Below are 111,902 nucleotides of genomic sequence, written 5' to 3'. Positions count from 1 at the left end.
GGTAAAGCGCCACGCCGATGCTGAGGTCGATATCGAGCGCGCGGCCGTCGACTTCGATCGGGTGCTTCAAGGCTTCGCGTATGCGGCTGGCCACCAGCTCCGCGGTGCCGGGCAACGGCACCTGCTCGGTGATGGCGATGAACTCGTCGCCGCCCACGCGCGCGATGTAAGCGTCCTGGCCGGCCTGGCGCAGCCGCCGGCCTGCTTCCCGCAGCACGGCATCGCCGGTGGAATGCCCGAACAGGTCGTTGACTTCCTTGAAGCGATCCAGGTCGATGCAAAGCACGGCGAAGCTGTCGCCGGCCTCGGCCGAATGCTGCATCAACGTTGCAAGGCGGGTGTCGAATGCGGCGCGGTTGGGCAGATCGGTCAAGAGATCGTGCGAGGCCAGATACCGGACCTGCTGCTCGGCGCGGTTGCGCTCAGTGACGTCGAAGGCCACCGAAACAAGCCCCGCCCTGCCTTGATAAGGCAGCGGCCGCGATTCAATCAGGACTTCGATTCGATCGCCGCGGGACGTCTTGTGGATCACGGGATCCTGCGGCGACCGGGCCGCCAAGGAGTTACCGTATGCATCGAGATCGCGCTCGGACATCGAAAGCAGTTCCTCGCGCGCATAACCGTAATGGCGGCACATCGCGGCGTTGACCGCCAGGAGCCGCCGTGTCGCTGCATCGGCCACCCACATCGGCAGCGGGTTTTCCTCGAACAGCAGGCGGAATGAGGCTTCGCTGCGTTTCAGGTCAGTGATGTCAATGCGGACTCCGATGCTGCCGCCGTCAGCGGTGCGGCGCTCCTCGATGCGGGCCCATTTGTCGCCCGGCAATTGCTGCTCGTGGGAGCTCTGCGGCATGGTGTGACGCGCCATGCGCTCCCTGAACCATTCCGCCTCACGGCCGACCGCGTCGGCATATTGCTGATGCTTCAGGCCGGCGCGCAGAATATCTTCGAAGCGGGCGCCGTGAACGATGGCTGTCGCATTGGATGCGTAGAGCCTCGGGTATTGCCGGTTCCAGAGGACCAGCCGATCGTCCTTGTCGAAGATCGCCAAGCCTTCCGGCACGACATCCAGCGCTTCTGTCAGATAGGTGTGCGCGGCGCGGGCCCGCTCGGCCTCTTCGGCAACTCTGGCCTGGGTTTCGATCAGGCGGACGAAATTGCCAAAGTTCGTATCGATCATCCGCACGAACAGCACCAGCAGAAGGCCGAGATTGATGCCGATGCAAACCAGAAGCGGCTCGCCGGATGCGAGCAGACGCATCACAAGCGGCAGCCCGGCAATGAACAGACACAAGCGCGATGCGGCGGGGAAGATGCCAAGACAATAGGCCGAGCCGATGCAGCCCATGAAGATCAGCAGCGCAATGGGCGCGCGCAGCGCGGGATCCACGGCTTCGATCAGCGCCAGGATCCAGATCAGAAACCCTGCGGGCAGCGCGGCGGAAAGTATCCGCATCCGCGACAGAAACCGATAGGCCTCTTCCGGCGCGAGCTCGACCCCGCGCATCCTGATCCACTGGATCATTCTGACGACGCTGACGGTCAGAAGCATGCCAGGCAGCGCAAATCTCAGCCAGGGATCGACGGACGGGGGAAGAACAAAGCCGACGCTGATGGCGTCAAGCAGGATTACGGCATAGAGAATCGGGATCTGGTTGGTGAGGATGCGGAACTGCTCGCTCACCAGCGTACGGCCGTGCGGTGTGGTGCATTCGCCGACGGCGAGCAAGCTCCACGCCCTGCTGATCAAATTCATGCCATATCGTCCCGTCACGGGACGCGAAGCTAATGCTCAATCAAGAATCTCTCGTAAAAACTCTTGGTAGCAATGAAGCTAACAGATGCGAAACGTGTTCCCTGGCGCGCTGTAGATCGGATTCCGGCAAATTCGGGCCTGCATCATGCCGCGGATACCGTGGTTCTACGGAGGCGCGGTTCACTAGCTGCCCAAGCGCATCTTTCGCGCTGAAAAGAAAAACGGAGGCTCGCTGCCTCCGTTTCCATTTCTGCAATCGATCCGGGGCGTTATCCCAGACGCCCTGCCGCATGCGCGAGCAGGGTATAGACGAGGCCAGTCTCGGAGGTGAGGTGGCCACGCAGCGCCTGCGGTCCGCGGTCCTCGCGCGCGACTTCGTCGAGCAGCCGTTCGAACTCCGCGATGTAGCGATCCACCGTCTGCTTGAAGCTGCGGTCGGCGCGGTACTTGCGCGAGACTTCGTCGAACGCCTTCTGGCCTGCCGGGGTGTAGAGGCGCTTGGTGAACGCCTTGCTCTCGCCGCGCTGGTAGCGATCCCACATCTCGGCGGCGAGGTTGCGATCCATCAGACGGCCGATGTCGAGCGACAGCGACTCCAGCGGATTGACCGGGGGCTGCGGGGCGCGGCCGCGGGGAGGCTGTCCGGCACCGGCGTCGGTGCGGTGGAGCAGATCGGACAGCCATCCGTCGCCGCGTCCGGCGTCCTGGCTTACCGGGCTGACGGGCGGCGCTTCGGCGCGGCGCGGCGCCGGCATGCCGAGATCCGGCGGCGGCAGGGTCGACGCACTGCCGACGTCGCGCATGCGCACTTCGTTGCGGGCGCTGGCGGCCGCCATCACGGGCTCGTCCTGACGCTGCGCGGCGGCGCGGCTGGAGGTCACGACATCGAGGCCGCGGCCGTGATGGGCGACGATCCGGTTGAGCTCGGCGAGCGCCTCGATCTGGTCGACGATCACCTTGCGCATCTGCGCGGTGTTGTCGGCGGCCTCCTGCGGCATTTCGAGCACGCCGCGGCGCAGCTCGTTGCGCGTCGCCTCGAGCTCGTTGTGCATCTCGGCCGCCATCTGCTTCATGGCCTGCACCATCTCGCCGAACTTTTCGGTCGACTGCTTGAACATCGCATCCGTTTCCTGGGTGCTCTGCTGGTACAGATCGTTCATGGCGTCGAGCGTCTGCTGCCGCTCGTTCTCGGCCGCGGTGCGTACCGCCTCGAACTGGCGGCTGATCGCGGCCGATCCCGCGCCGGCGGTTTCCGCGACCACGCGCGCGATGTCGCGGGCGCGCTCTTCGGCCGCGGCGAGCGATTCGTCGAGCAGCCCGGTGAAGCGCGACAGGCGCTGGTCGAGGTCGGTGGTGCGCAGGTCGATGGTGGTCACCAGCGACTCAAGCTGCGACTTGCGGTCGGCGACCGACGCCGTGGTGGAGCGGTTGGCCTGTTCGACCACGCCGGCCGCGTCGATCAGCGCCTTGCCGTGCTTCTCGAACTCGCTCGACAGCGAGCCGAGATTTTCCAGCGCCTTCGACGTCTTGTTTGTGAAGACGCTGAGCTGGTCTTCCAGCGTCTGCGTGGCAACGCCGTTGCGGGCGGTGACGTCGTTCATGGCGGAGACGAAGTCGGCGACGCGGGTCACCAGCGCGCGCTCCAGCGAGTTGAGGTTGTCATGGGCGCCGGTCAGCACTTCCTGCAGCAGAATGTTGCCTTCACGCAGCCGCTCGAACAGCGCCACCGTGTCGGTGCGCAGGATCTTGCTGGTCTCCTGCATCTCGGTGACGGCGGCGATCGAGACCTGGCGCGACTGGTCGATGGCCGAGCGCGACGCCTGCTCAAGGTCCTTCAGCGACTTGGCCACCGCGCCGGTCGCGAGGTCGCCCGCGGAGGTGATCGTGCGCGCGACTTCCGAGCCGTGCGTCGCCATCGATTGCGAGAACGCCTGGCCGCGGCTCTCGATTGATTTCAGGGCGTCGGCGGTGACACGGTCGATATCGGTCGTCAGCTGGGTGGTCTTGCTGCCGAGCGCCTCGACCAGCGAGCCGCGGCGGCTGTCGACGATCTGCGCCAGACGGTCGGTCTGCTGCTGGACATAGGTGACGATCTCGTCGGTCTTGCCCGTCATCGTCGAGCCGAAATTGCTGGTGGCGGCGAGCACCGAACGTTCGATATCGGCCGTGGTCGACTTGACCTTGGAGGTGACCTCGTTAGTTGCGGCGACCAGCGCGCCCTGCGCGTTCTGCGCGGTGGTCTGAATCGTGTCGGTCGTGGTCGCGGTGACGACGCCGAGCGAGCGCTCCATATCGGCGGCGATCGCCTTGATCTGGCTGGCGGCATCGGCCGAGGTCGTGGCGAGCGAGCTGTGCGCTTCGCGCGCGGTGGTGAGGAGGGTCGCCGCGGTTTCGTTGCCGACCGCAGTCAGCGTGCGCTCGACGTCGATCGCCAGCGACTTGACGTGGTTGGCGGCTTCGGACGAGGCTGTGATCAACGTGTTCTGCGCCTCGCGCGCCCCCGTCGTGATCGACTCGGCGGTGGCGTTGCCGGCCATCGACAGCGAACGCTCGACATCAGCGGTGAGCGATTTGACCTGGTTCGACGCTTCGGCCGACACGCGCATCAAGGTGCTCTGGGCCTCGCGGGCGCCTGCCGTGATTGCCTCGGCGGTGGCATTGCCGGCCATCGAGAGCGACCGCTGCACGTCGGCTGCGAGCGACTTGACCTGATCGGCGGCTTCGGTGGAGGCCGCGACCAGCGTGCTCTGCGCGGCGCGGGCGCCGGCCGTCACGGCTTCGGCGGTCGCGGTGCCGGCGATCGACAACGAACGCTCGACATCGGAGGCGAGCGACTTGACCTGGCTCGCGGCGTCGGCGGACGCCGTGACCAGCGTGGTCTGCGCTTCGCGTGCGCCGGCGAGCACCGATGCGGCGGTGGCGTCGCCGGCCGCTGAAAGGGTGCGTTCGACATCGGCGGCGAGGGACTTGATCTGCTCGGCAGCCTCGGAGGAGGCCGCCACCAGCGTGGTCTGGGCGTCCCGGCTGCTGGTCAGGATCGAGCTGGCCGCGCTGGTTCCGACCGCGACAAGCGCGGCTTCGACCTCGGCCGACGTCAGTTTCAACTGCGCGCCGACATCGGAGGAAACCGTCAGCAGCGCCTGCTGCGCGGTGCGCGCGCCGGTCTGAATGGTTTCGCTGGTGTTGACGACGAGATTGGTCAGCGAACGCTCGGCGTCCTCGACATGCGATTTGATGCTGGAGGACAGCATTTCCGCGCGCGACGTCAGGTCTTCGCTGGCCTGCCGGCCGCTGCTTTCGATGCGGCCCGCCACCGCCTCGATGCGCGAACCGAGCAGATCCTCGAACTGCGCCACACGGGTATCGATTTCGCTTGCGATCCCGCCGACCCGGGTCTCGATGCCGCTGGCAATCTCGCCGACACGGGTTTCGAGGCCGCTGGCGAAATTGCCGACCTTGGTCTCGATGCTGCTGGCGATATCGTCGACGCGGCTCTCGATGCCCTGATGGATTTCCTGGAACCGCGCCTGGATGGTGTCGGTCAGATAGGCGCTGCGGCCGTCGAGCGTTTCGGTGACGTTGGCAATGCGATGATCGACCGCCGCAATCGCCTGCGCGGTGCCCTCGGTGAGCGAGGAGGTGAGGAGGGTAAGCCGCTGGTCGATCGACTGGATCGCCTGCGCCGCACCGTTGGTCAGCGATCCCGTCAGCGTGCTGATGCGGCCGTCGATGGTCTCGGTGACGGATCTGGCACGGGTGTCGAAGGTCGTCTCCAGCGATTTCAGGCGCCCGTCGACGGCTTCGTCGAACAATCTGATCTTGGTGTCGAGCGAGGCGTCGAGATGGTCGACGCGGTTGCCGAGGGTGGTTTCGAACTGCAGCAGCCGCTGATCGAGGGAAGCGGTGATCTCGCCGCTGTTCGAGGTCAGGCGGGTATCGAACGTGTCGACATAGTTCTTCAGACTGTCGGCGATCGCCTGCGTCCGCGCGCCCATGCGCTCGACGATCTCGCCGCCGAACGTCTTGACGGTGCGGTCGAACTCGGAGATGTGGCGCGTGATCAGCGCGCCGAGCGTGCCGCTGTCGCGGGCGAATTTTTCCGCAAGCTCCGCACCCTGATTCTTCACCAACTCGTCGTAGGCGCTCATCTGCAGCGCCAGGCCGTCGTGCGCGTTCTCGGTCTGGCTGATCACCTTGGCGACCAGCGTGTTCACGGTCACGTCGAGCGCGTCGCTCGCCTTGTCGCCGGAGGTGAGGATGCGGCTGGCGAGGCGGTTGCCGGCTTCGTCGATCTTGTTGACGAGGTCGCCGGAGCGCAGCTCGAGTTCGAGCAGGAGCGAATCCGAAGAATTCTTCAGGGAGTCGTGGACCTGCTCGGTGCGGTCGGAGATGCCGTCGACGATAGTCGAGGAGCGCTGCTCGAATTCGCTGGTGATGCGGTCGATGCGCTCGTTCAGCATCTCGTGGACGCGGTCGGCGAGATCGACGAACTCGTCGTGGACGTGGCCGGTCTTGAAGTTGAGGCTGGTGGTCAGCCGCTCGGACGCGTCGAGCACGGCGCGCGTCGTCTCGGCGCTGGCTTCCTCGAGGCGGTCGAGCAGGTCGCCGCCGCGCTCGCCGAGCGCGAGGATCATGTTGTCGCCGGCATGGCTCAGCGCGCTCGTGATGTGCTGGCCGCGCTCTTCCAGTGCGCCCGTGATGCTTTTCGCGACCTCGTCGACGCGCGAGGCGATCGCGTCCGAGATCAGCGCGATGTCGTGGCGCAGGTCGATCTGAACGCCGGAAATGGCGCTGCGAACCTGCTCGGCCTGGCCGACCAGGTTGTCGCGCTGATGGGCGATGTCCTGCAGCAGCGCGCGAATGCGCACTTCATTGTCGGTATAGGCGCGCTCAAGCGCTGCGACTTCGTTGGCGACCAGTGTTTCAAGCTCGCCAGCGCGCGCGATCGCGCGCTCGACGCCGTCCCCCATCGCGGCGACTTCGCGGCGGATCGCCTGGCCAACGGTCACCATGGAATCGGCCGCCGCGCCTTCGGGCTCGGAGAAGCGGATTGCGACCTGCGCCATGGACTGCGCGATCATCCGCATTTCCTGGCCGCGCCAGGCGAGGCTGGCGAGGAAATAGAACAGCAGCACGGGCGCGAAGAACAGCGACGCAAGGCCGGCCAGCACCAGCACGCCGCCGCTTTGTCCGATCGCCGCCTGCAACGAGGGCAGGAACGCCGCGGTCAATAGCGCACAGCCGACGATCCAGACGCCGCCGAAGATGCTGGCGAGCGTGTAGACGCTGCGGGCAGGGCGGTTCTTCTGGATGGCCTGCAGAATCTGGCCGATGGTTTCGCGGTCGTCATTGGCGGCGCGGCGGGGGCTGCGCGGCTCCTCGATCGAATCGAACACGGGACGGTCCGCGCTCGGACGCGCGTCGAACGGTGTTTCGGGGAAGGCGGGCGCGGCGGAGGGCATGCTCGGCGGAGCGATTTCACCGCCGATCGAATTTCGGTTGGGATCGACGCTGGTGTCGCTGATGTTGAGCGCTTCCTGAATGGCGGACAGCGCAACTTCAGTGGGATCCTTGACCTTCTTCGGATTGTTCGCCATGTCAGTCCGAGCCCTCTTAACTACGCGTCTTAACTACGCGCCCAGCCGTTCTTGCAAGAAGCCCCCCTGCAAGCTCGAAGCCGGATTCATACCCCCTGCGATGCAAGCGTACCCATCGGCGCAGCTTGTCCGCACACATCCGCGAACATCCTATTGGTTGACCGATACGAATGAAATGGCCGCGATTAATACATTCTTAATCATCGTTAACAGCGCTCTTCAGCGCTGTCCCATAAGTTCTTCTAAATGCACAGATTTTTGGAGCTGACCCGGAAAACCCGTCTGATTGCGGGCTAAAGTACGGCAAAATTGCGTCGGATTCTGAGAACGTTCCGTTAACCTCCGCGTGGTTGCTTGTGGATGATTATTGCCTCTCGAAGAATCAGTGCGGAGGGGCGAGCCGGACCCTTGCCATGCCGCTTCATCTCGAACGGGTAGAATGGATGCCATCGCCACCGCTGGCGCCCGGCGGCGGGCCGATCGATTTCGAGCATCTCCAGCGCATGACGCTCGGCGATGCCGGCATCGAGCAGGAGGTGCTGACGATGTTCTCGGCCCAGTCGGCAAAACTGGTGCAGGCGCTGATGGTCCACCCCTCGGATGCAGGCGCGCTGGCCCACACGCTCAAGGGATCGGCCCGCGCGATCGGCGCCTTTGGCGTTGCCGATGCCGCGGAGCGGCTGGAGGCGGTCATCGCCGGCGGCTCCGATCCATCGGCCGCGCTTGCAGGGCTTGGCGAGGCTGTTGCCGAGGCACGGGCCGTGATCGAGGGGCTTCTGCGCCGTTCCTGAGCAGGCGGCGGCCCGGATCCGCCAAAATCCCGGCAAAATGCTGCCTCACCTTTTCATCCCGACCGCTGGCGCTGGGGGGACCGACCCGTTATAGGACTGCCGGGACCTTCCTCAGATATTCCGGCAGCACGAGCGATCATGGCCAAAATCCACTTTGTCGACCACACGGGCGAAAAACGAACCATTGAAGTCGAGAACGGCGCGACCGTGATGGAAGCCGCGATCCGCAACGCCATTCCCGGCATCGAAGCCGAATGCGGTGGCGCCTGCGCCTGCGCGACCTGCCACGTCTATGTCGAGGAAACCTGGCGCGAGAAGGTCGGCTCGCCGACGCCGATGGAAGAAGACATGCTGGATTTCGGTTTCGACGTGCGGCCGAACTCCCGCCTGTCGTGCCAGATCAAGGTGAGCGACGACCTCGACGGCCTCGTGGTCTCGACGCCCGAACGGCAGGCCTAAAATCCCAAAGCGACTTCAGCGCGATCCGGCGCTGGCGGCATCAGCGTTGCCACGTCATGTCAGTACGGCTCCGCGGCGAATCCAGCGCTGAAAGTTTGCCAGGATCTCCGGCGTCAATGCTGTCGGCTTGCGCGTGGCCTCATCGAGCAGCACCGATACCGATTGCGCTGAAGCGACGCATTTGCCTTCGGAGAACACCACCTGGTCGAAGGTGACGGAGCTGCGGCCGAATTTGACGACGCCCAATCCCAATTCGATGGTGCCGGGCCAGCGCAGTTCGGCGCGGAAATGGATGTCGAGCCGGACCATGATCCAGGCAAAGCCGTCCGGCATCAGCCCGTAGCTGCGATCCTTCATCAGCGTCACGCGGCCGGTTTCGAAATAGGTCGCGTACACGGCGTTGTTGACGTGATGGTTGGGATCGAGATCGGCAAATCTCACATTGTCCGACAGGCGATAGGGATAATCCTCCAGACGCGGGGTCACGTCGGGACGCAAGGGGACGTTCACGGGGATATCTCCAAAAAACTCGCTCCCTTACAGCCCACTTGTCGAGCGGCGGCAAGGGTTTGCCGCCGCAGCGAGCACTATATTATGGCTTTCCTGATGGCGCCCGGTTGGCTAGACAGGTGCGGCTTTCCCGACAGGTTCAACCGAAAAGAAGCTGACATGAGCGAAGCGATCAAAACCGATGTGCTGATTATTGGTGCGGGTCCGTGCGGCCTGTTTGCCGTTTTCGAGCTGGGCCTGCTCGACATGAAGGCGCATGTGGTCGACATCCTCGACAAGATCGGCGGCCAGTGTGCCGAGCTCTATCCGGAAAAGCCGATCTACGACATTCCCGGGATTCCGCTGGTGACCGGCCAGGGCCTTACCGACGCGCTGCTCGAGCAGATCAAGCCGTTTCATCCGACCTTCCATCTCAACGAGATGGTGGAGACGATCGAGAAGATCGGCGATCCTGCCTTTCGCGTCACGACCGACGCGGGCAAGGTATTCGAGTGCAAGGTGGTGGTGATCTCCGCGGGCGGCGGCTCGTTCCAGCCGAAGCGGCCGCCGGTGCCCGGCATCGAAGCTTATGAAGGCGCCTCGGTGCACTATGCCGTGCGCAAGATGGAGCAGTTCCGCGACAAGAGCATCCTGATCGTCGGCGGCGGCGATTCCGCACTCGACTGGACACTCAACCTGCATCCGCTCGCCAGGCGCGTGACCCTGCTGCACCGGCGTGACGATTTTCGCGCCGCGCCGCACAGCGTCGAGCAGATGCGCGCGCTGGTCGCTGCGGGGAAGATGGACCTGAAGATCGGCCAAGTCACCGCGCTCGAAGGCGAGGGCGGCAAGCTCTCGGCCGCCGTGATGAAGGGCAATGACAACGCGATCTCGAAGATCGAATGCGATACGATGCTGCCGTTCTTCGGGCTGACGATGAAGCTCGGCCCTGTCGCGAACTGGGGTGTCGCGCTGGAGAACAATCTGGTGCCGGTTGATACCGCCGCGTTCGAAACCAACATTCCCGGCATCTTCGCGATCGGCGACATCAACACCTATCCCGGCAAGCTCAAGCTGATCCTGTCCGGCTTCCACGAGGGCGCGCTGATGGCGCAGAAGGCGCACCGCTACGTCTATCCGGAGAAGCGGCTGGTGTTCCAATACACGACCTCGTCGTCGAGCCTGCAGAAGAAACTCGGCGTCAGCTGAATCCCAAAACGTGACAGTCCGGCTCGCGGATGCTCTGCCGGAACAAGTGGCAATCGTCGCTGGAACCGTCCGCGAAATGGCCTTAGTCTGCGCCCATTCATTTAGGGGATTTGATCAGGTGATGACGATGCGCAAGCTGGCCGGATTTCAACTGGTACTTTCCGTCGTGTTTGGGCTCGCGCTGACCGGCGAACTGGTGGCGCAGCCTGCGGAACCTTCGGCAGCCGGCCTGTGGCAGAAGGTCGAGAAGGGCAAGCCGGTCGGCTGGTTCCTGGTGGTTGATCGCAACGGCGCCTATGAGGGCGTGTTCGCCAAGCTGTTTCTCGAACCCGGCGATCCGCCGAATCCGACCTGTGCGAAATGCACCGACGATCGGAAGGATGCGCCCTGGCTCGGGCTCTCCTTCATCCGCGACATGAAGCGCGATGGGTTGAAGTACGAGAATGGCAACGTGCTCGATCCCCGCGACGGCAAGATCTACAAGGCCAAGATGACGCTCAGCGCCGATGGACAGACGCTGACGATGCGCGGCTATCTCGGCATCTCGCTGCTTGGCAAGGACGAGGTCTGGACGCGTCTGCCGGACACGGAGCTGGCGCAGGTCGATCCCGCGATCATCGCAAAATATCTGCCGGCGCATGCCGCCGCGATGAAGCCGCCCGCGGCTCCGCAAAAGGCCCCTGCGGTCAAGAAGGCCGTGACGCCCGCGCCGGCACCCGCGCGCTAGTTGAGCCCGGTTCTGCCGGGTGGCCGCGGCGGCGCATCAGGCGCACCGGGGATCGGCGCCACCGGCTGCGAGGTCACTTCAGGCACCGCCGCATCGAGCTGCAGCACGGCGGCGGCCGCCGGCACGGCGGCATCCGCCATCGCGGCGTGGCCCTCGGCGCTCGGATGCACCGCGCCACCATAGACCGCCGACAGCACGCCCCAGGTCGCGTCGTGAATATCGGACGGCTGCTGCGAGGTCGGCAGGCCCTGCGGGTAGGTCATTGCGGCGAAGTAGCTGTCGTTGGCGTCGCGGATCCAGCGCGCGCGCGGCAGATAGGCGCGATACTCGCCGGCGCTGCGGCCGCACAGCATCGGCTGGCCGGCGGCGGTGACGATATCGGAATCGAAACTGTCGCCCCTCGCCGAGAAGCACTGCCGGTCGAAATCGGGATCGCTCTCGGCGCGCGCGCAGAAACCATGGTTGGCAAAGGCCGTCTGATGGCCGTCGACGAAGGTCATGCGGTCGGCGCGCGGATTGCGGCACAGGATGCCGCCTTCGCACATGGCCAGTGCCCTGAGCTGCGGCAGGAATTCATTTTCGACGAAACTGGAGACGGCGGCGAGGCGCTGCGGTTGCGCGTTGAAGGATGGATGAATGTCGAAACCGGCGCGTCCGCCGGGACATGGCGCGCCGCCATTGGCCAGCGTCGGATTGGCGTAGGCGGTGTAGACGACCCGTGACAGGTCGCCACCGATAAGGGGCTTGAGCGCCTCACGCAGCTTGGCAAAGCCCTGCGGCAGGTCCCGCGCCATCGCGCTCCGTGCATCGTCCACCGAGGCCATCACGCCGCTGCGCCGGAACAGCGCGCGCTCGGTCGCCGTATCGACGATGACGTCGGCGACGAGGCCTGAAAAATAGATGTCGTTGGCGCCGACCGAAAGCAGCACCAGGTCGAGCTGGCGGTCCGCTTGCCGGCGTTTGGCGGCGGTTACAGCTTCACGCAGCTCGGCCAGTTGCCCGTTGACGGTGCCCTGGCACGCGCCGCTGCCGGATTTCGACGGCAGGCAGTCGCGGGCGCGCTGCGAGCCGAACAGCCCGTCGGCGATGGTGGCGCCGGTGCAGGCCAGCGGCAGGTAGGTCACGGCGATGTGCGGATATCGGATGGCGAGCGCCAGCGCAGTTCGGGTCTGGTAGCTGTAGAGCGAGCGGTGACAGGCCGGGTTGAACCACAGCGCGCTGTGCCGCTGCCAGACGGCGAGCGAATCGGGCGCCTCGCAGGCGCGTCCGCCCTTATAGCCCGCGCGGCTCGGCCGGTAATATTGCGCGGCCGCCGTTCCGAGATAGGAGCGGAAGCAAAAGCCTTCATCGGCGAGCGCCACCGGCCTATCAGGATTTCCCTCGCCGGAGGCGATGCTGTCGCCGAGGCCGGCAATGAAGATGTCGCGCACCGCGATCTCGGTGAAGACGCGCTGACTGCCTTCCGAGCTCGACACGTCGGCGGTCACCACGGTGGTGCGGCCGTAGCGGACGCGGAGATTGACCGGCTCGGCGCAGTCGAAGGTGGACGTTTGCGGGCCGTCACCATCGTCGACCGTCCATGCGCAGGTCGCGCCGACCGGCACCGGGCCGGTCAGGCGTATCACCACCGGATGGTCGATCGGCGTCAGGTAGCTTTCCTTGACGTTGTCGCGGGTGCAGGGCTCGCTGACGCGGCCGGCGAGATCGATGCAGAGCCGGTTCACCGTGTTGCGCGCCCAGCCGCGGCCATCGCTCTGGATCGCCAATGCCTGCTCGGACGTCAGAACGCTCCGGCCGCGCCCGGTCTCGGCATGCAGCAGGAAATCCCGCTCCTCGCGGAACAGGCGGAAGCGGTTGCGCACCTCCCAGGAAATCTGCAGCGGCCCGTAGCCGCCGGCGGTCTGGGCGTGCGCAGCAGAAACGAACGCACCTGATAGCGCGCCGGCAACCAGCGCAGCCGACATCATCAAAGTTAGGAAAATTCCAGCCATGGCGCCGTTTGACGTTAGCGGTAAGGCAGAAATAAGAGAATGAGGCAGCTTCGCCACAAAACACCAGCCGCTGCAGATAACGACGCCGTTACCGGCCTCAGCGGCCCCGGTTCTTGATCGGCTGCCGTACCCGGGCCTTGGCCGTGCAGGCCTGCCCGAGGCGTCGACGTTCCTGCCAGGGTTGTATCAGGCTGAGCCAGACTTCGCGTGCTCCCATGATGGAAATCGAGATGCCGAACGGGATCAGGAAGTACAGGATCCGGAACACCACCAGCGTCGCCAGCAACTCTTCCCTGCCGAATTGCGGCAGCGCCACCAGCATGGCGGCGTCGAACACGCCGATGCTGCCGGGCGCGTGGCTGGCAAAGCCAAGCAGGGTCGCAAGGATGAACACCACCGCCAACGAAACGAAGTCGATATAGGGCGTCATCGGCATCAACAGATACATCGCCAGGGCACAGAAGCCGAGGTCGACAACGCCGATCAAGACCTGCAGCAGGGTCAATCGGGCGGAGGGCAATACAACCTTCCAGCCGTTCTGCCCGAGCTCGCGGCGCCCGTCGCCCGTGAGCAGCCAGACGAAATAGGCGCCAATGCCGGCAAGGCAGCCGAGGGCAATCAAGCGATTCATGGCTGACGGCAGCAAATCCATCGCCGATGCAGCCTCGGGGTGCCAGGCCATGCCGATACCGAGCACGAACAGATTGCCGAGCCAGAAGGTGAGGCCCGAGAGAAAGCAGATTTTTGCGACGTCGATCGCCGTCAGCCCGTAGTCAGAATAGATTCGGAACCGGATCGCGCCGCCGGTAAACACCGTGGCGCCGATATTGTGGCCGATCGTGTAGCTGGTGAAGCTCGACATCGCGGCGATGCGGTAGGGTACGTGCGTCTTGCCAATGGTTCTCAGCGCGAAGAAGTCATAGAAGGTCAGCGTGCAAAATGCGCCGACCACGCACAGCGCCGCCAGCGCGATGCGATGCGGAGCGATATCGGTGAGGGCCGTGAGAATAACCCCGGTGTCGACCCCCCTGAGGGTGCGCACCAGATGGGTGATCGCCAGCGCTATGATGAGAAGACTCGCAGCAATTCCCAGCCGTTTCCAGCCGATCTTCTCCTTGAAGCCACGCCGGAGCGTGGTCAGCAGCCGATGCATTCATCCTCCCGGCGGGGCGGCAAAACGTTAAGGTGGGCCTGTCACGACAGGTGACAGTCGACGGTCAGAGGCACCGTGCGCGAAATCCATAAGCCAAATCCGGGCCCTTGTGCAGCCCTTGACAAGCATGCCTTTTAGCTTCGTTCGCCGCCTTTGTCATACGCCCTACATATGTCGCCGCATTAACGATTTTGAGTCGCAAGGAGGTCCGTTCCGCGGGCCCTTTTTGCCGCACTTTTCCCGTTCGTTCCATCGCGGCGTTTTCGGGGCCTGCAGGAACATCCTTTTCGTGGGCTGGTTATTTTCCGATCAGCATCGAACAGCAAGTGCGCCGCGCGGCAGGAAGCCTGCGCCTTGCGTGTTCCCACAACGAAGGACAATCGCAATGGGACTCTTCACCAAAGACATCAAGACCATGAACGACCTGTTCGTCCACCAATTGCAGGACATCTATTACGCGGAGAAACAACTTGTGAAAGCGCTGCCGAAAATGGCGGAAAAAGCTACCGACAAGCAGCTCAAGCAGGGCTTTTTGAGCCATCTCGATGAAACCAAGACACATGTGCAGCGCCTCGAAGAGGTATTTCAGATGCACGGTGCCCAAGTGAAGGCGGTCGACTGCCCGGCGATCGACGGCATCATCGAGGAAGCCGACGAAGTCGCCGGCGAGATCGAGGACAAGGACGTGCTGGATGCTGCGTTGATCAATGCAGCGCAGGCCGCGGAGCACTATGAAATCACCCGTTACGGCAGCCTGATCGCCTGGGCGCGCCAGCTTGGACGCAACGATTGCGCCACTATCCTGCAGAAGACGCTCGACGAGGAGAAGATCGTCGACAAGAAGCTGACCTCGCTGGCCGAAGGCAAGGTCAATCTGCGCGCCGCAAGCTGATCGTCGCGGCAGATTGAGACAAAGAGCCGCGCGGGGCCTCTTACCGCGCGGCTTTGGCGCGCCGGGCGACGGCTGCATCCACACTTCGATCTTTGACGAAGTGTTTTGTCGAAACGGACACCAATTCAATGGCGTTGCCCCCTTAAAGGGTGAAGCCATGACAAACGCGTATCCCAGATTGAGGCCGGTTCCGAGCGGCGGAGCATCAATCCGTTCCGGGGCCGGGCCGATGCCGAGCAGGTTTGCGGCGTCGCTGACGCTCGCCGCGATGAGTCTCGGTTATGGCGTCGTGCAGCTCGACGTCACCATCGTCAATACCGCCCTCAATGCCATCGGCATTTCGCTCGGCGGCGGCGTCACCGAACTGCAGTGGGTGGTGAGCGCCTACACCATCGTCTTTGCGGCGTTCATATTGACGGCGGGAGCGCTCGGCGACCGGATCGGCGCCAAACGGGTGTTCATGGCAGGCTTTGCCATTTTCACGGCGGCCTCGGTCGGCTGCGCGCTGGCGCCCAATGCAACAGTGCTGATTCTGGCGCGCTGCATTCAGGGATTGGCTGCGGCCATCCTGGTGCCGAATTCACTCGCGCTGCTCAGCCATGCCTATACGGAAGAAAAGGCGCGCGGGCGCGCCGTCGGTATCTGGGCCGCCGGCGCCAGCCTTGCGCTGACGGCCGGTCCCTTCGTCGGCGGCGCGCTGATCTCGTTGGTTGGCTGGCGCTCCATCTTCCTCGTCAATCTGCCGATCGGCCTTGCCGGCCTCTACCTGGCCTGGCGTTTTGCCGACGAGACGACGCGAACACCCGAACGCGAGATCGACTTGCCCGGCCAGATCGCCGCGATCGTGGCGCTCGGCTCGCTCGCCGGCGCCATCATCGAGGCCGGCTCATTTGGTTGGAACGATTCGCTGGTGATCACGGGCTTTTTGGTGTTTGCGGCCTTTGCAGCCCTGTTCGTATGGCGGGAAGCGCGCGCGGCGCAACCGATGCTGCCGCTCACGCTGTTCAGAAGCCGGATGTTTGCACTGACATCGCTGATCGGCCTGCTGGTCAATGTCGCGATCTACGGATTGATCTTCGTGCTCAGCCTCTACTTTCAGCAGATCAACGGATTATCGGTCTTCATGACCGGGCTCGCCTTTGTGCCGATGATGGGCGCGGTGCTGCCGGTCAACCTGATCGCCCCGCGGCTCGCCGAACGTATCGGTGCGCCGGCCACGATTGCGGCCGGTGCGCTGCTCTCCGCAGGTGGATGTCTTGCGATGCTCGGGATCGAGGCCTCCACCGGCTATTGGTCGATCTGCCTGCAACTGATCGCGCTGAGCACCGGTCTCGGATTGCTGGTGCCGCCCTTGACGTCGACGCTGCTCGGCAGCGTGGAGAAATCGCGTTCGGGCGTCGCCGCCGGCGTGCTCAACGCGACCAGGCAGACCGGCAGCGTCCTGGGGGTCGCGCTGTTCGGGTCGCTGGTCGGCCGCTCCGGCGCGTTCATGAGCGGCCTGCACGCCTCGCTGGGTATTTCGGCCGGCGTGTTGATCGCAGCCGCCGCCGCGGTCTGGTGGGGCGGCGGGCCGGCGGTAACCGATCGGAAAGGATAATTCGCGCGGAGCGAAGGCCGCTGACGGTCGCGAATCCCGGAGATTCCACCTTTTTGATGCCTCGGCCAGCGGCGGGGCGTCCGATTGAGATATTCGTTCACCATCCGCACAACTGGGCCGCGAAGGTTACGCCAAATATACCAATGGCAATGCTGTTACAGGCCATGAGGGTCTGTAATGTACCGCGTCCTGACTTGCCTCACCACTGAACATGACTGGCGCCTGGTCGTGCTGGCCGGCACCATTTGCTGGCTTGCCAGCGCCGTCGCCATCAGCCTTTTTCATCGCGCCCGAGCATCGCGCGGCCGATCGCGCGCCGTGTGGATCGCGCTCGACGCGGCCGTCGGAGGCTGCGGAATCTGGGCCACCCATTTCGTTGCGATGCTGGCCTACGATCCCGGCGCGGGCGCCGGCTACAGCATCCCGGTCACGCTGCTGTCGCTGGTCTTCGCGATTTCAATCGTTGCCGCAGGCCTGTGCGTCGCGCTGTCCAGCCCACGCCAACCGGTGGTCGCCCTGGGCGGCGTCATCATCGGCGGCGGTGTCGCGGCGATGCACTATACCGGCATGGCGGCCCTCGAGCTTCCCGCATTCATTGTGTGGTCGAATGGACTTGTCGTGGCCTCGATCGTGTTCGGCGGCCTGTTCGCAGGTCTCGCGCTTCTCATCGCCGCGCGCCGCGACAATCCCCTCCATACCATCGCGGCGACCGGCCTGCTGACGGTGGCCATCGTTTCGCATCATTTCACGGCGATGGGCGCCGTCACGCTGATTCCCGATCCGACGCTCGGCAGCGACGGGCTGTCGATCTCTCCGACCGCGCTGTCGTTCCTGACGGCGGTGGCGGCCTTCGCCATCCTGGGTCTGTCGCTGCTGGCGGCCATGATCGACCGTCGTGCCAAGGGCGAGCTGCACAGCCAAAAAATCCTGCTCGACACCGCGCTCGACAACATGTCGCAGGGACTTTGCATGTTCGATGCGGATGGGCGGATCCTGCTCAACAACAAGCGCTACGCCGACATGATGGGGCGCGCTGACGTGACGCTGCAGGGCCGCCTGCTGCTCGACGTGCTCCGGCAGCAGAAGGCGCTCAATCGATGGGACGGCGATCCCGATCAGTTCGTCGCCCGCGTGATGGCGGCGGCCAAGGCCGGCGAGAGCGTGACGAGGACGGTTACCCGCAACGAGCGATCGATCCGCGTCGTTGATCAGCCAATGCGGGGCGGCGGCTGGGTCGCGACATTCGAAGATATCACCGAATGGCAGGCTGCCCAGGAACAGATCTCGCATATGGCGCGCCATGACGCGCTGACCAATCTGCCGAATCGCACGCTGTTCCGCGAGCAGCTCGAAAAGGCGCTGCGGCTTGCCAGGCGCAGCGACCAGCTCGCCGTGCTCTGTCTCGACCTCGACCATTTCAAGGCGATCAACGATTCGCTTGGCCATCCGGTCGGCGACGCGCTTCTGAAGGAAGTCGCGCGCCGCTTAAGCGGATGCATCGCCGAGAACGACACCGTGGCGCGGCTCGGCGGCGACGAATTCGCGATCGTGCAGTTCTGCAGCGATTGTGATCCGTCCGCGGTCTCCTTGCTTGCCAGCCATGTGGTGGAGCAGGTTTCAGCGCCTTACGAGGTTGCTGGCCACCAGCTCGTCATTGGCGTCAGCATCGGCATTTCGCTGGCCCCGGAGGACGGCAAGAATCCCGACGAACTGCTCAAGAAGGCCGATCTTGCGCTCTACCGCGCCAAGGAAGACGGCCGCGGCACCTATCGCTTCTTCGAGACCGGGATGGACGCCCGCGCGCAGGCGCGGCGGCTGCTCGAACTCGACCTGCGCGCTGCGCTCCAACGCGAAGAATTCGAAGTCTATTATCAGCCGATCCGCGACGTCGCCAAGGATGTCGTCGTCGGTTTCGAGGCGCTGGCGCGGTGGAATCATTCGCTGCGCGGCATGATCTCGCCGGCCAATTTTATTCCGCTGGCGGAAGAAACCGGCCTGATCGTGCCGATCGGCGAGTGGGTGCTGCGCCAGGCCTGCATGGACGCGGCGGGCTGGTCGCAAGATGTCGGCGTCGCCGTCAATCTTTCGCCGGTGCAGTTCAAGAGCCCCAATCTGGTTGCGACCGTGAAGGAGGCGCTGCGGGCCTCCGGTCTTCCGGCGCGCCGGCTGGAGCTCGAAATCACCGAATCGGTATTGCTGCAGAACAGCGAGGCGACGCTGTCGGTCCTGCACGAGCTTCGCGCCTTCGGCGTGCGGATTTCGCTCGACGACTTCGGAACCGGCTATTCGTCGCTCAGCTACCTGCGCAGCTTTCCGTTCGACAAGATCAAGATCGACCGCTCGTTCGTCACCGAGCTCGCCACGCGCGAGGATTCGATGGCGATCGTTCGCGCCGTGACCGGCCTCGGCAAGAGCCTCGGCATCGTCACCACGGCCGAGGGCGTCGAGACCGATGCCCAGTTCGATCTGCTCCGCCAGGAAGGCTGCACGCAGGCGCAAGGCTATCTGTTCAGCCCGCCGCGTCCCGTCGGCGAGGTGGAGACGATGCTCAGGAAAGCGCGGGCGCAGGTCGTTGCTTAAAGACGTCGTCGCCTGAGGCGAAGCCCTTCAGGCTTTACGCAGCGCGAAATGCGCGCCGCAGAACGCCATCACGGCGCCGAGGCACAGCGCCGCTAGGCCGGCCAGCACGCCCGACACGGTCGGAATCGGGCTCGGCGCCGAGGCGGCCTGTCCGGCGCCGGCCAGGATCAGCACACCGACCGCAATCAGGAATTGCCGCATCCGCTGCGGAATCTGGCCCGAGACCGCGCTGTGCATCAGGTTGGCGGTGAAATAGCCGCCGGAAAACCCGACCGTCGCGATCAGCCACCAGGCGATCGCCGCGCCCGCCGGCATGAACTCGCTGGTATCTTTCCGCCACAGGCCGCCGAGATCCAGCCCGTAGCGCGCGCCCAGCATGTGCATGGCGAGCGCCAGCAGCACTCCGGAAACAATCGCCCCGGCGAGGATCAGGCGGCGCGGAAAATAGATCGTCTCGGCCATGCTCCGCTTGTAAGGTAAAGCCGGCGTGCCGCGCAAGCCGCCGCTTTCAGACGACACGGATATTCTGAATTGCCGACACCACTGCCGAACGAGACGACCGAAGGTGAGGGGGCGCGCACGACCAGCTATGCCTACAAGGCCTCGCTGATCTCCTCGGCGCAGCAGTTCGAACTGACGGACGACGGATTGTCATGGCGGATCGGCAGCCGGTCCGGCCTGTGGCCCTATGCCGAGATCGCATCGATCCGCCTGTCGTACCGGCCGATGTCGATGCAGCCCCGCCGCTTTCGCGCCGACATCCAGCGGAGCGGCGGCGGCCGGATCGCCATCGTCTCGACGAGCTGGCAGACCGTCACGCTGATGACGCCGCAGGACCAGGGCTACCGCGCCTTCATCACCGAGCTGCACCGGCGGATGAAGCAAGCAGGTAGCACGGCGTCACTGACCGGCGGCATCGGGATAGTGACCTATGCCGCGGCGGTCGCGATGCTGGCGCTGCTCGCCGTCGCGATGGTTGGCCTGCTTGTCCGCGCGCTCTCGATCTCCGAATTCACCGGCGCGCTGTTTCTGGTCGGCATCGCGATCTGGTTTGCCTGGACCATCGGCGGCTTCATCAAGCGCAACCGGCCGTGCCGATATTCGTTCGACGCACTACCCGAGACGCTGCTGCCATAGAAGGCGTCGCAATCGAGCGACACCAAATGTGATTTCGTGTAGCGCCGCGATCACGGCACTCTGCCCGGCGTCCATGTTGGGCGGGGGGTGCCGTGACCATACCGACGACACGATTGCCGACCGAGGCCGAGATTGCTGATATCAATGCGCGGCATCTGATCGAGACGCCGCTGCGGCCGGCCGATCTGCTGTTCGTATTCGGCACGCGGCAGGATGTCGAGGAGCGCGTCGATGAAGCCTGCCGGCTCTGGCGCGCCGGATATTTTCGCTGGGCGATCGTCAGCGGCGGCGTCACGCCGGGATCAAAACTCTCCGAGTGCGAGATCATTGCCGGCGCGATGATCGCGCGCGGCGTGCCTGCCGGCGTCATCCTGCGGGAGGACCGCGCGACAAACACCGGTGAGAACGTGATCTTTTCGCTGCCGATCATCGAGCGGGCGCTCGGGCTCGCCAACATCCGCAGCGTGATCTGCCTCGGCAACACCTGGACCGCGCGCCGCTATCCGATGACGCTGCACCGGCACTGGCCCGAGGTCGAGAAGATGCTGGTCACGGTCGACAGTTTTGCGACGCCGCGGGCGCTGTGGCACACCGACGCCGAATTCAGCCGCCGCATGCTGCGCGAATGGGACAAGATCGAGCCGTACAAGGCGAGGGGGTTTATCGCGGAGTGGCCCGACAGCGGCCTCGGCCTTGGGCAGCAAGCGCCGCGGTGAGCGCGTCAGTCAACCGCCATGATCGACACGCAGTGAAGCTGTCACGCTTCGCTAATGACCCAGAGTGGGGTGTTGCCTGAGTTGAAGTCACAAGGTGCCACAGCAACGCGTTGCTTGCTTCCTCGGCAACAAGAGCAACGAAGCATTGCGTTATTTCACGGCCCCACCGGTGATACCGGCGATAAAGCGATCGAGAAAGAGATTGTAGGCGATCGCCACGGGAATGGCTGCTATCAAGGCACCCGCCATAATCTCACCCCAGAAGAACACGTCGCCCCGGATCAGGTCGGTCGAAACGCCCAGCGTGATCGGCTTTTGGTCGGACGATGAAACGAAAGTCAGGGCGTAGACGAACTCCTGCAAGGTCAGGGTGAACGTGAAGATCACCACCGTCAGGATAGCTGGTACCGACAGCGGGATCGCCATCCTGATGAAGGCGCCGAACAGGCTGCACCCGTCGACGATCGCGGCTTCCTCGATCTCGACCGGCAGCGCCTTGAAGAATCCCATCAGCAGCCAGGAGCAGAACGGGATTGTGAAGGTCGGGTAGACCAGCACCAGTGACCACATCGAGTTCTGCAGGCCGAGTTCGGCGATGATCCGCGATAGCGGCAGGAACAGCAGGGTCGGCGGGACCAGGTAGGTCAGGAAGATCGTGATGCCGAGCGCTTCGCCCTTGCGGCTGGTCATCCGGGCCAGGCTGTAGCCGGCCGGAACCGCGGTGACCAGTGTGATCGCGGTGACGCAGACGCCGATGATCAGCGAGTTCAACAACCAGCGTGCGAACAGGGTCTCCTCGAACAGATACTTGATGTGTTCGAGCGTCGGCGCCTCATTGAACCAGAACGGGATGTTGGTGACGTTGTAAAGGTCGCTGTTCTGTTTGAATGCAGTGATTGCCATCCAATAGAACGGAAATGCCGCCAGGACGACGAAGAATGCGACGCCGATGAAAAAGCCGGTCTGGCGGAGAGTGCGGACAACAGGGTGCGACATATCAAATCTCCCGCCGACGAATGAAGCGCAGCATGAAAATCACCACCACAAGGAGCACCGGCAGCATGAACAGCGAGATCGCCGCGCCATGCGACACGTCGCCGGAAACGATGCCGGTCTGAAAGCCCGCAAAGCCCAGGACCGACGTCGCGCCACCGGGACCGCCCATGGTCAGCAAGAAAACGATGGAGAGATCGGTGAAGGTAAACACGATGCCGAAGATCAGGCCGATGGCCATGATCGGCAGGATCATTGGCAGAACGATCTGGTAGTTGCGGCGCCAGAAGCCGGCACCGTCGACCGTTGCGGCGTCGATCACGTCCTGCGGAACAGCGGTGATGCCGGCGAGGAATATCACGATAGCGAATGGAAAGAAGCGCCAGGCGTTGATGATGACGATGCACAGCATCGCGAGATAGGGATTGCCGAGCCAGTTCGGCGCCTCTTCGCGAGTGAGGAAGCCAGCCGCAATCATGGTCCAATTGATCACGCTGTAGAGCGAATCGAACATCCATTGCCAGGCGATCGTGGCGAGCGCGACCGGCACCGCAAAAGGCAGGATGATCAGCGCTCGAACAATCTTTCGACCGGGGAAGGGCTGCAACAGCAGGAAGGCGCCGAATTTTCCGAGCACGAGTCCAAGAAGTTGTGACCCAAATGTAAAGATGAAGGTGTTACGGAGCGTGTCAAGGAAGGTTGGATCTTGCAGGATCTGCTCGAAATTCGCCAGACCGACGAACTTCCAGGTTGGATTGTAGATCGTATAGGCGCTGAGCGAGTAGTATGCCGCGAGCAGAAGCGGCAAGCCGACCAGTAGCAGGACGTAGAGGATCGCTGGCGCGACCAAGATTGTTTCCAGCACCTCCCGCCGATCGAGAATGAATTGAGAGCGCGAAATCGGCTTGGCAACAGGTTCCGCGATGACGGCCATGGTGACTTCCCAGCTCAGTGGCGAGTGATACGATTGCCGTTGTTGTCGAAGTGGCGCAGCACGCTGTTCTTGACCGCGAACGAATGCCATTCGCCGGGACGAATGCTTTCTTCGGCCACGTGAGCAGGCGGCAACTTCGCGGTGATCGGCTGCTTTGAATCGAAGCCATCCATCACGCCATAAACGATGCGCTCGGAGCCGAGATATTCGGAGCGGTCGACGCGAAAATAAAATTCGGTCGCACCGTCTTCTTCGATCATGTTCTTGGGCAGGAAGTTCTCCGGTCGGAATCCGAGATAGCCACCGCCGTTACGGGTGACGACGTTCATCGGCGGTGCCCCGACAAAGGTAGCGACAAAAAGGTCGGCAGGATCCTCATAGATTTCGGTTGGCGTTCCCACCTGCCGAACGCGCCCGTGGTCCATGACCGCAATGCGGTCGCCCATGCCCATCGCTTCGACCTGGTCGTGTGTCACGTAGATGGTGGTCAAGCCAACGCGCTGCTGGAAATTCTTGATTTCCTGACGAGCCGAGGTGCGCAATTTGGCGTCGAGATTGGACAGCGGCTCGTCGAGTAGAAGCGCGGTCGGTTCGCGGACCAGCGCACGGGCAAGCGCCACACGCTGCCGCTCGCCGCCGGAGAGCTGGCGTGGCCGCCGCTCGAGAAGATGGCCGATGCCAAGCAACTGCGAGGCCCATTCGACCTTCTTCTGGATTTCCTCGCGCGGCACGCGCTGCGTACGCAGCGGAAAGGCAATGTTGTTGCGCACGGTGTAGTGCGGATAAAGGCCATAGCTCTGAAACATCATCGCAACGCCACGGGCGCGTGGTGGGATGTCGTTGACGACATTGCCGCCGATCAGCAGATCGCCGCTGGTCTGTTGCTCGAGGCCGCAAATGATGCGCAGAAACGTGGTCTTGCCGCAGCCGGAGGGGCCGAGCAGCACCATGAACTCGCCGTTTGGTACCGTAAGTGAAATGTCGTTAACGGCCGGGAACTCGCCGAATTTCTTGACGATATGCCTTGTCGATACAGCGGCCATCGATCCTCCCAAAGCCAATGCCTGGCGCGCGCGTTGCCGCCAGTTTTTCAATCGAACTCCGATCGTGTCGCCAACATCGTGTCGGCAACAATGGAAGCTTTACCGACGTCCCGGACCGCGCAACGGAGGCGCGGTCCGGGCACGGCCTCACGTTTTCCCGTGCCATTTCGTGAAGATCGCGTCAGACTGTTGGTGCGCCCATTTGACCGAGTCCTCGGCGGACATCTGGCCGGTAGCAGCCTTCGACATCATGTCGCAGATGACGAAATCGTTATAGACCTCGTCGACGGCGGGCCAGGACGGACCGGGATATCCCGGAGAGGCCGACCACAGGTCGGAGCCCTCCAGCACCGCAAGTTTATCGTTCGGCGTCGAGGTCGGATCGTTGGAGAGGATCGGCATCGGCTTCGGCACAAGGTTGGCGAAGCAGGGGTTATTGTACCCTTCACTCGCCTTGAACGCTTCCGGCCAATTATCGACGTAGTATTTGAGGAACTCGATCGCGCCTTCCTTGTTGTTGGCGAACTTCCAGATGCCGTAGAACTCGGAAGCGCCGCCCATGATCTGGCGCACCGGCCCCTTCGGCGGCGCCATCACGAATGTATCGTCGGCGCCTTTCTTGCTTGCCTTCTGGAACGTCCGATAGGCCGAGATCGGATTGACGATCATCGAGCCGATGCCCGAAACAAGATAGCGGTTATTGCTGGAGTCGTCCCATGACAGCACTTCCGGCGTCATCGCCTCCTTGTATAGCGCGGCGACGAACTTGACGGCTTCGACCGTCTCCTTGCTATCGAGCGTAACTTTCTTGCCTTCGGCATCCTGAAGCGCACCGCCAAAGCTCCACAGCAAGCCACGCCAGGTCGTGTTCGGATCGTTGCTGTGCCCGAGTGAAATCCCAATCGGATGGCCCTTGGCCTTCAGCTTGGCGCCGCCGATGCGCACATTATCCCACGTGTCCGGTTTCATCCCGATCTCGTCCCACATGCTCTTGCGATACATGGCTGGGAAGTTGATGTAGAAATCGGGAAGCGCAGACCAGGTTTTGTCATCCTGATTGTAGCCGATCTGCCGGCCGATCGTGCTGACCTTGCCGTACTTCTTCTCGGTTGCCTCGACGAGGCTCGTCATGTCGACGAGGAATCTGCGGTAGAGATGTGCCCCGCCTGCGCCATTCCAGCCGAATAGATCGTGTCCCGATTGGGCGGAGGCTTCGGCGGCCGCACGTGCGGCAACGTTGGCGACCGGGATATGGTCGACGGCGACGGTGACGTTGTTTTTCGTACCCCAGTCCTTGGCGAACTGATCGAACCATTTGTCGTATTCCGGAACAAAATGGCTCCATTGCACGATCGACAGCGATTTGGTGTCCGCAAGGGCTCTGGAGATCAATGGCGCAGCCAGGGACGACGCCGACGCGGCAGCAAGAGTAAGACCGGATTGCCTTAGGAAACGGCGTCGCGTGACGCGCCAACGTCTGCTCGTGCTCATCTGGATTCCTCCCATGATGTCTCCAGTCAGAGAAGGCTTATCCAGTGAGGGATCAGTCTAGCTCGGCCCTGGATCTTGCATTTTCGGCATTACCATAACTTCCAGGGGCAGCTCGACTCCTTCGACTAAAGCCGGTTACTCGGTACGTTGCCGTACAAAGATTGGCGGCCGCGCCGCGCGGGGCAGAGCGATAACAGCAGGCAAGGCAAGGGATTGAGTCAGAAGCAGTAGCGACAAGCGCGCATCACAGCATTATCCGCGGACAAGCGATACTGATGCAGGCCGCTGCGAGTCAGATACCCGTATTCTGATGCTATGATCTGATAGCATTCGCATGTTCGACGTTCGAGCGCCGCGTGATCGCACAGGTTGATGCCGCCTCGCTGCCTGACGAGCCCGCCGCTCCGTTCCAGTGTGGCAAGCGTCGTCGTAATGCTGGCACGTCGTACGCCCAGGATGACCGACAGCATGTCGTGCGTCACAGGAATGACCCGGTCGTCGAGCCGGTCCGCTGCAAGCAGCAGCCAGCGGCTCAACCTTTCTTCGAGGCTGTGGCGGGCGCTGCAAAGAGTTGTTTGGGCGTTCTGCACCAGGAGCGCATGGATATAGTTGAACAGCTGCTGCTGGACATCGGGGCATCGATGCGCGACCCGTCGCAGGTCGGACACTGCGATGCGCAATGCATAGCCGGGGACCGACATCAGGCATCGATTGGGAGATCGGACTATGCCAAGCACGGCCGCCACGCCGACGAAGCCCAGCCGTCCAACCATGGCGATTTCAACCGGCCCGTCGCGCTGCGTCCGCACCAGCATCGATGCGACGCCGCGCTCGATGAAATAGATGTGTTCGATGGGATGGTGATGGTCCTGAAGAATCGCCCGGCGCTTGAGGGCAACGGGCTGCAGGAAAGGACGAAGTCGCTCAAAGGAAGCCGGCGCAAGTCCGGCCAGCAGGCGGTTCTGGACCCGAACCGTCGGCTCGCGGTTGGCGCCGCTTAGCGCATTGTTCAGCGCTATCCCATGGAGCTCCTTGCGCCTTTTCAGGGCCTTGTCAGCCCGTATCAGAGCCTCTTAGCTACTCCTTCTTGGATCGGGTGTCACGGGTTCCCGGACGATCCGACCGGGCATATCGGAGAGCATTTGCGCAAGCCTGAACGAGGACGACCGCCGCAAATCCCCACGCAAAACTGCCGGCAAAGCGAACGCCGTCAGCACAATCGCGGCGAGGCTCCGTTCGAGATCTTTGCCCGCGTCTACTCGGTCGTATCCAAATCCTCCTTCGCCGTCAGCATTCCCGACAGCGTGCGCAGTGCCAGGTCGAGCTGCTCGGTGGTGGGCGCGCCGAGCGCCAGGCGGACGGCGTTGGGGGCGTGGCCGGGGGTTACCGCAAAGGTGGTCGAAGGGGTCAGCGCAATGTCGCGCCGGGCGGCGGCGGCCACGAAGGTCTGCGAGCGCCAATGTGGGGGCAGGGTAAGCCACAGATGGTAGGATTTGACGTTCGCCTGAACCTCGAATCCGGCGAGATATTTTGCCGCGAGCTGCTGGCGCCGCGCCGCGTCGATCCGTTTCAGGCGTGACAGCTCGGCGACGGTGCCGTCCGCCATCAGCCGTTGTCCGGCGGCAAAGGCGAATCCCGAAGCCGTCCATCCGCCGGACCGCACCGCGGCCATGACGCGCTCGCGCAGGCGCGGCGGCGACACGATGAAGCCGAGCGCGAGGCCGGGCGCCACCTTCTTCGACAGGCTGTCGAGCGTGATGCAGGTGTCGGGCGCCAGCGCCGCCATTGGCGTTTCCTCGTCGAGAAAGCCATAGACCGTGTCCTCGATGACGGGGAGGCCGAGCTTCTCGACGACGCGCAAGAGGTCGGCGCGGCGCGCCTGCGGCATGGTCATGCCGAGCGGGTTTTGAATCGTCGGCTGAACATAGAGCGCCGACAAATGCGCCTCGCGGTGCGCCTTCTGCACCGCGTCCGGGCGAACGCCTTCCTCGTCCATCGCCAGCGGCACCAGCGTGACGCCGAGCCGTGCGGCGATATCCTTGATGAAAGGATAGGTCAGCGCCTCGACGCCGCAGCGGCCGCCGCTCGGCACCGTTGCCGCAAGCGCAGCGGCGATGCATTGCCGGCCGTTTGCGGTGAAGACGAGTTGATCGGGTGCCGGCGACCAGTCCTCGCGGGACAGAAACTCGGCGGAAATCGTCCGCGCCGCCAGCGTGCCCGTCGTGGTCGAATGCCGCAAGGCGAGGTCGAGCACCTCGGGACGTTCGAGTCCTGCCAGGCTTCTGGCGATCATCGCCGATTGCGTCGGCAGGATCGGGTAGTTCACCTCCAGATCGATGCGCGCGCCGCGCTGCTCGGTTGGCATGGTGACGCCGCGGCGCGTTTCGCCCGAAACGAAGGTGCCGCGTCCGACTTCGCCGACCACGAGGCCGCGGCGCAGCAGCTCTGTATAAACGCGGCTTGCCGTCGAGACGGCGATCTTCCGCTCATAGGCAAAGCTGCGCTGCGGCGGCAGGCGATCGCCGGGCTTGAGCGCGCCATTGGCGATCTCGGCGGCGACGGTATCGGCCAGCTTCAGGTACTCGAATTTTGACATAATTGCACCGAGAGAAATGTTTTCCTTGCACCGAGAAATGTATCGGATCACTTTGGAACCATCAAGTCAGAGATTGCACTGAGAGGGGTGCAAGCAATCGGATCAATAGGGCGCAGGCGCATCGGGCGTTTGCGTCGGCGGCAGCGGTTTGCCGCCCAAAAGAAGGAGAACGACGATGACGACGATATGCCAGACGGCAGGCCAGCCTGCGTCCCGCAAGAGCCCGACCGGATTGCTCGGCGTGCTCGGAGGCTGGGTGAACCGCGTCGTCGACTACCTTGCGCGCCGCCAAGCCATCAAAACGCTGAGTGAACTGGACGACCGCGCCCTGCGCGACATCGGGGTTCATCGCAGCCAGATCGAATCGGCTGTGCGGGGCGTGATCGATCCGATGTACGCGCGGATGATGTAAGCATTTGGATTGAAGCTTTGACGCCGTCGGCCCGGTCGAAAGGCCGGGCCGATTTTTTGCGGCGACTGCGGAGCATTTCAGGTCTTGGACACGAGCGCCGGGGTACCGTGGTCCGGAGCCGTCCTACTGTGCATGGGGTTGTTTTCGATATTTTGGGTGAGGGCACGCCGACTAGTGCCGGACCACCAGCACCGAGCATTTGGCGTAACGCACGACGTGGCCGGCATTGGACCCGAGAAAGTAGGTCCGCATCGCCGGCCGATGAGAGGTCATCACGATCAGGTCCGCGCTCACCGCCGCCGCCTCTTCGAGGATCTCGTGATAGATGCCGCCTTTTCGCACTGCGGTAGAAATGCGTGCTGCGTCAATGCCGGATTCATTGGCGACGATGGCGAGAGCTTCCTCCGACGTCGCGCGCTGCTGGGCGTCGAAATCGGCCGGCACATATTCGGCCAGCATCGCCGGCGTCGTCGGCAGCACGTTGAGCAGGCGCACCTTGCCGTTCCAGGTCTGCGACAGCGTTGCCGCGGTGGCGATCGCGGGCTTGGCGAGGTCGGTATCGGCCAGATCGATCGGCACGAGTATAGACTTGAACATCTGCGTCTCCCTCAGGCGTCCACCCGGTTCCGATCTATCAGAATTCTGCTCTAGCTCGTTGTTTTGACGCGTCTTCTTTTTAAGCGAACTTGTTGTGATTTCGCTCGAACACGAAACCGAGCTTAGCACCGACGGCGATGGATGTCCGCCCGCCTCAATCGTCCAGCGCCTGCTTCAGCAGTTTCGGGCTGGTGAAGCGCACGAGCTTGCCGCGGCGGAACGCCACCTCACTCCAGTCGTCGATCGCAAAATCCAGGATCGCAAGGCCGGCGGTTGGCAGATTGTCTTCAAGTGATTTCTTCGCCGCTGCATCGCCGCTGCCGGCGAGCATCAGCGCCAGCTCGTGCATGCCGGGATTGTGGCCGACCAGCATCAGCCGCTCGGGATCAGCGACCTCGGCCATGCGGATGATCTGCAGGAGTTGCGCCGGCTCGGCGCCGTAGATCTCGTCGAGCAGCTCGACGTGGGGCTGCGGCGGCCTATCCCGCACTGCATCCTTGATCGCCTCGCGGGCGATCTCCCAGGTCTGCCGCGCCCGTACCGCAGTGGAAACCAGAACGGTGTCCGGGAAGGGCGGATGCCGGCCGATCCAGGTTCCAATGGCAGCAGCATCCAGCCGGCCGCGCTCGTCGAGACGGCGGTCGTGGTCGTGGCCCGAAGGCGCGTCGTGTTCGGTCTTGGCGTGACGCAGCAGCATCAAACGGCGCATGGGCGCAATCTCGATTCGGTCTTAGTCTGGACTAATCTACAAGCTCATGTCCCGGACAAGGTGACAAGCGCCGCAGCGGTCCGTAAGTAAGGCCATGCCCGAGACTTTCTCAAGTGCGACCAACGGCCCTGAGGATGACACGCCTTTCCGCTCGCGCCTTTCCTTCGACCTGGATGTTGACATTTGCGTGGTGGGGGCCGGCCTTGCCGGCCTGACGGTGGCGCTGGAGGCCGCGCGCCTCGGGGCCAGCGTGGCGGTGCTCGAAGGCCGGCATGTCGGCTGGAACGCCTCCGGCCATCAGCTCGGCACCGTCATGCCGGGCTACAGCCTTCCGGTCGGCGACCTGATCGAGCGAGTCGGCCTCGAGGACGCGCGCGAATTATGGGCGATGTCGAAGGAGGGCGCCGACTACGTTCGGGCCTCCGCTACGGCGATGCAGGGAATTGCACTGAGCGAGGGCGCGCTGGAGGTCTCCAACGTCGATGCCGGTGAGTCGCTGATCAGCCGGCTGCAGACGCTCGGCGAGGATTTCGAGACCGAGGTCGAGGGATGGCAGGTCGATCGCGTTCGCGATCAGCTCGGCACGGCACGCTATTTCCACGGCATCTATTTTCCGCGCGCCTTCCAGATCGACGGCCGTAAATACATCCACGGCCTTGCCGCGCAGGCGAGGCGGGCGGGCGCGCGCATCTTCGAGGATACGCCCGTTGTCAGCATCGATCCGTCGGGCATTCGCAAGCGCATCGTGACGCCCTCGGCGCGGCTGCGCGCCTCGCATATCGTGCTGGCCGGCAACGTCCATCTTGGCGCGCCGCTGCGCCGCCTGTCGGAGACGCTGTTGCCGGTCTGGCGCTATGCCGCAGTGACGGAGCCGCTCGGCGATCGGCTTGGCGCAGTGATCGCCTTCAAGGGGTCGGTGGCCGACAGCGATGGCATCGACCATTTCCGGATCGTGGATGGCGACCGCCTGATGTGGGCGAGCCCGGAAACCACCTGGGATGCACGGCCCGGCCGGTTCGGGCCCGCTATTGCCCGCCGCATTGCCACCGTGTTCCCGCGGCTCGGCAAGGTCCCGATATCTGATGTCTTCGGCGGCGCAGTCGGGGTCACCGTGCATGGCATGCCGCAGATTGGCCAGTTGCGCAAAGGACTGTGGGTGGCGAGCGGCTTCGGCCGGCATGGGCTGAACACCTCGGCGATGGCGGGGCAGGTGATTGCCCGCAGCATTCTCTGGGGCGAGGACCGCTGGAAGCTGTTCTCGCCTTTCGAGCTGGTCTGGGCTGGCGGCGCGACCGGCCGCGTCGCGGGCCATCTGATTGGACTTTGGGCGCGCGGTCAGTCGGCAGCGGCAGGGGCGCTCGCCCGCTACCGCGAAGGCGCCCGTGCTCGCGAGCGCGTTCGCGAGGCGCGGCTCGCGGAGGCCAACCGGCAGGCCGGAACCAGGCCGCGCCGCCCGCCGCCGGGCGCCGCGGCACGGCCGATGCGGCCGCAACCGCCGCGGCCGGCCGCGCCACAGGACGGCGGGATGCCAGCGGCTTCCTCGCAGGAAAGTGAGAGAATTCCGGGCGGATCCGTGTAACGTCTACGTTCCGGGGCCGTAATTGATGGCGAACCGTTATGTCCGCCACGCACGGAGACTTCCATGTTCGACCGCCGTTTTCTGCTCGCATCCGTCGCCGGCCTGTTTGGCCTCGCTGCTTTCCGCTGGCTGCGCGCGACGCCGGCGCAGGCCGCCGAGAAGTTCGAGATTGAAAAGACCGACGCCGAATGGCGCGCGCAGCTCACGCCGCAACAATATGACATCCTGCGCAAGCACGGCACCGAGCGGCCGGGTTCGAGCCCGCTGCTGAAGGAAAAACGCAAGGGCGTCTTTGCCTGCGCCGGATGCGACCTGCCGCTGTTCTCCTCCGACACCAAATACGAGAGCGGCACCGGTTGGCCGAGTTTCTGGCAGCCGCTCGACAATGCGCTGGGCAAGACCGAGGACCGCACCTTCGGCATGACGCGCACCGAGGTGCATTGCCGCCGCTGCGGCGGCCATCTCGGTCACGTCTTCGATGACGGTCCGCAGCCGACCGGCTTGCGCTACTGCATCGACGGCTTCGGGATGGTGTTTCACCCGGCCGGTCCGCAGGCCTCCTAGGCGGCGCCCACCCGGCAATAGTTGCCTCGCTCGGCAAATGTGCCCCGGTCCCAAGACCGGGGCCTTTTTCTTAAGGGTATGATTTTTCTATTATTTATGGTTTGGCACGACGCTTGCGACATGTTCTCCCGACGCGGCCCGGGTTTTCTGAGACCGGCGAGCCGCCCGGATCGAATTTGGAGAACATGTCATGGGTATCTTCGGCGCTCTCACCACCGCGGTCGGCGGCCTTCGCGCCAACTCCTACGCGCTGGAAAACGTCTCGGGCAACATTGCCAACTCGCAGACCACGGCTTTCAAGCGCATCGATACCTCTTTCCTGGATCTGATCCCGCAGACCGCCACCACCGCGCAGCTTGCCGGCGGCGTCACCACGCAATCCCGCTCCACCAACTCGGTGCAGGGCGACGTGCAGACCGCCTCGGTCGCGACCTTCATGGCGATCAACGGCAACGGCTTCTTCGCGGTGCAAAAGCCCGGCAACTTCACCGACGGCACGCCGGTGTTCGACGGCGTCGACCGGTTCACGCGTCGCGGCGACTTCCAGCTCGACAAGAGCGGCTATCTCGTCAATGGCGCCGGCTACTATCTGCAGGGCGTGCCGATCGACCCGACCACGGGCAACCCGTCCGGCAGCTCGCCGCAGGTTCTAAGATTCCAGAACGACTTCCTGCCGGCGCAGCAGACCACGAGGATCGACTATCGCGCCAACCTCGCCAGCTATCCGCTGACCACCAAGCATGACGTTTCCGTTCCCGGGTCGGAATTGATCGTGCCCGGATCGTACAGCGCCGGACACAATCCGCTGGCGCTTGGCACGCCGGCGGCGCCCTATACCGACGCCTCGCGAAGCGGCACCACCCAGAACAACAAGGCGACGCCGTCGGTTGCAAATACGGCCGCGACCCTGCTCAGCGGCGCGTCCGGCACCAACTCGATCTCCACCAATTTCGTCGCGGGCGACACCATCACGGTCAACGGCCAAACCCTTCTCTTCATGGCGTCGGGCACCGCCTCCGGCGCCAACCAGATCAACGTCGACGACGACATCGGAACCTTGCTGGCCAAGATCGACGCGCTCCAGCAAACCTCAACCCCATCGACGATCGCCTCCGGCTCGATCACGCTGCACTCCGGTACGAACTTCAACCTCTCGATCTCGAGTTCGAACACCGCAGCCTGGGCTGCCCTCGGCTTTACCGGCACGGTGACGGCGACGCGCGGCGGCGGCGGCGGCGTCGGCACAGGTCAGGTCGTCGGCAATGACAACTCGACGTTCCTCGCCGAGTCGATCGCGGGCGGTGCGGTTACGACTTACGACATCTCGGGCGCGCCGGTGAACCTGCAGTTCCGCTGGGCCAAGGTCGACAGCGCTTCGCTTGGCGCCGGCCACACCGACACCTGGAACCTGTTCTACCAGGTCAATCCCAACGCCACCGGCACTCAGGTCTCGTGGCAGAACGTCAATACCAACTTCACCTTCTCGGCGTCCGGGCAGATGACGCCGGCGATTCCGTCGGTGGAACTGACCAATGCCGTCGTCAACGGCGTCGCGCTCGGCAGCCCAGTCATCAACTTCGGCACCGGAGGTGTCACCCAGTTCGCGGATGCCAACGGCAACGTACAGGTCAACCAGATCCAGCAGGACGGCTTCCCGGCCGGCCAGTTGCAGTCCGTCGGCGTCGGTACCAACGGCCGGATCGTCGGCAACTATTCCAACGGCCGCAACCTCGACCTCGCCGAAATCTCGGTCGCGACCTTCAACGGCACCAACTTCCTCAAGCGCGTCAATGGCGGCGCGTTCGAGATGACCGACGGATCCGGACAGGCGCTGTACGGCAAGGCCGGAACCATCGTCGGCTCGTCGCTGGAAGGCTCCAACACCGATATCGCCGACGAGTTCACCAAGCTGATCGTCACGCAGCAGGCTTACTCGGCGAACACCAAGGTCATCACCACCTCCAACACGATGGTGCAGGATCTGTTGAACGTGCTGCGATAGTTCGCCGCGACCGTTCGCGATGCGATTTGAGATGGGCAATTAGTCATGGGTTTGAGTCAAGCTCTCTCCACCGCAATGTCCGGCCTGCGTGCGACGCAAGCTGCGATTTCGCTGGTCGGATCGAACGTCGCCAACGCGGAAACGCCCGGTTACGTCAGGAAGTCGGTCATCCAGTCCGCCGGCGTCACCGGCGACTACGGATCGAGCGTTCTGCTCAACGGCGTCGACCGTCAGCTCGACCAGTATCTGCAGACGGCGCTGCGCACCGAGACCTCCGGCGCGGCCTATGCTGATATCCGTTCGACCTTCCTGCAAAATCTGCAGAGCGTTTATGGCAACCCTTCTGAGACCGGCACCATCGAGGATGCGTTCAACAAGCTGTTGACCGCATTTCAGGGCCTGTCGACGAGCCCGGACTCTCAGTCGGCGCGGATCGGTGCGGTCAACGCCGCGCAGACCATGGCGCAGACGCTCAATGCGACGACACAAGGCATTCAGAACCTTCGCGCCAACGCCGAGATGGGCATCAACGATTCCATCGTTACGGCCAACAACGCGATGGCCCAGATCGCGTTCATCAACAACCAGCTTCAGAACAACGGCAAGACCGACGCGGCGACCGCGTCGCTGCTCGACCAGCGCGATCAATATATCACGCAATTGTCGTCGCTGATGGACATCAGAACCGTCGTCAACGACCTCAATCAGGTGACGGTTTTCACGAATTCCGGCGTGCAGCTCGTCGGCACCGAAGCGGCGCAGCTCAGCTTCAATCCGCAGGGCACGATGACGCCCAACACGCTGTACAATCCGACCGATCCGTCCAAGAGCAACGTCGGCACCATCACGATCAATTTCCCGCACGGCGGCAGCTACGATCTGGTATCCACCAACTCGATTCGCTCGGGCAAGATCGCCGCCTACCTCGAGCTGCGCGACAATACGCTGGTGAAAGCGCAGGCGCAGATCGACCAGTTCGCGGCGGCAATGTCGAGCGCGCTATCGGACAAGACGACCGCCGGCGCCGCTGCTCCTGCGTCCGTCCTGCCGCAGGCAGGCTACGACCTCGATCTCACCGGATTGCAGTCGGGCAATGTCATTCACGTCAGCTACAAGGACAACACCACCGGCGTCACGCACAATCTATCGATCGTACGCGTCGACGATCCAAGCGTGTTGCCGCTGAGCAATACCGCGACGCTCGACCCGAACGACGAGGTGCTCGGCGTCAATTTTTCCGGCGGCATGGCGTCGGTCGTGTCCCAGCTCAACGCCGCGCTTGGGCCGACCGCCAATCTGCAATTCTCAAATCCGTCAGGCTCGACCTTGCGCGTGCTGGACGACGGCGCGACCAATCGCTCGGATGTGCTCTCGGCCTCGGTCACCACGACGATTTCGTCGCTCACCAGCGGCAATGCGCAGCTTCCGCTGTTCACCGACAATGGCGGGCTCTACACCGGCGCTCTGACGGCCAACGGTCCCCAGGTGACGGGGCTTGCCGGTCGCATCAGCGTCAATCTCGGGCTGCTCGGCGATCCCTCGCGTACCATCGTGTTTTCCACCAGCCCGTTGACACCCGCGGGCGACACCACGCGCTCCGACTTCATCCTCACGCAGCTGCAGACGGGAAGTTATCGCTATTCGCCGCAAACCGGCATCGGCACCACAGGCGCGCCGTTCACCGGGACGCTATTGAACTTCGCCAAGCAATTCATTAGCCAGCAGGGCGAAGCTGCGACCTCGGCGAAGCAACTCGCTGACGGCCAGGCCGTGGTGCTGAATACACTGCAGAAGAAGGTGACGGATGCCTCCGGCGTCAATATCGACGACGAGATGGCGCATCTGCTCGCGTTGCAAAATGCCTATTCCGCCAATGCGCGGGTGATGTCGTCCATCAAGCAGATGTACGACACGCTGATCCAGGCCATGTGAGGGTTTCATGTCGATTGATGGCGTTAACGGCCGGACATCCTATATCGGCAGCTCGATCATCGGTCTGCGCAGGCAGCTGGATGAACTGACGCAGCAGCTCGCCAGCGGCCGGGTCTCGACGACCTATGCGGGGGAGGGCGCCAATCGGGGCTTTGCGCTCAGCCTGCGCGCGCAGGTCAGCGGCATCGATGCCTTTGCGGATACCGCCAAGAACGTCAATACGCGGCTCAGCGTCGTCAATCTCGCGCTGCAGAGCATGATCGACATCGGAAAGTCGGTGAAGAGCGCAGCGAGCACGTCGACCATCGTGCTCAACGACAGCGGTCAGACCTCCGGCCAGATCACGGCGCAAGCTGCGTTCTCGAACGCGGTGTCGCTGCTCAACAGCCAGTCGGGCGACCGCTATCTGTTTTCCGGCCGCACCACCGACGCGGCGGCGACGGTGCCGGCCGATGTCATGCTCAATGGCATCGGCACGCAGGCCGGACTGAAACAGTTGATCAACGAGCGCCGTCAGGCCGATCAGGGCGTCGGCAACATGGGACATCTGACGGTTTCATCGCCGCCGCTCACGACCACGGTGACTAGCCTCGCCGAGGACGGCTCGTCGTTCGGCCTGAAACTGGGGGCAATCACCTCGTCGTTGACGGGCGCGACCGTGACGCAGCCGGGCGGCACACCGCCGGCGGCGACGATCGACCTCGGCGCCGTTAATCCGAACGATGGCGAGAAGGTCACCTTCAACTTCAATCTTCCCGATGGCACCAGCGAGGCGATCACGCTGACGGCGACCACGACGAATCCGCCGCCCGCCGGCTCCTTTCTGATCGGCGCCGATACGGCCGCGACCACGGTCAATCTGCAGGCCGCGTTGACGTCCTCGGTGCAGACGCTGAGCGACACCTCGCTGGTTGCGGCCTCGGCGATCGCCGCGTCCAATAACTTCTTCAATCCGTCGGCAACGGTGATCGGAAGCGCCGTCAACAACCAGAATACCGTGCCGGGGCCGATTACCGGGGCGACGCTGCTTTCCGGCCTCGCCGGAACCGATTCGCTCGCCGCCAGCTTTGCCGCCGGCGACACCATCACCGTGAACGGCACGCCGATTACCTTCGTGGCATCAGGTGCGACTGGCAACCAGCTCAACGTCACCGACAGCGTGCAGACGCTGCTTGCCAAGATCGATTCGATCACCGGGACCACGACGCCGTCGACGGTCACCGGCGGCGTAATTGCGCTGCATGGTGGCGATGGCGATGCGCTGTCGATCTCGAGCTCGAACGCCGCGGCCTTCACGGCGCTTGGCTTCAGCGGCACGCCGAGCGCGAATCCCGCGCCGCTGCGTGTCAACGGCCCGCCGTTTGCAACAGCCACGAATCTCATCGGCGGCACTTCGACAAACACAGTGTCGTGGTATACCGGAGAAATTGGAACTGATCCGGCACGCGGCACCGCGATCGCGCGTATCGATCAATCGGCCACCGTGCAATACGGCGCGCGTGCCAATGAGCAGGCGCTGCGCTATCAGTTGCAGAATATCGCGGTGTATGCCGCGGTGACCACCAACGCCAACAATCCGAATTCGAAGGCGCAGGTAAACGCGCTGCAGCAGCGGATTTCGGCAAACCTGGCGCCGCAGACCGGACAGCAGTCGATCCAGGACATGCAGGCGGAATTCGCCGGCGCGCAAAACGCCATCAAGATGTCAACCGACCGGCAGACCCAGCTCAAGGGAATGGCGCAGACCATGCTTGATCAGATCGAGGGCATCAACCAGGACGAGGTCGCTACCAAGATTCTGGCGCTGCAGACCAGCCTGCAGGCTTCGTATCAGACCACCTCGATGCTGTACCAGACCACGCTTACCAAGTTCCTGCCGATCTGATCGAGCGGGTTCGCCTTCGTACAAAAGGCTTCCGCCAGCAGGCCTTCCTCTTTTAAGGCGAGATTCGTTATGCGGATTTGCGATCGGGCTCGTGGGACGATTGCATCTTCCGGGCGCTCTCCAGGATCTGCTCCTCGTGGCCGATTAATTTTTTCGCTTCCTTCAGCGCATGGTAGAGATCGCCATTCAGGGTGTAGTTGTTGATGCCCTCGATGAAAGGCCATGCGCTCGGCATCGTCGTGAGGATGTCGCGCACCAGGCTGAAATAGGTCGGATGGTGCGCCATCGGGTCCGGCGACAGGTACATGAGCTGCACGGCGAGATAGACCAGCTTGGCCGGCGTATCGGCGGTATCGGGCGTGAGGATGTCCTTCTCGCGCAGGATCGGAATCCTGTCGCCGTCGATCAGCAGCCTGGCGCGCTGATCGGTGTTGGTGACCACGCAGGCACCGATGATGATTCGCTCGTGCGGTTTGAGCTCAACTTTCAAGGCCATGCCTGTTCTCCATTGGACGCTTTTTGCGCGCTTTGGTGCCCGCCATGGGAAGGCGCGCTAGGCTTGCGCGTCGAGACCCACGCCCGGCAGATTTTGCATCCTTTCCGATGATGGTTAACCAATGGTGAAGATGCAAAAAGTGCCCGTTTGGCGGGGACTTATTGCAGTGGCCAGTAGAAATACGGAATCAGTTCCGGTACGGCGGATCAATTTCAAATTCATCGTCTTTGCGGGCGACTTATCCGGCCAAATTCATTTTTTCTTAGAGACTCGCTCGCAGAGTGGACCGGTCGCCTGATCGAGAGATCGGGATAGTGGTTCGTTTAATTTCACACCAGAAAGGTATGAAAGATGTCCGGTATTGTTCTCTCCGCTTCGGTTCGCCAGAACCTCCTCTCGCTGCAGTCGACCGCGGATCTGCTCGCCACCACGCAGAACCGCCTTGCCACCGGCAAGAAGGTCAACACGGCCCTCGATAACCCCACCAACTTCTTCACCGCGCAGTCGCTCGATTCGCGCGCCAGTGACATCAACAATCTGCTCGACGGCATCGGCAACGGCGTGCAGGTGCTGCAGGCCGCCAATACCGGCATCACCTCGCTGCAGAAGCTGGTCGACACCGCAAAGTCGATCGCTAACCAGGCGCTGCAGAGCGCGGTCGGCTACTCCACCAAGTCGAACGTGTCGGCCACGATCCCCGGCGCCACCGCGACCGACCTGCGCGGCACCACGACCTACACCAGCGCCATCGCATCCTCAAACGTGCTGTACTCCGGCGCCGCCGGCGGCACGACTGCTGCGGATGCAAACACGACCCTGGGCGGTGTGGTTGGCACATTGACGGGCTCCGCCGCCATCAACGCGGCGACGACGAAGGCTTCGCTGTTGAACGGCACCGCAGCCGTGAGCGACGCCAACGCCCAGGTCAATGCGGGCGACGTCATCACCGTCAACGGCAAGACGATTACCTTTGCCGCGGGCGACGCTCCCGGCGTCAACGGCTCGACCAACACCGCTCCAGCGGGCTTTACCCAGCTGGCCGTGTCTGCCGGCGTCACGACTGGCAACGTCTATAGCGACGCAAACGGCAATTCGATCGTCTATCTGGGCGGAACGTCAGGCTCGCCGGTGAAGGCGTCGGTCGGTGACCTTATGGCCGCGATTGACATTGCCAGCGGTGCACAGAGCAACGTCGCCGGTGTCTTGACCCCGAATGCCGGCCAAAGCCCTTCCACCATCACCGCCGGCGTCTTGGCGTTCAAGAGCTCGACCGGTGCCGATCTGTCCATCACGGGCAAGGCCGACACCCTCGCTGCGCTGAAGCTGACGGGTTCGCTCGGCGCTGGCAATGTCACGGTCGGCGCTGCCCGCACCACCGCTGCAGGTAGCCTCGGCAACTTGATCCAGGACGGCTCGACGCTGAACGTCGATGGCAAGACCATCACGTTCAAGAACGCGCCGACCCCGGCTGCGTCCGCCACCCATACCGGTGTCAGCGGCGCGGTCGAGACCGACGGCAACGGCAACTCGACGGTCTATCTGCAGGCTGCGAAGCTCTCCGACGTGCTGAATGCGATCGATCTCGCCACCGGCGTTCAGACGGCAACGCTTGCCGCCGGCGGTGCGACGTTCGCAGCCGCTGCGGGGCAGACGAAGTCCTCGATCAACTCCAGCGGCGCGCTGCAGATCTCGACCGGCACGAACGCCGATCTGGCGATCGTCGGTACCGGCAACGCGCTCTCCGCGCTCGGCCTGACCGGCAACACCGGAACGGGCACCAGCTTCACCGCGGGCCGCACCGCAGCCGCCGGCAGCCTCTCCGGCAAGACCTTGACCTTCACCTCCTTCAACGGCGGCACCGCGGTCAACGTCACCTTCGGCGACGGCTCCAACGGCACGGTCAAGACGCTCGACCAGCTCAATGCCGCGCTGCTGGCCAACAACCTGAGCGCAACGATCGACTCGACCGGCAAGCTGACGATCGCCGCAAGCAACGACTACGCTTCGTCGACCCTCGGTTCGCCGACGGCAGGCGGCGCGATCGGCGGCACGCTGACGACCGCGATCACCTTCACCACCCCGTCTGCCCCGGTGGTCGACGCGTCGGCGCAGACCGTTCGCAGCAACCTGGTGAGCCAGTTCAACGGCATCCTGTCGCAGATCACCACCACCGCGCAGGACGCATCGTTCAACGGCATCAACCTGCTCGGCGGCGATCAGCTCAAGCTGACGTTCAACGAAACCGGCAAGTCGACGCTGAACATCACCGGCGTCAACTTCAATGCCGCCGGTCTCGGCCTGGCGAACCTGGTCAGCGGCACCGACTTCATCGACAACTCCGCGACCAACAAGGTCATCACCAACCTGGCTGCGGCCTCGACGCTGCTGCGTACGCAGGCTTCCGCCCTGGGTTCGAACCTCTCGATCGTGCAGATCCGTCAGGACTTCTCGAAGAACCTGATCAACGTGCTGCAGACCGGTTCGTCGAACCTGACGCTGGCCGACACCAACGAGGAAGCGGCGAACAGCCAGGCGCTGTCGACCCGCCAGTCGATCGCGGTGTCCGCGCTGGCGCTGGCCAACCAGAGCCAGCAGAGCGTGCTGCAGTTGCTGCGCTAAGCGTCACGTTAGCGTCAACGATCAAAGCGGCGGAGGAAACTCCGCCGCTTTTTCTTGATCGATTTTCTCGATTCGAGAAGTAGAATCGCCAGCCTGACGAAAAACAACGAAGCGAAAAATTTTGGCTTCGATCTTAATTCCATCAGAACCTGATGGTCGGCATGCTGACGAAAATATGGAATTTGCCGGCGAAACGACACAATGGGTAACGCCTGCTAACCATATTTAAAGGCACTACCTGTATGAAAGTTGGGCAGTTTTTCGAAGTCCCGCGGTCCTTGCAAACCGCTCCCATCGAGGTTCGTGAATGTCTAATGCAGCCCAGGCCTACGCGCGTACATCGCAGACGACGACTTCTCCCCGTGACATCGAAGCGCAGGCGCTGCTGAAGGCCGCACGGCAACTTCAGGAAGTTCAATCGAACTGGAGTGGTCCCGACACGGCCATGCACAACGCGTTGCTGTTCAACCGCCGGCTCTGGTCGATCTTCATGAGCGCCGCGCAGGCGGAAGAGAATCCTCAGCCGATCGAAGTGCGGCAGAACATCGCCAACATCGGTGTCTTCGTGATGAAGCAGACCGTCGACATGCAACTGAATCCGGACCCGGCCAAATTGAAGTCGCTGATCGACATCAACTGCAATCTCGCCGCCGGCCTTGCCGGCCGCGGCTGAACCGGTTCATGCGAGTGTGCCAGGATGGCTGACCTCTGGAGCATCATCTCAGCCAACTACAAGACGGTGGGAGCGACCGTCCCGTCCAAGACCCCGTACGTGGCGGTCGATCCCAATCTCTATGAAGGCAGTTGGACGGGAAAGTATCCTGACAATAAATCGTTCACGTTCACGATCTCGAACGTCACGGGCTTTCGCGCCAAGGTGCAGTACCAGAGCGGCGGCACCAACAAATTCCAGGAAGTCCTGATCAAGGACAATTCATTCCGGATCGGCGACACCAGGTTCACGCTGGCTGCCCTTGGAAAAGCGCAGATCAAGAACGTCGTCACTGACGCGGCGAGCGGCCAGACCTATCTCGACCAGGCCTACGCATCGCGAAACGGCTAGCTGAACTTGCTTCTCAAGCCTTGCGATCGGTGGCGCGAAGACGCTGCGGCGCGTCCTTGGTCAGGTCGAGGGTGTGGAAATAGGCGCGGCGGCGCAGTACGGCTTCCTCGGGAAACTGCTTAACGACCTGACTCGTCTTGACATCGACGACCTGATACACGACCGCGCGCGCGTCGCGGTCGATTACGACCTGGTTCGACACTGCGGGATTCGAAATGGAGACGCGGACCGCGGCGGAATCACTGCTGGGACGCGCGCTCGGATCCACCGCCGGGACGCTCTTGCTCGCCGGCAGTTCGGTTGCGACCGCATGTTGAGCCGCCTCGCTCACGTGCTGAACGATCGGCGCGGCAACCGGTGCCCCCACCGGTTTGATGTTGAAATCTGTACTCATGCCAGCCTCCAGGCTTGCTGCGAGTCAAATCCCAACCCCTCGTGGGTTGCAATATAGCCCCCTACATCTCAACACCATGTTAGGGAACACGCTGAATCCCTGTCTGACGGGGACGCGCAAATTTAGTGAAAATTGTAGATAGTCAAATCCGCTTACAGCGAACGGCTGACCGAGAGCGGGGTCATGTTGCGCGGCCCCGGCGCCGCGCGCTGTCCCGAAGCCGTATAGGTGCTCGGGATGTTCTTGCGCTGGATCTCGGCGTTGACGCCGCGCACGATGCCTTCCGAGACCGCATGCGCGGTCGCGAGCACCGTGAGATTGATCTGCAGCATCGCGCGGAAGGTGTCGTGATGGCGGCGCAGCGTGGCGAGCAATTCCGGCGACACCTGCGACAGATATTTTTGCGCGTTCTTGAGACTTTCGACCGTGACCATGTAGCGGCGTGAAAGCTCGCCCTTCTGCTCTTCCAGCCGGATTGCCTCGCGCACCTTGCCGGCGCGAACCAGTTCGGTTTCGCGCTCGATGATGCCGAGCAGCGCGTCCATTACCGCCATCAGGTCTTCCGCGAGCTTGCGCGCCTCGGCCGGCGTGGAGATCGCTCTTGCTGGCGCGGGTGCCGCTGGGGAGCTCGACTGGGGACGCGGATTCATGTCGGGATTCCTTTTGATCAGCCGGCGCGGTTGGCTTGCTGCAGGATCAGGGTGCGGAAGACGGCGTTGGAAATGCCGATGCCGCCGGACTTGGCGAACGATTTCGAGTATTCGTCCGTCAGCATCGAGCGCCAGACGCCGGTGCCGGGCGTGTCGCCGAACGGCCCTTCGCCTTTGACGCCGGTGGTCATCTGCGAAAACATCGAGTTGAGGAACATCGCCTCGAACTCCTCGGCCTTGGCGCGCGTCTTCTTCTGCGCTTCGGGCGAAACCTTGGTCAGCGCATCGGCGAGCTGCAGGTCCTTGCGGCCGTTGATCAGCGCCGCCTTGTTGTAGGTATTGGCGACGGCGTTCATCACATCACCTCGATGTCGGCCTGGATCGCGCCGGCGGCCTTGATCGCCTGCAGGATGCCGATCAGGTCGCGCGGGCCGATGCCGAGCCCGTTAAGGCCATCGACAAGCTGCTGCAGCGAGACGCCATCTTTGACGACCGCGAATTTCTTGCCGTCTTCGCTGACGCTGACGCCGGTGCGCGGCGTCTGCACGGTTCGGCCGCGCGACAGCGGATTGGGCTGGCTCACTTGCGGACTTTCGGAGATCGTTACCGTGAGATTGCCCTGGGCCACGGCCACGGTAGCCACGCGGACGTCGCGGCCCATCACGATGATGCCGGAGCGCTCGTCGATCACGATCTTGGCGGCGAGGTCGGGGTCGACCTGCAACTGCTCGATCTCGGTCAGGAAGGCGACGACGTTGCCCTTGAACTCGGCCGGGATCGAGAGCTGCACGGTGGAGGGATCGATCGGCTCGGCGGTCTTGACGCCGAGGAAGTCGTTGACAGCTGCTGCGATGCGCTTTGCTGTCGTGAAGTCGGCGTTGCGCAGCGCGAGGCGGACATTGGGCAGGCGATTAAGCGCGAATTCGATCTCGCGCTCGATGATGGCGCCGTTGGCGATGCGGCCGACCGTCGGCACGCCGCGCACGATCTTGGCGGCTTCGCCTTCGGCCTGGAAGCCGGAGATCGCCAGCGAGCCCTGGGCGACCGCATAGACGTTGCCGTCGGCGCCGAGCAGGGGGGTGACGAGCAGGGTGCCGCCCTGCAGGTTCTTGGCATCGCCGAGCGCGGAGACGGTGACGTCCATCCGCGTGCCCTGGGTGCCGAAGGCCGGCAGGTTGCCGGTCACCATGACGGCGGCGACGTTGCCGGTGCGGATGGTCGCGCCGCGGATGTTGACGCCCATGCGCTCCAGCATCGCCTGCAGCGATTGCTTGGTGAATGGGATGTTGTTGAGGGTATCGCCGGTGCCGTTGAGGCCGACCACGAGGCCGTAGCCGATCAGCTGGTTCTGCCGCACGCCTTCGATATTGGCGAGGTCCTTGATCCGCGACGTCGCGCTTGCGGACGAAGGCGATAGCGCCAGCGCCAATAGCGCAGCGCAGGCCGCCCAAACCAGTCTTGCCGAACGGATGCTGTGCATCCCGTGCTCCCCTCGAGATATTTACGCCGGACCGCAGCGCCACTCCCATGACGGGCGGTCCGCGATTAACTATGCGAACGCCGTGCCATGCCTCGGCTCTTCTGCAATGCCTTGATATTGCTGAATGTTCGTCGGGGTGCTGGTGTCGCTTCGGCTTCACCATGATGGGCGAAACTGCCGTACCTCGGCAGATTTTGCCGGGCTGTTTACGCGTCATTAACCATAAGAGGGCGAAGGTCGTCCGACTCTCACGGTGAGATCACCACGATGCGCATCTACGGACCGAACGGCACCACGCTTGGATCGCCTGCGAGCCACACGCGGCGAACCAGTTCGACCGGCTTCTCGCTGCCGGAAACGCCGGCTGCGCCCGAAGAGACGCGCTCGGCAGCTGCGCCCAAGGCCGCCGCCAACATCGATGCGCTGCTGGCGCTGCAAGGCGTTGAGGATCCGACGGAGCGCCGCAAGCGTTCGGTAGCGCGGGGCAGGGGGGCGCTCGACGTGCTCGACGAACTCAAGATCGGATTGCTGTCCGGCAATCTCGATGCCGCGACGGTGAACCGGCTGCGCGATGCCGCGGCGAATTTAAAGGCCTCCTCCGGCGACCCCGGCCTCGATGCTGTGCTTTCCGAGATCGAACTTCGGGTCGAGGTCGAACTGGCGAAGGCCGGACAGCGGTTCTAGCTTGCCGAGAGGCCTCGGCGTACTGGATGCCCCGCTTGAAGCCGGGGCATGACGGTGGTGGGAAAGCCTTACGCCGCCATGTCCTTGCGGGCCGCGTCGTAACGGCGCTGTGCGTTCAACACCTCCTTCAGATTGTTCTCCGCCCATTCCCGCAACGGATCGACGGCATCGGCGAGCGTCGCGCCGAGCGGTGTGATCGAATACTCCACCGTGACAGGGACGGTTGCGATGACGCGGCGCTTGATCAGCCCGTCGCGTTCAAGCGATTTGAGAACCTGGCTCAGCATCTTCTGCGAGATGCCTTCAATGGCGCGGCGCAACGCATTGAAACGCATCGGCTCGTTGCGCACGAGAAGCAGGATTAACACCGCCCATTTGTCGCCGACGCGATCGAGAATCTGGCGGGTCGGGCAATCCGCCGAATAGGCGTTCGGTTTTTTCGAGTTGGCGGCTTTCAAGGCGGTTACTCCGGCGTAATCAGGTGACCCAAAAGTGCTCTCTTCACACTTACATTCCTTTCGCTATCTAGTCACCATTGGATACCACATTCGGTTATCGCAAGGGAGACTTTCCATGAAAATCGCCGTCATCGGCGCGTCCGGCAATGCCGGTTCGCGCATCACCGCCGAACTCGTCCGCCGCGGCCACAGCGTCACCGCCATCGTGCGCAATCCCGAAAAAGTCGCGACGCAATCGGGCGTCACCCCGGTCAAGGGCGACGTCGGTGACCAGGCGGGGCTGGCCCGGCTGCTGGCCGGCCATGACGCCGCCATCAGCTCGGTTCGTTTTCTGGCCAGCGATCCGCTCAAGCTGATCGCCGCTGCCAGGGAATCGAAGGTTGGCAGGTACCTCGTCGTCGGCGGCGCCGGCAGCCTTGAAGTGGCACCCGGTGTCCGGTTGGTGACCACCCCGACGTTTCCCGTGGCATACAAGGCCGAAGCCGAGGCGGGCGCCGCGTTTCTCGACGTGCTTCGGGCCGAGAAGGAACTCAACTGGACCTTCCTGTCGCCCTCGGCCCTGTTCGCGGCCGGCGAGCGGACTGGAAAGTTCCGTCTTGGGACCGATCAGCTTTTGACCGGTGCCGACGGAAAAAGCTCGATTTCCTTCGAGGACTTCGCAGTTGCACTCGCCGACGAGGTCGAACGGCCCGCCCATATCCGCCAGCGCTTCACGGTCGGCTATTAGAAAGCGCGGCCCCAATAGCTTTGCCTGTGCAAGGCCTTGGGGGAGATACCCCCAAGGGACCATCAGGGGTAGGGGCGATATTGTCTGTCACAACCCGCCGCTATATAAGGCCCGCGCGGACGGACAATTTTCCGCCCCGCCTTGCACGTGAAGATGGGCTGGCCTTGGAAAAGCTGAAGAATTATCGACCCTCCGAAAAAGAGCCTTTCATGAACGATCGGCAGCGCGAATATTTTCGCGCCAAGCTGCTGGCGTGGAAGGACGAGATCCTGAGGGAATCGAAGATTACCCTGCAGACTCTTCAGGAAGAGAACGTCAATCATCCCGATCTGGCTGACCGCGCCTCTTCCGAAACCGATCGCGCCATCGAACTGCGCGCCCGCGACCGCCAGCGCAAGTTGATCTCCAAGATCGACGCCGCGCTGCAACGCATTGAGGACAATACCTACGGCTACTGCGAGGAGACCGGCGAGCCGATCTCACTCAAGCGGCTGGAGGCCCGCCCCATTGCAACGCTGTCGGTGGAAGCGCAGGAACGTCACGAGAAGCGCGAGAAGGTTTATCGCGACGAGTAGGGCAATGCCTGGCGACTGACCGCGGACGGTCAGCGCTTGCTGGGTGCAAACGAGAAAGCCGCCGCTGATGGACAACATTGTTGCGGCCGCACAGACCATCGCCACGGCCCGCCGCAACCGCGCGCCGCTGGCTTCGCTTCCGGCTGATGTCGTCCCTGCCGACGAGGCGGAAGGTTATCGCATCCAGCGAGCCGTTCACGATCTCCTGTTGCCGCAGACGGGCAGCCTGGTCGGATACAAGATCGGCTGCACCAGTGCGGTGATGCAGGAATATCTCGACATCCCCCATCCCTGCGCCGGCGGCGTGTTTGCCAAGGGCGTTCACGACAGCGGCGCCCGGCTGAGCCACGGGGACTATGTCCGTGTCGGGGTCGAATGCGAGATCGCGGTGCGGCTGGCGCGCAGCCTTGCGCCATCGGAAGCCCCGTTCACCGCGGAGTGGATGATAGAGGCGATCGAGGCCTATTTTCCGGCGATCGAGATCGTCGACGACCGCTACGTCAAATGGGAAACGATGGGCGCACCGACGCTGGTGGCCGATGATTTCTTCGCCGCCGGCTGCGTGCTCGGCAAGGCGGTGCCGCGCACCAAGGCGCCGGACCTGCTCAAGGTGAGGGGACGCGCCATCGTCAACGGCAAGGAGGCCGGTCAGGGCACCGGCGCCGACGTACTCGGCGATCCCCATAATGCGCTGGCCTGGCTCGCCAATCACCTGACCGACGAGGGCAAGGGGCTGCACGCCGGGCAGATCGTTCTCACCGGCAGTCTGGTGAAGACGATATGGCTCGAGGCGGGCGACACCGTGAGGATGGAACTCGACGGCCTGGGCGCCGTGGAAGCGAAATTCACATGAAGCAAGCGTGATGGCCGAGAGCGTTCCGTCGGTTCTCGAATCCGAAGCGAAGGGCGAAATCGCCGACATCTATGCCGATATCCGCAAGGTGCTCGGCACCAGCGTGGTCAACCTGATCTGGCGCAATCTCGCGACCATGCCTGGCGCGCTGGAATGGGCATGGTCGACGGTGCGCCCACTTTATCTCGGCGACGCGCCATTGCATGCCGAAGCCGTCAGGCGGACGATCGCGCTGCCGGATTGGCCCGGCTTCTCCACTGAGACCTTGCTTGCCGCCGGCGTGGACGAGGGCGAACGGTTGCTCATTCGCGGCGTGCTGGACAGCTATCAGCATACCAACGCGCTCGCGCTCGTCGTGCTTTCCGCGCTGCTGGTGCATTACGAGCCTCGTCAGGTCACTGCCGTGACGGCCGCCGCCACCGCGCCACAGCCGCCCGCCATCAGGATTCCGGAATTGCCGCCGATGGACGCGCTCGATCCGGAAGTGGCGGCCCTGGTCGGCGAGCTGAATTCATTCGGCGAGGATGCTGAACCGCAACTGATCGCGAGCATGTACCGGCATCTCGGATACTGGCCGGCCTATCTGGCGCTGGTGCGCACCATGCTGGCCCCGCTGCAGCATCAGGGCCGGCTCAATGCACTGACGCTTTCAACCCGCGCGCTCGGTTATGCACATGGTGCTCTCCTGGCTGCGCAACTAAAACCGGCGGTGCCGCCGGCCACGCTCAAGGGCGCGCTCACGTCCTGCCGCCTGTTCGTTGAACATCCGATCGCGCGCATGACCGGGCTTTGCGCGCTGATTCGGCGCGCGACACCTGACTAAAACGTCAGCTGTCGGAGCACTTCAGCTCGGATTTGTCCCAGAACGCCTTGATGGCATTGAACGGCACGGTCAGCCGTTCCCGATTGCCCATGAAGCGAAGCAAGACCTCGAAGCGGTCATCCCTGATGCTCAGTTGCTCGAAGTCATGCTGCAGGATGATGGTCATGTCGTCGGGATATTTCGACTTCAGACCCTGCGATAATTTCACGCCGTCGGCATGGGTGCGAAAGGTAACATTGACCGGCCGTTGCTCCGAGGCGAGCTTGAGCGTCTCGGCGATTCTGGTGCGCAATGCCGGCTTGTTGCACGATTCGGCGCATGCAGGCGTGATCGGAACGAGCACCGCAACGAGGAGAACGATTGCCTCACGAGAGATACGCATAGCCCTTATCTGCGGGGCATCCAGTATGCCGCGACCTGCCGTGTCCATCGCGTTGTCTCTGGAATACCCGATCGCCTGCCCTTGCTGGCGAGTGTGTTTGCGCGTCCCCGCGGCTCGCTCAGCCCAGGGCCATGCTAAACGGTTCCCTCAAAAAAGAAAGAGGGCGTAGGGCCGCCGGGCGCTCGCGGCACCCGTAGTCTGTGTGCAACGCGGGTAACGACTCGGTAGTCATCGCTGGCCCGCGGAGATCGATCGGCGCTCTCTACGCAGTGGATCAGCGGCTCGGGCGATGCTCTCGCCCGGCGAACTCGCCTTGTGGCGGTCGCCGGCGAATTAATGGTGAATCAAAAACCTTGTCGGCGCGAAGGGGCTTCGCCCGCTCCCCTGCAGCGGCGAATCGAGCAGGACCACATGATTGTGCAGCATGCGATTTCGTTAACCATCGTCGTGCTTTCGCGCGAACCTCCTGGGTGTATTGGGGCGGTGAACCTGCGAGCCGTTGCTTACGCCAGGAAATAACGCGCTGCGACAAACTTGCGCACCCGGCGGATACGCCACCTCTCGCACGCATCGCCTGACGTCGATCATCCGCAGCGATTGCGATGGCCTCTGGTCAGGGAGCTTGTCGCGATGATCTGCCTTGCAACGGCGGGCGGTTTGCCTTCGTTCGCGGTGTTGCCAAGAATCGCTGGAACGGATGCAGGCAACCGCAATTGACTGGTGGGGCGAGCACCAGACGGGAAACGACGATGAAGATGAAATCCATTTCACTCGCAGCCGCCCTCGCACTCGCCAGCACCGCGGTGCTCGCGCAGGGCGGCAGTCCGCAGCAGAGCGGACCGGCTTCAAAGACGACCGCTGGCGAGGACATGAACGGAGCTGCGAGGAAGAACGATGCGGCAGGCGCGACCACCGGCGCCTCCAGGGCTTCGCCAAAGGACGCCAGCACGCAAGGTGCAGGAACGGCGGGCGCCGTCGACAAGAAGGGCGATGCCACAACTCCGGGCGGAACCATGAAGAAGTGACGTTCGCGCAGGAACGATCCTGGACCCGAAATGATGCGATCGCGTCGTCAGGCACGCGGTAAGCTCGTAGACGCCGGCGCAATCATCCCCGAAGGGCGCCGGAGTCTTTTTCTGCAACATTGATTGCAAGGACGCGGCTGATCATCACAGGCTGATGACATAGGCGCTCATGGCCAGCAAGACGGCAACGCTTACGGCAATAATGACTAAGAAGAGTTTTCCCATTCTCTACCTCCCGCAGACCTCTCAACGCAAAGCCGCCGGAATGGTTCTCCGTTGATGGCGAACGGAAATATTGCCATTGGATTGCCGCCAATCATGCGAAAGGCCCGCCGGTGTGGCGGGCCTTTCGGCAGTCGCGATCAGATCGCGACGCCGTAGTAATCGTTGACGGCGCGGGTTCGGGTCGGGTCGCTCCAGTTCCAGGTGTTGTCATTGCGGTAATGCGGCGCGCCCTTGAGCTGGGTTTCGGTGACGCCGGTGACATAGCCGCCGAGCGACGTATCGTATTTCAGCGATTGCCACGGCAGCGGATAGTGGTCGTCACCGATGCCGAGAAAGCCGCCGAAGGACAGTACGGCGTAGGACACCCTGCCGCTCTTCTTGTCGATCATCACGCGCTCGATGGAGCCGATCTTGTTGCGGTCGGCGCCATAGACCGCAGTTCCCTCGACCTTGTCGCTGCCGATCAGATTGCCGGTTTCATTTGCTTCAAGAGACATGTTTTCCTCCAGTGAAGTGTGATGATGGAAAACGAGAGGCGCGGCGAAAACGTTCCGGAGAGAGAGCCGCGGATTGACGCCGGCGGCCGCCGCGCGTGTCAGGTTCCACTGTTACGTTTGGACCGCAAGGTTTGCGCGCTGCGAAAACGATTGCGGCCCTCGCCAGGGGAGCTGACGAGGGCCGCGTAGAACATCTCCGCCGCGCCTAGGTTCGCAGCGAGATGTGGGAGCTCTTAAAAAACTAGAACGGCAGCAGCACGTCCATCACCTGCTGACCATAGCGGGGCTGCTGCACGTCGGTGATCTGGCCGCGGCCGCCATAGGCGATGCGGGCCTGTGCGATCTTGGAGGAATCGATGGTGTTGTCGCTCTGGATGTCTTCGGGGCGGACGATGCCGGCGACGATCAGTTCGCGGATTTCGAAATTGACGCGGATTTCCTGCTTGCCTTCGACCACGAGATTGCCGTTCGGCAGCACCTGGGTCACCACGGCGGCGACGTTGGTGGTCAGCGACTCCTGTCGGTTGACCGAACCCTTGCCATCGGCAGACGATGTCGAGTCCGTGGTCAGGATCTTGCCGGGCAGGATCTTGTTTGCCTGCGTGATCGTCTGGGATCCGAGGAAAGCGTTGATGCCGGAGTCTTCCTTGGCGGTGCGGCTGCGCTGGGTCTCGTTGGAGAGGTTGGCCTTGTCGGTGATGTTGACGGTCACGGTCAGGAGATCGCCGATGCGGGCGGCGCGCTGATCCTTGAAGAAGGCGCGGCTGCCATTCCGCCACAGCGAGTTGGCGTTGTAGGAAGCCTGCTCCGGCTTCGGCATCGGCATCTGCACCGGCTTGTAGCCGGGCTGCGTGGTCGGATTCTCGATCTCGGTCAGCTTCGGCTTTTCGCCGATCTGCGACAAACGATCGATCGAGGAGCAACCGCTCGCGAGGGCGGCGAGCGACAGCACGGCGCCGGTAACAACGATGCGGTTGAAACGGAGGACTGACATTTACATTACTCGGTTTTTGGAGCGACTGACGAACTGACCGTGGCGAGGGCGATGGATGCAGGCTGAGCCGCGCCGAGCGAGGAAGTGGCATCGCTGGTCTGCGGCAGGCGGGACACCGGCGGCGTGATCGAGACCTGGCCGCGGCCGGTCACGGTGCCGGTCACCGTGCGCTTCGACTGCAGGTTCATGACGCTGACGGCGTCGCCCTCGGTGCCGTTATCCAGCGCCTTGCCGCGCATGGTGAGGTAGAGGCCGGGCGCCTCGTAGATCAACGTGACGTTCTGGTCGCGCTGCACCAGATCGGGCTTCGCGAGATCGGCGGTCTTGATCGCCTGGCCGGCGCGGAGCTGGCGGCGGGCCTGCATGCCGACGGCACGGTCGCGCACGGCGGCATCGGTGCCGACCTCCGCTTTCGGGCGGCGCTCGACCACGACATCGGACGATTTCAGGATCTCGTTGCGCTCGACATTGCGCGCCAGCACCGCAGCCTCGACAGTCTCGATCACCGTGCCGGTGAAGCGCAGCTTGGCGGCGGCGCCGCCATTGTCGTTGGCGATCTCAAGGGTGACGTCGAAGCGCCCGTTGCGGCTGTCGTAACGCACGATGGCGGGCTGCATGGCACCGCTGAAGCCGGCGTCCAGCCTGATGTCGCCGGGGTCGCGATCGAAAGTCAGTGACAGGTTGGCGGCATCGCCAAGGCCGTTGCGGCGCTCCAGCGCCTGCGCGATCTGCGTCTCGATGTCCTTGCCTCCGAGCGTGCGGGCAAGACGCGTCACCGAAATTTCCTTGAGATCGCGGGTGTCGACGCCGATCACATGGTGGGCGCGAAGGGTGTTCAGCACCTGTGCCACCGGCAGCGTGCCCGTGGTGCCCAAATCCGGCGCGCGATAGATCGCGATCTGCGCGGCGCTGCCAGCATTGTCGATCACGTCGCCGATCCGCACGAGATCGCTGGACACCTGCACGTTGGCACGCAGCACGGGGGTGGCGATCACGTTGCGGCTCGCAAAGCTGCCGTTCGTAAGGCTGTCCTGGCTCTGCGCGAGCACGGCCGCGCTCGATGCGGCGGTCAGGGCGGCGGCCAGGAGGAGGGCGCGGGCGATCATGATCAGGGCTCAGCGGAACATGTTGGAGGTGGATTGCAGCATCTGGTCGGCCGCGCTGACGACCTTGGCGTTCATCTCGTAGGCGCGCTGCGCGGCGATCAGGTCGGAGATTTCGGTCACCACTTCGACGTTGGCCTGTTCGAGGTTGGCTTGCTGCATGTCGCCGAAGCCGTCGGTGTTGGCGACGCCGTCCTGCGGCGTGCCGGAGGCCGGGGTATCCGTGAACAGGTTGTCGCCGATCGGGTTGAGGCCGGCCTTGTTGATGAAACGGGTCAGGCCGATCTGGCCGACCAGGGTGGGCGTGGTCGAGCCCGGCAGCATCACCGTGACCTGGCCCTGCGCGTTGATGGTGATCTGCGAGGAGTTTTGCGGGATCGTGATCGTCGGCTGCACCGGATTGCCCTGCGCGGTGACGATGCGGCCCTGCGCGTCCATCATGAACGAGCCGTCGCGGGTGTAGGCATAGGTGCCGTCGGGCACCTGGATCTTGAAGAAGCCTTCGCCGCGGATCGCGATGTCGAGGTCATTGCCGGTCGGTGACAGCGTACCCTGGCTCATCAGGCGCGGCGTGCCGGCCGTTTTGACGCCGCCGCCGACATCGACACCGACCGGCAGGATGGTGCCCTGATCAGAAGCCTGCGCGCCGACGCGGCGGACATGGTCGTAGATCAGGTCCTGAAACGCCGCCCGCTGCTTCTTGTAGCCGGTGGTGCGCATGTTGGCGATATTGTTGGAGATCACCTGAACGTTGAGTTCCTGTGCCGCCATGCCGGTCGCTGCTGTGTAGAGTGCGCGCATCGATCTATGCCTTCAGCGTTATGCCGGAACGTCGGCGAGTTTCTCGACTGCGGTTCGGTGCAAATCGTGCTGCTGCTGCAGCATTGCCGAGATCTGCGTGTAGGTGCGCGTGATCTCGATCAGGCGGCTCATTTCATGGACGGAATTGACGTTCGACTTCTCGATGTAGCCCTGGTTCACCCGCGAGGTGGTGTCGGGCTGCGGAGCGACGCCCTGGCCCGCGGAGTAGAGGTTGCCGCCTTCCTTCACGAGCTTCTGCGGCTCGGCGAAGGAGACCAGCCGCAGCTTGCCGCGGACCGAGTCGGTGCGGCCGGTGCCCTCGACGACGGTGATGTTGCCGTCGGCGGCGATGTTGATCGACTTGTCGGTCGGCTGGAACACGATCGGGCCGGAGTTGCCCAGCACCGGGTCGCCGCTCGTGGTCACGAGCTGGCCCTGGTTGTTGATGTGCAGGCCGCCGTCGCGGGTGTAGCGCTCGCCGGCGGCGGTCTGCACCACGAGGAAAGCCTTGCCGTCGATTGCGATGTCGAGCGGGTTCTTGGTCTGCTCGGTCGGGCCGGCCGCGAAATCGTGGAAGGTGGCGCGGTCGTGCACGAAGGAAACGCGCCGGTCGGCGCGCACGAAATTGTCTTCATGCGCCGGCGAGCGCAGATATTCCTCGAACAGCGACCGGTCGGCCTTGAAGCCCGTCGTGTTGATGTTCGCGACGTTGTTGGCAACGACATCCAACTGCCGTTCCAGCGTCATCTGCCGCGATAGTCCGACGAGAAGCATGTTCTCCATCGGTGGATCTCCCCTTTGATCGATCCGAAAACTGGCTCTCCCAAGCCCGTGGTCCGGATCCGTCGTAACCATTGGGCTCTCCCAAGCCAGCAGGTCACGCCGTGCTCTCAGCGAAACCCGTGCCAAGTCAGGAAAGTCTGTCTTTCTAAGGGGTTAGGTGTTTTTCGGGTTTTGCGGAGGGCGGCAGAAAGATCTTGTTGACCATGTTTGCCCGGCAGATTTTTCCCAGTTGGGCGCCAATGGAAAGGTTCCGTTAACCATTATTACCCTAGCGTTGCCCCTATAGAGAGCGCGTGTGCGCTGGCGGCTTTTGTTTCGCGTTGTGGGGGCATGGTTACCCGGGCTGGTGGCAACCGCGTTCGTTTTCGAAGATCGAAGCGGGCGGGGCAATGGCTGAGAACGAGCAGGCGGAAGGCGCAGACGGCGCAGAGGCCGCACCGTCGAAGAAGGGCAAGCTCAAGCTGATCATTGCGGCCGCCGGGTTCGTCGTCATCCTTGGCGCCGGTGCCGGCTGGTTCTTCCTGATGCGCGGCCATGGCGAGGAAAAGCACGCCGAGGCGCCGCCGCCGAAGCCGCCGTCCTACGTCGAAGTGCCCGACATGATGGTCAACCTGGTCGGCGCCCCCGGCGAGCGCGTGCAATACCTCCGCGTCAAGGTCGTGCTCGAGATCAAGGACGAGAAGCAGGTCGAGGGCATCAAGCCGAACCTGCCGCGCGTCACCGACCTGTTCCAGACCTACCTGCGCGAGCTGCGCCCCTCCGATATCAACGGCTCGGCCGGGCTGTTCCGGCTGAAGGAAGAACTGACCAAGCGGGTCAATTCCGCGGTGGCGCCGCGGCAGGTAAGCGCCGTGCTGTTCAAAGAAATCATGGTTCAGTGACGGGACGGATTTAGGATCATGGCCGGCAACGACCAGATGGACCAGGATGCGATAGCCGCCCAATGGGAGGCGTCGCTCGATTCCGAAGATCCCGCGGCGGCGGCAGAAGAAGCGGCCGCCAACGAACTTTCCGAGAGCATGGCGCTGCAATGGGCGGCCATGGTCGAGGACGGCGGCCGCGAGTTCGGCAACAAAAATTCCGGCGAACGGGTCCTGTCCCAGGAAGAAATCGACAATCTGCTCGGCTTCACGGTCGGCGATGTCAATCTCGACGACAATTCCGGCATTCGCGCCATCATCGATTCGGCGATGGTGTCCTACGAGCGTCTGCCGATGCTCGAAATCGTGTTCGACCGCCTGGTGCGGCTGATGACCACGAGCCTGCGCAACTTCACCTCCGACAACGTCGAAGTCTCGCTCGACCGCATCACCTCGGTCCGCTTCGGCGATTACATGAATTCGATACCACTGCCGGCGGTGCTCAGCGTGTTCAAGGCCGAGGAGTGGGAAAATTTCGGCCTCGCGACGGTCGATTCCAGCCTGATCTATTCGATTATCGACGTGCTGCTCGGCGGCCGCCGCGGCCAGACCTCGCTGCGCATCGAAGGCCGTCCCTACACCACGATCGAGACCAACCTGGTCAAGCGGCTGGTCGAGGTGGTGCTGGCCGATGCCGAGCAGGCGTTCCGGCCGCTCTCGCCGGTGACCTTCTCGATCGACCGCTTGGAGACCAATCCGCGCTTCGCCGCGATCTCGCGGCCCGCCAACGCCGCGATCCTGGTGCGGCTGCGCATCGACATGGAAGACCGCGGCGGCAATGTCGAATTGCTGCTGCCCTATGCGACCATCGAGCCGATCCGCCCGGTTCTGCTCCAGATGTTCATGGGCGAAAAGTTCGGCCGTGATCCGATCTGGGAAGGGCATTTCGCGACCGAAGTGGCGCAGGCCGAGATTTCGGTCAACGCCGTGCTGTATGAGGCCGACATTCCGCTCAAGCAGCTGATGAAGCTGAAGGTCGGCGACACCCTGCCTTTGGAGATGCGTCCCGACGCGCTGGTTTCGGTCCGCTGCGGCGACGTCACGCTGACCGAAGGGCGGATGGGCCGGGTCGGCGACCGCGTTGCCATCCGCGTCACCAAGCCCTTGCGCAAGCCGAATACGACCTTCGCGATGTTCGAGAAGGCCGATGAACAGACCAAGTTGATGGAGGCACAATGAGTCATTCCCTTGGCATTGTAATCGAGAGTCTGGTCGCCGTGCTGCTGATGCTCACGATCGGCTATTGCATGCTGCTCAACAAGCGGCTGCAGCGGCTGAAGGCCGACGAGCATTCGCTGAAGGCCACGATCGCCGAACTGATCACCGCGACCGAAATCGCCGAGCGGGCGATCGGGGGCCTCAAGCACACCGTGCGCGACGTCAACGAGAATCTCGGCAGCCAGCTCACGGCGGCAACGCAGATGGCGGGGCATCTGAAGAACATGCTCGCCGAAGGCGATGGCGTCATTCGCCGCCTGTCGAAGATCGCGATCGCCGCGCGGCCCTCGCAGGAGGCCGAACCCGTCGCACAAGCGGCCCCGGTGGCGGCACCCAAGGTTTCTTCCGCCCGGGCGGTTGCCGCGGCGGCTGAAGCCTTCTCCGAGCGCCGAAGGGCCAGTGTTGCCGCATGAAATCGGTTCGCGACATCCGTGTCATTCCGGTCGTGCTGGTCGCGATCTTCGGCCTCGCTGTGCTGAAGGTCGCCGGCCTCGTGATCGATGGCGGATACGTGTTCGATTATCAGATCAGCGCGCCACCTAAGCGCTCCTGGGCGCAGGACAATCTCGGCTATCCCGGCGGCGCCAAGCCTGACTCCGTCAAGTCAGAGCTCGCCGACATCACCGGATCGGTCAAGAAGGAAGAAGCGCCGAAGCCGGCTGCGCCCGCAACCGAGGCGCCGAAGCCTGAGGGCGTCGTGGTGTTTCCCGAACAGAACCCGCAAGCGGTGTCGCCTTCGGAGCGCGCCATCCTGGAGCGGCTGCAGGCGCGGCGCCAAGAGCTGGAGCAGCGTGCGCGCGAAATCGAAATTCGCGAAAGCCTTTTGAAATCCGCCGAGAAGCGCATCGAAGGCCGCGTCGAGGAAATGAAGGCGACCGAAACGCGGATATCGACCGCGACCGGACAGAAGGCCGAGCAGGACGCCGCCCGCTTCAAGAGCATCATCACGATGTATGAGGGCATGAAGCCGAAGGACGCTGCCAAGGTGTTCGACCGGCTGGAAATGTCCGTCCTTTATGAAATCGCATCGCAAATCGCGCCGCGGAAGATGTCGGACATTCTGGGCCTGATGCAGCCGGAAGCCGCCGAGCGGCTGACAGTCGAACTGGCCCGCCGCGCCGGCGCCGACAAATCCGCGCCGATGGCCGAGCTGCCGAAAATCGAAGGCAAAGTCCTGCAGCCCCGGCCCAATTGAGCCAGCGCCACTTAAGCCCAATCGACGCGCGTCAGAACCTGCGTGGTCCGGACGAGACGAACGAGCGATGGGCTACCGAAAGGGCACCCCGCTCGTTGGTTTCGAGGGCGACTTTCTGCGCCAGCATGACATCGCCGGCGACGAGGTCGCCATCCGGGACGAAGCACCATTTGCAGACATGGTGACCCGTGCTGTTGAGCTCCTCGATATTCGTCTGCGTGCCGTGATGGATCCGATAGCGCGTACCGGTGTCGCTGCCGACGACATCGAAATATCTGAATCGCTCATAGCTGGCACGCTGCTTGGGCGAGAGCCAGCTCTTGAGCAGCGCCTGCGCGCGCGCCTCGGTCTCGAAGCGGAACGACCGGCTACTCGAACTGGACCGCGCCACCACCAGCGAAAGCGCCGATAGCAGCACGGTGCCGAGCAAGGCCAGGATGAACGAGCATATCGCGAGCGCGATCTGCTGGGTCACGGTCGTCAGCCACCGACAAGGCGCGGATAGAACAGTGTTTCCTCTGCCGTCGGATCGAAGGAGCGGATAATTTTTTGCTCGCCGGGACCCGTACGGACCGCCGCCGTAAAGCCTGCGCCGGTCAACTCCTTGAACCGCCGCTCGGCCTTTTCGATCTCCACGCGATCATGGACATCGAAGGTATGGCGGGTGTCACCGGTACGGTCCATCACGATCTGGGTTGCCATTTCACGCACTCCGAATTGGCTGCCTGAGGCAGGTTTGCGGACCCGGGGCGCTGGTTGATCGACTGCCGGCCCTGTAGCCCGGGTCTATGATCATCCTAAAACGGAACGACGGATGTTGGTTCCAACAATCCGGTGATAATGATTCTGATCCCGCTGCGTGGCGAGACCATGGCGAAGGCCGAAAGCCGCGAGCCCAGGTGGATTAGTCCCGAATGATGGTGCATTTCGGTTTGTCGATTGCACGGTAATGCCGGCTTGCGCGGCAGCAGGTACCCAGACGCGCCTTCTAACGAAATCAATAAGTTGGCGTTAACAAAACCTTAAGTCGGCCAATCCAAGATTCAAATCCGCAGGCGAGAACTTCGCCGCAGAACTCATTGAGGCCGCGAGATTTCCTGGATGGGGCAACGGGCTGCCGCTGGTACTGGGTCGCAGGGCCGTGCTTTGGCGCGGACGGCCAGGCTTTGCCTGGCCCGGCCGCTCGCCCTGGCCGTGCTGCTCGCCGGCCTCGCGTTTTCGCAACCCTGCCGGGCAGACGATCCGGTCCGCGGGGAGGCGACGTTTACGGCCGGAGGCGGCTTTGCGCGGCTGGTGCTGAAGCTGGCCGAGGACGTCGAATCCGAGGTCATGACCGCCGGTTCGATCATCATCATCCGTTTCAAGCGCCCGGTGGATATTCCGGTCGACAAATTGTCGGATGCCGTCCCCGATTACGTCGGCTCGGCGCGGCGCGATCCCGACGGTACCGCGATCCGCCTGTCGCTGGCGCGGCGGGCAACCGTCAACACCATGACCGCGGGCGAGCGGATCTTCGTCGACTTCCTGCCCGATGGCTGGACCGGGCCGCCACCGCCGCTTCCCTCAGCGGTCGTGCGCGAACTCGCCGAACGGGCGCGCGCGGCTGAGCGCGCGCTTCGCGCCCAACTTGCGGTCGCTTCCGCCAGGAAGAGGCCGCCGGTGCGGGTCCGCGCCTCGGTGCAGCCGACATTCGTGCGCTTCGTGTTCGAGATGCCCGACGGCATCAACGTCTCGTCGGTCCTGAACGAGCAGAAGCTGACGCTGCAGTTCAACAGCGTGCTCAATTTCGATTTGGCCGATGCCAAGGTGGCGGCGCCGCCGAACATCGCCTCGATCAGCCAGCGGGCCGACATCGACTCTTCCGCTGTCGACATCCTGCTGATCGGCGAGGTCGACGTGCATTCTTTCCGCGAGGAAAAGAATTACGTGATCGACGTCGCCTTCCAGCAGGCGGAGAAGCCTGCTGTTCAGGCAGAGGCGCAGGCTGCGCCCAAGCCGGCGGCACCGACCAAGCCGGCGCTTGCGCCGAGGATTTCGCGCGACACGCAGTTGAAGGAAACGTCGTCGCCGCAACAGCCGGCGGAGATCCCGCCTGCCACCTCGGAGACGATCGCCGAACAGGCCAGGATCGAGATCAAGCCCGCGCAGGTCGCCGAGGCGCCGGCAGTGGCGCCTGCCGTCGCCGATAACGCGGCGCCGCCGAGCGAGAAGATGGCGCCCGCCGAAGCGGTGAAGGCCGCCCCGGCCGCCGAGCAGGTCCCGGTCGCCGCAGCGGAAGCGCCGAAGCCGGCAGCACCCAAGCAGGCTTTGGCGCCGGTCGAGCCGCCGAAGACGCCGGTATCGGCCGCGTCGAATTCACCCTCCGAAAGCAGCGCCAAGTCGACGACACCAGCCAAGGCCGCGACGGTCGAGGCAAGGCGCGACAGTGACGGGCTGCGCGTGACCTTCAACTTCGCCGCACCGACCCCAGCCGCGCTGTTCCGCCGTGCCGATACGGTGTGGCTGGTGCTCGACGATACCAAGCCGGTCGATATCGACCCGATCCGGAGCAAGGGCGGCGCCATCATCGGCGATGTCAGCCGGCTGCCGCTGGAAAAGGGCCAGGCCATCCGTATCCGGCTCAACCGGCCGCAGATTCCCTCGCTCGAAAGCGAAGGCCGCACCAACGGCACCGAGTGGACGCTGACGTTCGCCGATCGCGGACACGCGATGCCGCTGCCGCTGACGGTACTCCGCAATATCGCCGATCCCGCGCTCGCCAGCGTCACCGTGCCGCTCGCCAATCCCGGCCTGATGCACCGGCTGGTCGATCCCGACGCCGGCGATACGCTGCTGGTCGTCACGGCACCGCCGCCGACCCGTGGCCTCATCAAGCGGCAGGATTTCGTCGAACTGTCGCTGCTGGAATCGGTGCATGGCGTGGCAGTGCATCCGAATTCCGACGACGTCAGCGCCGAGGTCGGCTCCGACAAGGTCATGCTCGGCCGGCCCGGCGGATTGACGCTGTCGTCCGCTGACGTTTCAGCCGAACGCGCCACCGCGGCGGTACGGCCGTTGTTCGACGCCAATGAATGGCGCAAGAATCGCGAAGAGAAGTTTCTTCCCCGGCTGGACGCCTTGATCAAGGCTGCCGCCACCGCGGCGCCCGAGCTGAAGGCCCAGGCCCGCCTCGACCTTGCCAACTTCTACATGTCGCGCGGCATGTATCAGGAGGCGAGGGGGGTGACCAACCTGATCCTCTCCGAGACCCAGGGGAATGAGGATTCCGCCGTGCTCATGGTCCAAGCGGTGGCCAGCATCCTGATCGGCCATCCCGAGCGGGCGCTGAAGGTTCTTGCCGACCCGGCGATCGGCAATGGCTACGATTCCCAGTTGTGGAAGGGTTTTGCCTTTGCCCGCCAGGAAAAATGGGCCGACGCGCGTGAAAAGTTCAAGAACGCCGAATTCTCGATCGCCGCGTTGCCGCTGGAGCTGCAGCGGGTCGTCACTGTCGACGCGATGCGGGCATCGCTCGAGGTAAAGGATTATGGCGGAGCTTCGCGGCGGCGCAGCGAACTCGAGGTGATCGGCATCCCCGCCGAGATGAAGCCGGAGATCGCGGTGCTGCGCGGGCGTCTCGCCGAAGCGCTCGGACACGATAAGGACGCGCTCGATGCCTACCGGTTCGCCGCCCAATCCGGCGACCGGGAGGCGTCGGCGGAGGCGCGGCTATCGCAAGCGCTGCTGCGGCACAAGCGCGGCGAGCTCGGCCAGCCCGAACTGATCAGCGAACTGGAAGCGTTGTCCGTGCTCTGGCGCGGCGATGTGATCGAGCTCAAGGTGCTGAACAAGCTGACCCAGCTCTACGCCGAGAACGGGCGCTATGCCGACGCGCTGGCCGCCGCCAAGACCGCCACCAAGCTGCAGCCCAATTCCGAACTGTCGCGGCAGGCCCAGGATACCGCATCCGAACTGTTTACGGAGCTCTTTCTCGGGGCGAAGGGCGATGACCTGAAGCCGGTCGACGCGCTCGCCATGTTCTACGAATACCGCGAATTGACGCCGATCGGCCGGCGCGGCGACGAGATGATCCGGCGCCTGGCGGACCGGCTCGCCTCGATCGACCTGCTCGATCAGGCGGCCGAACTGCTGCAGTATCAGGTCGACAAGCGCCTGGAGGGCGCCGCGCGCGCGCAGGTCGCCGCGCGCCTTGCCATGGTTTATTTGACCGCCCGCAAGCCTGACCGGGCGATCACCGCCCTGCGCCTGACCCGGATCGCCGATCTTTCCGGCGAATTGCGGCAGCAGCGGCTGCTGCTGGAGTCACGTGCCCAGAGCGATGTCGGTCGCCACGACCTCGCGCTCGATATCATCTCCAATATCACCGGCCGCGAGGCGATCCGGCTGCGTTCCGACATCTATTGGGCGTCGCGGCAGTGGCGGGAGGCGTCCGAGCAGATCGAGCTGTACTACGGCGACCGCTGGCGGGATTTCAAACCGCTCAATGCCGCCGAGAAGAGCGACGTGCTCCGCGCCGTGGTCGGCTATGCGCTGGCCGAGGATGCGATCGGCCTCGCCCGCTTCCGGGAGAAATACGCGCCCCTGATGACCGGCGAGGCCGACCGGCCGGCGTTCGATACCGCCAGCAAGCCGGCGGCGTCCAACAGCGCCGAATTCCTGGAGATCGCCAAGATGGCCGCGAGCGTCGACACGCTCGACGGCTTCATCCGCGAAATGAAGATCCGCTTCCCGGAGGGCGCCAGTGCCCGCGCGCCGCTATCGCCGGGAATGTCCGACCCGGTGCATACCGGCGCCCTGCCGGCGATTGCCAGGGTCAGGCAGATCGATCTGACGAAACGAGCCAAGTAATTGTTGGTAGCGGATTCGGCCGCAGCTTCGGCCAACTTTTGACGAGTTGACGCATTAGGGAGGATGGCAGCGCCGCCTCGGCGCTGAAGCGCAACCGTCTCTCGCTCGCCGTCCAATGCCGCTGACCCGGGACCGAATCATCGGACATGACAATGAACGCCTCGCGTTCCGCTTCACCATGCTGAGCAACGCCGACACGGTCGAGTGCCAGATCAGCGATGCCGCGCTCGACGAACTCGGGGGCGTGAAGGGCACCGAGAGCATGGCGAGGCAGGCACAGTTTCTCTCGCTGCGGGACGTCGTCGAAGGCATTGCATCCGAGCTGTTCGACAAAGGGCCGTGTTTCAAGGGCCAGGTCGTCAGGATATTTACAAAGCACATTCAAAAGTCGCCGCCGGCGTTGCCAGATCCGATCACGGCCGGTCAGGGGGCTGATATGGACAATGCCGCCTCGCTGCGGGTCATCGCCGAAACGAGGCCGGCAAGCGCGGCGCAATAGCCGCGCCGCGCTTGGTAAGCCGTTCTGGCTTACGGACCGGGAGAGACCCAAGCCGTCGAGATCGTTCCTTTCGAGTCCAGCGCGATCCGCCAATGCGACGCGCCGTTTTCGTGCCTGACGCTGTAGACGTCCTCACCACGGGAGCCCACACCCAGGAAGCGGGCGGACTGAACCGCGCGGAGCTCGGCAAGGCCGGCTTGCAGCTTTGGCAATTGCTGACGGGTGGCTCCGGCAAGCGCCGGGCTCATTTCGTCATAGTTGGGCTCGCCGCTGACGATCCCCTCGATAAGCCGGCGAAGCGCAGCCTCCGTTCCCGGGCTTGCGGTCTGGCTTTTCACCTTCTCCGCCAACCTGTTTGCGGTCTGCTCCGCTGCCGCTGCATCAACCCGTTGCATTGGAAAATGCCCGCCGGCTTGATGCAGGATGACGGAGGTTGCCGACCCCCGTTCGCCCGGGATGAAGGTGAGTTGTGCATCGACGGCTTCAGCGAAGAACTCGGTCGGACTCTGCGCAAAGAACGCGATGTCTTGTTGCCCGGTCAGTTGGGCGAGTAAATGATCCGCCTCGCGTGTGACCGTGAAGACGCCGTTGTCGTCGAGTTGATAGAAACCGGCGTAACCGTCGAGAATTGCTGCATCCACGGCGATCTTCCGACGTGTGGGCTGGCCGGCGGCGATGCCGCCGGGCGGCGGCGGTTCTGCGGGCAGGCCAGCCTGACCGTTGCTGGACTGGATTCTCGCAGCCAGCGCGTTCCAGTCCCGACAGCCAAGGATTTTGGCGATCAGCTCCAGGGACTCGCTGTGGGTGAGGGAAACGGATTTGGCGCTCAGCGCTTCACGTAGCGTTTGCGCCATGGCTTTTGCATCGCGGAAATCGCGCATGGGACGATCCTCTGCATCGACGAACGGAAATATGTCAGGGGCTTGCGTTGCTGACCCGTTCGCTGGGGCATGAGGAAAGCCTGTGATGCGGCTTGATACGTTCGCCAAACCCCGGAAGCGGGGCGCAAGCAGCGGGTCGTATCCACCCGCTGCATATGTGCGCCTCCGACCGCGGGCTTGTCAATCGCGATGGCGGCGGAAGGCGGCGATCGTGCGCTACGAGTTGGCGCGCACGACGCGCTCACCCCTCGACAGATGCGCCCCAAAGCGGCAACCTTTCGGCAAGCAACCTGCCGGAGGATGTCGCCACGATGAGCAAGCCTGCCAAGACCGAAGCCGAACTGATCGCGATGGCGCGGACCGAGCTGAAGGCTCATCTCGAATGTCCCGACGGCATCGAGATCTCGGTGATCCGTGACGGCGATGGCTGGGAATTCCGCGCCAAGGCCGAAGAGACGACGATCGCCAAGCCGGGCTTTCCCGAATGCGTCGCCATGCTGGTCCAGATCGGTGACCACCTCAGCAAGCAGTATTGTTTCAAGGAGTAAGGCAACGCGCGCGGCCGCCGGGCGGTTGATCGCGCAAGATCTTCACACCGTGAAAATCCGCCCGGGGTTGAGGATGTTCTTCGGGTCCAGCGCGCGCTTGACGGCGCGCATGGCTTCGATTTCTTCCTCGGTGCGACTCATCTTCAAGTAAGGCCGCCTCGAGATGCCGATACCGTGTTCGGCCGAGATCGAGCCGCCGAATTCGCCCGTGAGGTCGTAGACCAGCTTCTCGAACTCGTCGTGCTTGTCGGGCGTATGTTCGTGATACACGCTGGGATGCAGATTGCCGTCGCCGACATGTCCCATCACGATGGTGAAGGCTTGCGGGTCGATCGCCTTGACGCGTGCATCAAGCGTATCGGCATATTCCTCCATCCTGTCGATGGCCACACTGATATCGAACCCCATCCGTGCCGCGAATGGAAAGCTGCGGCCGAGTTCGACGCTGGAATCGCGGATGCGCCAGATCGCAGCTACCGACGCGTTCGAGGTCGAAATCGTAGCGTCGAGAATCACATCATCGTTCATCGCTGCTTCGAGCATTTTCTCAGGGCCGTCCCGAATGCGTTCAGCGTCGCTTCCGGAGGCCTCCAGCAGCACATAGAAGGGATGATGAGTCGGTAGTGGGCCAACCACCCCCTTCACGCGCTCGACGGTGTGGCGGTAGTAGGCATTCCACATCGCCTCGAACGCGGTCAGGTCGCCGCCAAGCGATTTTCGCGCCAGCTTCAGCAAGGCCATGACCTGCCCGAATGAGGGCAGGGCACATAGCGCCACCTGCCGTTCCGCCGGGGCGGGAAAGATGCGCAGCGCCGCGCGCGTCACCACGCCGAGCGTGCCCTCGCTGCCGATGAAGAGCTGCTTCAAATCGATGCCGGTGTTGTTCTTGATGTATTTGCGCAGGCCCTTGAGCACGGTGCCGTCGGCGGTGACGACTTCGAGGCCGAGAATCAGGTCGCGCGTCATGCCGTAGCGAATGACGCGGTTGCCGCCGGCATTGGTCGAGATGTTGCCGCCGATGGTGCAACTGCCGCGCGCGCCGAGGTCGAGGGGAAACATCAGCCCGTCCTGCTCGACCCGCTCCTGCAGCTTCTGCAGCGGCGTGCCGGCCTGTACGATGGCGACGCCGCCGGAGGCATCGACCTCCTCGACGTTGTTCATGCGCTCCATCGACAGCACGATTTCGTTCGCATTCGGCATTCCGCCACGGACCAGACCGGTCATGCCGCCCTGGGTCGTAACGGGGACGCCTTCGCGATGACAGAGCCGCAGCAAAGCCGAGACATCCTCCGTCGTCTTCGGACGGACGACCGCGCGCGGCTTCGGCGCCGGATTGCCAGCGAGATCGTGATGATAGCGCGCGTCGATATCGTCGCCGGACAGCACTGCGCCGCCCAGCGCGCTCCGCAGTTCGTCAATGAAGCCCTCGGACATGCCCCTGCCTCTTCTTTTGTAAGAAAATTTGGCCGAAGCTATACATGCGGCACGGCCGGGAAGAAACCCGGCCGGACGCAGAGCAATCGCGTCTTTAAGGGCGGTCTATCTTGACTGGTGCTGGGGCCGCCGGGTCGACGGCGGGCGGCGGCGAGAGGTTTCCTCCAGCCGGTCCGGCTCGACCGAGGTGACCTGGTTGCAGGCGTCGCATTTGTAGACGTAGACGAGCGGCCGCAATCCGATTCGGGGCAGTTTCCCGATCCTGACCGTGCCGATCCCGCAAATTTCGCAGCGCGGCGGCAGGACGGATTCTGGTTGCGGCACGGCCATGTCGAACAATCGCTGAACCAACAAATTATGTCAGCGAAGCTGGCCCTCGATTGCAACTTAATCGTGGTGATCTACTCCGTAAGAATACTAGGTTTTCCTGTTATTTTCGCCGTGTGCATCCATCTTTTGCCACCAAATCGACCTTGGCCGGGCACCCAAACAACATACTGCGGAGTGCAAACTGGCAACGCCAGCGCGTGGTCATAGGAAAATTCCACCGGATCGAGTCCGGGCGGATTGCAATTTGCAAGGCGTGCAGAATGTCTTCCAGCAACGGTCACGACACTTCGATGCTGACAGCAGCGGCGGCGTCGGGTGGATCGGCGTCCCGTCCATCACCAGCCGACAGATTCAATATCGATTGCGAAGGGCCGGCGAAACGCGCTCTAACGCTTTGGGCGTTGCAACAACGATTTCAAAGGCTGAACGACTATTACGACAAGGCGGCGGCGGAAATCCGCGCGTCGCTCGAACGGGCACCGCCGCGCTGATGGCGCGATGCGCGGCCGGAAGACCGGTTTCTTGCGGTGTTCGCGTTTGCGGCAGATCAAGGCGGGCCGGCCGGTTTGCTCTAGGATGATCTCCGTACCGAGCGGCTCCTTGTCCGGATGGGGCAGTTCCGGTTACGAGGCCCGGACTCCTGAAGCTAAATGACGCTTGATCATTTTGCCCAGGGCCACTCCGGGCCTCGCTGTTTTTGACCGAAGCGAAGTATCACGGATGTCGCTTCGGCACCGCCTCACTTCTTCTCGTTCTTGTCGATCTTGGTGACGGCGTCCGCCTTGTCGAGCTTCGTGATCGTCTTTGTCCCGGCGGTGTCGCTCACGGCGAAGCTGACCCTGTCGCCGGCGTGCACGGCGTTGAGCCGCGCGCCGTCCTGGACCTTGAATTCTTCGGTCGCGGCGCCGGTGTTCGCCCCGGTGGTACCATCTGGCACATCCTTGATGGTGATGGTGCCGCTGATCCTATCGATTCTGGTCACCATTCCGGTCCGCGTTTGCTGTGCAAGAGCCGACGTGCCGGCGATGCTGAGGGCCGCCGTGGCGGCCATAATCATCCCTGCGATTTTCATGGAGTACTCCCGCCTGTAGAGCGTCTACGGAAAGTCAGGATTCCGACAATAGTTCCGTGCTGCGGCAGAGATGCGGCATTTTATGCAGCAGGACGGGGTAATTGCGTCGGGAATGGGGACGGCGACTGAACGAGCTGATGGCTGCTGTAGCGGCCCCATCTGCAGATCGAATTTCAAGGCCTCACTGAGGCTGGAGCCAAGGTTCGGGTTTTATCGGCGCGGAGAAACGCGCTAGGCCGCGCCGGCCTCGGGCTCCAGCTCGGTCTCCGTCACCGTGCGGTTACGGCCGAGCCGCTTGGCTTGATAGAGCCCGCGGTCGCAGCGCTCGATCATGGCATCGGCTGATTCGGCGAGGCGGAATTGCGCTACACCGATCGAGACGGTGATGCTGCCGATTTCCTTGCCAGTCGCGCGCCGGGTCAGCTTGGCTTCGGCAATGCGGCGGCGAATGCGCTCGGCCACCGACGTACAGGCTTCGAGATCGGCGCCGGGAAGCACCGCGATCAATTCCTCGCCGCCGTAGCGGGCTGCCAGATCCACTTCGCGAACGCCTTCCTGCAGGACCTTGGCTACTAGCCGCAGCACCTGGTCGCCAACCTGATGGCCGTAATCGTCGTTGAATTTCTTGAAGTGATCGATGTCGATCAGGAAGACACTGAGCGCCTCGTCCTTTTCCATCGCCGCGATCTGGGCGAGGCGGAGGAACTCGTCCATGGAATGGCGGTTGGCAAGCCCGGTCAGCGCATCGGTATTGGAGCGCTGCTCGGCCGCCTTCAGCGAGTCGCGGATACTGTCCAGTTCTTCGGAGGTGGCCGCGAAGTTGGCCTCGAGCTGGGCGGCCCGCGATGTGGCCTTTGACAATTCATCAACCAGTTTTGCAATGATCGTGCGGGGATCGCTGCTGGCGGCGGCTTCGGAAGACACTTCACCAAGCGCCTTGATGTGGGTCTGGTTGTCGGTGACGGCGGTATTCAGGAACTGCTGGGCGGTGGCAATCAGCCCGCTCAGTTGTTCGGGAAGGTCGCCCAGCGGCTCGATACCGGACTGGGGCGCCACGTAGGTGATGTAGAGCTCGTGATTGGTCGCGGCATCGAATTTGCGCTTGCCCGCGATCAGGATATCGATGGTTTTTCGCAGCGCTATTGAGCTGCCCAGCGAATATTCGAACCACACGGCGAAATTGGTCGGCGTGGCAGGAACGGACTGCTGCGACATCAACCGAATAGCACGGTCGGCAATCGTGGTTGCGTATTCGACGTCCATATCGCCGATTGGCTGCCCTGCCATCTTTGACCCGGTGATGCGTTTGCTAAGTAAAGTCGGTTCCCTGGCATCCATTGTGCACGAAGGAACTAATCTGACCTTAAATTCGCTGGCAGATTCCGCGGCAAATACGTAACTAACGTTGACCTATTTCTTCCTTTCGATTGCGCGACTGGTTTTTAGCTACCGCCGTAGCTCTGCACCAGGCTGCCTGCAACCAACGACCACCCGTCGACAAGCACGAAGAAGATCAACTTGAACGGGAGCGATACCACCACCGGTGGCAGCATCATCATACCCATCGACATCAGGACGGATGCGACCACGAGATCAATGATCAGGAAGGGGAGGAACAGGAGGAAGCCGATCTCGAAGGCGCGCTTCAACTCGGAAATCATGAAGGCGGGAACCAGAATCCGCAGCGAGAGATCCTCGGCAGTAGCCGGCGGCGGCTCGCCGGAGAGGTCCACAAACAGCTTCAGATCCTTTTCGCGAACATTCTTCTGCATGAAGCCGCGTAGCGGCACGGAGGCCTTCTGCAGGGCTTCCTCGACGCCGATCTCGTTGGCGACCAGCGGCTTGATGCCGTCGTCGTAGGAGCGCTGCAGGACAGGGCCCATCACGAACGCGGTCAGGAACATCGCAAGGGCGATGATCACCGAGTTGGGCGGGGCGGTCGCGGTGCCCAGCGCAGTGCGCAATAGCGACAGCACGACGACGATCCGCGTGAACGACGTCATCATAATCAGGATCGACGGGGCGATCGACAGCACCGTCAGCAGCGCGATCAGCTGGATTGCGCGCTCGGTGACGCCACCGCCGCCTTGGCCGAGGTTGATGCTGATATCCTGCGCCAGCGCCGGATCGGTGAGCGATCCGGCGGCGATCAGGACTAGGGAAAATAAAACTCTACGCGGAGAACTCGTCGGCCTCACGAAGGATTCTTCGGCCGGCCCAGCAACGACGCCATCTCGTCCTCGAGATTCTCGAAGCCGCTCTTCTGCGGAGCGGGCGCAGGCGCGGGGGTGGGGGCAGGGATAGGAGCGGGGGGTTCGCTGCGGGAGGTACGGGCGGGTGGTGTTTCCGGCGCAACCGGCGGCGCGACCGGCTCGGCCGGCCGGCGCAGGGCCGCCTCCAGGCGCTGCGCCATCTCGGCGAGGTTCTGGTCGGCGCTCGATGGCTCCGGAGCCGCTGGCGGTGGTGGAGCGGGGGGCGGCGGCGGTGCTGCTACGCGCTCGGGCGCCCGGACTGCAGGCTCACGAATGGGCGGTGCCTCACGAACGGGCAATACTTCGCGGATTGGGGGCGCCTCACGGACCAGCGGAGCCTCGCGGGGCCCCTTGGGCGCCTCGCGCTGCGGCCGCGGCATCAGAGGCTCGCCGCGGGGCAGGCGCGGCGGGGCGCCTTCGGGGCGACCGCCGATCGATTCCGGCGTGAAGCCCGTCAATGGATCGCTGCGACGCTCGGGCATCGACGGAGGGGCAGGGCGGCGCAGGTCGTCGGCAAAAGAAGGCCGTGCCGGACGCGGCGGGGGCTCCGGCATCTGCGGCTCGGTGTGATGATCGAACCCCTCGGCCGCCGGCCGCAAATCGGGTCGCGCGGCTTCTCTTGCCGTCTCCCTCGACGCCTCTCTTGCTACCTCTCTTGCCGCCTCATCGCTCCAGGCGGCGTCCGGCAGCGGCGCAATGCGCGGCGGCTGCTCGCCGACCGCCGGGCGCGGCGCCATCTGGTCGCGGTTGGGCATTGCGCGCACGATGTTTGGTTCGACCACGATGTCGCTTGGGCCGCCGATCATCAGGAGGTGCTCGACGTTGTCGCGCCGTACCAGCACGAGACGCCGGCGGCCGTCGACGGCCGCCGCATCGATCACGGCAAGGCGCGGCATCCGTCCGCGCTGGGTGTTGGCGCCAAGGCGGTTGTTGGCGAAGCGGCGAACCAGCCAGGCGGCCAGGCCGATCAGCGCCAGTACGGCGATGAATGCGAAAAGGAATGTCAGCGGTGATTGCATTCTTTAATCCCCGGCCACGGGCCGTTCACTCGAGTACGGTCTTAAGTTCCTGTGCGAGCCTGTTCCCCGTGGGAGCGCCCTTCCCACCTGTCGGACCATGCCCCGCGCGATCCGCATACGGCGAATCACGCCCGAGATCGGCCTTATTTCTTAATTCCCCGCGGCGGTGCCGCCGCCCAGGTTAATTAATAGACCAAGAATCGCCCCATCCAAAACGACTTCTGCGCGCCCAAAGTTGCGTTGGCCGCTGCTGGTTAACGCAGTTTTCGTGGCGAAAATGCGCTGGTTTTGCCGTTCTTGGGGGCATTGAGCGCCCCAGGCGCGACTTTAACCAGCCGTTAACCATACACCGGGCAAATTCTGCCTACCTCGCGGCACCAGCCAGAGGTTAACGGGAGCCGCCCGCCATGGCTATCAACGACCTTCCGATCCTGTCGGCGCTGCGCACCAAGATGCAGTGGCATCAGGAGCGCCAGCGCGTGCTCGCCGAAAACATATCCAACGCCAATACCCCGAATTTCAAGCCGAGCGACCTCGTCGAGCCGAAGTTCGACAACAAGGGCGCGAATGTCGGCGGCACGATGGGCTCGCTCGCCATGATGCGCACCAGCGCCACCCATATCGGCGCCGCCGGCGGCGCGCCGAGCTTCGGGGGGGACGGCGGCCGAAGCGGCTTTCTGACCAAGCCGGCGGGCAACGCGGTCAATCTGGAAGACCAGATGCTGAAGGTCTCGGCCAACCAGATGGATTACGCCGCCGCCACCTCGCTCTACACCCGCAGCCTCGGCATGCTCAAAACTGCGATCGGAAAGCGCTGACGCGGCGCGATTAGGAGAACCGGATCATGGCAGATGAAGCAAGCGATTTCGCCCGCTCGATGAGCATCGCGACCTCCGGCCTGCGCGCGCAGGCCGGACGGATGCGGGTGATCTCGGAAAACATCGCCAATGCGGACTCGACGTCGCCGACCGCCGGCGGCGATCCCTATCGCCGCAAGGTGCCGACATTCTCCTCCGCGCTCGACCGCACGCTGGATGCGCGCGTGGTGACGCTCGGCAAGGTCAGACCCGACCAGTCGGCATTTCGCGTCAAGCACGAGCCGAGCAATCCGGCGGCGGACGCCGCCGGCAACGTCAAATATCCCAACGTCAATCCGCTGGTCGAAATGACCGACATGCGCGAGGCGCAGCGGTCCTACGAGGCCAACCTCAACATCATCAGCGCCACGCGCCGGATGATTCAACGCACGCTCGACATCCTCAAGGCCTGAACAGGGACCATAGAAAATGGCTTCACCGACCGTTGCAGCAAATGCCTACGCCGCGCTTTCGCGCATCATGGAATCCGGCGGCGCCGAGAAGGGCACCCAATCCACCGCCGGCGGCCCGTCCTTCAGCGCGCTGCTCAAGGACGCGGTCGGCAGCGTGCTGGACGCCGGCAAGAAGTCCGACGCCCAGACCATGGCGATGACCTCCGGCAAGGCCAACGTCATGGACGTGGTGACGGCGGTGGCGGAGACCGACGTTGCGGTCTCAACGCTGGTGTCGGTGCGCGACCGCGTGATCCAGTCCTACGAAGACATCATGAAGATGCCGATCTGACGTCCCCTTGGGCAACTTCATCCCGAGCCCGACGGCTTCGTCATTGCGAGCAAAGCGAAGCAATCCATAGCGCCACAAGCGGATAGATGGATTGCTTCGTCGCTTCGCTCCTCGCAATGACGATGGAGAGTGTGCGGACTAGAAAGGAAGACTAGATGACCGGTGCCGAAACCCTCGACGTGGCGCGCGATGCGATCTGGACCATCGTGGTGGTGTCATCTCCCCTGATGGTGATCGGCCTCGTGGTCGGCGTCGTGGTGTCGCTGTTCCAGGCGCTGACCCAGATCCAGGAGCAGACGCTGATCTTCGTGCCGAAGATCCTCGCGATCTTCGTCACGCTGCTATTGGCGCTGCCGTTCATGGCGGATTCGCTGCATGGTCACATGATGCGGATATCGTCGCGAATCATAGGCGGTTGATGCATTGTGGATGAATGCGCGTCGACATATCGCTCCTGCCGGCCCTTGCCGCGACCTTCATGCTGGTTTTCGCCCGCGTGGGGGCGATGGTCATGCTGCTGCCGGGGTTTGGCGAGAGCAACATCCCGGTCCGCGTCAAGCTCGCCATCGCGCTTCTCCTGACACTGATCATCCTGCCGCTGCATCGCACCGCCTACCAGGTCGACCTGACGTCGATGGCCGCGCTCGGCGTGCTGCTGGTGCACGAAATCGCCATCGGCATCGTGCTCGGCGCCACGGCGCGGGTGACGCTGGCGGCGCTATCGGTGGCGGGCTCGGTGATTGCCCAGCAGCTCGGCCTCGGCTTCGTCACGGCCGTCGATCCGACCCAGGGCCAGCAGGGCGTTCTGATCGGCAACTTCCTGTCCATTCTCGGTATGACGCTGCTGTTTGCCACCGACACCCATCATCTCGTCATCGCGGCGCTGAACGAGAGCTACCGGATCTTCTCGCCGGGCCAATTGATGCCGAGCGGCGACGTGGCGGCGCTCGCCACGCGCGCCTTCGCCACCGCTTTCAAGATCGGCATGCAGCTCTCGGCGCCGTTCCTGGTGTTCGGTCTCGTCTTCAACATCGGGCTTGGCGTGCTGGCGCGGCTGATGCCGGCGATGCAGGTCTATTTCGTCGGCGTGCCGCTCTCGATCCTGGCGGGCTTTCTGATCTTCGCGCTCGTTCTCGCGGGAATGATGACGACTTATCTCAATTACTTCATCGGCGTGATGCACGAGCTGACGCCACTGAAATAGAGCGTGATCCGGAAATGGGGATGCCGGTTTTCCCTCGCGACATCAGCGAAACACGTTTGCGCGGAGATCATGCTCACAAAATGCTAGGGCGCCGCGATGGCTGAGGATACCGACGACAAAACAGAAGACCCTACGCAAAAACGTCTCGATGACGCGCTTGCCAAGGGCGACGTCGCCAAGAGCCAGGAAGTCAACACCTGGTTCATCATCGCCGGCGGCACGCTGATCTTGTCGACCTTTTCGGGATCGATCGGCGGCGGCATCCTGACGCCGCTGCGCAACCTGATCGCCAATGCGGGCCAGCTGCGTGTCGATGGCGCTGCGCTGCTCGCGCTCGGCAACACGCTTTGCTATGCCGTGCTCGGTGCGATAGGGGTGCCGCTGTTGATGCTGGCGCTCGCCGCGATCGCCGGCAACATGATCCAGCACCGCCTGGTATGGTCGTCGGAATCGCTGAAGCCGAAGTTCAGCAAGGTGTCTCCCGGCGCCGGGCTCAAGCGCATCTTCGGCAAGCAGGCGATCGCGAATTTCTTCAAGGGGCTGTTCAAGCTGATCGCGCTCGGCGCCGTCATGATGGCGGTGCTATGGCCGGAACGGCACCGGCTGGAATCGTTCCTGATGTTCGATCCGTCGGCGATCCTCGGCGTCACCACCAACCTGACCCTGCAGCTGATGGGTGCGGTGGCGGCGATGCTGGCCGCCGTCGCGATCGCGGATTACTTCTTCCAGTACCGGCAATGGTACCAGCGGCAGCGGATGTCGCTGCAGGAGATCAAGGACGAGTACAAGCAGTCCGAAGGCGATCCCCACATCAAGGGCCGTATCAGGCAGTTGCGGGTCGAGCGGATGAAGAAGCGCATGATGGCCGCGGTCCCCAAGGCCAGCGTGATCATCACCAACCCGACCCACTATTCGGTGGCGCTGTCCTACGATCGCGGCATGGCGGCGCCGGTCTGCGTCGCCAAGGGTGTCGACAACGTCGCGTTCAAGATCAGGGAAGTCGCCAAGAAGCATGACATCCCGATCGTGGAGAACGTGCCCCTGGCGCGCGCCCTCTATGCCACCGTCGATATCGACGAGGAGATTCCGGTCGAGCACTACCATGCAGTCGCGGAGATCATCGGCTATGTGATGCGCCTCAAGAGCGGCTTCTCGGGGCGGTGAATGTGAGGGAACTTCTGGAAATCCCCTTGAAATACCTTCAATATGTCAAATTGCTGCCTGATGGACTTGCGTTTGCGGGTCCGATTCAGGCACTCAGGGAGGGCGCCCAAATCGGCGCGTCACCCTCCATGCCGGAAGGCAGCGCCTCTTTCATGACCGTCGAAACCGACAGCCCTCCGCCAACCGAGCCGTTCGCGGCCCACGAACCGGCGCGGCGGGGCGGTAGCATCGTGCTGGTGCTGCTGGTGGCGGCCGGCATCGTCGCGGTGGCAGTGGCGCTGATGACGATCGGCCGCGCCCAGGCCCAGCCCTATATTCTCGGCGTGCTGGCGCTGCTGGCCATGGTCGGCCTGTTCAACCTGTTCGCCTTTGCCGCCGGCATCGTCCGCTTCACCGACCGCGCCGCTGACGACCCGGTGATGGGCCGCATCGCCGACCATGCCCATGACGGGCTCGCGGTGACCGATCCGAGGGGGCACGTCGTCTATTCCAACGCCGCCTATCTGGCGCTGACGGGCGCGGTTGGCCCGCAGGACGTGCGGCCCGTCGAGCGCGTCTTCATCGGCAATCCCGACGTCTCCGAAGCCGTGTTCCGCCTGCTCAAGGCGGCGCGCGAAGGCAAGCGGCAGCAGGAGGAGGTCCGCATCGCCGGCTCCGACGGCGTGCAGGGCCGTTGGCTCCGAATGCGGGTTCGTCCGCTCGGCCAGAGCAAGCGCGAGGCGAAATACGCGGTGTGGTCGATCGCCGACATCACGCGCGACCGCGAGCGCCAGGAGGACGTATTCCGGGAATTGCAGCACGCGATCGAATATCTCGACCACGCCCCTTGCGGCTTCTTCTCGGTCAATCCGGTCGGCGATGTCATCTATGTCAACGCCACGCTGGCGAACTGGCTTGATTACGATCTCGCCGAGATCGGCTCGGGCGGGCTGAAGCTCACCGATATCGTCTCCGGCGATGGCGCGGCGCTATTGACCTCGATCGTGGCGGTGCCGGGCGAGGTCAAGACCGAAGTGTTCGACATCGACCTGCGCATGCGCGGCGGCAAGACCATGCCGGTGCGGCTCTATCACAAGCTTGCCTTCGGCGCCGACGGCGCGCCGGGTTCGTCGCGGACGCTGGTGATCAGCCGCGCGCGCGACGAGCATTCCGACCCGGAACGCGCCGCCGAAGTCCGCTTCATGCGTTTCTTCGATCACACGCCGATGGCGATTGCGACGGTGGACCGTGGCGGCAACGTGGTACGCGCCAATGCACGCTTCGCCAAGCTCGCGCAGAGCCTCAGCCCGGACGGCGCGGCCAACAAGTCGATCTTCCGCACGGTGAACGCACGCGACCGCGGCCTCCTTATCGCGGCGATCAACCAGGCGGCCGAAGGCCAGGGCGACATCGCCCCGGTGGAGGTGATGCTCGACGGTGCCAAGGAGCGCTGGGGGCAGTTCTTCGTCACCGCGGTCGAGGAGGACGAACGCGACACCGAAGCTGCCATCGTCTACCTGCTCGAGACCTCGGAGCGGCGCACGCTGGAGAACCAGATCAACCAGTCGCAGAAGATGGACATGGTCGGCCAGCTCGCCGGCGGCATCGCGCACGATTTCAACAACGTGCTCTCAGCCATCATGATGGCGAACGACTTCCTCTTGAACGCGCACAAGCCGACCGATCCGTCGTTCCAGGACATCATGCAGATCAAGCAGAACGCGACCCGCGCGGCGACGCTGGTGCGGCAGCTGCTCGCGTTCTCGCGCCGCCAGACGCTGCGGCCGCAGGTGCTCGATCTCGGCGACGCGCTTTCCGACCTCACCATGCTGCTGCGCCGGCTGATCGGCGAGAAGGTCAAGCTCGACCTCGTGCACGGCCGCGACCTCTGGCCGGTCAAGGTCGACGTTTCGCAATTCGAGCAGGTGGTGGTCAATCTCGCCGTCAACGCGCGCGACGCGATGCCCGATGGCGGCAAGCTGACGGTGAGGACCGGCAACGTGACGGCGGACGAGGCCGCGCAGCTCTCGCACAAGGGCATGCCGGCTGCCGACTATGTGCGGATCGACATTTCCGACACCGGCACCGGTATCCCACCCGACATCGTCGACAAGATCTTCGAGCCGTTCTTCTCGACCAAGGAGGTCGGCAAGGGCACCGGTCTCGGCCTCTCCACGGTGTACGGCATCGTCAAGCAGACTGGCGGCTTCGTCTATGTCGATTCCACGCCCGGCGAAGGCACCACCTTCCACATCTTTCTGCCGCGTCACCGGGCCGAGCTGGAAGCGCAGCCGGAGCCGCAGGCCGCGGGTGGTGCGGCCAAGGATGGCGCGGCCGAGCCGTCGAAGCCGCGGCCCGACCTCACCGGGCAGGGCACCATCCTCCTGGTGGAAGACGAGGACGGCCTGCGCTCGCTCAATGCGCGCGGCCTTCGCTCGCGCGGCTATAGCGTGATCGAGGCCTCCAACGGCATCGAGGCCATGGAAGCGCTCGACGAAAAGGAAGGCGCGGTCGATCTCGTCGTCTCCGACGTCGTCATGCCGGAAATGGACGGCCCGACGATGTTGCGCGAAATGCGCAAGCTCAACCCTAGCCTCAAGATCATTTTCGTCTCCGGCTATGCCGAGGAGGCCTTCGACAAGAGCCTACCGGAGAACGAGCAGTTCGCCTTCCTGCCGAAGCCGTTTGCCCTTAGCGCGCTGGTCGAGAAGGTGAAGGAGACGATGACGGCGTCGTGAGGGCTCGGGTTCTGTACTGTGCATGGGGTTGTTTTCGCGTTTTTGTATCCGGGCATTGCCGCATCGCGCCTCCAGGCTCGCCCGACACCTCCGGAACTACCGCTAACTCCCTGCCAAATCGTCACATCCCCGCGACTGAGGGCCGCAGCGGTGGTTCCCGATAATGGCTTCACTTTTGGGCAGCCGTGCCCATCTTAGGGGCGCTTCCCCATCCAGGGGACCTGAGGAAAAAGCACATGAATTTCTCGCAAGGCACGCGCGGAATTATCCGGACACTGGCCATCATCCTGTCCGTGGCGCTCCCGCTGGCGATCTCGATCGAGGCGGCTGACGCCCGCGTTGGCGGCGGCGGCAGCTCGGGCTCGCGTGGGTCGCGCACCTATTCGGCGCCCCCCAGCACGACCACCGCGCCGGGCACGGCGCAGCCGATGAATCGTACCTTTACCCAGCCGAATAACCCCGGCATGGGCGCGCCGGCGGCCGGCGCGGCCAACAGGGGCGGCTTCTTCAACCGGCCCGGCATGGGCATGCTTGGCGGCCTCGCTGCCGGCTTCCTCGGCGCCGGCCTGCTCGGCATGTTGTTCGGCGGCGGACTGTTCTCCGGCCTCGGCGGCCTGTCGTCGATCATCGGCCTGCTCTTGCAGATCGCGCTGATCGTGATCGTGGTGCGGCTGGCGATGTCCTGGTGGCAGCGCCGCCATACCCCGGCCTCGGCCTATGCCGGCGCGCCTGCCGATGGCCAGGGCGGGCAGACCAGCTTCCGTTCCGGACTGAGTGGCTTTGGGCTCGGATCGAGCCAGCCGCCGCTGGAGATCCTCCCGGCCGACTATGAGGCCTTCGAGCGGCTGCTTGGCCAAATCCAGGCCGCATGGTCGAACGAGGACATTGCGAAGCTGCACACGCTCGCGACGCCCGAGATGGTGTCCTACTTCTCCAAGGATCTCGAGGAGAACAAGGCTCGCAACGACGTCAACAAGGTGTCCGACGTCAAGCTGCTGCAGGGTGACCTCGCGGAAGCCTGGCGCGAAGGCGAGACCGATTACGCCAGCGTGGCGATGCGGTTCTCGCTGGTCGACAAGACCCTGGAACGCTCCACCGGCCGTCTGGTCGCGGGTAGCGAAACGCCGATCGAGGTCACCGAGGTCTGGACCTTTGCCCGCCGACGCGGCACCGATTGGGAACTCTCGGCGATCCAGCAGACCAGCTGATCGACCCGATATAGACGAGGACGGCGCTGCGGTTCATTCCGCGGCGCCTTTTTCTTTGGGCGGTCGATTTCACGATGAGGTCACCGCGAGCGGAATAATGGCCGCCCTATCGGGTTGATGACAAACGAACAAAAACCAACGGGAGAAGCCAAATGAAGAATCTTGCCAGGACCCTCGCGCCGGCCAGCCTGATGCTTGCTGCCTTATCGCTGTCTGCACCGCCCGTGCAGGCGCAGTCTACCGACACTACTTTCTTCGTGACCAGCAATGGCATCGGCAATGGCGGCAACCTCGGCGGCCTCGCTGGCGCCGACAATCACTGCCAGACGCTGGCGCAGGCGGCGGGAGCAGGGGGCAAGACCTGGCGGGCCTATCTCTCGACGCAGGCCGCCGACGGCCAGCCGGCCGTCAATGCGCGCGACCGTATCGGCAAGGGACCTTGGAAGAACGCCAAGGGCCAGGTGATTGCCAAGGATGTCGCCGAATTGCACGGCGCCAACGGTCTCACCAAGCAGACCGCGCTCAGCGAGAAGGGCGAGGTCATCAACGGCCGCGGCGACACGCCCAATCGCCATGACGTGCTGACGGGCTCGCAGGCCGACGGCACCGCCTTTGCAGCTGGCGAGGATCGTACCTGCAAGAACTGGACGAGCTCGACGCAGGGCTCGGCGATGGTCGGCCATTCCGATCGCATGGGGCTGCGCGATGACGACGTCTCGAAATCCTGGAACACCTCGCATCCCTCGCGTGGTCCGGATGGCGGCTGCTCCCAGGCCGACCTGAAGAGCACCGGCGGCGACGGGCTGTTCTATTGCTTCGCGGCGAACTGAGCGCGCCTTGCAGGACAGCGCTGCACGTCTGCGAAAGGGGCCGCCGCGAGGCGGCCTTTTTCTATGCGCGCATGACAGTGCCGCTGCGCGTGACGAACGAACCGCGAGATGATTTGTTATGTCGGTCGAACCGGTAGCGGAGGTGTGATCGATGCGTTACGAGCTCTATTACTGGCCGATGATCCAGGGCCGCGGCGAATATGTCCGCCTTGCGCTCGAAGAGGCGGGCGCCCGATATGCCGACGTGGCGCGCCGTGGCAACGGCATGGCTGCGATGACGCGGATGATGGAAGCGCAAAAGGGGACGGTGCCGTTCGCGCCGCCTTTCCTCAAGGACGGCAAGCTCGTGATCGCGCAGACCGCCAACATCCTGCTTTATCTGGGATCGCGCCATGGCCTGGCGCCGAAGTCGGAGGCCGGCAAATTGTGGGTGCATCAGTTGCAGCTCACGATCGCGGATCTGGTGCTCGAAATTCACGACACCCATCACCCGCTCGGGCCCTCGCTCTATTACGAAGACCAGAAGGCGCCGGCGAAGAAGCGCACCGACGAGTTCTGGAAATCGCGCGTTCCGAAATATCTCGGCTATTTCGAGGATCTGCTGAAGGCCAATGGCGGCACCTACGTCACCGGGCGCCGCCTCACTTATGTCGACCTGTCGCTGTTCCAGATCGTCGAGGGACTGCGCTACGCCTTTCCGAAGCGCATGAAGGCCTTCGAGCGCAAGGTCCCCGGTCTTGTCGCCCTGCGCGACCGCGTCGCGGCGCGGCCGAATATCAAGGCGTATCTGGCGAGCGAGCGAAGGATACCGTTCAATGAGGACGGGATTTTCCGAAAGTACAAGGCGCTGGATGGATGAGGCGCAAGCCAGCTCTCTCCTCCGTCATGCCCGGGCTCGAGCCGGGCATCCACGACTTTGTTAAGTGTGGCGAGACGTGGATGGTCGGGCCAAGCCCGGCCATGACGGCGGCAGCGTCACAAACTCCGTCCATCGATCGGCGTCATCGTCAGTTTCGACAATTCGATTCCGTCGATGCAGCTCACGTTCAGTGCGACCACATCGCTGCCGTCGGGCTTCTTGCCGCGCGCGAAGACGTCGACACCGCAATCGACGCAGAGCTGGTGATGGATCGCGTGCTTGTTGAAGAGATATTCCTTCAGGTTCTCAGCCCCAGCGCGGAGCTGAAAGCTCTTCGGATCGAGAAAGGTGAAATGCAGGCCCTTCTTGGTGCAGATCGAGCAGTTGCAAGCGGTGACCATGGCGAGATCCGTGGTGCATTCGAAGCGCACCTGGCCGCAATGGCAGCCGCCGGTGTAGGTCTTGCTCTCGGGCATCGCGATGTCGCTTTCGTTGTTTCACCAGGCTCGTTGTTTCATCAACGGCCTAGCAGCAGACGATAGCGTATGTGCGCGGCGTAGTCAGCATAGGGGCGAAGGAGTTCTCGCGGAACAGCCCCTTGGCGACATGATTGCGCGATTCTTCGGCAAGCTTGCGGCGCTGGTTCGTCCCGGCGCCGAACGTCAGCTGTTTACGCCAACTGGTCGACCCGTGTTCCCTGTCCGGGCGGCAGGGGAGCGACTTGCGTCGGCTGCGGCTTGCGGGTGCCGTCGGCTGGCGCGCCGTTCTGAACGTCAGGCGTCTTGTCGGGGGCCTTGAACACCGGAACTTCGGGCGCTTTGACCACCACCGTTGCGGGGATCGCAGAGACATTCATCGGAAGCATCCTTTTGGTTGCCTCCGACACTGGCCTTGTGCAAACGAACGATTGGTGAATCCGGCACGGCAATCCCGCATCGATGCTGCCAATCGCCGTCCAATGGTGAACGGAGAACTCGCGAAATCGTTAGAATGCGATTGATTTGGATCTATTCATCCTTGCCGCGGGTGATCGCGATCCAGGCCTCGGTCTTGTTGCGCTGGCACTCCAAGGTCAGCCGGCGAAAACGCATGCTGACCTTGTCGCCGCGGAGCAGCCCCATTCGCTTGAGACAGCGCGACGCGCCGGTCGTGGTGTCGTCCTTGGTCACCGAAAAGACGAGCGCGGCCATGGCGCCGACCAACGAGATGAACTCCGGCTTCGGCTTGCGGTCGCCCTTGGCGTAGAGCTCGATGGCAAACTTGTCGCCCCGGCAAGCGACCGACAATTCCTTGGCAAGCGGGTGCGTTAGATAGACCGTGTTGGCGGCCTTGAAGTTGACCTTCAGCCTATCAATTTGGTTGGCCAGCTCCTTGGCACTATCGTCGCAGCGGTCGGCGCGCGCCGGTGAGGCACCGATCGTGGCGGCTAGCGCCAGAATAGCGGCAAGCGGGATCGGTCCTCGAAGTCGTGATGCCAAAGCCATTGTGGATGCCCCCATGCGCTATGAAGCCCGCGCGCCGATTTTCCTGCAAGGAGCGCGCGCGGAAGTCAATTGGCTTGTCAGAAACCGTAAAGGATCACGCTGATGCCGAAGGCGATCACGGCTGCCACATTGAACAAGGTGGGGATGCTGACCAGCATTGTGGCGAGCCCCAGCCGCTCGTTGCGCGCGGCAAGCGCGATGGCGCAGGCGGCCATCAGTGGAAACGCGACGATCTGGAGCGGGGTCTGGAAGGCGGAGATGCCGTCGAAGTCGAGCCCGTGCAGCACCACGGAGGGCATGTAGTTCAGCCAGTTCATCAGCACCAGCGCGCCGAGCGACATGATCGCGTAGCGCAGTCGGCCGACGGTGGCGAAGACCAGCGCTGCCAGCGCCAGCACGGGATGGCTGGCGATATAGGCCTTGATGATCGCGCCGCCGAGGCCGGGTCCTGGAATTGTCGACATGTCGCCAAACAGCGTCGGCGCGTTCGACAGCCCTTCGAAGGTTTCGATCGCGGCAACGATGATCAAAAGCAGATAAAGCCCGAGCAGCCGCGGCGGGCGGATCGGGGCAGGGGGAGCATCGGGCACGGTGGTGGCGGCGTTCATCGCAATCGCAAGTCTGTTGGCCTTTGGAAATCTCGGGTTTGTCTGAAGATGACCCGCGCCGGTTCAATCGCCGATTGGCAGGGTAAATTGCCGGATCCGGCCGCATCCGGCCGGCAAGCAAAACCTTCCTTTTGCTCGAAAAATGCTTAGAACGGGTCTATCTCCGCGGCGCCGTTCCGGCCGTCGCAGGCCAACCCGAGATATCGACATGAACGCCCCGACCGCTTTTCCCGACCAGAAACCCGTTCCGCCCTACAAGCACACGCCGCTGTTCCCGCTGGGGCCTGATACCACCCCCTACAAAAAGATCACGACCGAGGGCGTGCGGGTCGAGAAGGTGCTCGGCAAGGACATGCTGGTGGTCTCCCGCGACGCGCTGCGGGCGCTGTCGGAGGCGGCCTTCGGCGATATCAACCACTATCTGCGGCCCGGCCACCTGAAGCAGCTCCGTTCGATCCTGGAAGACAAGGAGGCCAGCGACAACGACAAGTTCGTCGCCTTCGACTTCCTGAAGAACGCCAACATCGCCGCCGGCGGTGTGCTGCCGATGTGCCAGGATACCGGCACCGCGATCATCATGGGCAAGAAGGGCTGCAACGTCATCACCGACGGCGACGACGAGGCGGCGCTCTCGGAAGGCGCGCGCGACGCCTATCTGCGTCGTAACCTGCGCTACTCGCAGGTGGCGCCGCTTTCGATGTACGAGGAGAAGAACACCGCCAACAACATGCCGGCGCAGTGCGAGATCTACGCCGAGGGCCAAGGGGACTTAGCGGCCGCCTACAAGTTCATGTTCATGGCGAAGGGCGGCGGCAGCGCCAACAAGAGCTTTCTGTTCCAGGCGACGCCATCGGTGCTGACCAAGGACCGCCTGCTGGCCTTCTTGAAGGAGAAGGTACTCACGCTGGGCACGGCGGCGTGCCCGCCCTATCACCTTGCCATCGTGATTGGCGGCACGTCGGCCGAGCTGTGCATGAAGACGGTGAAACTGGCTTCCGCGCGCTATCTTGATGCGCTGCCAACCCAGGGCTCGGCCGACGGCAACGCGTTCCGCGATCTCGAGATGGAGCAGGAAATCCTCAAGATGACGCAGTCGCTCGGCGTCGGCGCGCAGTTCGGCGGCAAATATTTCTGTCACGACGTGCGCGTGATCCGGATGCCGCGTCATGGCGCCTCGCTCCCGATCGGGCTTGGCGTCTCCTGCTCGGCAGACCGCCAGGTGCTCGGCAAGATCACCAGGGACGGGGTCTATCTCGAGGAGCTCGAGCATAATCCCGCGCAATATCTGCCTGAAGTCGAGCAGGCGCTTGGCGGCGAGGTGGTCAAGATCGACCTCAACAAGCCGATGAAGGAAATCCTGGCGACGCTGTCGAACTATCCGATCAAGACACGGGTCTCGATGACCGGCACCATGATCGTCGCGCGCGATTCGGCGCATGCCAAGTTGCGCGAGCGGCTGGAGAAGGGCGAGCCGCTGCCGGATTATTTCAAGAACCATCCGGTCTATTACGCCGGTCCCGCCAAGACGCCGGACGGCTACGCCTCCGGCGCCTTCGGCCCGACCACGGCAGGGCGGATGGATTCCTTCGTCGATCAGTTCCAGGCCGCCGGCGGCTCGATGGTGATGGTCGCCAAGGGCAACCGTGCAGTCGCGGTGCGCGAGGCCTGCAAGAAGCACGGTGGCTTCTATCTCGGCTCGATCGGCGGCGCGGCGGCAAACCTTGCCGAGCACTGCATCAAGAAGGTCGAGGTCGTGGAATATCCCGAGCTCGGCATGGAAGCGATCTGGCGCATCGAGGTGGTGGATTTCCCAGCCTTCATCATCATCGACGACAAGGGCAACGATTTCTTCAAGGAATTGAACCTGGGGTGAGGAGGAATTGCTGGCGGGAACCAACAACATGGTCGAGTGGTTCGACGACCTGAAAGTCGGCATGCGCTTCAGGGGAGGTGAGGTGACGGTGTCAAAGGAAGACATCCTTCGCTTCGCCAGCGAATATGATCCGCAGCCGTTTCACCTCGACGAGGAGGCCGCCAGGAAGACGGTCTTCAAGGGGCTCGCCGCATCTGGCTGGCACACGGCGGCGATCGCCATGCGGCTTGCTACCGAGTGCCGGCCGTTCGGTCCGCATCCGCTCCTCGGCGCCGGCGTCGACGATCTGCGCTGGCTGAAACCGGTGCGGCCCGGCGACACGCTTCGTCTCGAGGGAGAGGTGATCGAATTGTTGCCTTCACGGTCGAAGCCGCAAGGCATCGCGCGCGTCAGATGGACCCTGTATGACCAGCATGGCGAGGCGGTCTACACCTTTGTTCCGATCGCGATCGTACCGACCCGTCCCAAGTGAACTGTGCCAAGTGAACTGCGCCAAGTGAGCGCCGGGTCCGACTGCAGGGCGCTCGGCCTCGACGGATTCAGCAAAGGCTGGGTCGCCGTGCTGCTGGATGGCGACCTTCACGAGATCAGATTTTGCCGCGATGTTGCCGAGGCGCTGTCTGTTCGCTTTGATCGCGCTGCGATCGACATCCCGATCGGAATGACCGATGACGGTGAGCGCGCCTGCGACATCCTCGCCCGCGAAAAGCTGCGGCCGCATACTTCACGCGTGTTCGCCGGCGCGCGGCGCTGGCTGTGGACTGAATTCACCGATCCAGACTGTGCCAACGAGGATGCGTTGCGGCGCGGCCAGAAGCGGGTGTCGCGCCAGCTCTGGCATCTCGGCTCGAAGATCATGGAAGTGGATAGTTTTGTGCGGACCAATCGCCCGCATCACATTCGCGAGGCTCACCCGGAACTGGTCTTCTTGCGTCTCAACGATCACAAGCCGCTGCCATCGAAGAAATCGGAGGACGGGATTCGTCTCCGCCGCCGGCTGCTGAAGCGGAAAGGAATCAGGACCATAGACAGGTGGTTGGCCGATGGACGCCTTGGCACCGGTGCGAAATGTGATGACGTGCTGGACGCCTGTGCCGTTGCAATCGCGGCTCGCGATGCCGCCGGCTGCGTTCCCGAAGGCGCCGCGCTACGCGACGCCTACGGCCTGCCGATGCAGATCTGGTCGTGATGGTGCCTGCGAACCGACACGGCCGGCTCAACTACAGTTCGTCACCTGGTTGTTGCACAGCGCGCGCCACCAGCCGCGCACGCCGTCGTGGCTTTCCACCAAGCCCCAATGGCCGCTGCAGGCGAGGATGCGTTTGGGACCGCCATCGGTATCGAGCGTACCGCCGAGCTTGCGGCCCGCGGGTGTCCACTGCGCATCGACGAAGGGCGCCTGAAACAGCCCGCCCATGCGCGTGCCGCCATTGGCATAGCTGGCGCCGACCTTGTTGGCGGCGACCCAGCCGCGCCCCGGATAGGGTTTTGGCGCGTTGCGCGGGTATCTGTTTTCGTCCTCATATTCCTTGCCCGGCGGCTTAGCGCCCTCGATCAGGAACCAGCCGTCCTTGAAGCCGATGATGCGGAATTCGGTGAGCCAGCCGCCTTCGGGCGTGTTCTCGGCGCCGCCCATCTTCAGCCGGTAGGGCGGCGGCAGCGTGCCGAGCACGCGCGCCTTTGTTGAAGGCTCCGCGCGCACGTTGAGACTCTTGGGATCGCGGTCCTCCGACCATCCGCCGAGGCTGCAGGGCTCGGTACCTGCGGGGAGGTTCGCGCGGCCGGCCGCGAGTTCGGCGTCCAGCCTGTCGTATTCGCGTTCCTCGCCGTCGGGGTCGGTCATGGTGGTGTCGCGATTGCCGCGCGTCGGATCTGTACGCGGCTGCAATTCCGCCGATGCGGCGCGCAGTGCACCATCCTCGCGCGTCAGCTTTACGACCAGCACCTGCGGCGGCGCGAACACGCTTGCCGGTGATTTCGGATCGGTTGCATTGGCGGGGTAGAGCGCGAGATAGCCGGTCATCGCGGCTTCGTCGGTGCGGTAGGCTTCGCCCGCGACGTGGGTTGGCGGCAGGAGAGCGAGCGCACTCTTGCGCCAGGCCGGTTCGGACGCCGCCGTTTGTGCAATCGCCGCACCCGCCAGGGAGGCGAGGGCGGCGATCGTAACGGCAATCGTCTTGCGCATGGACGAGGGGAGGAGACGCTGGGTCTCCCGATCCATCAGGCCCTCGATCCCGTGAACGGGAAGCTGCCCATCGGGCCGATGCCCATTTCGCCGGACATGCTGTCGCCGGAAACCTTGCCGGTGAACTCAAGGGTGAGCGGCATCGGATTGGTGATGGAGATTTTCCAGGCGACGTCGTCGCCGTTGACCGTGCCGTCAAAAATCTCGCCGGAATTGCCGTCGGCGCCCTGCGTGCCGGTGAGCGTGCTGCCCGCGCTCTGCAGCGACAGCGTCGCCTTGCGCTCGCCCATCGGCGTGCTCATGGTGATGTTCCAGTTTCCGTCCACGGCCATCTTTGTCTCCCGACATTTTCCCGGCAAACCAGAATGGCTTGCGAGATCCGCTAAACTCGCTTCGCGGTATAGCCTATCTCGCCACACAAGCCCAATCGTCTCAAGCGTCTTTTGCCGCGTATTTTTTCAGGCGCGCTGGGCGGCAGCACGAAGCCGGCTGCCGACCAAAATACGAAACGCGACGTATTGAATCGCAAAGGCGGCGATCTTGGCGCCGACCAGCACGATCGTCACGTAGAACGTCCACAGCTTCATGTCGCCGGTCATCGCGACGCCGATGGTGCCGGCGGCCAGCACGAAGCACAGGGCGGCCCAGGCGTAGCCTGCGAAGGTGACGTATTCGGGAATGGTCTGCGACACGATCGGCGGCATGTAGCGCAGCATCCAGCCGCGCTTGAGCATGATGGCGCCGATCGCGAAATGCCCGATCGCAGGCTTCATCAGCACGAAGCGCGGGTCGTGGGTCAAGAGCGTCGCGCTGCCGAGCACGATGACGAGCGCAAGGCTCGCCCAGGTCATGTAGCCGAGCTCCTTGCCCTTGATGCGCGAATAGATCACCTGTGCAATGGCGCCCGCGATCGCGATGCCCGTCGCCAGCAGGACGTTGTCAGTCGCGAGATAGATCGCGATGAACACGATGGTGGAGAAAAAATCGGCGCCCAGTCTGGCGAATACGTCCTTCATCGTCATGCTCTCTGCTGATCGGTGTTGTGGTGGGCGGTCCAATTCGGTTCAGGTCAGTTGGTGCCGGGAAGGGCGTTCGCGGGCGGCGTAGCATACTTCGCCTTGCGATATTGTGGATACCATGTCGTGAAATAGGCGGCACTGTTGCGGGCAGCGAAGGCGATCACCAGGCTGGACCAAATCGGCAGGCCCGGCACATAGATCGTCAGCACGTTGCCGATGATCATCAGGACGAACGCCGCGTTCCAGGCCCAGGTGATGAGATAGACCGCCTTCAGAAAGCCAGGCTGCTTCGCCGTCTCGGTGTCGACCTCCTCAAGCGCATATTGCAGGACGAACGGCTTGCCGAAGACCAGCGAGACCAGCGAGATCGCAAGCACGCCGACGTCGCTCGAAAGCTTCACGGCGGAGCTGCTCAAGCCCGGATCGACCAGTGCGATATAGGTTCCCAATCCACTGAAGAGCAGGGCGCTGCCCGCGCCGAGAATCTTGATCGAGCGGCCCCGATAAATGTCGATGCCGATGACAGCGAGGCAGATCGCAGCCGCAACGAACAGGCTGATCTTGGCCGTGGTCACCAGCATCAGCAGGGCGAACGAGCCGAACGGAGCGAGGATCAGGAAGATGGTCATGGTGGCCTCGTGAGGGCTGATCTTTACATTGTAAAGATACAATAGAGCCGCAGATGGGGGCGTCAAGAAAAACTTTACAGTGTCAAGATAAGGTGGACGCCTCTAGAAGCTCTATCCAATCAACAAGGTCATTCGGGGGCGATGCGCAGCATCACTCTGATGGGCGCTGGCGCACCAGAGAATCGAGATTCCGGGTTCATCGCTCCGCGATGCCTCCGATGTGCAATTGCACAACGGAGTATGACGGTGACTGAATTACTCCGCACTCACCCAGTTACCATGAAAACCATCCGGCACGCGGTGGCCGAGATGCACAAGCGCGAGGGGGCCGGCCTCGACGTCCTGCGCGTTGAACACCACAAGATCGCTGCGGTTCTCCCGCGCGCGCCACACCACTGCCAGCAGCCAGCCATCGCCTTCCACGGCATCAGGCCCGCGCTCCACGAACACCGGTTCGGAAATCGTGTCGCCGGCCGGCAGCAGGTAATGGCCGAGACGCTTGCCCTTGCCGTCGACATGGACGAGGCCGGATAGCGCGCCGAACATCGGCAAATCAGGATTGGCGCAGGCGTACCAACCGTGGCTGTTCGAAAGGCCGGCACGGCGATCGTCGATGCGCGGGAATTCGCCGGTGAGATCGTCGAGATAGGTTTGTGTGAAGCGGTCGGTATTACCTGATAGGTCGAAGGTCCAGCGGCAGTACCGCGCCCGCGATTTCTGCGGATCGGTCTTCGAGCCGTCGGGATGCGGGAATAGCGGCGCTTCCTCGAACTGCATCACGTCGGCGATGATGCGGCCAGCTTCTTCCCACGCATTCATGACGTGGAAGACGTAGCAGTTCTCGGCCCGGAACCAGACCAGGTCCTTCGCCGATCCGTTGCGCTTCATGACGCCGACATAGGCGCCTTTCTCCGGCTCCCAGGCATAGGGCGGCCCGCCGCGCATCGCGCGTTCCATGCTGCCGGTAATGGGCAGGATCGGAAACAGCAGATGATTTTCGGTGACGATGAAGTCGTGCACCATGCTGGCATAGGGCGCTTCGAAGCGATCGAACCGCGTCACGACCCCAGTGGCATTGACCGATCCGAAGGACAGGGCGGGCGTGAGCGGACCCATCGCATTGTAGCCGAAGAACACCATCTCGCCGGTGACGGGATCGATCTTGGGATGCGCGGTGAAGGGGCCCTTGATGGCGCCCTTGTAATCGCAATAGCCGAGACGGCTCAGCGTGCCGGGCTCGATCTCGGTGGGCAGATGGCCTTCCTCCAGCGCCAAAAGCTTGCCCGCATGGAAAATGATGTTGGTATTGGCGACGCCGCCGTCGTCGGTGATGCCGGCCGGTGCACCCGGCAGCTTGCGGCCGAAGCCGCCGAACAGCGCGCGGCCGGCGTCGTGCTCGGCCAGCCATTTCGGCGTGCGGACCCAGCGGTTACGGTAGCTGGCGCGGCCGTTCTCCAGGTGAAAGGCGTGCAGCATGCCGTCGCCGACAAACCAGTGGGCGCCAGGCGCGTCGAACTGCGGGTTGGGGCCGTTGCGGTAGAGCGTGCCGTTGAGTTCGCGCGGCAACTCGCCGGATACCTTTAGATGCGGCGCGTCGCATTCCATCGGGATCGGCGCCAGATTGGTCCGGGCCATGTCGGTCTTCACCTGGTCGAGCATCTCGCGTCTCCTCCGATTTGATCTTTACATCGTAAAGATATCAGTAGAGATGTTGCGAGGCACCGTCAAGCAAAATCTTTACAGTGTAAAAATTGCGGTTATAAAGAATCGCATGGCAAGAACATCAAGAGAAACAACAGTGGGCCGTCCCGCCGCAATGCGCAGGCCGGCAAGAGCCGCGACCGAGCGACCCGCCAGCCGGCGGCGCCCGGCAGGCGAGACCCCTTATCACCATGGCGACCTGCATGACGCGTTGCTGGCTGCGGCGGAGCGCGTGCTGGAGCGTGACGGGCTGCCCGGCCTGACGTTGCGGGCGGTGGCACGCGAGGCCGGCGTCTCGCATGCGGCGCCGACGCATCATTTCGGCGATCTCACGGGGTTGTTGAGCGAGCTTGCCGCCATCGGCTTCCGCCGCTTCAACGAGGCGATGATCGCGGCAGGCAATACGCAAACGCTGCCGCTGATGAAGGCGTTGGCGCGCGCCAAGGCCTATGTCGCCTATGCGCAGGCGCGCCCTGGCATGTACGGCCTGATGTTCCGCACCGAGCGGCTCGATATGACGCGGCCATCGCTTCATGAGGCCGCGACCGCTTCTTTTGAAGGGCTGGCGACCGCGGTGAGCCTCAGCCGCAACGAAAAGCTGACCGGCGAAGCCCTGGAAACGCTGTCGCTCGACCAGGCGGCGGCGATCGCGCGGGCGTGGTCGCTGGTGCACGGCTTCACCACGCTGCTGCTCGACGGGCGGCTGAAGGACATCTTGCATCGGCTGCCCGAAGGCACCGGGGTCGAGCAACTGCTCGACGCGATGCTGCGCTCGACCGTGCCGCGACCGCCGGTTGCCTAGGGAAAGGCTACGCGAGAGGGAAGGCCGTGAGTGTGGACCGGTCGCTCGGCAGATGCCCGCCAAACTGGCCGCGATTTGCCGGTCAGCAATTCTTGCAAATCTTGATTTGCCGCTTCAGTCTCGCGTCGGCTTCCGGATCCTCGTTGGGCAGGCGCGTCCACTCATCATAGCGCGCCTTGGCGTCCGAGCTGGCTGACGCTTCTCTGGACGGGGCATCATTCAGCGGGCCGAGAATGATCTCGCGATCGCGATTGCGCGCGGTCCGTCGCTTCGGTTTGGCCGGCGCGGCCTGATCGCCATCTGCAGTCGGCGGCTCGCCCAGCCCATCCCAGGCGATCGGCGCGCCGGCGGTCGCTGTCGTCGAGCAACCGGTGCCGGAGGCGCAGCAGCCGGCGAGGGCGCTGCAGGCCAACAACAGAGCAATGAGTTTTATCTGCACCACTGCCCCCTTTTGACGACGCGGCTGAAGCCTGGATATGGCAATGCCCGGCAACTCAAGCCTGAAGCTTTGACGTTAATACGGCGATAAAGTGCCGGACTGTATCTCATCGCGGCTTGGCCATGTCCACCGCGCGGCCGCGTTCCCCGATTACCTTTACTTCGTCCTTGCCGCACTTGAAATCGCGGGCAAATTCGTCCGCGGCCTGGCGGGCGAGCTCGTTGGCGTTGCGGTTGGCCTGGCCATCGATATAGGCGACATGGCAGACCGGCCCCGGCGGCAGCCGGGTCACCGCTAGCATCGGTTTCGTGGTGGGGGTGCCGGTTTTGTCCGGCTGGTCGCTGTCGGCGATCATCCAGCGCTGGATGATCGCGAACGGCCTGCCGTCCACCACCCGCCATTCGACGGTGTTGGCGGTGGAATTGAAGGGGGCGAACCAGGTCTCCGCGGCCGGCTCCTTGGCCGCGGCGGCGCGGCTCGGCCCAACCGAGACGGTCTGGCGCAAATCGTCCTCGCTGACCAGCACCACGAGGTCCGATTTGCCGGGGCACACCTGCGCCACGCTGCCGTTTTCGCCGGGCTTGCCGATGGTGCGGCAGTCCTTCGGCGCGGTCGAGGTGTAGCTGCTGCTGAATGTTTGGGCGCCGGCCGGTGAAATCAGGCAAATTGCAACGGCGAACAGGGCCGCGGCGGCCGGCGCGACGAGCTGCCGGCGGGGAATGCGTTTCATCTGCACTTCTCGCATGGAACTTCCAGGGATCAGACGTGCGCAATCTGGGGAAGGTTCATGGCAAAGGTACGAAACACCTGACTTTGCCGTGGAATCGTCCTAGAAGGTCGGCTTCGCATTTCTTTCCTTATCCAAACGTGCAGTCACCCAGTCGTCATGCCGTCTATTCCTTCAAATAAGCCCTATCGTGTCGGGCGATCCCGTACCGGACTTGGCCTCTTTGCCACCAAGCCGATCAAGAAGGGCACCAAGATCATCCGCTACTTCGGGCCATTGCTGGATTCGAAGAAAAAGGAAGAGGACGAGATCGAGAACAAATATCTGTTCGAGCTCACCAACCGCTGGACCATCGACGGCTCGGTCCGCGAAAATATCGCCCGCTACATCAATCACGCCTGCAGGCCCAACGCGGAATCCGACGTTCGCCCTCGCAAGCGCAAGGTGTTCATCCGCGCCATCAAGAACATCGAGCCGGGCGAGGAGATCAACTACGATTACGGCACCGATTACTTCAAGGCCTACCTTAAGCCGATCGGCTGCAAATGCGACGCCTGCGAGAAGAAGCGCAAGAAGAAGCGCGCCGAGGCGCGGGCAGAGAAGGCGAAGCTGAAGGCCAGGGAAGAGCGCAAGGCGCTGAAGAAGGCCGAGAAGCTCGCCAAAGCGGAAGCGAAGCTGAAAGAGAAGTTGAAGGCGAAGGCCGGGCGGAAGACGAAGAAGAAGCTCAATGGCCATTCTCTGAATGGCGCGTCGCTGAACGGCGGCAGCCGGGCCAAAGTTGCCGGCAAGAAGCCGGCGGGGCGGAAACGGCCGGCCACGGCGCCCGCCCTTCAGGCCTAGGCCTCATCCGCCGGGCTTGCGCACCGATCTCGGCAGCCGTGCATCGCCGAAGTCCACCGCCGAGCGCTGAATGATCGCGCCTGCTGCGTCGACCACGACACGAAACCGCCGATGTTCGGAAAAGAAGGTCAGGCGATGCCGGCCGCTATCCGCATCCATCCCGCGCTCGGCCAGGCTTGTGACCCTGCCGGCGCGCATCTCCTGCCGCAGCAGAGAGGGCGTCAGGCCGAGGCCTTCGGCGACGATGGATGCGTCGATCTGGACGGTGCCGTTTTCGAACTCGATCGGTTTCATGGGGCGCACCTGATGCTTCGTTGCAGTCCTCATGCATGCACGGGGTCGCGCCGGGCCGGCGCGGGGTAGGCGCATTCCGCCAATGTGGTCGCATCGAGCTCGCGCATGAAAGCCTCGCGCGCGGCCGCAAGCTTCGCCTTCAGCCGGCAGCGCGGCTTCAGCACGCAACTGCCGCCGTCCTCGCGGAAACACTCGACCAGCGGCGGCCCTTCCAGCGCGCGGACCACTTCGCCGATGGTGATCGACTGGGCGGGGCGAGCCAGCATGAAACCGCCGCCGACGCCGCGCTGGGTCGAGATGAAGCCGCTGTCGGCAAGGTCGCGCACCACCTTGGCGAGATGGTTGCGCGATATGCCGAACTCGGCCGCGATCTCATTGGTCGCAAACGAGCGCTCAGGCTCGCCGGCCAGCCGCATCAGGGCGCGCAACGCAAAATCGGTAAACGATGTCAGGCGCATGGAAGCCCTTTCGAAATATCTGCTTGCAATTCATCTATAGCCGTCTAAATAGGTATTTAAAATACCTATTTAAGGGCCCGATTATGGAAGCGATTGTGGCAGGGCCGGTGCGTCGAGAGCAGTTGACCGCCGAGATCATGGAGCGGACGGGCATCGATGAGGCGATGATCGAGCGCCTGGTGCGCGGCTTCTACGCCAAGGTCCGCGAGGACGCCGTGCTGGGACCAATCTTCAAGGCCCGCATCAAGGACTGGGAACCGCATCTAATGCAGATGTGCGCGTTCTGGTCATCCGTTGCGCTCATGACGGGCCGCTATCACGGCACCCCCATGGCCAAGCACCTCCCGCTGCCCATCGACGGCGGCCATTTCGACCGCTGGCTCGCGCTGTTCGAAGAAACTGCCCGGGAGATCTGTCCGGGTGAAGCCGAAGCGCATTTTGTCGAGCGGGCACGGCGGATCGCACAAAGTCTTGAACTCGGCATCGCCGGAACCCGCGGCGTCATGCTGGGCAAGGGCGAACGATTTCGACGCAACCAGTCTGGAGCACAGTGATGGCGTATCGCACGCATGTCGTGACGAACAAGGAGCAGGCTGATCCGCGCTCCGGCAGCAGCTTGGTGCCGATGCTGGTCATCGGGCTGGTGCTGACGTTTGCGGGGATGATTGCGGCGCTGATTTTGAGCTGAGGCGCTTGCTCCGTCATTGCGAGGAGCAAAGCGACGAAGCAATCCACCTATCCGCTTCGCCGCGACATGGATTGCTTCGCGGAGCCTGTCATCGGGCGCGCGTTCGCGCGACCCGTTGGCTCGCAATGACGAGGGCGTTACGCCGCGACGGTCTGACCGCTCTTGCGCAGCCCAATATACTGCAGCTCCGCGAACACGCCGGTGGCAATCGCCTGCGCCACGATGAAGACCTGACCCAGCAGGTTCGGCGACACCGCGCCGGAGAACAAGAGCGCGATGCTGCCGAGCGTCCACGCCGCGTTGCCGACGATCACCAGAAAGACCAGCGCCTTTGCCGCCGTCGACCGTGTGGCGAGCCAGCCGACCAGCGCCGTATAGGCAATCAGGAACAGGCCGGTTTCGCGGAGCAGGACCTCAGGCAAATTGAGGAACGGCGCCAGCGCGCCAGCGCCGAGGGTAAGGGCAACCGCCGCGACGCCGCTGAAGATGGCATCGGCGAGCAGGGCGCGGGTCAGGAAGGTGGACGGGCGGATCATCACGATTCTCCTTTTCATGGGGGCTTCTGGAACGGGTATCAGCGTTGCAGCAGCGACCGGAGCTGACGCAGCAGCCGCATCGGGCAGAGCGTCTTGCCGATGCGATTCTCAATCGTCTGCACCTGCACGAACACGAAGATTCCGGTGTCGTGCACGACGGGTTGCGGCATGTTCAGCGAACGTGCCACGAGCCAGATGGCCAGCTTGATCACGAGGGGGATCGTGGTGGCGGCAACGCGGCAGAGGATAAGCATCAGCATGGGTCATCTCCTGTGCCCCCAAGATGAGCCAGCCGGTGACCCGTTTCGATTACCTCGGACGTAAAAAGGTAGACTGTTCGGCGACGTTCTATAATGTTCGATGGCGTTTGCGCACGCTCAGAAAAGCTTGAAAAATAGGGGTTTCCGCGTACATTCATGTTCGTCACTGTTTGTTCTCATTCGCGTCCAGCCGCCGACTTTGTTGGTATTTTTGTTGGTATCGGAAGAACAAACGTCGCGGCACATTTCCGATCTTCCGAGACACGAGAAATCGAAGCAGATGGCACGCAGTCAGGTTGCCGAGCAAGCGAAGCCCCAGCAGATCAGGACGGACGTCGACTGTCGCGCCGCCAAACCGAAATTCGAGAACGGCGGTTGGACCGCCACGAAAATTTCTGACGTGACAGGCGGCGGTCTCTATCTCTTGATCAAGCCGGACCTGAACAGGCCGGGCAAAGCCGCCTCCAAGCTTTGGCAAATGGCCTATCGCTTTCATGGCCGACAGAAGACCTACTCCATCGGTCCTTACGGCGATGGCAACGACGGCACCTTTTCACTCGCCACTGCACGTCAGAAGCGCGACATCGCAAAGGCGCTGCTCGCCCAAAGCCCACCAGTCGATCCTTCCGTCGAAAAGCAGTTCGAAAGACATCGTCAGGCGGCCGAACGCCCTCTGGACGTGTGGATCGATGAATGGCTCGCAGAGAAGAAGATCGAGAAGATCAAGCGCGGCAGACTTGTCACAGTTCGCAGTCCTGAAACCATCGCGCTGCTCGAAAGATGGGCTGGTTATCTGAAGGGGCGCTTCGGCAAGCTCTGCCGGAAAGATATTAAGCGCCCCGACGTTCTCGCCTTCTTTCGGGCGATGCAAGCTGAAGGCAGACTGGAGACCCGTGACCGAGTTCACAGTATCGGTTCCCAAGTTTGCGACTACGCTGACCTCGAGGGGGATGGCTACAATCCGTTCCGTGCCTGCAAGAAGCAGCTTATTGTCAACGTCTCGACGCCGCGGCCCGGCCTCACCGATCCGCAGGATGTGATTCGCCTGTTCAGGCTGATCATGCCGACATGGGCAAAAGCCAGATTCGGCGATGTCCTTGGCGATGCCCTTCGGCTCGATGCACTTACCATTCCGCGCCCCGGCATGATCAACAAAATGGAATGGTCAGAAGTAGACTGGGATACCGAACGGTGGACTGTTCCAGCTGCTAAGATGAAGACCGGCTGGGATCATGTCGTGCCCCTGTCGCGACAAGCCGTCGCTATCCTGCGACGCGTGCGGAAAATCAACGGCAATCGGCGCTACGTATTCGCTTGTGCCGAAGATGCACCCCTGTCCGGTAGATCGCTTTGTGCTCGGCTGCGTGCACTCGGCATCGATACCAAGACCGAACATTGCGCCCATGGCTTTCGCACTACATTCTCGACCCTTTGCCACCATGAGGAGATAAAGGAAGCCAAGGCGTGGGACGGCGACGTCATCGAGTTGCAACTTGCGCATCTCGAAAGTGACTCGGTAAAGGCGATCTACAAACGGCACGGACCGCTAGCCCTGATCGGCTCGCGGACCAAGCTGATGCAGCATTGGGCTGACCGGATCGATCGCTTTGCCCTCCCAAATAAGATTGTGCCTATCAAGACAATGCTTGAAAGCTGCGCGCATTAAGAGGGCCTTCACGTTCTCGGCTGAATGCGAGGGAGTGTCATATGATACGCCTCGATGAGGCATCGACCATGGTCTGGCCCTCCATTTTGTAGGCGATGATCTTGGCCTTCTTAATCACTTGTAGGCCTTGGTCCGGCCGAAACCACCCCGCTCCAACGCCTTTTTTAAAGGAATCAGGTTCCGCTTTCGGCGGGGCTCGTCCGTCATCGCCATCGATCGCTCCCTGCTCGGCTGTTCATTCCTCTCCGCCGCGCTATTGAATCAACATCGGCGGTCTCGTGCGGCTAACGGGCGGCGCTTTCGCAACAGCGCGTGCCTGACATGTTTGTGAATTTGGTTCTCGACACCAGATTGGTGACCGCAAGATCGGTGATCGCAAGATAAAACGAGTGGCAGGGAAGAAAGCTCCGCGTCGATTCATTCAATCACGGCGTTCGCTCCTTTCTAAGCTGAAAGCTAAGAAAGCTTCGAGCATTATGGGACAGCTGAAAGAGCTGAGGATCATTGAGAGCCGGTGAAATCGGAGAAGAAACAGCCGATCATTTTCCGGTGACTGGATTTTCCCGTCAGTTTTGGGTCTGACCAACTTTGCTGAACGCATCAAGCCGTCGCCTTTGTTTGCTTAAGCTCGCACAATTTTGGCCATGATGGACTGGATAGGCTAACAGTTGCCCTAGTCGGGTGCTCCTGGATCACGTGAAGTGACGATGTGATGCGGAGAGATGGCCAAAAAATTGCGCGTGGTCCCTCCCGCCTTCGCGGTCCAGGGGCTCGGCCCGGCTCAGGGTTTCGATGACCTCATCGATGAGCTGCTCGGGCATTTCTTCGACGCCTAGCGCGAACTGCACCTCTGCGAGCCGCAGCGCGGGCACTCGTGCAGCTCGGGTCGTAGAAAAAATCGCCTTCGTAGCCAAGCGCGACAGCGGAATCTGGCAATCTCGTTCCCCTCGGTTTCGGACTTCGTGCCAAAGGCGCTCGCTCAGAAGCAGTGGGCACTTCAGAACGGGCAGTTAGTTGGCACGGCGACGGCAATCGCGAAGACTTTGCGCTGACCATCCGCGAAGTCTCACTGGACGCGTATGTAGCTCCGGGAAAAGCGGCATTATTTTACCGATTGCCACCCTTAAAAGTGTTGGAGACTTGTGCCGTCTTGCGCGAAGTTGCAGAAGAGCTCAACCAATGAGAGTGTTCCACAGCTTTCAAGATTCAGGCGCGCCAAACTACTGTCAGATCGAGGCGCACCAAAGGCGGACTTTTCGTCGGCAGATGTAGTGAGCAGAAGGGTGGTCGTTCATACGACTCTCGCAGTACATGCCGAGTGGCAACGAACCCGGCGTGCAGGTCATGACCCTGGGCCAGCTTGCCCGAGGCTTGCAGGGGCCTTCAGCACGACGAGGTGCGGGGCGGATGCACCCGGTGACCGGGTGGTTGATCGGGCGGGATTCCCGGAGCACCGAGGGGGACCGGCAGGCATGTTGCCGCTTTCAGTTGCCTTCGTTAATGGAATACAAAGCCCCGGCTGACACTCGGAAGCCAAAAAAAGCGACCTCGCGTTGCGGCGTTTTATGGCTTTTGCAGAAACCCAAAATATAGATAGGGAAATAAACCTTTCTTCTGGGTTCCCATGAAGCGCCGCGATCTCAGCCACACGATCCGCGAGAACCTTAAGAAGCTGCCGCCGCCCTACGACTCCCATTACGGGATAGTCCCGCCTGCCCCCGGAGGATGGTGTGTTCGTTGGAGGAGCGACAAAGGCCTTGGAAGCCGCCCAAGCGCCGTTCGGCAAGGTCGACGCTATTGCGGCCCAGATGAAGGACCCCTACATCGTCAGTCGGGTCCTTACCAGACGCGAGGCAGTCAGTTCCACGTCGATCGAGGGTGCCCAGAGCACTCTCGACGAGCTGCTTTCCGTCGAAGAGTCGGGTGACGAGGGCGCCCGGCACGAAGGGCGCCAAGTCCGCAACTACGCCGTTGCCTTGGACGGATTCATCCCGAAAGCCGCCAAGGGCGGCTACAGCGTCTTCACGATGGACCTGATCAAGGATCTCCATCGCGCCGTGATGAAGGACGACCCCGACTATAAGGACGTTCCCGGCGACCTCCGCACGCGTTGTTTGGATAGGCGGAAACAAAGACATCGCATATTCTAGTTTGAATCCTCCCCCTCCTGCCGACGTCCCCGACTGCCTCGCGCAAACGGTCGATTACTTACGGAACGAGGGGATGCAGCAGATGACGCAAGGGTTCATCACGCGCATGGCGATCGCGCACACCCATTTCGAGGCAGTGCACCCCTTTCGCGACGGCAACGGACGTGTCGCTCGCCTTCTACTTCCGCTCATGATGGCGGCGGAGAAGCATGTGCCGCTGTACCTTTCGCCTTACATCGAAAGCAAAAAGGCGCGTACTACGCTTCGCTTAAGGATGCTCAACAACGGCTCGACTGGGAGCCCATCATCACCTTCATGGCCGACGCCGTGACCGGTACCCTCGAAGAACTCATACAAACCCGGACGGCACTTTCGGAATTGTCCGAGCGCTGGAGACGGCGCCGAAAATTCCGAAAGGGATCTGCGGCCATGCGAGCCTTGGACGAACTTCATAACTATCCGGTCGTGACTGCGAAGCGGCTCGGCCAACTGCTCGATATCTCGCCTGCACAGATAAATCAGGGCATCGCGCAATTGCAAGAAGCCGGCATTCTGCAAGAGAGGACCGGATACGCGCGCAATCGAATCTACGCCGCTCCCGAAGCTCTCGCTATCATTAACCGTCCGTTCGGCGAAGAGCCTATCTTTGCCGAGGTCGATCCGGACGAGATTGATCCGGACGAGGTTTCGGCCGGCCCAAAAGGGCCGTGACCCGCGTTATATTCGAGGATCTTCCCTGCGTTCCACGTACTTCGCATAGCCGATCCGATCGTAGTCATGGCCGCGGATCTCGATGTTCTCGCTGCCACTTCGAAGTGGGCCACAGCGATCGCGGTGCTCTGGACGGTATCGCCGTCGCGCACGGGGGACGGCGAACTCGCCGATATATTCCTCTCTTTTTACCTTCGCCGAACCACATCTCGTATTTGGTCGAGACCGGAACGTGGACTGTGTCTTCCGCGACCGCCATAGGCTCTATGGCGTAGAAGAAGTGGTCCTCTCGGAATTCGACGTCGATCTGGATGGGCTTCGCGAGCTTCTTCGTGAAGTAAGCTGTGAAATCGACGGCTCTCATCTTCGGCTCCTCTAATGCCGAAGATTCTATTGCCGGGTCTGCAAGACGCGATCGGCGCGAAAACTCAGCCTAGAGCGAGCCGACGAGGGCGGTACCTGCGGCGACATAGTCGTCGGCGGATCCGCAGAATATCCGAGATGCGTCTGCTGCGGCGAGAAAGCAGATCCGTCGCCAAATCGACCGCGATCGTTGCCAACCGGTACGTTCCCCCGACCATGCCCGCGACTTCCTCGTCGGCAATCCGAGCGTTACCGACGAACGTGCGGGTCTCGGCGTCGATGCAAGTGACAGTGCCGGGCTCGACGGATCTTCGGTTCCGGAGACGATTACGTCGCAGTTCCGATAAGGCAGTCTCCGCTTGCAGGCGCTCGATCGGGCCGAGGACACGTCGCACTTCCTTTTCGGCGCGCCGGATAAGCGCATCGCCGCGGCTAAGTTTCTTCGAGCGGAGAACCTCTCGTGCGTTCGATGATTGGTCGGCACAGGTGAACGAGTGAGGCGACCGATCGTTTCGATTTGAAAGCTCGCGAGGACGGGCGAGGACCGGTTCGCTTCATCGGAAAGAATGCGTTGCCTTCGAAACGGCGGCTCCAACGAATTCCCAAGGATTCGTTGAGGAAGAATCGAACGAGCATCTTGTCGGGATCGCCGCGACATTCAGCCTTAAACTTCCGGTAGGCAAGGCGAGAGCAAGACCGGCAGGAACGAGGAGCGATGCCGCTACTGGCCGATGAAAGGCTTGCGGCGCTGGTAGCGGCGGTTTGTCAAGCACCTCAACGTGAACAAAAAATGCGGGTTCAAAAGATTGCGGAAGCGCTGCGCGAGTATAAAGGGCTTTATTTGGTCCCCAATTGCAACTTGGATTTCAAAAGACTTATGGAGAATTGGGAGCAGTCGACGTGCGCCATTCCACAAAACTTGGATGCCGCCCCATCAGGGTCGCCTCGCACATGCACTGCGCGATTGAGAGACTGTCGGGCGCTTCGATTGTCAGCTTTGAGACAACTGTTGGAAGTTGACGCGACACACTCTTACGAAATTCCTGCAAAAAATACGAATTCAGTTCGGCACGCAGCTTGCTTCGTCAGGACCTCATCACCAATCGCAGTGCGGTGATGTTCGGGGCGGACCCGGCGCGGGTTGACGCCACTGTCTGGTCTCCCCAAGGATTTCCCTGCGGCGATAACTTAAGGAGCCGGGTCGTGATCCGGGAAAGTGCAGGCAGTCTTTGATGCAATCGAGAGTTCTTTTTTGGGGTGCCACGACAATTGCGCTCGTCGCAAGCGGTGCGGCCAGGGCGCACCTTGAGCCAAAAGTGAAACTGCCCGCGGCGGTGTGGAACTGGCGAGGCGGCTATCTTGGCGGACACGTCGGCGGTGGGTACGGCCGAACCTCCTTCAGCAATCCCTTCGGTCCATCAATCTATGGAGGCATCGTCGATACCCCAGTGTTCGTCGGAGGTGGTCAGATCGGCTACAACTGGCAGAAGGAGAGCTGGGTGTTTGGCGTCGAACTGGATGCCAGCGGTGCTGTCTCTGACGGCACAAATACCTGCCTCGCCCCCTCCGGCTTCGTTGTGAGCGCAAACTGCAACGCAGGCCCGAATCTCGTCGCCATGGGGACTGGCCGCGTTGGTTACGCTTTCGGAGCACTTGGCCACACGCTGGCCTATCTCAAGGGAGGCGTAGCCTGGCAAAACAATCAAGGCGACGTCGTCAACAACTTTGAAAACCGACGCGGCCTACAGGGGAAAACCCATTTCGACTATGGTAGGATCGGTGGCGTCATCGGGCTGGGCGTCGAGCAAGCCCTTACGCCCGCATGGTCCGTGAACCTCGAGTATGACTATCTGCATTTTGGCGGGCCGGGTGTCGCGACGGCTTCGACAGTACAATTGCCACCGCCCGCAATTCTGCCGGCGAACACTACCGATCTGTCCAGCAGCTATCACATCGGAAAGATTGGCCTGAACTACCATTTTGACACGGAGCCAAAGGCCGCACAATGGTCCAATGCGCCGCTGTACGCGAAGGGACCGGCCAGCGTGCGGCCCATTCCCCACGTGGACGGTTGGTCATTCGAAGGCGGCTCGCGGCTCTGGCTCAGCCGCGGACGATTCCAGTGGGATCACAGCCCAGCGCAGTATCGCGAACTTGAAGACCCCAGCATACTCATATCGAGGCTCACTTATCACGGACTGGACGGACTTTCCGGCGAGCTATTCGGCCGTCTTGACAGTCCCTGGGGAGTGTTCCTGAAGAGCAACCTTGGTACCGGGCGTTTCGACAAAGGGAAGATGAACGATGAAGATTGGCTGCCCCACAAGGAGCGGCCCTACCAAAACACCCTTCAAGGTCAGTCAAACGGAAGGTTCACATATTACACGGCCGACGTCGGTTACGATCTCCTGCGCAGTACGAACTACAAAGTCGGTGGATTTATAGGCTGGACCTATTACGGCCAGAACTCGGACGGGATTGGTTGCGTCGAGTTCGCTAATCCGCGGCATCGATGTCTTGACCCAGGTGACAACAGGATCGTTGGCAGCCAGGATACGCAATGGAATGCGCCTCGAATCGGCCTGAGCGCCGAAACCATGCTGACCGAGCGCTGGCGCCTGAACGTCGATGTCGCTTACTTGTCCTGGACCGATTTCATCGGGCGCGACAATCACCTTCTTCGCCCCGAGACCACCTTTTCGGAACAACGCGGCAATGGTGGCGGCGGAGTCCAGCTTGAAGGCGTGCTGTCCTATTTCCTCAGCGACAACATCAGCATTGGCGTTGGTGTCCGCTATTGGGCCATGTGGACCAAAAAGGACGCCGTCTCCATGGGTTGCAGCAATGGCTGCTTCGAGCACCTGCCCTCATTTGCGAAGTACAGCATGGAGCGCTGGGGTACGTTCTTTCAGGCGTCCTATAGGTTCGATTGAAAGGTACCAGCAGCCAGGCTCCAGGCTCTTCGATCCCATCCTGAGCCCTACTGCTGACCATCGAGGTCGGCGCCAAATCTGGCGCCAATGCCGATGGTATCGCGCGACTGCGCCCTTATCCAGCGTCGACCCCCATGTGTGAAAACCCGATGTTGATCAACAGCATGGGCAAGCGAGCGGAGCTGCTGGCCCCGCACAAGATCATCCCAATGGGACAACAGAATGCTCGTCGATCCGTTGGCCGAAGCCGAAATTCACCTCAGTGAGGTTCGGCCCGGTGCGTTGCCGACGGCTTGGAACACAACCGTCATGAGCGCAGTCAACGGATCCCGATGGACAGCCTCGCTTTGCGGGCTCGGACATGACATCGCGGCGACGTATTGTTCGACGCTGCTGCGATATACGGCGCATCATTTCGCGAGGACCTCCGGTGAACCGATCGAGGGTGCCGCGCCATGAGCTGGATCAGCACGGGTCGATCCTTGTGCGGCGGAGCGCCGGGCAGCGGGGGAGACACTAGCAGGATCAGCCTTGACATACGCCGCGGAGAATCGAGAACGAGCAGATCGCGCCGCTGCGGCACAAACAGACCGGGCAAGGCCGCTTCAAAGCTCTGGCACATCGCCTATCTTTCACGACCGTCGGCTCGCGCACGAAGCTGATGCAGCACTGGGCTGACCGGATCGACAGCTTTGCAGATCCAAGAAAGATTCTGCCGATCACGGGAATCCTTGAAAACTGCGCAAACTAGCCTAGTTTGCGCCTTCCGTCATGTGCTCGGCTTAATGCGCGGAAGGGACATGTGATAAGCGTCAATGGAATCGGCACCGACCATGGTCTGGCCCTCCATTTTGTAGGCGATGATCTTCCCCTTCTTGATCAGCTTGTAAGCCTTGGTTCGGCCGAAGCCGCCCCGCTCCAACGCACCAAGATCGGGGAGCTGACGCTGGAGAACGATTCCTAAGAAACGGCGGCACCGACTTTCGGCTCCAAGGGCTGGAGAACAAAGCCGAATGCCTTGGCAAGCCGATGTAAATTGTTGACTACTCGCGTTCGGTAACGCGTCTCGTAGGACGAGGCCCCCGGATCGACATAGTCCATTCCGTATCGCACAGCATTGTAGAACAGAACTGCGATCTTGCGGGCCGTGGTGGTCACGGCCTTGGCCTTGCCGATGCGCGCTGAGAGCCGTCTTAAAAGGCGCCGAGCGCGGTGTCCGTACGACCCACGGTCACGGCAGCAAGGTGCAGAAGTGCCGCCGCCCGGCCGCCGGATCGGCGGGTTCGGGACCAGAGCATTTTGCCGCCGGAGACCTTGTTACTCGGCGCCATTCCCAGCCACGAGGTAAAATGCTTTGCACTTGGCCACGAGGAGAGGTCGTCGCCGCATTCAGCGATCAGCTTCAGCGAGAGGTAAGAACCGAGGGCCGTCGATCGTGGTGATGTCCTTTCCGAGCAACGCGAACAGCGCCTCGCGGACGTCGAAAGCTGGAGCGTTCGCCTGATCGGTTCGGTTCCGACGCCGCGAGGCCCGCGGCGCTGATCCATGGTACGACCGCGATGGATGCTCAGTTCCTTCAACACGGCTTCGATCCGGGCGTCGCAGGCAGATGCCTTCTCGTGGTGGGCGTCGTAAAGCGCAAGTGCTTGCTCGAGCGCAAACAGATGCTCGGCGCGATAGCTTCCGGTGAGCGCCTCCGCGATCGTCTCGGCGCTGGAGTGGCAACTGTAATGGCGCAAGCAAGCCAGCGCCTCCGGATCGCGGTCGCCGGCAAGGATCGCCCGTATGATACGGAGGCCGGTCGCGCCGGTGATGTCGGCGACAACGTGGTGCAGCTGAAGATTCATCTCCGTTAAGGCCTTCTGCATATGCTGGATGTGTGAGCCCGCGTACTCCAGCAGACGCTCGCGCTGACGCACGTAGGCTCGCAGCTCGGCAATCTTGCCTTTGGGCCGAAAGCTGGCCCGCAGCAACCCGAATGAATGGAGCCGCTGCAGCCATTGCGCATCGCTGACATCGGCCTTGCGCCCCGGCACGTGCTTGGCATCGCGCGCGTTGACAAGCAACACGGTAAATCCTCGGGCAGAAGCTCGAAAATCGGAATCCAGTAGACGCTGGTCGATTCCATGACGACGGTCTCGACGCCGCATTCAGTAAACCAGTCGACCAACCCGATGCAGATCGGCCGTGAAGGTACCGAAGCTGCGGACTGGCTCCGGTGCGCGATCTGCCCTCACACCAGCCATATCCATAGTCGCTCCGACGTCGATGGCACCCGCGTTCGGGTGCACCATCGGCATCTTACCACCGTTCCTCGACTTCGATCTTTTGGGGCTCATATATCCAATCCTCCTGCTGAGCGCAAAGCGATGATCGACCGTGAGCACGACCTGCCGATCACGAAACAGGCGGAAGTTTTGAAGATCAGCCGTGGCAGTGTCTATTATCTACCGCGTCCGGTATCGCCCGCCGACCTCGCGATCATGCGACGGCTCGACCGGCTGCACCTGGAGTTTCCTTTCGCCGGTTCGCGAATGTTGCGAGACCTGCTGGCTGCCGAGGGGTGCAAGATCGGCCGCCGGCATGTCAAAACGCTGATGCGGCGGATGGCGATAGCCGAGGAGAAGTATAGAGCATGGGTTGAGAGCAGCTCGCTCCGCCATATTGGCCAATTGCGCATGTGTGCCGCCGCCATGAAGCGCTGCAGATCCATTTTCCTCCAACCAGAAGTCCCCGCGCTGCCACGTAAATCTAGTTTCTCTTGGAAGAGAGCCACAGAAGAAGGTCGGCTCGTACTCGATCGTGTAAAAGGTGGCTTGCTGTTCGAGTTAGAATGCTTCCGAGGAGCTGACCAATTATTGATGCAGGTGTCTCAATCCTTGCAGCCGAAGTGTGAGGAGGCGCGCAAGATCTAGTGTACGAAACGCTCAAACCTGAAGCCGAGATGGCACACCTAGGCGAGAAGCGATGTGTTCGTTCGCTGCGTACACTGTTTCTCGCAGCGTTATTATTCGGACAGGTTCTACATGAGCCACGACGGCAAGTACGAATCTCTATGAGGCATCGCAAATGACAAACGAACGCGAGCTGGAGCGCTACAAGCAAGAGAATGCGCGCCTCAAAGAGTTGGTTGTGCGGCTATCTGAAATTGCCTTACTGCGACGTGGTAAAGCGCGTCGAGGGCCAAACACTCGGACATCCCGCGAGTCTCAGGCGCAGCGTGGCTACGCTTTCAGAGCAGGGGGGCGGACCCCGCCCTCGTCTCCCAGGCAGAGACGGGGGCGGGGCCACTGATTTCTAGTCATCCTGAGTGTGAGCAGGCACATGCAGATGGAACAGCTGGAGGCCCTCGTCGCGCGGCAGCGCGATGACCTGACGCTGATACGCGAATGCTGCTGTATCCCAGCGCCCAGTGAAATGCGCCGACAAAAAGCGCGTAGCCGCGGGATTCGAGCGTCAACACAGGGCTTAACGCAGTAATCAAGATGACATTGTTGTTAAAGTAGCAGTCAATTTTTTGTGACAATCGCCGGGCGGGTCACCAAACGGCGTGCCAGGAGAGGGGCCATGGCTGACCACCTGCCCGCAGTCCTAGAAGAGTTTGATTGCTCCACCGATGCAGCTCTCAAGCGCGTGTCCGGGCCGCCGCCGATGCGGCCTTCTACGGCACATCCTAAGTCGCTCAACAATGCGATTCTGGCGAGAATTTCTCTGCTAGACCTTTCTGCAATAGGGGAATGCCTTGAGCCGATCGTCCTGAAGGGACGTATGGTTCTGCAAGAGCCGAAAAGGCATGTTGAGCACGTCTATTTCATAGAGTCGGGCCTCGTCTCGCTCAGGGTTGTCGCGGCGGGAAGTATGCTTGAAATGGCAGTCATAGGATGTCGAGGTGTGGTCGGCGCTTCGTTTTTGTGGGGAGGACACCTTTCGACGCATCAATCTGTGGTGATCTTTCCCGGAAGCGCGCACAGGATCCGCGTCGAGGATTTGCGTAGGGTGATAAAGGAGCGTCCCAACATCCGAGAACATCTCTTCGAGTACGTTCAAGCGCTGACATTTCAGTGCGTTCAAGCAGGATTGTGCGGGGTTCGGCACCATCTCGAGCAGCGGCTCGCGAGCTGGCTTTGTTTGGCGAGTGATGCTGTTCAAGCTCGTGTGCTGCCAGTTACTCATGACTACCTTTCGTCCGTCTTAGGACTGCGCCGTGCCGGCGTAACGGAGACGCTAATCCGATTCGAAGAACAGGGGCTGATCCGCAAGATGCGCGGCGTTTTGCAGATCGATGAACGCAAGTCCCTCGAGCAAAAGGCATGCTGTTGTTACAAGCTTGTCTCAGGTGCCTATGCCTCGTCTCGGTCCGTATCTCGGTAAAGAGCCAATGAGCTAAGACGTCCACCTCTTCAGTTCATTGTCTTGAGACGAGTTGGTTCTCTGGGGCGATTCATCAACCGGCCTCGGAGACTCTGGCCTCCGAGGTCGGCCGTCATCGGGAGCGAGGCGGTGATCTCTCCGCAATGTTTAAGCGATCACTTTCGAGCTGAAACAGTTTGGAGGATATTCATGAAAATGGAGCGCGCTGCTTGGCCTCAGGTGAGGAGCGATCTTGTGTCCGTACGGCAAGGCGCCGCGACGTTCTTGGGGAATCTGTCGGCCGACGTCATCAGCGGCGCGATAGGTCGGCAGAACTGGGCCGCAACATGGACAGAGATTGGAGATGCTCGGTGCCTTCTTGCTGAGCTAAATATCAAGAAAAAGGCCTTCGAAGAGGCGACCGAGGCCTGGCTTTGTGCGCTAACGGCCTTTGAAGTTGCCAAGCACCTAGTTGATGAAGACGATCCAAAAAGTGGAGACATTTCGGCGAAAGTCGAGGCCACTATACAGAAGTTAGGATTGTCTCTGCAGCAGAAGCTGGAGCGGGTGCGAATTGCGTGCTGCGATCAAGCTGAACTTCTAGCCCACTATTTGCCCGCCGGAAATCCCGAATTATCCGCGCCGGCGATCATTTGCATCGCCAGAGAACAAGAAGCAGGAGCGACGCTGCTCGGGAGACTGTTGCCCGCGTTGATTGGTCGCGGCATGGCGGTTCTGATCGTCTCTTACGACGATGTCTCAAATAGCTCGGGTATCCCATCGGAAACATTGCTGTCTTGCTGTTTGGATTACTTGTCAGTTCGGCCTGAGATTAATGCCGGCCGGATCGGCGTCTACGGAGAAGGATCGTCGGCCGCTCTAGCGACCGACTTCGCTGCGTCTGATAGCCGCGTTGCTGCGGCGGTTTGCGACGGCGGCATTTGGAACTGGGCGAGGACTATGGCGTCGGTCCGCTGGATGACGAGAACTGCAGATATGGTGGATGACGACGAAATGTCAGCGCGTCGCTCCCGATTAGTGCGACGGGTGACATGCCCAGTTCTCGTGGTCGCCGGAGGGCGCGCCATCATCAGCGTGTCGGAGGCGATCAAACTTCAATCTGACTGCCTGGAAGCGCACATCGACATGGAATTGGCTATACCGCCTATGATCCGGACCATCGCTGGGGAGATCGAAGATTTCGTGTCTTTCGACGATCGCGTGTTAGGTTGGCTAGAGCATAAGCTCAAAATGAGTGGCCGGCGCGGACAAACGGAATCCGCTTTTGGCCCAGTCAGTATGCCAAAACCAACATTAGGGTTGGCCAATGCTCACGAGCAGCCGAGCTGACACACTCAGGCGAGAAACGAGAATTTTCGTCCGTTCCGTACTGTGTTCATCGGAGTGACGCCGACCAGATTCAGGTATTACTTGCCGCATCATGACAGCCAGCGATAGCAGCGGCCCTGAAGCATCGGAGACGCAGATGAGCAGCGCGAGTTGAGGCGCTGCAAGCAAGACGTTGCACGCCTCAAAGCGCTGGTTATGCAGCTCTCATAAACTTTACCCACCATAGTGGAAAGGGCTGAGCGTGGACCGAATTAGAAGAGCCAGAATGACAAGCCGGACTGAGACTCGCGAGAAAATGGCATTGCAATGAAATCATTTCCTTTTCTGCGTTTTCGGCTGGACAAGAGTGGTGCGACCTCCATCGAGTACGGCCTGATCGCGGTGGTGATCTCCCTTGCTCTTGTCGTTGCGCTGACCGGTCTTCGCACAAACCACAACCTTGATTGCAGTTCATCGCCTTCACCTAACTTCTCGACCGGCCAGCTTGACAAGTTGGGTTTCGTACGTGAGCCCAGTAAGATATCTTCGACAAAACTACCGCTGGTTCCTCAGATCGATGAGGTGAAGGGAATAGATAATAATGCTGCGGTGCATGGGCCGGAGTAACGTCGTCCTTCTGCCTTCAGCTTGCATTGACCGGAAGAAAGCAAGCACGTCAGGGCCTGCCATCTGCTTCGATTCCTGGAAAGTTACGCCCGTGGACGTTTGTTCTTCCGATACCGAGAAAAATACCAACCAAGTCGGCGACTGGACGCGAATGAGAACAAGCGATGACGAGCAGGATGGAGACCCGTGACCGAGTCCAAGCATCGGTGAACAGGTCTGCGACTATGCCGACCTTTAGAGTGATGGCTACAATCCGTTCCGTGCTTGCAAGAAGCAACTCACTGTCAACGCCTCGACGCCGCGACCCGGCTTCACCGAGCCGCAGGATGTGGTTCGCCTCTTCAAGCTGATCATGCCCACATGGGAGAAGGCCAGATTCAACGATGTGATCGGCGATGCCCTTCGACTCAAGCCACTGACGATCCCTCGACCTAACATCATCAACAACATGGAATGGACTTAGGTCGATTGGAGTGCCGAGCGTTGGACCATTCCCGCGGCCAAGATGAAAACCGGCTGGGAACATGTCGTGCCGCTGTCGCGGCAAGCCATCACTATCCTGCGACGCGTGCAGAAGGTCACCGGCAATCGGCGCTACGTGTTCGCTTGCGCCGAAGATGCACCGCTTTCCAACAGAACGCTCTGTAGTCGGCTGCGTGCGCTTGGCATCGACACCAAGAACGAACATTGCGCTCATGGCTTCCGCACCACGTTTTCCACTCTTTGCCACCACGAGGAGACCAAGGAAGAAGGTGTGGGATGGCGATGTCATCGAACTGCAACTGGCGCATCTCGAAAGTGACTCAGTGAAAGCAATCTACAAACGGCACGGGCCGCTGGCCTTGATCGGCTCGCGTACGAAGCTGATGCAGCACTGGGCTGACCGGATCGATAGCTTTGCCGATCCAAAAAGGATTGTGCCGATCAAGGTAATTCTTGAAAACTGCTCGAAGTAACTAAGCTGAGCGCCTTCCGATCATGTGCTCGGCTCAATGCGAGGGAGGGTCATATGGTAAGCGTCGATGGAATCTGCATCGACCATGGTTTGGCCCTCCATTTTGTAGGCGATGATCTTTCCCTTCTTGATCAGCTTGTAGGCCTTGGTCCGGCCGAAACCGCCCCGCTCCAACGCCTTTTTTAACGGAATCAAGTTCCGTTTCTGGCGGGGCTCATCCATCATCGCCATGATCATTCCCGCTCGCTATTATCCTGTGGGCCGCCGCAATTTGGTCCTGGGAGTACTTTGAGACCGGATTTGGCCGAGGCACCGATCACGACGGCAACGCCGATGCCTTGACATCTTGACCATTGGGAAAGGAAAGAAAGCTCTAGGCAAATCATTAAATCGCGGGCTTCTCTCGGTAGTCTAGTGAAAGCAAAGGAAGCTTCGAGTATTATGTGACAACTAGAAGAGCCGGGCATCCTTGTGAGCCAGTGAGATCGGAGAAGAACATAGCAATCACTTTCCGTTGACTCGCTTTTTGCGTCAGGCGATTCGCATTCCTATTGACGACGTGGCTTCTGACGACGTGGCTTCGCAGGAATGGCCCTTGATCCTCGCGCTGCTCATAGTCAGCCTAGCTGACAGGCAAGCATCCGCGATTCGCTCTCGTTCGCTGCGCTACTTCGATCGGACAAGTGCGTGCCGGCCGTCGGTTTGCGTTTGTGGACTGGCGTTTCCGAGCTCCGTCTTTCCTACCGCGAGCGACAGTCTGAGATTGTTGAGCAACATCGGATTTGCGGGTTCCGTTGCGAGAGCTTGGCGGTACATCGCTTGCGCCTCGTGATGGCGGCCCTCGTGATCGAGAACAACACCCTTGGCATTCAGTGCGCGCAGGTTGCCCGGTGCTGCCAACAAGACGGTATCAAGCACCTCTAGCGCCTCACCTGGGGATTTGCGCGCCAGCAGGGCCCGCGCAAGAGGAATCGCCGCATCGACGTTGTCCGGTTGTCGCTTCAACGCATCTCGCAGAGGCTCCTCATCAGCATCCTGACTGAGGGCGTGCGAAATGGGCTCGCGCATAGCAGGGTCTGCCCCGTTGGCGCTGGCTAGCTCTGATGTGGGCGTCTGTTGCGGTGAAGGACTCGACCTATCGGAGCTAGCGCAACTTCCGAGCAGCACAATGGCGAGCAGGGCGAGAAAGGCTGAGCGCGAGTTCGGGCGAAAGGAGCAGAAGTGTGGCCGGGTACTTATCTCACATGAATTCATAGGCTGTCTCACGACGGGCTGTTGCCCTGCTAACTCGCAGCGGTAAAGACCCCACCACTCTCCGAAGATTGTGCCCTATCCTTGTCAGCTGGAAGCTTTATGGATCCAATCGGCTGGATGGTGAAGTCCGAGGCTAGATCCTGATAGGACAGAACGGGAAGATCGATCCCGTTGCGGGTGAGAAAACCACGTACGAAACGCCGGATGTCCATCGCACCGAGAACGACGGGCTGGCTCTGACTTTGTGCGATGGTCGAATGGATTTGACGGAACTGTGCGAGCAGCTTCTCGCTCTGCCAATCATCCAAAACAAGGTATGGGCCGACAGCGGTTTCGCGCACCGCGCCGCGCACAATGTCCTCGGTCTCACGCTCGATGATAAAGGCGGCCACAACTCGGTGGGCATTGGCGTAGCGAAAACAGATCTGCCGTTTCAGAGTGGCACGAACATATTCAGTGAGCAGGACGGCGTTTTTCTCGCGCTCACTCCACTCTGCCAGTGCTTCCAGGAGCAGGCGGGTGTTGCGAATGGGAATGCCCTCATCGAGTAGGCGGCGCAGGACCTCGGCGATCCGAGGGATTGTTGTCGTACGCAGCACCTCCTTCACCAGATCAGGGTATTCCTGCTCCATCCGGCCTAGCAATTCACGGGTCTCTTGAATGCCCACCAAGCGCTGGGCATAGCGTGTCAATGTGGAATGGAGACGTAAGGCAAGAATTTCGCTCGGACGGTGGTAACCGATTCCGGCGGTTTTCAGA

112 protein-coding genes and 2 pseudogenes (2 of these 114 cut by a window edge) are annotated in these 111,902 nt (G+C 62.6%); 60 read left to right on the top strand and 54 right to left on the bottom strand.

The window, feature by feature from the left end:
* Positions 1–1,756: the 5' portion of a putative bifunctional diguanylate cyclase/phosphodiesterase gene (locus tag RX331_RS28390; RefSeq protein WP_317252901.1), read on the bottom strand. The gene continues 902 nt to the left of window position 1, outside the view; the window shows 1,756 of its 2,658 coding nt (coding positions 1–1,756); it begins with the start codon at positions 1,754–1,756; its stop codon lies beyond the left edge, outside the window.
* Positions 1,757–2,025: 269 nt separating this feature from the next.
* The gene (locus tag RX331_RS28385) at positions 2,026–7,353 is read right to left on the bottom strand and encodes a negative regulator of septation ring formation (RefSeq protein WP_317252900.1); all 5,328 of its coding nucleotides are present in this window, start codon (positions 7,351–7,353) and stop codon (positions 2,026–2,028) included.
* Between the two features lie 413 nt (positions 7,354–7,766).
* On the opposite strand from RX331_RS28385, the gene RX331_RS28380 reads away from it, so the two are divergent.
* Positions 7,767–8,144: an Hpt domain-containing protein gene (locus tag RX331_RS28380; protein ID WP_317252899.1), complete on the top strand. Its 378-nt coding sequence runs from the start codon at positions 7,767–7,769 to the stop codon at positions 8,142–8,144.
* 138 nt (positions 8,145–8,282) lie between these two features.
* Positions 8,283–8,603, top strand: coding sequence for a 2Fe-2S iron-sulfur cluster-binding protein (locus RX331_RS28375; protein ID WP_317252898.1), 321 nt, complete (start codon positions 8,283–8,285; stop codon positions 8,601–8,603).
* 54 nt (positions 8,604–8,657) lie between these two features.
* On the opposite strand, the gene RX331_RS28370 is transcribed toward RX331_RS28375, so the two are convergent.
* A complete protein-coding gene (locus RX331_RS28370; protein WP_317252897.1) occupies positions 8,658–9,113 on the bottom strand; it encodes an acyl-CoA thioesterase in 456 nt (151 codons plus the stop codon).
* A 159-nt stretch (positions 9,114–9,272) separates the two neighbouring features.
* Here RX331_RS28370 and RX331_RS28365 point away from each other — a divergent pair, with 159 nt between their 5' ends.
* Complete coding sequence (locus tag RX331_RS28365) at positions 9,273–10,301, top strand: NAD(P)/FAD-dependent oxidoreductase (RefSeq protein ID WP_317252896.1); 1,029 nt, start codon at positions 9,273–9,275, stop codon at positions 10,299–10,301.
* Positions 10,302–10,428: 127 nt separating this feature from the next.
* A complete protein-coding gene (locus RX331_RS28360) occupies positions 10,429–11,028 on the top strand; it encodes a DUF2147 domain-containing protein (RefSeq protein ID WP_317258265.1) in 600 nt (199 codons plus the stop codon).
* Here RX331_RS28360 and RX331_RS28355 read toward each other — a convergent pair.
* Positions 11,025–13,019: a hypothetical protein gene (locus tag RX331_RS28355; protein WP_317252895.1), complete on the bottom strand. Its 1,995-nt coding sequence runs from the start codon at positions 13,017–13,019 to the stop codon at positions 11,025–11,027. The two genes, RX331_RS28360 and RX331_RS28355, sit on opposite strands and share 4 nt — an antisense overlap.
* A gap of 97 nt (positions 13,020–13,116) precedes the next feature.
* The gene (locus RX331_RS28350; RefSeq protein ID WP_317252894.1) at positions 13,117–14,172 is read right to left on the bottom strand and encodes a YbhN family protein; all 1,056 of its coding nucleotides are present in this window, start codon (positions 14,170–14,172) and stop codon (positions 13,117–13,119) included.
* Between the two features lie 385 nt (positions 14,173–14,557).
* Between RX331_RS28350 and RX331_RS28345 the strand changes: the two genes are divergently transcribed.
* The 3 genes from RX331_RS28345 to RX331_RS28335 all read left to right on the top strand — a co-directional run bounded on the left by RX331_RS28345 (position 14,558) and on the right by RX331_RS28335 (position 19,241).
* Positions 14,558–15,064: a ferritin-like domain-containing protein gene (locus RX331_RS28345; protein WP_317252893.1), complete on the top strand. Its 507-nt coding sequence runs from the start codon at positions 14,558–14,560 to the stop codon at positions 15,062–15,064.
* A 229-nt stretch (positions 15,065–15,293) separates the two neighbouring features.
* On the top strand, positions 15,294–16,661 hold the full coding sequence (locus tag RX331_RS28340; RefSeq protein WP_317252892.1) for an MFS transporter: 1,368 nt from the start codon (positions 15,294–15,296) through the stop codon (positions 16,659–16,661).
* 177 nt (positions 16,662–16,838) lie between these two features.
* Positions 16,839–19,241, top strand: coding sequence for an EAL domain-containing protein (locus RX331_RS28335; RefSeq protein WP_317252891.1), 2,403 nt, complete (start codon positions 16,839–16,841; stop codon positions 19,239–19,241).
* A 27-nt stretch (positions 19,242–19,268) separates the two neighbouring features.
* On the opposite strand, the gene RX331_RS28330 is transcribed toward RX331_RS28335, so the two are convergent.
* Positions 19,269–19,703: a hypothetical protein gene (locus RX331_RS28330; RefSeq protein WP_317252890.1), complete on the bottom strand. Its 435-nt coding sequence runs from the start codon at positions 19,701–19,703 to the stop codon at positions 19,269–19,271.
* A 69-nt stretch (positions 19,704–19,772) separates the two neighbouring features.
* Between RX331_RS28330 and RX331_RS28325 the strand changes: the two genes are divergently transcribed.
* Both RX331_RS28325 and RX331_RS28320 read left to right on the top strand, forming a co-directional pair.
* The gene (locus tag RX331_RS28325; protein WP_317252889.1) at positions 19,773–20,378 is read left to right on the top strand and encodes a hypothetical protein; all 606 of its coding nucleotides are present in this window, start codon (positions 19,773–19,775) and stop codon (positions 20,376–20,378) included.
* Positions 20,379–20,470: 92 nt separating this feature from the next.
* On the top strand, positions 20,471–21,094 hold the full coding sequence (locus RX331_RS28320) for a YdcF family protein (RefSeq protein ID WP_317252888.1): 624 nt from the start codon (positions 20,471–20,473) through the stop codon (positions 21,092–21,094).
* 150 nt (positions 21,095–21,244) lie between these two features.
* Here the strand turns inward: RX331_RS28320 and RX331_RS28315 are convergent, their stop codons facing one another.
* The 6 genes from RX331_RS28315 to RX331_RS28290 form a co-directional block, all read right to left on the bottom strand.
* On the bottom strand, positions 21,245–22,090 hold the full coding sequence (locus tag RX331_RS28315) for a carbohydrate ABC transporter permease (protein ID WP_317252887.1): 846 nt from the start codon (positions 22,088–22,090) through the stop codon (positions 21,245–21,247).
* Position 22,091: 1 nt separating this feature from the next.
* Positions 22,092–23,021: a sugar ABC transporter permease gene (locus tag RX331_RS28310; RefSeq protein WP_317252886.1), complete on the bottom strand. Its 930-nt coding sequence runs from the start codon at positions 23,019–23,021 to the stop codon at positions 22,092–22,094.
* A 14-nt stretch (positions 23,022–23,035) separates the two neighbouring features.
* Positions 23,036–24,064 carry an ABC transporter ATP-binding protein gene (locus RX331_RS28305; RefSeq protein ID WP_317252885.1) on the bottom strand — a complete coding sequence of 343 codons (1,029 nt, stop codon included), beginning with the start codon at positions 24,062–24,064 and terminating at the stop codon, positions 23,036–23,038.
* Positions 24,065–24,211: 147 nt separating this feature from the next.
* Complete coding sequence (locus tag RX331_RS28300) at positions 24,212–25,456, bottom strand: extracellular solute-binding protein (RefSeq protein WP_317252884.1); 1,245 nt, start codon at positions 25,454–25,456, stop codon at positions 24,212–24,214.
* Between the two features lie 317 nt (positions 25,457–25,773).
* Entirely contained in the window at positions 25,774–26,256 is a 483-nt protein-coding gene (locus RX331_RS39085) for a Crp/Fnr family transcriptional regulator (protein ID WP_410708325.1), read from the bottom strand.
* A 554-nt stretch (positions 26,257–26,810) separates the two neighbouring features.
* Positions 26,811–28,151, bottom strand: coding sequence for a PLP-dependent aminotransferase family protein (locus RX331_RS28290; RefSeq protein WP_317252882.1), 1,341 nt, complete (start codon positions 28,149–28,151; stop codon positions 26,811–26,813).
* 175 nt (positions 28,152–28,326) lie between these two features.
* On the opposite strand from RX331_RS28290, the gene RX331_RS28285 reads away from it, so the two are divergent.
* Positions 28,327–28,563 carry a DUF1127 domain-containing protein gene (locus tag RX331_RS28285; protein ID WP_317252881.1) on the top strand — a complete coding sequence of 79 codons (237 nt, stop codon included), beginning with the start codon at positions 28,327–28,329 and terminating at the stop codon, positions 28,561–28,563.
* A gap of 171 nt (positions 28,564–28,734) precedes the next feature.
* On the opposite strand, the gene RX331_RS28280 is transcribed toward RX331_RS28285, so the two are convergent.
* Positions 28,735–29,160, bottom strand: a complete 426-nt coding sequence (locus tag RX331_RS28280) for a universal stress protein (protein WP_317252880.1) — start codon at positions 29,158–29,160, stop codon at positions 28,735–28,737.
* 154 nt (positions 29,161–29,314) lie between these two features.
* Positions 29,315–29,869 (bottom strand): histidine phosphatase family protein, encoded by a 555-nt coding sequence (locus tag RX331_RS28275; RefSeq protein ID WP_317252879.1) that lies wholly within the window; start codon positions 29,867–29,869, stop codon positions 29,315–29,317.
* Between the two features lie 94 nt (positions 29,870–29,963).
* Here RX331_RS28275 and RX331_RS28270 point away from each other — a divergent pair, with 94 nt between their 5' ends.
* The 5 genes from RX331_RS28270 (at position 29,964) to RX331_RS28250 (ending at position 37,831) form a co-directional block, all read left to right on the top strand.
* Positions 29,964–31,448: an FAD-binding oxidoreductase gene (locus RX331_RS28270; protein ID WP_317252878.1), complete on the top strand. Its 1,485-nt coding sequence runs from the start codon at positions 29,964–29,966 to the stop codon at positions 31,446–31,448.
* Positions 31,449–31,511: 63 nt separating this feature from the next.
* Complete coding sequence (gene msrB, locus RX331_RS28265) at positions 31,512–32,012, top strand: peptide-methionine (R)-S-oxide reductase MsrB (RefSeq protein ID WP_317252877.1); 501 nt, start codon at positions 31,512–31,514, stop codon at positions 32,010–32,012.
* A 190-nt stretch (positions 32,013–32,202) separates the two neighbouring features.
* The gene (locus tag RX331_RS28260; RefSeq protein WP_317252876.1) at positions 32,203–34,014 is read left to right on the top strand and encodes a flagellar hook-basal body complex protein; all 1,812 of its coding nucleotides are present in this window, start codon (positions 32,203–32,205) and stop codon (positions 34,012–34,014) included.
* A gap of 45 nt (positions 34,015–34,059) precedes the next feature.
* The gene (gene flgK, locus RX331_RS28255) at positions 34,060–35,946 is read left to right on the top strand and encodes a flagellar hook-associated protein FlgK (RefSeq protein ID WP_317252875.1); all 1,887 of its coding nucleotides are present in this window, start codon (positions 34,060–34,062) and stop codon (positions 35,944–35,946) included.
* Between the two features lie 7 nt (positions 35,947–35,953).
* Positions 35,954–37,831: a flagellar protein gene (locus RX331_RS28250; protein ID WP_317252874.1), complete on the top strand. Its 1,878-nt coding sequence runs from the start codon at positions 35,954–35,956 to the stop codon at positions 37,829–37,831.
* Between the two features lie 67 nt (positions 37,832–37,898).
* Here the strand turns inward: RX331_RS28250 and flbT are convergent, their stop codons facing one another.
* Positions 37,899–38,327, bottom strand: a complete 429-nt coding sequence (gene flbT / locus RX331_RS28245; protein ID WP_317252873.1) for a flagellar biosynthesis repressor FlbT — start codon at positions 38,325–38,327, stop codon at positions 37,899–37,901.
* A gap of 351 nt (positions 38,328–38,678) precedes the next feature.
* Between flbT and RX331_RS28240 the strand changes: the two genes are divergently transcribed.
* The 3 genes from RX331_RS28240 (at position 38,679) to RX331_RS28230 (ending at position 42,009) form a co-directional block, all read left to right on the top strand.
* Positions 38,679–40,946, top strand: coding sequence for a DUF1522 domain-containing protein (locus RX331_RS28240; protein ID WP_317252872.1), 2,268 nt, complete (start codon positions 38,679–38,681; stop codon positions 40,944–40,946).
* Positions 40,947–41,253: 307 nt separating this feature from the next.
* Positions 41,254–41,619: a flagellar biosynthesis regulator FlaF gene (gene flaF / locus RX331_RS28235; protein ID WP_317252871.1), complete on the top strand. Its 366-nt coding sequence runs from the start codon at positions 41,254–41,256 to the stop codon at positions 41,617–41,619.
* Positions 41,620–41,643: 24 nt separating this feature from the next.
* Positions 41,644–42,009, top strand: coding sequence for a hypothetical protein (locus tag RX331_RS28230; protein ID WP_317252870.1), 366 nt, complete (start codon positions 41,644–41,646; stop codon positions 42,007–42,009).
* A 13-nt stretch (positions 42,010–42,022) separates the two neighbouring features.
* Here RX331_RS28230 and RX331_RS28225 read toward each other — a convergent pair whose 3' ends face one another.
* The 4 genes from RX331_RS28225 to RX331_RS28210 form a co-directional block, all read right to left on the bottom strand.
* Complete coding sequence (locus RX331_RS28225; RefSeq protein ID WP_317252869.1) at positions 42,023–42,403, bottom strand: hypothetical protein; 381 nt, start codon at positions 42,401–42,403, stop codon at positions 42,023–42,025.
* Between the two features lie 152 nt (positions 42,404–42,555).
* A complete protein-coding gene (locus tag RX331_RS28220; protein ID WP_317252868.1) occupies positions 42,556–43,053 on the bottom strand; it encodes a hypothetical protein in 498 nt (165 codons plus the stop codon).
* Between the two features lie 17 nt (positions 43,054–43,070).
* On the bottom strand, positions 43,071–43,409 hold the full coding sequence (flgJ, locus tag RX331_RS28215; protein ID WP_317252867.1) for a flagellar assembly peptidoglycan hydrolase FlgJ: 339 nt from the start codon (positions 43,407–43,409) through the stop codon (positions 43,071–43,073).
* Positions 43,409–44,533 carry a flagellar basal body P-ring protein FlgI gene (locus tag RX331_RS28210; RefSeq protein WP_317252866.1) on the bottom strand — a complete coding sequence of 375 codons (1,125 nt, stop codon included), beginning with the start codon at positions 44,531–44,533 and terminating at the stop codon, positions 43,409–43,411. The genes flgJ and RX331_RS28210 overlap by 1 nt, the downstream gene beginning before the upstream one ends.
* A gap of 267 nt (positions 44,534–44,800) precedes the next feature.
* On the opposite strand from RX331_RS28210, the gene RX331_RS28205 reads away from it, so the two are divergent.
* Entirely contained in the window at positions 44,801–45,217 is a 417-nt protein-coding gene (locus RX331_RS28205; RefSeq protein ID WP_317252865.1) for a flagellar assembly protein FliX, read from the top strand.
* A gap of 68 nt (positions 45,218–45,285) precedes the next feature.
* On the opposite strand, the gene RX331_RS28200 is transcribed toward RX331_RS28205, so the two are convergent.
* Positions 45,286–45,675, bottom strand: coding sequence for a helix-turn-helix domain-containing protein (locus RX331_RS28200; protein ID WP_317252864.1), 390 nt, complete (start codon positions 45,673–45,675; stop codon positions 45,286–45,288).
* 115 nt (positions 45,676–45,790) lie between these two features.
* On the opposite strand from RX331_RS28200, the gene RX331_RS28195 reads away from it, so the two are divergent.
* The 4 genes from RX331_RS28195 (at position 45,791) to RX331_RS28180 (ending at position 48,653) form a co-directional block, all read left to right on the top strand.
* Positions 45,791–46,402: an NAD(P)-dependent oxidoreductase gene (locus RX331_RS28195; protein WP_317252863.1), complete on the top strand. Its 612-nt coding sequence runs from the start codon at positions 45,791–45,793 to the stop codon at positions 46,400–46,402.
* Between the two features lie 209 nt (positions 46,403–46,611).
* On the top strand, positions 46,612–46,977 hold the full coding sequence (gene dksA, locus RX331_RS28190) for an RNA polymerase-binding protein DksA (protein WP_141686941.1): 366 nt from the start codon (positions 46,612–46,614) through the stop codon (positions 46,975–46,977).
* Positions 46,978–47,044: 67 nt separating this feature from the next.
* Complete coding sequence (locus RX331_RS28185; RefSeq protein WP_317252862.1) at positions 47,045–47,830, top strand: 2-keto-4-pentenoate hydratase; 786 nt, start codon at positions 47,045–47,047, stop codon at positions 47,828–47,830.
* 10 nt (positions 47,831–47,840) lie between these two features.
* The gene (locus RX331_RS28180; RefSeq protein ID WP_317252861.1) at positions 47,841–48,653 is read left to right on the top strand and encodes a hypothetical protein; all 813 of its coding nucleotides are present in this window, start codon (positions 47,841–47,843) and stop codon (positions 48,651–48,653) included.
* A gap of 4 nt (positions 48,654–48,657) precedes the next feature.
* Here RX331_RS28180 and RX331_RS28175 read toward each other — a convergent pair whose 3' ends face one another.
* Positions 48,658–49,035 carry a ClpXP protease specificity-enhancing factor SspB gene (locus RX331_RS28175; RefSeq protein WP_317252860.1) on the bottom strand — a complete coding sequence of 126 codons (378 nt, stop codon included), beginning with the start codon at positions 49,033–49,035 and terminating at the stop codon, positions 48,658–48,660.
* A 749-nt stretch (positions 49,036–49,784) separates the two neighbouring features.
* Here RX331_RS28175 and RX331_RS28170 point away from each other — a divergent pair.
* Positions 49,785–50,060 (top strand): hypothetical protein, encoded by a 276-nt coding sequence (locus RX331_RS28170; RefSeq protein ID WP_317252859.1) that lies wholly within the window; start codon positions 49,785–49,787, stop codon positions 50,058–50,060.
* A 362-nt stretch (positions 50,061–50,422) separates the two neighbouring features.
* Here RX331_RS28170 and RX331_RS28165 read toward each other — a convergent pair whose 3' ends face one another.
* The 5 genes from RX331_RS28165 to flgF form a co-directional block, all read right to left on the bottom strand.
* Positions 50,423–50,782 (bottom strand): PRC-barrel domain-containing protein, encoded by a 360-nt coding sequence (locus RX331_RS28165; RefSeq protein WP_317252858.1) that lies wholly within the window; start codon positions 50,780–50,782, stop codon positions 50,423–50,425.
* A gap of 241 nt (positions 50,783–51,023) precedes the next feature.
* Complete coding sequence (gene flgH / locus RX331_RS28160; protein ID WP_317252857.1) at positions 51,024–51,776, bottom strand: flagellar basal body L-ring protein FlgH; 753 nt, start codon at positions 51,774–51,776, stop codon at positions 51,024–51,026.
* A gap of 5 nt (positions 51,777–51,781) precedes the next feature.
* Positions 51,782–52,882 (bottom strand): flagellar basal body P-ring formation chaperone FlgA, encoded by a 1,101-nt coding sequence (flgA, locus tag RX331_RS28155; protein ID WP_317252856.1) that lies wholly within the window; start codon positions 52,880–52,882, stop codon positions 51,782–51,784.
* A 9-nt stretch (positions 52,883–52,891) separates the two neighbouring features.
* Complete coding sequence (gene flgG, locus RX331_RS28150; RefSeq protein ID WP_317252855.1) at positions 52,892–53,680, bottom strand: flagellar basal-body rod protein FlgG; 789 nt, start codon at positions 53,678–53,680, stop codon at positions 52,892–52,894.
* An 18-nt stretch (positions 53,681–53,698) separates the two neighbouring features.
* Positions 53,699–54,463: a flagellar basal-body rod protein FlgF gene (flgF, locus tag RX331_RS28145; protein WP_317252854.1), complete on the bottom strand. Its 765-nt coding sequence runs from the start codon at positions 54,461–54,463 to the stop codon at positions 53,699–53,701.
* A gap of 389 nt (positions 54,464–54,852) precedes the next feature.
* Between flgF and fliL the strand changes: the two genes are divergently transcribed.
* Genes fliL through RX331_RS28125 form a run of 4 tightly spaced genes read left to right on the top strand, consistent with a single transcriptional unit; the run spans position 54,853 to position 57,796 of the window.
* Entirely contained in the window at positions 54,853–55,344 is a 492-nt protein-coding gene (gene fliL / locus RX331_RS28140) for a flagellar basal body-associated protein FliL (protein WP_317252853.1), read from the top strand.
* An 18-nt stretch (positions 55,345–55,362) separates the two neighbouring features.
* The gene (gene fliM / locus RX331_RS28135; protein ID WP_317252852.1) at positions 55,363–56,562 is read left to right on the top strand and encodes a flagellar motor switch protein FliM; all 1,200 of its coding nucleotides are present in this window, start codon (positions 55,363–55,365) and stop codon (positions 56,560–56,562) included.
* Positions 56,559–57,014, top strand: a complete 456-nt coding sequence (locus tag RX331_RS28130; RefSeq protein ID WP_283029066.1) for a DUF6468 domain-containing protein — start codon at positions 56,559–56,561, stop codon at positions 57,012–57,014. The genes fliM and RX331_RS28130 overlap by 4 nt, the downstream gene beginning before the upstream one ends.
* Positions 57,011–57,796 carry a flagellar protein FlbB gene (locus tag RX331_RS28125; RefSeq protein ID WP_317252851.1) on the top strand — a complete coding sequence of 262 codons (786 nt, stop codon included), beginning with the start codon at positions 57,011–57,013 and terminating at the stop codon, positions 57,794–57,796. The genes RX331_RS28130 and RX331_RS28125 overlap by 4 nt, the downstream gene beginning before the upstream one ends.
* A 31-nt stretch (positions 57,797–57,827) precedes the next feature.
* Here RX331_RS28125 and RX331_RS28120 read toward each other — a convergent pair whose 3' ends face one another.
* Together RX331_RS28120 and RX331_RS28115 are read right to left on the bottom strand one after the other, a co-directional pair.
* Entirely contained in the window at positions 57,828–58,193 is a 366-nt protein-coding gene (locus tag RX331_RS28120) for a hypothetical protein (RefSeq protein WP_317258264.1), read from the bottom strand.
* An 83-nt stretch (positions 58,194–58,276) separates the two neighbouring features.
* Positions 58,277–58,498, bottom strand: a complete 222-nt coding sequence (locus RX331_RS28115; protein ID WP_317252850.1) for a hypothetical protein — start codon at positions 58,496–58,498, stop codon at positions 58,277–58,279.
* Positions 58,499–58,897: 399 nt separating this feature from the next.
* Here RX331_RS28115 and RX331_RS28110 point away from each other — a divergent pair, with 399 nt between their 5' ends.
* Together RX331_RS28110 and RX331_RS28105 are read left to right on the top strand one after the other, a co-directional pair.
* Positions 58,898–62,644 carry a tetratricopeptide repeat protein gene (locus tag RX331_RS28110; protein ID WP_317252849.1) on the top strand — a complete coding sequence of 1,249 codons (3,747 nt, stop codon included), beginning with the start codon at positions 58,898–58,900 and terminating at the stop codon, positions 62,642–62,644.
* A gap of 115 nt (positions 62,645–62,759) precedes the next feature.
* Positions 62,760–63,143 (top strand): DUF1488 family protein, encoded by a 384-nt coding sequence (locus tag RX331_RS28105; RefSeq protein WP_317252848.1) that lies wholly within the window; start codon positions 62,760–62,762, stop codon positions 63,141–63,143.
* A 29-nt stretch (positions 63,144–63,172) separates the two neighbouring features.
* On the opposite strand, the gene RX331_RS28100 is transcribed toward RX331_RS28105, so the two are convergent.
* The gene (locus tag RX331_RS28100; protein WP_317252847.1) at positions 63,173–64,024 is read right to left on the bottom strand and encodes a glyoxalase superfamily protein; all 852 of its coding nucleotides are present in this window, start codon (positions 64,022–64,024) and stop codon (positions 63,173–63,175) included.
* 311 nt (positions 64,025–64,335) lie between these two features.
* On the opposite strand from RX331_RS28100, the gene RX331_RS28095 reads away from it, so the two are divergent.
* On the top strand, positions 64,336–64,572 hold the full coding sequence (locus RX331_RS28095) for a hypothetical protein (RefSeq protein ID WP_317252846.1): 237 nt from the start codon (positions 64,336–64,338) through the stop codon (positions 64,570–64,572).
* 42 nt (positions 64,573–64,614) lie between these two features.
* On the opposite strand, the gene RX331_RS28090 is transcribed toward RX331_RS28095, so the two are convergent.
* Together RX331_RS28090 and RX331_RS28085 are read right to left on the bottom strand one after the other, a co-directional pair.
* Positions 64,615–66,006, bottom strand: coding sequence for an FAD-binding oxidoreductase (locus RX331_RS28090; RefSeq protein ID WP_317252845.1), 1,392 nt, complete (start codon positions 66,004–66,006; stop codon positions 64,615–64,617).
* 105 nt (positions 66,007–66,111) lie between these two features.
* The gene (locus tag RX331_RS28085) at positions 66,112–66,336 is read right to left on the bottom strand and encodes a hypothetical protein (RefSeq protein WP_317252844.1); all 225 of its coding nucleotides are present in this window, start codon (positions 66,334–66,336) and stop codon (positions 66,112–66,114) included.
* A gap of 260 nt (positions 66,337–66,596) precedes the next feature.
* On the opposite strand from RX331_RS28085, the gene RX331_RS28080 reads away from it, so the two are divergent.
* Positions 66,597–66,827 (top strand): hypothetical protein, encoded by a 231-nt coding sequence (locus tag RX331_RS28080; RefSeq protein ID WP_317252843.1) that lies wholly within the window; start codon positions 66,597–66,599, stop codon positions 66,825–66,827.
* 248 nt (positions 66,828–67,075) lie between these two features.
* Here the strand turns inward: RX331_RS28080 and RX331_RS28075 are convergent, their stop codons facing one another.
* The 4 genes from RX331_RS28075 to RX331_RS28060 form a co-directional block, all read right to left on the bottom strand.
* Positions 67,076–67,408, bottom strand: a complete 333-nt coding sequence (locus RX331_RS28075) for a copper-binding protein (RefSeq protein ID WP_317252842.1) — start codon at positions 67,406–67,408, stop codon at positions 67,076–67,078.
* Between the two features lie 231 nt (positions 67,409–67,639).
* On the bottom strand, positions 67,640–68,623 hold the full coding sequence (locus RX331_RS28070) for a diguanylate cyclase (RefSeq protein WP_317258263.1): 984 nt from the start codon (positions 68,621–68,623) through the stop codon (positions 67,640–67,642).
* Between the two features lie 227 nt (positions 68,624–68,850).
* Positions 68,851–69,606 carry a flagellar type III secretion system pore protein FliP gene (gene fliP, locus RX331_RS28065; RefSeq protein WP_317252841.1) on the bottom strand — a complete coding sequence of 252 codons (756 nt, stop codon included), beginning with the start codon at positions 69,604–69,606 and terminating at the stop codon, positions 68,851–68,853.
* On the bottom strand, positions 69,603–70,679 hold the full coding sequence (locus RX331_RS28060; protein WP_317252840.1) for a flagellar biosynthetic protein FliO: 1,077 nt from the start codon (positions 70,677–70,679) through the stop codon (positions 69,603–69,605). Before RX331_RS28060 ends, fliP begins: the two co-directional genes overlap by 4 nt.
* 407 nt (positions 70,680–71,086) lie before the next feature.
* On the opposite strand from RX331_RS28060, the gene flgB reads away from it, so the two are divergent.
* From flgB to RX331_RS28010, 10 genes are all read left to right on the top strand, one after another.
* Positions 71,087–71,497, top strand: coding sequence for a flagellar basal body rod protein FlgB (gene flgB, locus RX331_RS28055; RefSeq protein WP_317252839.1), 411 nt, complete (start codon positions 71,087–71,089; stop codon positions 71,495–71,497).
* Between the two features lie 26 nt (positions 71,498–71,523).
* Positions 71,524–71,949: a flagellar basal body rod protein FlgC gene (flgC, locus tag RX331_RS28050; protein ID WP_317252838.1), complete on the top strand. Its 426-nt coding sequence runs from the start codon at positions 71,524–71,526 to the stop codon at positions 71,947–71,949.
* 16 nt (positions 71,950–71,965) lie between these two features.
* On the top strand, positions 71,966–72,280 hold the full coding sequence (gene fliE, locus RX331_RS28045) for a flagellar hook-basal body complex protein FliE (RefSeq protein WP_317252837.1): 315 nt from the start codon (positions 71,966–71,968) through the stop codon (positions 72,278–72,280).
* 155 nt (positions 72,281–72,435) lie between these two features.
* On the top strand, positions 72,436–72,699 hold the full coding sequence (fliQ, locus tag RX331_RS28040; RefSeq protein ID WP_057860162.1) for a flagellar biosynthesis protein FliQ: 264 nt from the start codon (positions 72,436–72,438) through the stop codon (positions 72,697–72,699).
* Between the two features lie 14 nt (positions 72,700–72,713).
* Positions 72,714–73,484 (top strand): flagellar biosynthetic protein FliR, encoded by a 771-nt coding sequence (gene fliR, locus RX331_RS28035; RefSeq protein WP_317252836.1) that lies wholly within the window; start codon positions 72,714–72,716, stop codon positions 73,482–73,484.
* A 96-nt stretch (positions 73,485–73,580) separates the two neighbouring features.
* On the top strand, positions 73,581–74,648 hold the full coding sequence (flhB, locus tag RX331_RS28030) for a flagellar biosynthesis protein FlhB (RefSeq protein ID WP_317252835.1): 1,068 nt from the start codon (positions 73,581–73,583) through the stop codon (positions 74,646–74,648).
* 152 nt (positions 74,649–74,800) lie between these two features.
* Positions 74,801–77,365, top strand: a complete 2,565-nt coding sequence (gene cckA, locus RX331_RS28025) for a cell cycle histidine kinase CckA (RefSeq protein ID WP_317252834.1) — start codon at positions 74,801–74,803, stop codon at positions 77,363–77,365.
* 236 nt (positions 77,366–77,601) lie between these two features.
* Positions 77,602–78,573 carry a Tim44 domain-containing protein gene (locus tag RX331_RS28020; RefSeq protein ID WP_317252833.1) on the top strand — a complete coding sequence of 324 codons (972 nt, stop codon included), beginning with the start codon at positions 77,602–77,604 and terminating at the stop codon, positions 78,571–78,573.
* Between the two features lie 152 nt (positions 78,574–78,725).
* Positions 78,726–79,403 (top strand): lectin, encoded by a 678-nt coding sequence (locus RX331_RS28015; RefSeq protein WP_317252832.1) that lies wholly within the window; start codon positions 78,726–78,728, stop codon positions 79,401–79,403.
* 151 nt (positions 79,404–79,554) lie between these two features.
* The gene (locus RX331_RS28010; protein WP_317252831.1) at positions 79,555–80,262 is read left to right on the top strand and encodes a glutathione S-transferase; all 708 of its coding nucleotides are present in this window, start codon (positions 79,555–79,557) and stop codon (positions 80,260–80,262) included.
* Between the two features lie 116 nt (positions 80,263–80,378).
* Here the strand turns inward: RX331_RS28010 and RX331_RS28005 are convergent, their stop codons facing one another.
* The 4 genes from RX331_RS28005 to RX331_RS27990 all read right to left on the bottom strand — a co-directional run bounded on the left by RX331_RS28005 (position 80,379) and on the right by RX331_RS27990 (position 82,354).
* Positions 80,379–80,738: a GFA family protein gene (locus RX331_RS28005; protein WP_317252830.1), complete on the bottom strand. Its 360-nt coding sequence runs from the start codon at positions 80,736–80,738 to the stop codon at positions 80,379–80,381.
* 194 nt (positions 80,739–80,932) lie between these two features.
* On the bottom strand, positions 80,933–81,118 hold the full coding sequence (locus RX331_RS28000; RefSeq protein ID WP_317252829.1) for a hypothetical protein: 186 nt from the start codon (positions 81,116–81,118) through the stop codon (positions 80,933–80,935).
* Positions 81,119–81,269: 151 nt separating this feature from the next.
* The gene (locus tag RX331_RS27995) at positions 81,270–81,746 is read right to left on the bottom strand and encodes a hypothetical protein (RefSeq protein ID WP_317252828.1); all 477 of its coding nucleotides are present in this window, start codon (positions 81,744–81,746) and stop codon (positions 81,270–81,272) included.
* A gap of 77 nt (positions 81,747–81,823) precedes the next feature.
* A complete protein-coding gene (locus RX331_RS27990; protein ID WP_317252827.1) occupies positions 81,824–82,354 on the bottom strand; it encodes a hypothetical protein in 531 nt (176 codons plus the stop codon).
* A gap of 208 nt (positions 82,355–82,562) precedes the next feature.
* On the opposite strand from RX331_RS27990, the gene RX331_RS27985 reads away from it, so the two are divergent.
* The 3 genes from RX331_RS27985 to RX331_RS27975 are packed head-to-tail and all read left to right on the top strand — an operon-like array spanning position 82,563 to position 85,416.
* Entirely contained in the window at positions 82,563–84,227 is a 1,665-nt protein-coding gene (locus RX331_RS27985; protein WP_317252826.1) for a fumarate hydratase, read from the top strand.
* 28 nt (positions 84,228–84,255) lie between these two features.
* On the top strand, positions 84,256–84,699 hold the full coding sequence (locus RX331_RS27980) for a MaoC family dehydratase (protein ID WP_317258262.1): 444 nt from the start codon (positions 84,256–84,258) through the stop codon (positions 84,697–84,699).
* Positions 84,700–84,723: 24 nt separating this feature from the next.
* The gene (locus tag RX331_RS27975; protein ID WP_317252825.1) at positions 84,724–85,416 is read left to right on the top strand and encodes a DUF429 domain-containing protein; all 693 of its coding nucleotides are present in this window, start codon (positions 84,724–84,726) and stop codon (positions 85,414–85,416) included.
* A 27-nt stretch (positions 85,417–85,443) separates the two neighbouring features.
* On the opposite strand, the gene RX331_RS27970 is transcribed toward RX331_RS27975, so the two are convergent.
* The 5 genes from RX331_RS27970 to RX331_RS27950 form a co-directional block, all read right to left on the bottom strand.
* A complete protein-coding gene (locus RX331_RS27970) occupies positions 85,444–86,448 on the bottom strand; it encodes an SH3 domain-containing protein (protein WP_410708023.1) in 1,005 nt (334 codons plus the stop codon).
* Positions 86,448–86,744: a hypothetical protein gene (locus RX331_RS27965; protein WP_317252824.1), complete on the bottom strand. Its 297-nt coding sequence runs from the start codon at positions 86,742–86,744 to the stop codon at positions 86,448–86,450. The genes RX331_RS27970 and RX331_RS27965 overlap by 1 nt, the downstream gene beginning before the upstream one ends.
* 126 nt (positions 86,745–86,870) lie before the next feature.
* Positions 86,871–87,428 carry an inner membrane-spanning protein YciB gene (locus RX331_RS27960; RefSeq protein WP_317258260.1) on the bottom strand — a complete coding sequence of 186 codons (558 nt, stop codon included), beginning with the start codon at positions 87,426–87,428 and terminating at the stop codon, positions 86,871–86,873.
* A gap of 53 nt (positions 87,429–87,481) precedes the next feature.
* Complete coding sequence (locus RX331_RS27955) at positions 87,482–88,060, bottom strand: hypothetical protein (protein WP_317252823.1); 579 nt, start codon at positions 88,058–88,060, stop codon at positions 87,482–87,484.
* Between the two features lie 255 nt (positions 88,061–88,315).
* Entirely contained in the window at positions 88,316–89,719 is a 1,404-nt protein-coding gene (locus RX331_RS27950) for a carotenoid oxygenase family protein (protein WP_317252822.1), read from the bottom strand.
* A gap of 112 nt (positions 89,720–89,831) precedes the next feature.
* Between RX331_RS27950 and RX331_RS27945 the strand changes: the two genes are divergently transcribed.
* Positions 89,832–90,563, top strand: a complete 732-nt coding sequence (locus tag RX331_RS27945) for a TetR/AcrR family transcriptional regulator (protein WP_410708022.1) — start codon at positions 89,832–89,834, stop codon at positions 90,561–90,563.
* 82 nt (positions 90,564–90,645) lie between these two features.
* Here the strand turns inward: RX331_RS27945 and RX331_RS27940 are convergent, their stop codons facing one another.
* Positions 90,646–91,002: a hypothetical protein gene (locus RX331_RS27940; protein WP_317252821.1), complete on the bottom strand. Its 357-nt coding sequence runs from the start codon at positions 91,000–91,002 to the stop codon at positions 90,646–90,648.
* A 106-nt stretch (positions 91,003–91,108) separates the two neighbouring features.
* Positions 91,109–91,732 (bottom strand): hypothetical protein, encoded by a 624-nt coding sequence (locus tag RX331_RS27935; protein ID WP_317252820.1) that lies wholly within the window; start codon positions 91,730–91,732, stop codon positions 91,109–91,111.
* A 156-nt stretch (positions 91,733–91,888) separates the two neighbouring features.
* Between RX331_RS27935 and RX331_RS27930 the strand changes: the two genes are divergently transcribed.
* On the top strand, positions 91,889–92,569 hold the full coding sequence (locus tag RX331_RS27930) for an SET domain-containing protein (protein WP_317252819.1): 681 nt from the start codon (positions 91,889–91,891) through the stop codon (positions 92,567–92,569).
* A gap of 3 nt (positions 92,570–92,572) precedes the next feature.
* Here the strand turns inward: RX331_RS27930 and RX331_RS27925 are convergent, their stop codons facing one another.
* Positions 92,573–92,863, bottom strand: a complete 291-nt coding sequence (locus tag RX331_RS27925; protein ID WP_317252818.1) for a DUF6522 family protein — start codon at positions 92,861–92,863, stop codon at positions 92,573–92,575.
* Between the two features lie 29 nt (positions 92,864–92,892).
* Positions 92,893–93,321: an Rrf2 family transcriptional regulator gene (locus RX331_RS27920; protein ID WP_317252817.1), complete on the bottom strand. Its 429-nt coding sequence runs from the start codon at positions 93,319–93,321 to the stop codon at positions 92,893–92,895.
* An 83-nt stretch (positions 93,322–93,404) separates the two neighbouring features.
* Between RX331_RS27920 and RX331_RS27915 the strand changes: the two genes are divergently transcribed.
* Both RX331_RS27915 and RX331_RS27910 read left to right on the top strand, forming a co-directional pair.
* A complete protein-coding gene (locus tag RX331_RS27915; RefSeq protein WP_410708021.1) occupies positions 93,405–93,875 on the top strand; it encodes a group III truncated hemoglobin in 471 nt (156 codons plus the stop codon).
* On the top strand, positions 93,875–94,009 hold the full coding sequence (locus tag RX331_RS27910) for a hypothetical protein (protein ID WP_317252816.1): 135 nt from the start codon (positions 93,875–93,877) through the stop codon (positions 94,007–94,009). The genes RX331_RS27915 and RX331_RS27910 overlap by 1 nt, the downstream gene beginning before the upstream one ends.
* A 137-nt stretch (positions 94,010–94,146) precedes the next feature.
* Here the strand turns inward: RX331_RS27910 and RX331_RS27905 are convergent, their stop codons facing one another.
* Both RX331_RS27905 and RX331_RS27900 read right to left on the bottom strand, forming a co-directional pair.
* Positions 94,147–94,545 (bottom strand): hypothetical protein, encoded by a 399-nt coding sequence (locus tag RX331_RS27905; protein ID WP_317252815.1) that lies wholly within the window; start codon positions 94,543–94,545, stop codon positions 94,147–94,149.
* Positions 94,546–94,583: 38 nt separating this feature from the next.
* Positions 94,584–94,805, bottom strand: a complete 222-nt coding sequence (locus RX331_RS27900; protein ID WP_317252814.1) for a hypothetical protein — start codon at positions 94,803–94,805, stop codon at positions 94,584–94,586.
* A 100-nt stretch (positions 94,806–94,905) separates the two neighbouring features.
* Between RX331_RS27900 and RX331_RS27895 the strand changes: the two genes are divergently transcribed.
* The 5 genes from RX331_RS27895 to RX331_RS27875 all read left to right on the top strand — a co-directional run bounded on the left by RX331_RS27895 (position 94,906) and on the right by RX331_RS27875 (position 102,628).
* Entirely contained in the window at positions 94,906–96,471 is a 1,566-nt protein-coding gene (locus tag RX331_RS27895; protein WP_317252813.1) for a tyrosine-type recombinase/integrase, read from the top strand.
* Positions 96,472–98,228: 1,757 nt separating this feature from the next.
* The gene (locus tag RX331_RS27890) at positions 98,229–98,621 is read left to right on the top strand and encodes a Fic/DOC family N-terminal domain-containing protein (RefSeq protein WP_317252812.1); all 393 of its coding nucleotides are present in this window, start codon (positions 98,229–98,231) and stop codon (positions 98,619–98,621) included.
* A 1-nt stretch (position 98,622) separates the two neighbouring features.
* Positions 98,623–98,952 carry a Fic family protein gene (locus RX331_RS27885; protein ID WP_317252811.1) on the top strand — a complete coding sequence of 110 codons (330 nt, stop codon included), beginning with the start codon at positions 98,623–98,625 and terminating at the stop codon, positions 98,950–98,952.
* Positions 98,937–99,332, top strand: coding sequence for a helix-turn-helix domain-containing protein (locus tag RX331_RS27880; RefSeq protein WP_317252810.1), 396 nt, complete (start codon positions 98,937–98,939; stop codon positions 99,330–99,332). The genes RX331_RS27885 and RX331_RS27880 overlap by 16 nt, the downstream gene beginning before the upstream one ends.
* Before the next feature lie 1,679 nt (positions 99,333–101,011).
* Positions 101,012–102,628: an outer membrane beta-barrel protein gene (locus tag RX331_RS27875; RefSeq protein ID WP_317252809.1), complete on the top strand. Its 1,617-nt coding sequence runs from the start codon at positions 101,012–101,014 to the stop codon at positions 102,626–102,628.
* A gap of 960 nt (positions 102,629–103,588) precedes the next feature.
* Here the strand turns inward: RX331_RS27875 and RX331_RS39080 are convergent.
* Positions 103,589–104,967 (bottom strand): annotated as a pseudogene (locus tag RX331_RS39080) (IS110 family transposase).
* A gap of 12 nt (positions 104,968–104,979) precedes the next feature.
* Between RX331_RS39080 and RX331_RS27865 the strand changes: the two are divergent.
* The 6 genes and pseudogenes from RX331_RS27865 to RX331_RS27840 form a co-directional block, all read left to right on the top strand.
* Positions 104,980–105,261 (top strand): annotated as a pseudogene (locus RX331_RS27865) (IS3 family transposase); the annotation flags it as partial.
* Positions 105,262–106,195: 934 nt separating this feature from the next.
* A complete protein-coding gene (locus tag RX331_RS27860) occupies positions 106,196–106,999 on the top strand; it encodes a Crp/Fnr family transcriptional regulator (RefSeq protein ID WP_317252807.1) in 804 nt (267 codons plus the stop codon).
* A 189-nt stretch (positions 107,000–107,188) separates the two neighbouring features.
* Positions 107,189–108,328: a hypothetical protein gene (locus RX331_RS27855; RefSeq protein ID WP_317252806.1), complete on the top strand. Its 1,140-nt coding sequence runs from the start codon at positions 107,189–107,191 to the stop codon at positions 108,326–108,328.
* Between the two features lie 306 nt (positions 108,329–108,634).
* Positions 108,635–108,934 carry a Flp family type IVb pilin gene (locus RX331_RS39075; RefSeq protein WP_410708020.1) on the top strand — a complete coding sequence of 100 codons (300 nt, stop codon included), beginning with the start codon at positions 108,635–108,637 and terminating at the stop codon, positions 108,932–108,934.
* A 505-nt stretch (positions 108,935–109,439) separates the two neighbouring features.
* Positions 109,440–109,736 carry a tyrosine-type recombinase/integrase gene (locus tag RX331_RS27845; protein ID WP_317252805.1) on the top strand — a complete coding sequence of 99 codons (297 nt, stop codon included), beginning with the start codon at positions 109,440–109,442 and terminating at the stop codon, positions 109,734–109,736.
* On the top strand, positions 109,630–109,890 hold the full coding sequence (locus tag RX331_RS27840) for a hypothetical protein (protein WP_317258381.1): 261 nt from the start codon (positions 109,630–109,632) through the stop codon (positions 109,888–109,890). The genes RX331_RS27845 and RX331_RS27840 overlap by 107 nt, the downstream gene beginning before the upstream one ends.
* 20 nt (positions 109,891–109,910) lie before the next feature.
* Here RX331_RS27840 and RX331_RS27835 read toward each other — a convergent pair whose 3' ends face one another.
* The 3 genes from RX331_RS27835 to sctV all read right to left on the bottom strand — a co-directional run.
* Complete coding sequence (locus tag RX331_RS27835; protein WP_317252804.1) at positions 109,911–110,120, bottom strand: hypothetical protein; 210 nt, start codon at positions 110,118–110,120, stop codon at positions 109,911–109,913.
* Positions 110,121–110,555: 435 nt separating this feature from the next.
* Entirely contained in the window at positions 110,556–110,957 is a 402-nt protein-coding gene (locus tag RX331_RS27830; RefSeq protein ID WP_317252803.1) for a tetratricopeptide repeat protein, read from the bottom strand.
* A gap of 215 nt (positions 110,958–111,172) precedes the next feature.
* Positions 111,173–111,902, bottom strand: partial view of a type III secretion system export apparatus subunit SctV gene (sctV, locus tag RX331_RS27825; protein WP_317252802.1) — the 3' portion only. Its footprint extends 1,388 nt past the window's final position; the window shows 730 of its 2,118 coding nt (coding positions 1,389–2,118); its start codon lies beyond the right edge, outside the window; its stop codon occupies positions 111,173–111,175.

It is taken from the genome of Bradyrhizobium sp. BWA-3-5 (assembly GCF_032917985.1).
GTDB lineage: Bacteria > Pseudomonadota > Alphaproteobacteria > Rhizobiales > Xanthobacteraceae > Bradyrhizobium.
The sequence above is the reverse complement of the archived record's forward strand: the minus strand, read 5'-3'. Positions and strand labels throughout refer to the sequence as shown.

Excerpts from the sequence above, each read along its gene's own strand:
- RX331_RS28385 (WP_317252900.1), bottom strand. The coding sequence starts at position 7,353 with ATGGCGAACAATCCGAAGAAGGTCAAGGATCCCACTGAAGTTGCGCTG.
- RX331_RS28380 (WP_317252899.1), top strand. The coding sequence starts at position 7,767 with ATGCCGCTTCATCTCGAACGGGTAGAATGGATGCCATCGCCACCGCTG.
- RX331_RS28375 (WP_317252898.1), top strand. The coding sequence starts at position 8,283 with ATGGCCAAAATCCACTTTGTCGACCACACGGGCGAAAAACGAACCATT.
- RX331_RS28365 (WP_317252896.1), top strand. The coding sequence starts at position 9,273 with ATGAGCGAAGCGATCAAAACCGATGTGCTGATTATTGGTGCGGGTCCG.
- RX331_RS28360 (WP_317258265.1), top strand. The coding sequence starts at position 10,429 with ATGCGCAAGCTGGCCGGATTTCAACTGGTACTTTCCGTCGTGTTTGGG.
- RX331_RS28355 (WP_317252895.1), bottom strand. The coding sequence starts at position 13,019 with ATGGCTGGAATTTTCCTAACTTTGATGATGTCGGCTGCGCTGGTTGCC.
- RX331_RS28350 (WP_317252894.1), bottom strand. The coding sequence starts at position 14,172 with ATGCATCGGCTGCTGACCACGCTCCGGCGTGGCTTCAAGGAGAAGATC.
- RX331_RS28345 (WP_317252893.1), top strand. The coding sequence starts at position 14,558 with ATGGGACTCTTCACCAAAGACATCAAGACCATGAACGACCTGTTCGTC.
- RX331_RS28340 (WP_317252892.1), top strand. The coding sequence starts at position 15,294 with ATGCCGAGCAGGTTTGCGGCGTCGCTGACGCTCGCCGCGATGAGTCTC.
- RX331_RS28335 (WP_317252891.1), top strand. The coding sequence starts at position 16,839 with ATGTACCGCGTCCTGACTTGCCTCACCACTGAACATGACTGGCGCCTG.
- RX331_RS28330 (WP_317252890.1), bottom strand. The coding sequence starts at position 19,703 with ATGGCCGAGACGATCTATTTTCCGCGCCGCCTGATCCTCGCCGGGGCG.
- RX331_RS28315 (WP_317252887.1), bottom strand. The coding sequence starts at position 22,090 with ATGTCGCACCCTGTTGTCCGCACTCTCCGCCAGACCGGCTTTTTCATC.
- RX331_RS28310 (WP_317252886.1), bottom strand. The coding sequence starts at position 23,021 with ATGGCCGTCATCGCGGAACCTGTTGCCAAGCCGATTTCGCGCTCTCAA.
- RX331_RS28305 (WP_317252885.1), bottom strand. The coding sequence starts at position 24,064 with ATGGCCGCTGTATCGACAAGGCATATCGTCAAGAAATTCGGCGAGTTC.
- RX331_RS39085 (WP_410708325.1), bottom strand. The coding sequence starts at position 26,256 with ATGTCGGTCCCCGGCTATGCATTGCGCATCGCAGTGTCCGACCTGCGA.
- RX331_RS28290 (WP_317252882.1), bottom strand. The coding sequence starts at position 28,151 with ATGTCAAAATTCGAGTACCTGAAGCTGGCCGATACCGTCGCCGCCGAG.
- RX331_RS28285 (WP_317252881.1), top strand. The coding sequence starts at position 28,327 with ATGACGACGATATGCCAGACGGCAGGCCAGCCTGCGTCCCGCAAGAGC.
- RX331_RS28280 (WP_317252880.1), bottom strand. The coding sequence starts at position 29,160 with ATGTTCAAGTCTATACTCGTGCCGATCGATCTGGCCGATACCGACCTC.
- RX331_RS28275 (WP_317252879.1), bottom strand. The coding sequence starts at position 29,869 with ATGCGCCGTTTGATGCTGCTGCGTCACGCCAAGACCGAACACGACGCG.
- RX331_RS28270 (WP_317252878.1), top strand. The coding sequence starts at position 29,964 with ATGCCCGAGACTTTCTCAAGTGCGACCAACGGCCCTGAGGATGACACG.
- msrB (WP_317252877.1), top strand. The coding sequence starts at position 31,512 with ATGTTCGACCGCCGTTTTCTGCTCGCATCCGTCGCCGGCCTGTTTGGC.
- RX331_RS28260 (WP_317252876.1), top strand. The coding sequence starts at position 32,203 with ATGGGTATCTTCGGCGCTCTCACCACCGCGGTCGGCGGCCTTCGCGCC.
- flgK (WP_317252875.1), top strand. The coding sequence starts at position 34,060 with ATGGGTTTGAGTCAAGCTCTCTCCACCGCAATGTCCGGCCTGCGTGCG.
- RX331_RS28250 (WP_317252874.1), top strand. The coding sequence starts at position 35,954 with ATGTCGATTGATGGCGTTAACGGCCGGACATCCTATATCGGCAGCTCG.
- flbT (WP_317252873.1), bottom strand. The coding sequence starts at position 38,327 with ATGGCCTTGAAAGTTGAGCTCAAACCGCACGAGCGAATCATCATCGGT.
- RX331_RS28240 (WP_317252872.1), top strand. The coding sequence starts at position 38,679 with ATGTCCGGTATTGTTCTCTCCGCTTCGGTTCGCCAGAACCTCCTCTCG.
- flaF (WP_317252871.1), top strand. The coding sequence starts at position 41,254 with ATGTCTAATGCAGCCCAGGCCTACGCGCGTACATCGCAGACGACGACT.
- RX331_RS28230 (WP_317252870.1), top strand. The coding sequence starts at position 41,644 with ATGGCTGACCTCTGGAGCATCATCTCAGCCAACTACAAGACGGTGGGA.
- RX331_RS28225 (WP_317252869.1), bottom strand. The coding sequence starts at position 42,403 with ATGAGTACAGATTTCAACATCAAACCGGTGGGGGCACCGGTTGCCGCG.
- RX331_RS28220 (WP_317252868.1), bottom strand. The coding sequence starts at position 43,053 with ATGAATCCGCGTCCCCAGTCGAGCTCCCCAGCGGCACCCGCGCCAGCA.
- flgJ (WP_317252867.1), bottom strand. The coding sequence starts at position 43,409 with ATGAACGCCGTCGCCAATACCTACAACAAGGCGGCGCTGATCAACGGC.
- RX331_RS28210 (WP_317252866.1), bottom strand. The coding sequence starts at position 44,533 with ATGCACAGCATCCGTTCGGCAAGACTGGTTTGGGCGGCCTGCGCTGCG.
- RX331_RS28205 (WP_317252865.1), top strand. The coding sequence starts at position 44,801 with ATGCGCATCTACGGACCGAACGGCACCACGCTTGGATCGCCTGCGAGC.
- RX331_RS28195 (WP_317252863.1), top strand. The coding sequence starts at position 45,791 with ATGAAAATCGCCGTCATCGGCGCGTCCGGCAATGCCGGTTCGCGCATC.
- dksA (WP_141686941.1), top strand. The coding sequence starts at position 46,612 with ATGAACGATCGGCAGCGCGAATATTTTCGCGCCAAGCTGCTGGCGTGG.
- RX331_RS28185 (WP_317252862.1), top strand. The coding sequence starts at position 47,045 with ATGGACAACATTGTTGCGGCCGCACAGACCATCGCCACGGCCCGCCGC.
- RX331_RS28180 (WP_317252861.1), top strand. The coding sequence starts at position 47,841 with ATGGCCGAGAGCGTTCCGTCGGTTCTCGAATCCGAAGCGAAGGGCGAA.
- RX331_RS28175 (WP_317252860.1), bottom strand. The coding sequence starts at position 49,035 with ATGCGTATCTCTCGTGAGGCAATCGTTCTCCTCGTTGCGGTGCTCGTT.
- RX331_RS28170 (WP_317252859.1), top strand. The coding sequence starts at position 49,785 with ATGAAGATGAAATCCATTTCACTCGCAGCCGCCCTCGCACTCGCCAGC.
- RX331_RS28165 (WP_317252858.1), bottom strand. The coding sequence starts at position 50,782 with ATGTCTCTTGAAGCAAATGAAACCGGCAATCTGATCGGCAGCGACAAG.
- flgH (WP_317252857.1), bottom strand. The coding sequence starts at position 51,776 with ATGTCAGTCCTCCGTTTCAACCGCATCGTTGTTACCGGCGCCGTGCTG.
- flgA (WP_317252856.1), bottom strand. The coding sequence starts at position 52,882 with ATGATCGCCCGCGCCCTCCTCCTGGCCGCCGCCCTGACCGCCGCATCG.
- flgG (WP_317252855.1), bottom strand. The coding sequence starts at position 53,680 with ATGCGCGCACTCTACACAGCAGCGACCGGCATGGCGGCACAGGAACTC.
- flgF (WP_317252854.1), bottom strand. The coding sequence starts at position 54,463 with ATGGAGAACATGCTTCTCGTCGGACTATCGCGGCAGATGACGCTGGAA.
- fliL (WP_317252853.1), top strand. The coding sequence starts at position 54,853 with ATGGCTGAGAACGAGCAGGCGGAAGGCGCAGACGGCGCAGAGGCCGCA.
- fliM (WP_317252852.1), top strand. The coding sequence starts at position 55,363 with ATGGCCGGCAACGACCAGATGGACCAGGATGCGATAGCCGCCCAATGG.
- RX331_RS28130 (WP_283029066.1), top strand. The coding sequence starts at position 56,559 with ATGAGTCATTCCCTTGGCATTGTAATCGAGAGTCTGGTCGCCGTGCTG.
- RX331_RS28125 (WP_317252851.1), top strand. The coding sequence starts at position 57,011 with ATGAAATCGGTTCGCGACATCCGTGTCATTCCGGTCGTGCTGGTCGCG.
- RX331_RS28115 (WP_317252850.1), bottom strand. The coding sequence starts at position 58,498 with ATGGCAACCCAGATCGTGATGGACCGTACCGGTGACACCCGCCATACC.
- RX331_RS28110 (WP_317252849.1), top strand. The coding sequence starts at position 58,898 with ATGGGGCAACGGGCTGCCGCTGGTACTGGGTCGCAGGGCCGTGCTTTG.
- RX331_RS28105 (WP_317252848.1), top strand. The coding sequence starts at position 62,760 with ATGCCGCTGACCCGGGACCGAATCATCGGACATGACAATGAACGCCTC.
- RX331_RS28100 (WP_317252847.1), bottom strand. The coding sequence starts at position 64,024 with ATGCGCGATTTCCGCGATGCAAAAGCCATGGCGCAAACGCTACGTGAA.
- RX331_RS28095 (WP_317252846.1), top strand. The coding sequence starts at position 64,336 with ATGAGCAAGCCTGCCAAGACCGAAGCCGAACTGATCGCGATGGCGCGG.
- RX331_RS28090 (WP_317252845.1), bottom strand. The coding sequence starts at position 66,006 with ATGTCCGAGGGCTTCATTGACGAACTGCGGAGCGCGCTGGGCGGCGCA.
- RX331_RS28085 (WP_317252844.1), bottom strand. The coding sequence starts at position 66,336 with ATGGCCGTGCCGCAACCAGAATCCGTCCTGCCGCCGCGCTGCGAAATT.
- RX331_RS28080 (WP_317252843.1), top strand. The coding sequence starts at position 66,597 with ATGTCTTCCAGCAACGGTCACGACACTTCGATGCTGACAGCAGCGGCG.
- RX331_RS28075 (WP_317252842.1), bottom strand. The coding sequence starts at position 67,408 with ATGAAAATCGCAGGGATGATTATGGCCGCCACGGCGGCCCTCAGCATC.
- RX331_RS28070 (WP_317258263.1), bottom strand. The coding sequence starts at position 68,623 with ATGTCGCAGCAGTCCGTTCCTGCCACGCCGACCAATTTCGCCGTGTGG.
- RX331_RS28060 (WP_317252840.1), bottom strand. The coding sequence starts at position 70,679 with ATGCAATCACCGCTGACATTCCTTTTCGCATTCATCGCCGTACTGGCG.
- flgB (WP_317252839.1), top strand. The coding sequence starts at position 71,087 with ATGGCTATCAACGACCTTCCGATCCTGTCGGCGCTGCGCACCAAGATG.
- flgC (WP_317252838.1), top strand. The coding sequence starts at position 71,524 with ATGGCAGATGAAGCAAGCGATTTCGCCCGCTCGATGAGCATCGCGACC.
- fliE (WP_317252837.1), top strand. The coding sequence starts at position 71,966 with ATGGCTTCACCGACCGTTGCAGCAAATGCCTACGCCGCGCTTTCGCGC.
- fliQ (WP_057860162.1), top strand. The coding sequence starts at position 72,436 with ATGACCGGTGCCGAAACCCTCGACGTGGCGCGCGATGCGATCTGGACC.
- fliR (WP_317252836.1), top strand. The coding sequence starts at position 72,714 with ATGCGCGTCGACATATCGCTCCTGCCGGCCCTTGCCGCGACCTTCATG.
- flhB (WP_317252835.1), top strand. The coding sequence starts at position 73,581 with ATGGCTGAGGATACCGACGACAAAACAGAAGACCCTACGCAAAAACGT.
- cckA (WP_317252834.1), top strand. The coding sequence starts at position 74,801 with ATGACCGTCGAAACCGACAGCCCTCCGCCAACCGAGCCGTTCGCGGCC.
- RX331_RS28020 (WP_317252833.1), top strand. The coding sequence starts at position 77,602 with ATGAATTTCTCGCAAGGCACGCGCGGAATTATCCGGACACTGGCCATC.
- RX331_RS28015 (WP_317252832.1), top strand. The coding sequence starts at position 78,726 with ATGAAGAATCTTGCCAGGACCCTCGCGCCGGCCAGCCTGATGCTTGCT.
- RX331_RS28010 (WP_317252831.1), top strand. The coding sequence starts at position 79,555 with ATGCGTTACGAGCTCTATTACTGGCCGATGATCCAGGGCCGCGGCGAA.
- RX331_RS28005 (WP_317252830.1), bottom strand. The coding sequence starts at position 80,738 with ATGCCCGAGAGCAAGACCTACACCGGCGGCTGCCATTGCGGCCAGGTG.
- RX331_RS28000 (WP_317252829.1), bottom strand. The coding sequence starts at position 81,118 with ATGAATGTCTCTGCGATCCCCGCAACGGTGGTGGTCAAAGCGCCCGAA.
- RX331_RS27995 (WP_317252828.1), bottom strand. The coding sequence starts at position 81,746 with ATGGCTTTGGCATCACGACTTCGAGGACCGATCCCGCTTGCCGCTATT.
- RX331_RS27990 (WP_317252827.1), bottom strand. The coding sequence starts at position 82,354 with ATGAACGCCGCCACCACCGTGCCCGATGCTCCCCCTGCCCCGATCCGC.
- RX331_RS27985 (WP_317252826.1), top strand. The coding sequence starts at position 82,563 with ATGAACGCCCCGACCGCTTTTCCCGACCAGAAACCCGTTCCGCCCTAC.
- RX331_RS27980 (WP_317258262.1), top strand. The coding sequence starts at position 84,256 with ATGGTCGAGTGGTTCGACGACCTGAAAGTCGGCATGCGCTTCAGGGGA.
- RX331_RS27970 (WP_410708023.1), bottom strand. The coding sequence starts at position 86,448 with ATGGATCGGGAGACCCAGCGTCTCCTCCCCTCGTCCATGCGCAAGACG.
- RX331_RS27965 (WP_317252824.1), bottom strand. The coding sequence starts at position 86,744 with ATGGCCGTGGACGGAAACTGGAACATCACCATGAGCACGCCGATGGGC.
- RX331_RS27960 (WP_317258260.1), bottom strand. The coding sequence starts at position 87,428 with ATGAAGGACGTATTCGCCAGACTGGGCGCCGATTTTTTCTCCACCATC.
- RX331_RS27955 (WP_317252823.1), bottom strand. The coding sequence starts at position 88,060 with ATGACCATCTTCCTGATCCTCGCTCCGTTCGGCTCGTTCGCCCTGCTG.
- RX331_RS27950 (WP_317252822.1), bottom strand. The coding sequence starts at position 89,719 with ATGCTCGACCAGGTGAAGACCGACATGGCCCGGACCAATCTGGCGCCG.
- RX331_RS27945 (WP_410708022.1), top strand. The coding sequence starts at position 89,832 with ATGGCAAGAACATCAAGAGAAACAACAGTGGGCCGTCCCGCCGCAATG.
- RX331_RS27935 (WP_317252820.1), bottom strand. The coding sequence starts at position 91,732 with ATGAAACGCATTCCCCGCCGGCAGCTCGTCGCGCCGGCCGCCGCGGCC.
- RX331_RS27930 (WP_317252819.1), top strand. The coding sequence starts at position 91,889 with ATGCCGTCTATTCCTTCAAATAAGCCCTATCGTGTCGGGCGATCCCGT.
- RX331_RS27925 (WP_317252818.1), bottom strand. The coding sequence starts at position 92,863 with ATGAAACCGATCGAGTTCGAAAACGGCACCGTCCAGATCGACGCATCC.
- RX331_RS27920 (WP_317252817.1), bottom strand. The coding sequence starts at position 93,321 with ATGCGCCTGACATCGTTTACCGATTTTGCGTTGCGCGCCCTGATGCGG.
- RX331_RS27915 (WP_410708021.1), top strand. The coding sequence starts at position 93,405 with ATGGAAGCGATTGTGGCAGGGCCGGTGCGTCGAGAGCAGTTGACCGCC.
- RX331_RS27910 (WP_317252816.1), top strand. The coding sequence starts at position 93,875 with ATGGCGTATCGCACGCATGTCGTGACGAACAAGGAGCAGGCTGATCCG.
- RX331_RS27905 (WP_317252815.1), bottom strand. The coding sequence starts at position 94,545 with ATGATCCGCCCGTCCACCTTCCTGACCCGCGCCCTGCTCGCCGATGCC.
- RX331_RS27900 (WP_317252814.1), bottom strand. The coding sequence starts at position 94,805 with ATGCTGATGCTTATCCTCTGCCGCGTTGCCGCCACCACGATCCCCCTC.
- RX331_RS27895 (WP_317252813.1), top strand. The coding sequence starts at position 94,906 with ATGGCGTTTGCGCACGCTCAGAAAAGCTTGAAAAATAGGGGTTTCCGC.
- RX331_RS27880 (WP_317252810.1), top strand. The coding sequence starts at position 98,937 with ATGGCCGACGCCGTGACCGGTACCCTCGAAGAACTCATACAAACCCGG.
- RX331_RS27860 (WP_317252807.1), top strand. The coding sequence starts at position 106,196 with ATGGCTGACCACCTGCCCGCAGTCCTAGAAGAGTTTGATTGCTCCACC.
- RX331_RS27855 (WP_317252806.1), top strand. The coding sequence starts at position 107,189 with ATGAAAATGGAGCGCGCTGCTTGGCCTCAGGTGAGGAGCGATCTTGTG.
- RX331_RS39075 (WP_410708020.1), top strand. The coding sequence starts at position 108,635 with ATGAAATCATTTCCTTTTCTGCGTTTTCGGCTGGACAAGAGTGGTGCG.
- RX331_RS27845 (WP_317252805.1), top strand. The coding sequence starts at position 109,440 with ATGAAAACCGGCTGGGAACATGTCGTGCCGCTGTCGCGGCAAGCCATC.
- RX331_RS27840 (WP_317258381.1), top strand. The coding sequence starts at position 109,630 with ATGGCTTCCGCACCACGTTTTCCACTCTTTGCCACCACGAGGAGACCA.
- RX331_RS27835 (WP_317252804.1), bottom strand. The coding sequence starts at position 110,120 with ATGGCGATGATGGATGAGCCCCGCCAGAAACGGAACTTGATTCCGTTA.
- RX331_RS27830 (WP_317252803.1), bottom strand. The coding sequence starts at position 110,957 with ATGCGCGAGCCCATTTCGCACGCCCTCAGTCAGGATGCTGATGAGGAG.